This is a genomic window from Microbacterium sp. JZ31 (assembly GCF_016805985.1).
Lineage (GTDB): Bacteria > Actinomycetota > Actinomycetes > Actinomycetales > Microbacteriaceae > Microbacterium.
Genome location: NZ_CP017661.1, coordinates 1,411,959 through 1,523,256, shown reverse-complemented (window position 1 = coordinate 1,523,256; position 111,298 = coordinate 1,411,959). Strand labels below are relative to the sequence as shown.

Sequence of the window (111,298 nt, the reverse complement as noted above, 5' to 3'; positions counted from 1 at the left end):
CTTCCCTCGCTGGTGGTGAAGACGGTCACCAGACCGGTCAGGAATCGAGAAGCCCGACCCGAAGGAGCGTCGCTAGCGTGACGCACATGGACATCACGATCAGCACGAGTTTCCTGCCCCACACCGACCCGGAGGCCTCGCTGGCGTTCTACCGGGACGTGCTCGGCTTCGAGGTGCGCCTCGACGTCGGCTACGAGAACATGCGATGGATCACGGTCGGCCCCGTCGGGCAGCCCGACACGGCCATCGTGCTCACTCCGCCCGCCGTCGATCCCGGCATCACCGAGACCGAGCGTCAGACCATCGCCGAGATGATGGCGAAGGGCACCTACGCAGGCATCGTGCTCGCCGCACCCGACGTCGATGCCGTCTTCGAGCAGATCCAGGCGCACCCCGACGTCGACATCGTGCAGGAGCCGATCGACCAGGACTACGGCGTGCGCGACTTCGCCGTGCGCGACCCCGCGGGCAATGCGATCCGCATCCAGCAGCGCGCCTGATCCATCCGAATCCGTGCTTCCCCTCCTCCCGTCCCGTCTCGTCCCTTCCCAGGAGCCCCACATGCCGGACCACCCCGCCGACAGCCACGACCTGATCCGCGTGCAGGGCGCCCGCGAGAACAACCTCAAGGACGTCAGCGTCGAGATCCCAAAGCGCCGGCTGACGGTGTTCACGGGAGTGTCCGGCTCAGGGAAGAGCTCGCTCGTTTTCGACACGATCGCGGCCGAGTCGCGCCGCATGATCGACGAGACCTACAGCGCGTTCGTGCAGGGCTTCATGCCGTCCGTCCCGCGCCCCGACGTCGATGTGCTCGAGGGCCTGACCACCGCGATCATCGTCGACCAGGAGCGGCTGGGAGCGAACCCGCGGTCGACCGTCGGCACGGTCACGGACGCGAACGCGATGCTGCGCATCCTGTTCAGCCGGCTGGGCGAGCCGTACATCGGCGGCCCGACCGCGTTCTCGTTCAACATCCCGACGCAGAAGGCGAGCGGGGTGATGACGGGCCCCAAGGGCGAGAAGAAGATCGTGAAGGACGTGATCTACCTCGGCGGGATGTGCCCGCGCTGCGAGGGCCGCGGGCAGGTCTCCGACCTCGATCTGTCGCAGATCGTCGACGAGTCGAAGTCGCTGAACGAGGGTGCGATCCAGGTGCCCGGCTACACGCCGGACGGCTGGATGGTGAAGGGCTTCTCCGAGTCCGGCTTCTACCCGGCCGACAAGCCGATCTCGAGCTTCACCGACAAGCAGCGGCACACGTTCCTCTACGGCGAGATCACGAAGGTGAAGATCGCCGGGATCAACATGACCTACGAGGGTCTCATCCCCAAGATCAGCAAGGCGATGCTGTCGAAGGACGTCGAATCGCTGCAGCCGCACATCCGGGCGTTCGTCGAGCGGGTGGCGACGTTCGCGACCTGTCCCGAGTGCGACGGCACCCGCCTGACCGAGGGTGCGCGGTCGTCCAAGATCGACGGCGTCAGCATCGCGGACGCCTGCCGCATGCAGGTGACGGATCTCGCCGCGTGGGTGCGTGGATTGGACAAGCCGGGCGCCGGGCCGCTGCTGAAAGCGCTCAGCGCGAACCTCGACGCGTTCGTGACGCTCGGTCTCGGCTACCTCAGCCTCGAGCGCCCCTCCGGCACGCTGAGCGGGGGAGAGGCGCAGCGGATCAAGATGCTGCGTCACCTGGGCTCGTCGCTGACGGACGTCACCTATGTGTTCGACGAGCCGACGATCGGCCTGCACCCGCACGACATCCAGCGCATGAACGAGCTGCTGCTGCAGCTGCGCGACAAGGGGAACACCGTGCTGGTGGTCGAGCACAAGCCCGAGACGATCGCGATCGGCGACCACGTTGTCGATCTGGGCCCGCGTGCCGGCAGCGCGGGCGGCACAATCTGCTACGAGGGCACGGTCGACGGCCTCAAGGCCAGCGGCACCCTGACGGGACAGCACCTCGACTACCGCGCGCAGCTGAAGCCGTCGGTGCGCTCGGTCTCGGGGTCGATCGAGATCCGCGGCGCGAGCGGCAACAACCTGAGGGACGTCGACGTCGACATCCCGCTCGGCGTCCTGACCGTCGTGACGGGCGTCGCGGGATCGGGGAAGAGCTCGCTCATCCACGGCGAGGTCTCGCCCCGCGAGGGCGTCGTGGCGATCGATCAGGGGGCGATCAGGGGGTCGCGGCGCAGCAACCCCGCGACGTACACGGGCCTGCTCGAGCCGATCCGCAAGGCCTTCGCTAAGGCGAACGGCGTCAAGCCCGCGCTGTTCAGCGCGAATTCCGAGGGCGCGTGCCCCACGTGCAAGGGCGCGGGTGTGATCATCACGGAGCTCGGGTTCATGGACACGGTCGAGACGCCGTGCGAGGACTGCGGCGGAAAGCGCTTCCAGGCCGGCGTGCTCGAGTACAAGCTCGGTGGCAAGGACATCACCGAGGTGTACGACCTGCCTGTCGCGGAGGCGCGGCCCTTCTTCTCGGAGGGCGAGGCGAAGATCCCGGCTGCCGCGGCGATCCTGGGGCGCCTCGAGGACGTCGGACTCGGCTACCTGACCCTCGGTCAGCCGCTGTCGACCCTGTCGGGCGGTGAGCGGCAGCGGATCAAGCTCGCCGACCAGATGGGGGAGAAGGCCGACGTGTACGTGCTCGACGAGCCGACCACCGGTCTGCACCTCGCGGATGTGGCGAACCTCCTGGGGCTTCTCGACCGTCTCGTGGACTCCGGCAAGTCGGTCATCGTGATCGAGCACCACCAGGCGGTCATGGCGCACGCCGACTGGATCATCGACCTTGGTCCGGGTGCCGGCCACGACGGTGGCCGGATCGTATTCGAGGGCACGCCCGCGGACCTCGTCGCAGCGAAGTCGTCGCTGACGGGGGAGCACCTGGCGAAGTACGTCGGGGCGTGAGCGCGGCATCTCCAGCCGATCCGGTGCCGGGCCGCATCCTCCTCTACGGCGTCACGGGATCCGGCAAGACCACTGCGGCGCTGCGCATCGGGGCGGCACTCGGCGTTCCCGTGACGCTCGTCGATGAGATCGGCTGGATGCCGGCATGGGTGCCGCGCCCGCTCGAGGATCAGATCGTGCTGGTCCAGATGGCAATGGCGGGGGAGCAGTGGTTGCTCGACAGCGCATACGGTGATTGGAAGCAGCTCGTGCTGTCACGGGCCGAACTCGTCATCGGCCTGGACTATCCCCGTTGGTTTTCGTTGTTACGAGTCACGCGGCGTACGTTTCATCGCGTCGTGACCCGGCAGGAGCTCTTCGCCGGCAACCGTGAGACATGGCGCCAGCTGTTCTCGCGCGACTCCATTGTGTTGTGGCACTTCCGTTCCTGGCGCCGCAAACGGACGACGATGCGCGACTGGGAAGCCGACGCCGGCGCGCCTCCCGTGCTGCTGTTCCGCCGAGCACGTGACCTCGAACGGTGGATCCAGTCGATCGAGAGCAGCAAGACCCGCGGGGAGGCGGCCACCCGACGGTGATCGCCGGACGGCTGCGGACGCGATATATAGCGAGGGGGAGGGCTAAGCCGCGTGCGACGATGAGCGTATGGCTTCGTGGCGCCCCGGCTGGGATCTCTTTCCCGCATCCCTCCTGAGCTTCTGGACCGAGCGGCATCTGTGCACCCTGACGACGCTGCGCGCGGACGGGCGGCCGCACGTGACGCCTGTCGGCGTCGCACTCGACCTCGAGCAGCGCTGTGCCTGGGTCATCACCTCGCGGACCTCGCTGAAGGCCGTCCACATCGGGCGCGACCCGCGGATCGCAGCCTGCCAGGTTGATGGGCGGCACTGGTCGACGATCGAAGGCAGCGCGCAGGTCCTGACTGACGCCGAGTCGGTGCGTCGCGCCGAAGCCCGGTATGCCGAGCGTTATCGCACGCCTCGGCCCAACCCGGAGCGCGTCGCTCTACGCATCGACGTGGATCGCATCGTCGTCTCCCAGAGCTTCGCCGCGGAGATCTGACGGACGCGGGTTGCGCCACTCAAGGACGCCCTGAACGGCCGGCCGGTGGAAAGCTCGTTAGCCGATAATGCACATTATGTCAGCTCAACCAGTTCGACCCAGCGAACCCTACGCCCCCTCCTGCCGAGCTGATGCTGCGGGATACCTTTGCGGCATGGCTGATCCTCGTGTCGTCGTCTCGCCGCGCACGATCAGAGAACCGATGCGCTTCACCCCGTGGGAGTTCGCGCGAGGTGCGATTGCAGCGTGGGTATGCTTCCTCGTTCTCCACCAAGTTCTGCTGCTGTTCGCATTGGCTGGCTATGGCCTCCTGGCTCTGTACGTCACGATTCCCGGGTCAATCGGTGCACTCCTTCTCGGCTCACCGCTCGCATACGGTCTCGGCTGGGTGATGCGTCGACAACCAAAGGTCTCCCGACACTTGTGGGCGTTCGCGGCACTCGGGCTTGCGATCGGTGCCGCGACGACCGCTTGCGGAATCTGGGTGCTTGAAGGGGGAATCTCGGAGGATGGATACGCGGGCGTTGCACTCCCCGCGGTCGTCGCCGCGATCTCTGCAAGCCCGGCCCTCACCCTCGGTTGGTGGTTCACCGCACGCCGCTCCCTCGCCGCCGATGGCAGCGACGCCGTCAATCGTCCCGGCGGAGAGCCGCCCGTCCGCACTGAGCGTGCAACGCGGGTGCGGACTGTGATGGCTTTGGCTTGCGCAGCGTCGGTCTCGACGCTCTTCGCCGTGGCCTCGTTGTTCTTGTCGATCGGCGATGACGAGGCGGAATTCAGCCTTGCGATGAGCGTCTATTGGCAGGTGCTCGCCGCGGTCATCCTGATCGCAGGGATCGTGGTGGCGGCTCGGGCAGGCAGAAGAGCTCCGGCCTCGCTGACATCCATCGGCTTCGTTGCGCTGATTCTTGTCGCGGGCATGTGGTGGGCCCACTCCTCCTACGCGGCCGCGCTGATGTTCGCACCCTGAACGACCACATGCCGAATCAGCGCACTTCCCCGCGCGAATACGCGTTGAGCAGCGCGGATGCCGGTCCTTCAACGTGCCAGAAAACCCGACGTGAGACGATGGCGGCGTGACCGAACCCCTGCGATTCGTCGTCAATGGTGAGGAGTTCGATGTTGTGAGAGACGGCAGCACGATTCACCACACCTGGGTGAGCGGCCCGAATGCAAACTATGGATTCTCGGTCGGAGAATCGGACATCGCAGCGCGCACGGACGATGAGATTCGCTCCGAGATTCGCGCTTTCCTATCCGGGATCGACCCGCGCACCGGCTATCTGGCCGACTGACGGAGGTAGCGTGCGCCGCATGCCCATCGGGAACTCAACCACGTATTCGGCTCTCCGCTGGACTCTTGCGGCTGTGGGGCTGGTCCTTCTGCTCGCCCTCACTGTCACTCTGTTCACCGGCCTCCCCGGTTACCCGATTTTCGTCGTAGGCAACGTCATCCTGGCGACCGGCACCATGGTGCTGTTGGCGTTCCTCTTCGGTAGCGCTTGCTGGACCGCATGGCTCGTGCTCTCCGTGGTCCACTTGGTGGCAGGAACGCCGTCGCTCTCGTCCCGGCGCCACCCTGTCATCCGCGCTCTCGGTCTGTCCGCCGGTGCGATCCCTGCGGCGGCGGTATGGTGCGTGGCGGCGGTTACAGCGCTCGTCGCGAACCTCTTTCCCAGCACCTTCACGATCGCCCCGCAGGAGAGCGCTGCCGGCTGTCGCGTCGTGTTCGGCGCCGTGTCGGGCGCATGGAGCAGTCACGGACGGGTGTACCTGGCTCCGCCCGGCAGCTTCACGCTTGTCACAACCGATGTGAGATGGCGCGACGGCGACGGGAACTTCTTCGATCTGCCCTCGGAAGGCCGCTGGAACGTCGAGTGGCGCGACGATGATGCCTTGATTCAGCTCCGAGCAGCGACCGGTGATCAGGGGTTCAGGGCCACCCGCGCTTCCGCAATCTGCGCGACGCCGGAAGTCTAGGGACCGCAACGCGGCTGCATCGAGCCGACCCTGCTCGGTCGCTCATTTCACTGATCGCCATGTCGGCGGACCGCTTCTCACGCGCCTTTTCAGCAAACGGAGGGGTCCCGATGAGCCGACGACGGCGACAGCCTCCCCATCCGACGGTGAACGGCAAGGCCAGCGGAGCGCGCTCGTAACGTCAGTGCGGGACTCATCTAAGCTCCCGACACATGGCGACAAACACTTACGTCACGATCGCGCAGGCCTTAGATGATGATGACGCACGGCGGGTCGACATGCTCCTCAGGCAACTGTCGTCTAGCGCCATGTTCGATCGAGAACGGGTCGCCGCCATGATCACCTCTCCTGGCGTGGATCTCTTCGTCGCTCGGGAGTCGGGTCGCATCGTCGGAATGGCGACACTTGTGACGTTTCCACTCGTGACGGGCTGGCGCGGCCTGGTCGAGGATGTAGTCGTCGACCGGCACATGCGAGGGCGTGGGGTCGCACGCTCGCTGCTTGAGTCGATCACTGCGGAGGCTACGCGTCGCCGCCTCCGTACGCTCGACCTCACTTCTCGCCCATCACGTACGTCAGCGCTGCGCCTCTATGAGGCTGTCGGCTTCGAGCGGCGCGACACAAACGTTCTCCGATACACGCCCACGCGGGGCTGAGGCACCGGCGCCACTTACCCAGGCGCGTCCCTACCCGCCCGGGAAGTGGTCACCGGCGCCGGGTTGCTGGTGGGGAGAGCGCTTCCCGCTACTGTGACAGCGTGCGGAAGCGATCAGGGGCGCGGGCCATCGCCGTTGTCGGTCTGACCCTGTTCAGCCTGACGGGGTGCGTCGCGGAGCATGGCCCTCTGGACACCGCCAGCACACAGCTTGACGTGCTCCCCGCCGTCGTGGAGACCAGCGGGGACACCAGTATCGACGCAGATTCCGTCCGCTACCAGGGCGCCGACGCTGAGGGCGCGGACTACTACGCCGCAAAAGCGCAGGGCAAGGACAGCAGAGCGGTCGTGTGTCTCGTCGTTGTGGTGTCCTCCACGGGCGAGTGGCTCCAGGCGTGCGGAGACCAGCTACGGATCACTGTCACGTTCGCGAACCGCACCGCGGTCCTGCACCCCTCGGCACCTGTCGGCGAGCTCGACGGAGAGATGGTCGGCGAGTTCGTCAACGTCCAGTTTCCCGGAACGTAGGCATCGACACGTTCAGACCTCGCCGTCGTACGCGCGCTTCCCCAGCGAGACCAGCGTCCGATTGTGGAAGCGGTCGTCCTCCTCCAGGATCGTCACGCTACCGGATGGCAGCTTGAACGCGGCGTACCCGCAGGCGGCGACAGGGATCCGCATCCACGCCGTGATGACCCAGTTCGCGGTTCCGCCGTGCGTGACGACGACACGGTAGTCCGCTTCGATTCGCTCGAGCCGGGCGACCGCGGTGTGTGCTCGTTCCACCCACGTGCGCTTGGTCTCGCTTCCGTCGATCGCCGGGTCGTGATCCAGCCGCTCCCCCTGTGCAGGCGGGAACGCGAATCGCTCGTCAAGCCACGCTTGTGGACGACCCTCCGCGATGCCATACGACTTCTCGCGCAGGTCCGAGTCGAGCTCCGCTTCGATGCCGAGCGCGGCCCCGATGACGGCTGCGGTCTGCGCTGTTCGCGCGAGATCCGAGGACACCAGCTGGATCCTCGCGTCGGCCGGGATGCTGGATCGCAGGAAGGCGGCGATCCGCTCCGCCTGGGCCAGCCCTCGTACGGTGAGGTGCGAGTCGTACCATCCGCCCACGAGGCCATCGACGTGATGCGTCGCCTCCGGATGAGTGACGACATAGAGGCGCTGCACGTCGACGATCCTGCCACGGCTAGCGTGGACACCGTGTCGCATCACGAGATCGCGCGCGCGTACGGGCAGCGCGCCGGTGAGTACGTCGAGCTGTTCGGAACCGTCGATGCGGCACATCCCGAGGACCAGGAGTTGATCGGCCAGTGGGTCCGCACCGTGCGCGGCCCTGTGCTGGATGTCGGCTCGGGCCCAGGACATTGGACGGACTTCCTGTTCAGAGCGGGCGCCACCGCCGAGGGGTTCGAGATGGTGCCCGAATTCTTGACCCATGCGCAGTCCCGGTTTCCAGGCGTGCCGTTCCGGCCCGGGGCCCTTCCGGCGCTCGACGTCCCGGATGCGTATGCGTCGGGAGTTCTGGCGTGGTACTTCCCTGATCCACACGCCACCGGAGGAGATGCCGGCCGCCCTGACCGAGCTCGCACGCGTGACGCGACCTGGCGGAAGCCTGCTGGTCGGCTTCTTCGAGGGCTCGCGCGTGGAGAGCTTCCCGCATGCCGTCGTGACCGCCTACTACTGGCCCACGCCTGTTCTCGCCCGCCTCCTGACCGATGCCGGCTTCGAACCGTCACGATCGGTGTCACGACAGGACGAGGGCGTGCGACCGCATGCCGCGATCGTCGCCCAACGCCGAGACGCCTAGGCGCCGTTCTTGCGATGAGCCCACGCCGTCCTAGAAGCTCGTGGGCAACCGCAGGCGCGCCCGCAGGCGCTCGGCGTACGCCGCCCTCTCATCCGCGGCCACCCAGCGAGCTTCCCGGTGGCGCTCGTACAGAGCGTCGCCCTCGTACCGAGGGAAGACGTGCACGTGCAGATGCCACACATCCTGCTCCCCTGCGGGTTCGTTGTGCTGCCGCACCGAGGTGCCGTGGCAGTCGTACCCATCACGGATGGCGATCGCCACCCGCCGCGTGAGGTCCCACACGGCCCGGTTCTCCTCCGGCGTGATGGAGTACAGGTTCTCGGTGTGCCGGCGTGGGATCACGAGCACCGCACCCGGATTCCCCGGCCACCTTTTCGGAGCGATTCGCGCGAAGGCGTCCTCGGTCACGCCTACGACGTCAGTGGGCTGGTTGTGGTCGTCGAACTGCCCACGTTGGATCCCGCAGAAGGGGCACGCGTAGTGCGCAGGCTCGTGCAAGATCGTCGCCATCGCCCGATCGTGACATGCCCGCCGTCTGACGAGCGGGAATCGCGATCGCCTGTCCCCTCGCGTGCCACGATGGCCGGGATTCGCGTGAGTTCTACGGGGCGATCTGACTGAGCAGTTCGTGGTCGGACGACCCGGTGAACTCGGTGATCCGCCCGTTCGCCACGCGGTACATGGCGAATTCGGCGACGTTGACGTGGCGCCGCGTCGGCGCCACGTCGAGGAAAGCACCCAGGTGCGTGCCGCTCCCCCTCAGGTGCGCCGCGACGCGGTCGTCCTCGACGATGAGCTGGATGCGCCGCCACCGCCAGTCGGGAAACGCGTGGAACAGGGCGTCCAGATCCGCGATCCAGGCGTCGACGCCGCCGGTGAGGTGCGCCCTCCGCACCGACGGGGCGATGAACTCGCGGATGCGATTCGGGTCGTGCCGATTGCAGGCGTCGAGATAGTCCTCGAACCATTCACGCAGCTCCCACGGCTCCACTCCCCCATTATCGAGCCGGTGTGCGAACAGCTCGTGCACGAGGGCCAGGATCAGCGAAGCGCGCGCAGATACCGACGGCGCACGATCCGCTGGACGATCAGCAGCAGCGGGAACGCAACCCGCCACGGGCCCTGCGGAGCCGGCCGCGCGAGCGAGCGCACCGTGAGGTGAACGGCCTCACCGTCCCGGTGCAGGATGAACGCCTCCTCACCGGAGACGGGATGCCCGGGCAGGGTCCGATACGAGAACCCGACGCGCGACTCCTCGGCCACGACGCTCATCACCTGCACCGGCTCGACGATCCGGATCGGGCCCACGTGTGCGACGACGGTGACGCGCCGTCCCTCGGCGACCGGCGCGGTGTCGGCGACCGAGAAGCCGCTGCGGGTCTTGACGGCCCAGCGCAGCAGCTCCGAGGTGGCGCGACGCCACACCAGCTCGCCGGATCCGATGCGCGCGGTCGCCTCGGACGTCCTTCCGCGGCCGCGTGGCGGTGTCCACCGGGGCGCGGCGACGTCGGTCATGCTCGCGATTCTCGCATCGTGCGGCCCCTCCGCAGACGCGTGTGGGCGCGCGCCCCGGAGGGGACGCGCGCCCACACGATCGCGCGGTGATTACTCCGCGGGCAGGACGAGCTCCTGACCCACCTCGATGAGGTCGGGGTTGGAAATGGTGTCCTGGTTGACGGCGAAGATGCCGAGCCAACCGCTCTCGACGTCGGCCTCCTCGGCGATCGCGAACAGCGAGTCGCCGGACTCGACCGTGACGGTCTCGTCCGAGGCCTCCACGTCGGGCAGCGTGTACGTCGGCGCGGCGGGCGCAGCCGGAGCGGCAGGGACCTGCGCGGCGCCGCCGTCCGTCACCGGCGCGGCCGGCGCCTCCGCCGCGGGCGCCGGGGCGGGCGCTGCCGCGCTCGGCTCCGCCGACCCGCTCGCGCCGATCTGTGCCGAGCAGCTGGGCCAGGCGCCCCAGCCCTGCGTCGCGAGCACGTTCTCGGCGACGCGGATCTGCTCCTCGCGCGAGGCCGCGGCCGGGCTGCCCGAGCCGCCGTTCGCCTCCCACGTGGACTGCGAGAACTGCAGGCCCCCGTAGTAGCCGTTGCCTGTGTTGATGCCCCAGTTGCCGCCGGACTCGCACTGCGCGAGGGCGTCCCAGGTCCCCTCGTCCGCGGCGTTGGCCGCGGAGGGCACGAGCACGCCGGCCGTGGCGGCCAGCACGCCGGCGGCCAGGAGCCCGCCGCGCGCCATCCGCGACGAACGGGAGCGGGCGTCGATTCGGGTCTTCTTGTTCAGGATCACTCGGAACTCCACGGTCCTGTCTCGATCGCCGACATGGTCGCGATCGTCCGCCCGACCGGAAGGGTAGGTTCCGGGCACGAGGGACTCTGGGGGCGGATGCGACAGCGGTCCCTCGCGGTTCGACGTGCCACCTTACGCGCAGGTAACGGGGAGGTAACAAACGGATCCAGCGCATTGCCAGGAAGCGGACACCCCGCACTCACCGACCGAGCGGCAGCTCCATCTCCACCTCGTCACCGTGCGGCGGGAGCTCATATGGACGCCGATTGCCCGTCGGGACGAAGCCGCGGCGCGCGTAGAACGCCGCCGCACGCGGGTTGTCCGCATGCACCTCCAGGCGCAGGGTGTCGCCCTCGCCGCGGGCCCACTCGATCACCGCGTCGAGCAGCGCATCCGCGACGCCGGTCGCCCTGCTGCGCCACCCGGGGTCCACGAAGACGCTGATGAGCATCGGCCCGCGCGCCTGCGACACGTATCCCCGCATGATCCCGATCCAGGTGCCGTCTTCGGCCACCGCGACGAAGGACGCGTTGTGCGGCTCCTGCCCCCGCCCGGCACGCGAGCGCCACTCCGCCTCCGGGATGCGCAGGCTCGCCTCGTACGTCTCCCCGTAGGCAAGCGGGGTGTCCTGCAGCATGCGCAGCCGGATGTCCCGGAACGCCTCCCAGTCGTCGGCGGTGATCTCGGCCACGGTGAAGCTCATCCGGTCACCGTATCGCTCCGGCGCGCCCAGCCGTCCCACTCGGCGGAGTCGACGACGCAGAACCGGTTGCCCTCCGGATCTTCCAGGATGACGTAGTCGGCATCGTCCGGACGTCCGTCCCACTGCACCTCCGCCGCACCCAGTGCGCGCAGCCTCGCCACCTCGGCCGCCTGATCCTGCGCGTAGAGATCGAGGTGGATGCGCGGAGGAAGGATGCGCTCCGATCGCATGGTGTCCAGCGACACGTTCGGCCCCGCCCCCGTGCGCGACACGAGCACCACGAAGTCGTCGTCGTGCGGGTCGCGCACGACGTAGTCGAGGGCCTGCGTCCAGAAGGCCGTCTGCGCCGCGATGTCGTCGACGCGGAGGACGATGGAGCCGATGATGAGCATGGCGTCACGCTAGGCGAGCCGGGAGCGCCGGTCGAGGGTCATCGGCGCGGCGTCCAGCCGGGAGGCAAGGGTCCATCCACGGCCGCGCGCTCGCGATCGGCCGCCTCCGACCACCCTTGCGCGCCGCGCACCGTGTCGAAGCCGCCGCGCGCGACACGGAAGCCGAGGTCGTCGTGGTGCATGCGTGGGCCGCCGCCCCGCCGCACCGACGCGCGCACGTTCCACGCCTCGTCGGCGAAGCCCCCGCCGCGGAAGACGCGATAGTCCCCGTACCGCGCGGGGTCCAGCAGGTCCCAGCACCACTCCCACGCGTTGCCGAGCGTGTCGAACAGTCCGAAGAGGTTCGGCATCTTGCCGCCGACGTCGCGCGGCGCCCGCAGGCCGTCGGCGGCGGTCCACGCGATGTCCTTCAGGGGGCCGTAGTGCGGCCCCGAGGAACCGGCACGGCAGGCGTACTCCCACTCGGCTTCCGTGGGGAGACGGTACCCGTCTGCATCGACGTGCCACACCACGTCCTCGCCCTCGAACGAGTATGCGGAGTCGAGCCCTTCCCATTCCGAGGCCGCGTTGCAGAACCGGATCGCCCGCTGCCAGCTCACGTCCACGGCGGGCCTGCGCGGGTGCGGATGCTCCTCGCCCTCGCCGATGAGCTCCGAGAGCTGCTCCTGCGTCACGGCGTAGACGCCGATCTCGAACTCCTCCAGGAGCACCCTGCGCCGTTCCTTGCGGCGCGCGTCGTGGAGCGTGACGGCGCCGGCCGGGATACGCGCGAGCTCGAGATCCTGCATCCCTCCATCCTCCCCGCACGAGGCGGGGCATGGCACCGCGTTACAAGCGGCCGCGCACCGGCGTGCGTTCGACGCCGTCACCCTCGGAAGGCATCACCATCTCGGCGCGCACGCCCAGGAGCCGCACCTCACGCTCCTCGAGCGTCGCGCTCAGCGCCACCGCCGCCTCGACGACCTCCTCGCGCCGTGTCGTCGGCGCCGGGAGCTTGCGTCCCAGCGTCTTGGTCTCGAACGGCGCGTAACGAACCTTCAGGTGCACGCGCATGACGGCCCGGCCCTCGGCGGCGCAGTCGTCGAACGCTTGCCCAGCGAGCACGCGCACGGCGTCCGCGACCTCCGCCTGCGTCGTGAGGTTGCGCTGGTAGGTGGTCTCACGGCTGTGGCCGCGCGCGATCCACGGCGAGTCGTCCACGACGGCGGGGCCGAGCCCGCGACCGAGCTCGTGGTACCAGACGCCCATGCGGGGGCCGAACTCGGCGACGAGCTCGGACGGCGACGCCTCCGCCAGCTGAGTCACGGTCGTGATGCCGTGCGCCGCGAGACGCTTCTCGACCTTGGCGCCCACACCCCACAGCGCGCGGGTCGGCCGGTCGCCCATCACCTCGAACCAGTTCGCCTTCGTCAGGCGGAACACCCCTCGTGGCTTTCCGAACTCCGTGGCGATCTTCGCGCGCACCTTGTTGTCGCCGATGCCGACCGTGCAGTGCAGGCGCGTGCGCTCGAGCACGGCGGCCTGCGCCTGCCGTGCGATGTCCTCCGGGTCGTCCGTGCTTACGCCGAGGAAGCACTCGTCCCAGCCGAGCACCTCGACCACGACGCCCGGCAGCGCCCGCAGCGTCCCCATGACTCCCTCGGAGACCTCCGCGTAGGCGGCATGATCCACGGCGAGGAAGACGGCGTTCTCCGGCGCCTTGCGGGCCGCGATCTTCAGCGGCATGCCCGATCCGATCCCGAACGCGCGTGCTTCATAGGAGGCCGTGGACACGACCGCCCGCTCGGTCGGGTCTCCCCTGCCGCCGACGATCACCGGAAGCCCCGCCAGCTCGGGGCGTCTGAGCACCTCCACGGCGGCGATGAACTGGTCCATGTCGACGTGCAGGACCCACGGCTGCGCGCTCATGGCTCAGGGCAGCGGGATGTCGGCCGACAGCCAGTGCTCGGGGCGCATGTCGATCGCGACCTGAGGGCCGAAGGACGCAGACGCATCGAGATACGGTCCGACTGCATCGTCCGGCAGATAGCGCCGCACCATGGGCTCTTCGATCTCGCGCGTCACCTCCTGGACCCGCACGACCGGCCCCTCGACGCTCACGTATCGCGGCTGCGGTGCGTACCGCTGCGCGAGCAGGCTGAACCGGCCGGCCTCACCGATGAGCCGCGCCTTGCGCGAGTCGGCCGGGGTGATGATCCGCACGTCGCCGCCCGGCTCGTACTGGTACCAGATCGGCACCACGACCGGCGCGCGGTCGTGCGCCGCGACGGCGACGGCGCCGACGTGCGGCTCGGCGAGGAACATCTGCCGTTCGAGGGGAGGAAGCGCCATGCGGACATCGTGGCAATGGCCACCGACATCCGGAACCCCTCTGGCGCGTCCGCCTGTCAAGTCGTCGCTCACAGACGCGCGCATGACGCAAGATGGAGTCCATGCTGCCTGCGCGCCTCCTCGACGTCGACGGTCGGACTTTCCGGGTGTGGTCGTCGCAGCGAGGGGATGCGAAGGCCACGTTCGTGCTCGTGCACGGCATCGGGATCTCGCACCGGCTGTTCTCCCGCCTGCACGGCGTGCTGAGCGCTCGGCACACCGTCCACACGCTCGATCTGCCGGGCTTCGGCGGCCTCCCCAAGCCCGACGACTCGCCGGACGTCGCCGAGATGGCGGCGGGGATCGCGACCGTGCTCGGGCGGATCGGCGCGGGGCCCGTGGTCGCGGTCGGCAACTCGATGGGTTCCCAATGGGTCGTCGAGCTCGGCGCCCAGCGTCCCGATCTCGTGAGCCATGTGGTGACGATCGGTCCCGTCGCCGACGCGCGCCACCGCAGTCCACTGGCGCAGGCCACGGCCCTCGGCGCCGACATGCTGCGTGAACCGCCGACCGCGAACACCCGAGTGCTGATGGAGTACGCGCGCTCCGGAGTGCGCTGGTATCTGCAGCAGCTGCCTCACATGCTCTCCTACCGCATCGAGGACCGCGTGGCCGACCTCGCGCAGCCTCTGCTCGTGCTGCGCGGCGGGTGGGATCCGATCGCGGGGCGCGAATGGTGCCGGCGGCTGCGTGACGGGGCGCGCCGCGGACGGATGGTTGAGGTGCCGCGGCACCCTCACCTGGCACAGCACACATCGCCGCGCGCCACCGCCGCAGCGCTCGAGTGGTTCCTCGACGAGGAGGGCACGTGACGAAGATCCTGCAGCGGCTCGGATGGTGGGCCGCCGACTACGCATACGCCGCGGCCTGGCAGGCGCGCTCGTTCGCGAACCGGACGGATCCGCTCTGGTTCCGCACCGGCGACCGCGCGCCGATCGTGATCGTCCCGGGCGTGTACGAGTCGTGGAAGTTCCTGCAGCCGCTCGTGGTCGCGCTGCACGATCGCGGGCATCAGGTGCACCTGCTCGATCCGCTGCGCCACAACCGGCAGCCGGTCGCGGACGGCGCCCGGATCGTCGCCGACTACCTCGATAAGCACGATCTGCGCGACGTCGTGATCGTCGCCCACAGCAAGGGCGGCCTGATCGGCAAGCACGTCATGGCGCTGGGGCCCGCGACGCAGCGGATCTACGGCATGGTCGCGGTCGCGTCGCCGTTCGGCGGCTCCCGCTACGCCGACCTGATGATGTTGCCGACGCTGCGCAGCTTCTCCCCGCGCGATGCGACCATCCAGGCGCTGGCACGCGAGACGGCCGTGAACGCGCGCATCGTGTCGATCTACGGGCGCTTCGACCCCCACATCCCGGGCGGCAGCGAGCTCGCGGGCGCGCACAACGTGGTGCTCGAGACCGGCGGCCACTTCCGCATCCTGGCGCATCCCCGCGTGATCGCGGAGGTCGCGGCCATGGCCGAGCGCTCCTGATTGGCAGGATTCCGGCGCGTCGCGACCGCGGATCGCGAGACGTCGGCGCGGGCGCGGGTGTGGAATGAAGGCATGACCACCGCCCTCGTCGTGATCGACATGCAGCAGGGGTTCCTCGATCCGTCCTGGGGACCCACCACGAACCACCCGCAGTGCGAGGACAACGTCGCCCGCCTGATCGGCCACTGGAGGACGCAGGGCGATCCTCTCGTCGTCGTGCGGCACGACAGCGTGAACTCCTCCTCTCCCCTGCACCCGGGCGCGCCGGGGAACGCGCTGGTGGATGTCGTCGCCGCGACGACTCCGGATCTGCTCGTGACCAAGACCGTCAACTCGGCGTTCTACGGCGAGCCCGATCTGGCCGCGTGGCTGCGCGAGGCGCGCCTCTCGCGCATCGTGCTGTGCGGCATCCAGACCAACATGTGCGTCGAGACGACGGCGCGGATGGGCGGCAACCTCGGCTTCGACGTCGTCGTGGCGCTCGACGCGACCCGCACGTTCGACCTCGCCGGTCCCGACGGTGCCGTGACCCCCGCGGATGCGCTCATGGCGGCCACCGCGACGAACCTGCACGGCGGCGGCTTCGCGACGATCGCCTCGACCGCCGACCTGATCGGCGCGACGGCATGACGACGCACCAGCTGCGCGTCGTGGTCGAGGCGGAGGACTACGACGCCGCCCTGCGGTTCTACCGGGACGTGCTCGGCCTGCCCGAGCAGGAGTCGTATCACGGCGACGGCGACGCGCGCGTATCCATCCTGGACGCCGGACGCGCGACGCTCGAGCTGTCGAACCCGGCGCAGGTCCGGATGATCGACCGCGTCGAGACGGACGGCGACCGCAGCGAACGGATGCGGCTGGCGTTCGAGGTCGACGACACGGCGGCGACGACCGACGTGCTCGCGGCCGCCGGAGCCACCGTGACGGCGACGCCGCGCGAGACGCCGTGGCGCTCGCTCAACGCACGTCTGCGCACCCCCGGCGACCTGCAGGTGACGCTGTTCCAGGAGCTCGAGACGCTCCAGGAACGGGCAGCGCGCCCCGGATTCCGCACGGAGCCGGACGACGTCGCCACCGTCCTCGACCTCGAGCGCGAGCTGCAGACGTCCGACCTCCGGCACGATACCGCCCGCCTGGAGCGGCTGATCGCCCCCGATTTCGCCGGGATCGACGACTCCGGACGGGCGTGGGATCACGCCGGCATCGCGGATGCGCTCACGCGCGACGCGCCTGCGGCGACGGACATGCAGGATCTCGCAGGCCATGCGATCGCCGACGGCGTCGTCCTCGTGACGTGGGCGTCCGTGCGGCACGAGCGCCGTGCGCGCCGCAGCTCGCTGTGGCGGCGGGATCCGGACGGCTGGCGCCTCGTGCACCATCAGGGCACGCCCCTGGCCTGACCCGCGCCCGGCGATGTCGGTGGCCGGCCTTACGCTCGCGCGCATGTACGAGTCACCCGAGGAGATCCAGGCCCTGCAGCGGCTGCTCGACGCATCGCATCGCGGCGGCACCGCGCATCTGCGCACGATCATCAGCGGCGATCATGTGCTCGACGCCGCGCAGCTCGTCGACGCGCTCAGCGGGATGAAGGTGCTCGCGCTCTCGACGGTCACGGCGAAGGGCGAGCCGCGCACCAGCGCTGTCGACGGCCACTTCCTGCACGGCCGGTGGACGTTCGGCACCGACGGCCGCGCAGCGAAGGCGCGGCACATCGCCGCGCGCCCCGCCGTGAGCGCCGCGCACGTCGAGGGCGAGCGGCTCGGCGTGTTCTGCCACGGCACGGCGGTGCGCCTGACACCCGACGATCCGTCCTGGCCCGAGACGATCGACCACTGGTCTCGCCATTACGGCTCCGACCCGACGACGTGGGGCGACGACGTCCGGATGTACCGGATCGAGCCGTCGTTCATGGTCGGCTACCGCGGAGCGGGCGCGGGTGACTGACCTCTCGCCACGGCTCCGCGCCGTCGTGGACGCACTGCCGCTCCGGCCCGGGCTGCGTGTGCTGGAGATCGGCGGCGCGCCCGGAGCCGCGGCGCGTGCGGTCGCCTCCGCCGTCGGCGATGGCGGCCATGTGCTGGTGGTCGATCGGTCCGCGACGGGGATCGCCCGCACCGAGGCGACCTGCCGCGCCGAGATCGAGCGGGGCGCGATCAGCGTGCTCGTCGGCCGCGTGGAAGAGCTCGAGCTGCCGCCCGGGACGGCTCCCTTCGACCTGGTGTTCGCCTGCCGGGTCGGGGTTCTGGACGGCCGGCACCCGCGCGACCACCCCTCCGCGATCGCTCGCCTGCGGGCGGCCACCGTCCCCGGCGCGCGGCTGTACGTGGACACCGGCACCCCGCTGGTGGAGGTGGATCTGCACGCATCCGCGTTGCCGACGGCCGATCCCGACGGCAGCTGAGCGCTCAGCGCCAGCCGAGCGCGGGCGCGACCTCCGTCAGGATCGACTCGATCAGGTGCGTGTTGTAGTCGACGCCGAGCTGGCTGGGGATCGTGATCAGCAGCGTGTCGGCCTCGGCGACAGCCTGGTCGCGTCGCAGCTCCTCGATCAGGGCGTCGGGTTCTGCCGCGTACGAGCGCCCGAAGATCGCGCGCGTGCTCGCGTCGATGTACCCGATCTGATCCTCGTGGTCGCCCCCGCCGACGAAGTACCGGCGGTCGCGATGATCCGTGATCGCAACGATCGAGCGCGACACCGAGACGCGCGGCTCGTAGCCCCAGTCGTGCTTCGCCCACTCCTCACGGAACAGCCGGATCTGCTCCGCCTGCTGCACGTGGAAGGCCTCGCCGGTCTCGTCGTTCTTGAGCGTCGAGCTCATGAGGTTCATGCCGCGCTCGGCGGCCCACACCGCAGTGGCGTTCGAGCCGGCGCCCCACCAGATGCGCTGCCGCAGGCCCTCGCTGTGCGGCTCGAGCCGCAGCAGGCCCGGCGGATTGGGGAACATCGGGCGAGGGTTCGGCTGCGCGAAGCCCCGGCCCTCGAGCAGCTGCAGCAGCAGCTCGGTCTTGCCGCGCGCCATCTGCGACCCGTCCGGATCGTCGTCCGCGCTGCCGTACCCGAAGTGCTTCCAGCCGTCGATCACCTGCTCGGGTGAGCCACGCGAGATGCCGAGCTGCAGGCGGCCCTCCGAGATCAGGTCAGCCGAGCCGGCGTCCTCCACCATGTAGAGCGGGTTCTCATAGCGCATGTCGATCACGCCGGTGCCGATCTCGATGCGCGACGTCTTCGCGCCGACGGCGGCGAGCAACGGGAACGGCGAGCTCATCTGCCGCGCGAAGTGGTGCACGCGGAAGTAGGCGCCGTCCGCGCCGACGTCCTCCACGGCCTGGGCCAGGTCGATGGACTGCAGCAGCATGTCGCTCGCGCTGCGCGTGCCCGACTCGGGGTGCGGCGTCCAGTGGCCGAAGGACAGGAACCCGATCTTCTTCACGACGGGTCCAACCCCTCGGACGCATGAGTCATTCCGCCGGGCCGGAGCTCCTGCCACTGGGCGAACTTCGGCACACGGCCGTCTCCCGACGAGGTGCGCGTCAGCCTGCGCCGCAGCCACGGCCCCACGTGCGTGCGGTAGTACGCGGCGCCGCGCAGGCGCACGCCCGAATCGTCGAGCGGCAGCGACCACCACTCCGGGTCGGGCTGGAGCCCGAGTGCCGTGAGGACGCGAGCCGCCACGCGATGGTGACCGCGGGTGTTCATGTGCAGCCGGTCCTGCGACCAGTACGGCGCACGCGCGAGCTCGCGATCCGGCCAGTTCAGGGCACGGACGACGTCGTCGCGCCCCGCCATGCGGGCCTCGACGGCGGCAGACAGCTGATCGCCGCGGCGCCGGACCAGACCGCCGAGTGGCAGCCCTTCGGTCGGATCGGCACCCGAGAGCAGGATCAGCGTGACGCCCTCCTCGTCGCAGCGCCGCAGCACGTGCGAGAACGCGTCGGCGATGCGCGAGATCGGCGTGCGCGGGCGCAGCATGTCGTTGCCGCCGCCGTTGAACGACAGGTGGGTCGGCCCCAGCGCGAGCGCCGCCTCGAGCTGCTCCTCGACGATCGGCCACGCCAGGCGGCCGCGGATCGCGAAGTTGGCGTATCGGATGGGTTCACCGAGCGCGTCGGCCCACCCCTGCGCGGCGAGATCCGCCCAGCCGCGCGGCGTGCCGTCCGGCAGCTCGTCTCCCACGCCCTCCGTGAAGGAGTCCCCGATCGCCGCGTAACGCACGTCCGCCATGGCGGCAGTCTATGCCGCCGCCCGCATGCGGCCCGGGTCAGCCGACCGGCAGGCGCTCCTCGAGCGCGGCGCCCTTGCGCTCCGCCAGCGGAACCGCTCCGAGCGCGGCGATGGCGAAGAAGATCGAGAACACCGTGAACAGCAGCGGGGCGCCGCCCACGCCCATCGCCCACGGCACGAACAACGGCGCCACGATCGACGCGATGCGGCCCACCGCGGCCGACCAGCCCGCGCCCGTGGCTCGCAGCGCCGTCGGGTACAGCTCGGGCGTCACGGCGTACAGCGCGCCCCACGCGCCCAGGTTGAAGAAGGACAGGGCCATGCCGGAGGCGATGATCTGCCACACCTCGGTCGAGCTTCCGAACAGGATCGCGGCGACGGCCGAGCCGACGAGGAACGTCGCGAGCGTCGCGCGCCGCCCCCACACCTCGATCAGCCAGGCCGCGACCGCATATCCGGGCAGCTGCGCGAGCGTGATGATGAGCGTGAAACCGAACGATCGCACGAGATCGAAACCCTGCGCGAACAGGATCGACGGGATCCAGATGAAGGCGCCGTAATAGGAGAAGTTCACGCAGAACCAGACGAGCCAGAGGGCGGCCGTGCGGGTCCGGAGCGTCGGAGCCCACAGCGCGGCGACCGCGGCGAGACCTCGCGGAGCGGGCGGGGCGTGGACGATCTCGGCGGCGACGTCAGGCGACGCGACACGCGGGACGGAGCGGCCGGCGGAGGCCTCGAACTGCCGGACGATCGCGTCGGCCTCGACGATGCGTCCCCTGCTCTCGAGGTAGCGCGGCGACTCCGGAAGGGCCCAGCGCACGACGAGCGCGTAGGCGGCGGGAATCGCTCCCAGCGCGAACGCCCACCGCCAGCCGTCCTCGAGCGGGACGACGAAGTACCCGATGAGCGCCGATGCGGTCCAGCCGACGGCCCAGAACGCCTCCAGGATCACGACCAGGCGTCCGCGCATGCGCGTGGGCGCGAACTCGCTGACGTAGGTGGACGCGACGGGCAGCTCGGATCCCAGCCCCAGGCCGACGAGGAAGCGCAGCACGAGCAGCGCCGCCACTCCCCCGACGAGCGCGCTGGCTCCGGTCGCGAGGCCGTAGACGAGCAGGGTGAGCGCGAAGACCTGCCGCCGCCCGAGGCGGTCGGCGAGCAGCCCGCCCAGGCTCGCGCCCACCGCCATGCCGATGAAGCCGACCGACGTGATCCAGCCCTTCTCACCGTCGCTCAGGCCCCACTGCGCGCCGAGCGCGGCGATGATGAACGAGATCAGGCCGACGTCCATCGCGTCGAGGGCCCAGCCGATGCCGGATCCCGTCAGCAGGCGCAGGTGCTTGCGGGTGAAGGGCAGGGAATCCAGGCGTGCCGAGGGCGCGGTCATCCCGCCAGCCTAATGGTCAGGACGACCCTTACGCGTCACTCGGCGAGGAGCTCGCGCGCACGCGGCGCGACGACCGTGCCGTACAGCTCGATGCTCTTCATGAGCTTGTCGTGCTCAAGGCCGCCGTTGGCGAACTTGAGATCGAAGCGCGTCAGGCCCAGCGTGCGCACCGTGTCCGCGATCTTCCGCGCGACGCGCTCGGGCGAACCGGCGAAGACCGCGCCGTCCGGGCCCACCTCGTTCTGGAACTGGAGCCGGTTGTAGCCGCCCGCCCAGCCTCGCTCGCGACCGATCTTCTCGCGCAGCGCGGCCATGTCGGGGTACAGCTCATCCCACGCCTGCTCGTCGGTCTCGGCGATGTGACCGGGCGAATGCACCCCGACCGGGGCGGGCTGCTTCTCGAACGACGCGAGGGAGCGGTGGAACAGGTCGACGTACGGCCGGAACCGCGCGGGCGCCCCGCCGATGATGGCGAGCATGAGGCCGAGACCGTGCCGCGCCGTCCGCACGACGGAGTCGGGAGATCCGCCGACACCGACCCACGCGGTGAGTCCGTGCTCGGTCTTCGGGAAGACATCCGCGTCCTTCAGCGCCGGCCTCATCGTGCCCTGCCACGACACGGGACGCTCGGCCAGCAGCTGCACGAACAGGTCGAGCTTCTCCTCGAACAGCGCCTCGTAGTCACGCAGGTCGTAGCCGAACAGGGGGAAGGACTCGACGAAAGAGCCGCGACCGAGGATCACCTCGGCGCGCCCCTGGGAGACCGCGTCGAGCGTCGCGAACCGCTCGTACACGCGCACCGGGTCGTCGCTGGAGAGCACAGTGACCGCCGTGCCCAGCCGGATGTCCGTCGTCACGGACGCGATGGCACCGAGCACGACCTCGGGGCTGGAGACCGCGAACTCGTGGCGGTGATGCTCCCCGATGCCGAAGAACTGCAGTCCCACCTCGTCGGCGAGCTTCGCCTGCGCGACGATGTCGCGGATGGTCTCCGCGTCGGAGAGCCGGGCGCCGTCCGGTCCGCGCGCGACGTCCCCGAAGGTGTCCAGTCCGAGCTCGATGTCCATGTCGCATCCTCCATTCACGTGCATGGAACTGGGAAGCGACCTCGGCTATTCCTGATCAGCCGAGGAGGGCCGTTCTGAGCGTGTCGAGCCCGACGCCACCGAGGTCGAGCGCGCGCTTGTGGAACTCCTTCATGGAGAACTGGTCGCCGCGTGCGACGCGGTACGCGTCTCGCACCTGCTCCCACAGCCGCTGGCCGACCTTGTACGAAGGCGCCTGCCCGGGCCAGCCCAGGTAGCGGTTCACCTCGAAGCGCACGAACTCCTCGGGCATGTTCACGTTGGCGCGCAGGAACTCGAGCGCGTAGTCGGCGTCCCAGGTGCCCTGACCGTCGGGACGCGGCTTGCCCAGGTGCACGCCGATGTCGAGCACGACGCGCGCCGCGCGCATCCGCTGTCCGTCGAGCATTCCCAGCCGATCGGCCGGGTCGTCGAGATAGCCGAGCTGCTCCATCAGCCGCTCGGCGTACAGGGCCCAGCCCTCGGCGTGACCCGAGGTGCCGGCGAGCAGGCGGCGCCAGGAGTTCAGCTGGGCGCGGTTGTAGACCGCCTGGCCGATCTGCAGGTGATGGCCCGGAACACCCTCGTGGTACACGGTCGTCAGCTCGCGCCACGTGTCGAACTCGGTCACCCCCTCGGGAACCGACCACCACATGCGCCCGGGACGCGAGAAGTCGTCGGTCGGGCCCGTGTAGTAGATGCCGCCCTCCTGCGTGGGGGCGATCATGCACTCGAGCGTGCGGATCGGCTCGGGGATGTCGAAGTGGGTCCTGCCGAGCTCGGCCACCGCGCGGTCGCTCGTCTCCTGCATCCACTCGCGCAGCGCCGCCGTGCCGACGAGCTTGCGGGAGCGGTCGGTCTCGAGGTGCGCGACGGCCTCCGCGACCGTGGCGCCGGGCAGGATCTGTCGCGCGATGGACTCCTGCTCCTCGGTCATGCGTGCGAGCTCGTCGATGCCCCACTCGTAGGTCTCGTCGAGGTCGATCTGCGCGCCGAGGAAGCGGCGCGAGTGCAGCGCGTAGAGGTCGCGCCCCACCGCGTCCTTCTCGGTCGCCGCCCGTGCCAGGGCTCCCGTGAGGAAGTCGGCGAGCCGGTCATAGGCCGCCCGCGCCGCTGTGGCCGCGCGCTCCAGATCGGTGCGGAGCGACGCGGGAAGGGATGCGCTCTCCGCGGCCGCGCCGGACACGAGCGAGGCGAAGAATCCGTCGTCGGCGGTGTACCGCGGGATCTGTCCCGCGACCTCCCGCACCTGACGGGCGGCCGGGACGACGCCGCGCCGGATGCCCTCGGCCAGCGTCTCGACGTAGCCGTCGAGCGCGTCGGGCACCGCGTCGAGGCGCCGGGCGATGACGGCCCAGTCCTCGGCGGTCGCGGTCGGCATGAGGTCGTACACCTGCCGCACGTCCTGCGTCGCGGATGCGATCACGTTGAGGTCGCGCAGGTGCCAGCCGGCCTCGTGCAGCTCGGCGGACAGGCGCAGCTCGGCGCCGAGGTCGGTCTGCGTGACGCGGTCGACGTCGTCGACGGGCGTCGCGGCCTCGAGCGCCGAGAGGGTGCGCCGACCCGTCGCGATCGCGTCCTCGTGCCCGGCCGGGCTGAAGTCGTCGTAGCGGTCGTTCGCCTCCGTGCGGCCGATGTAGGTGGCGGCGATCGGCGACAGGCGGACGACCTCGGAGGTCCAGTCCTCCGCGATCCTGTCGATCTCCGTCTGGCGTCGCTCCTGCGGCTGATCCGTCATCCCCGTCCGATCCTTCTCGTCCGCCGCGCTCAGTGCGCGGCCTCGTTCCAGTCCGCGCCGCGCCCGACCTGCACGTCGAGCGGCACCGTGAGGTCGGCGGCCGTGCCCATGCGGTCTCGGACGATGCGCTCCACGTCGTCCCACTCCCCCGGCGCGACCTCGACCACGAGCTCGTCGTGGATCTGCAGCAGCACCCGCGAGCCCATGCCCCGCAGGTCGTCGTGGATGCGGAACAGCGCGATCTTCATGATGTCGGCCGCGCTGCCCTGGATGGGGGCGTTGAGTGCGGCACGCTCGGCGTTCTCGCGCAGCTGCCGGTTCGGGCTGGTGAGATCGGGGAAGGGCCTGCGGCGACCGAAGATCGTCTCGGTGTAGCCGTCGACGCGCGCCTGCGCGACGGATGCGCGCAGGTAGTCCCGCACCGCTCCGAAGCGCGCGAAGTACTCGAGCATGAGCGACTTCGCCTCGGACTGCTCGATGCGCAGCTGCTTGGAGAGGCCGAACGCCGACAGTCCGTAGACGAGGCCGTACGACATGGCCTTCACCTTCGTGCGCATCGCCGGCGTGACGTCTTCTGGCGCCACGCCGAAGACCCGCGCGCCGACGAAGCGGTGCAGGTCCTCGCCCGAGTTGAACGCCTCGATCAAGCCCGGATCGCCCGACAGGTGCGCCATGATCCGCATCTCGATCTGCGAGTAGTCGGCGGTGAGCAGCGCGTCGTAGCCGTCGCCCACCTCGAAGGCGGCGCGGATGCGTCGGGACTCCTCCGTGCGGATCGGGATGTTCTGCAGGTTCGGGTCGGTGCTCGACAGGCGGCCGGTCTGGCTGCCGGTCTGGACGTACGTGGTGTGCACGCGTCCGTCGGCGCCGATCGCGGCGTCCAGTCCGTCGATGATCTGCTTGAGCTTCGTCGCCTCGCGGTGCTGCAGCAGGACGTCGAGGAACGGGTGGTGGGCCTTCTCCTGCAGGTCGGCCAGGGCGGCGGCGTCGGTCGTGTAGCCCGTCTTGGTCTTCCGGGTCTTCGGCAGCTGGAGCTCTTCGAACAGCACCTCCTGCAGCTGCTTCGGCGACCCCAGGTTCACCTCGTGCCCGATCGCCGCGTACGCCTCCTGCGCGAGGGCCTCCGCGCGACCGCCGAGCTCCCCCGAGAAGCGGGAGAGCTTGTCGTGCGAGACAGCGACACCCGCGAGCTCCATGTCGGCGAGCGTCACGAGCGTCGGCAGCTCGATGTCCGTCAGAACCGACAGCACCGCCTCGGGCAGCTCGTCGCGCACTCCGGCGGTCACGCGCAGCGCGTACCAGGACAGCTGCCCCGGCGTCGCGCCCTCGTTCTCGGGGACGAGCTGCGACGGATCCGCCTCCGGCAGCTTCTCGCCGAGGTAGCGCTCGACGAGGTGCCCGAGGGTGCGGTCGGGGAAGCTCGGGCGCAGCAGCCACCCGGCGATGATCGGATCGAAGGCCAGGCCGCGGAGCGCGACCCCCGCGCGGCCAAGAGCCTTCACCTGCGGCTTGGCGTCGGCCATCACCTTCGGGATCGCGTCCGAGCCGAGCCACGGTCCCAGTGACGCCCCGAGCTCCTCGGACCATGAGGCCTCCACGGCTTCCGACGCCGTCGCGAGCCCGATGCGGTCGGGACGGCCGCCCTGGATCACGACCGTGACGCCCACCTCGCCCTCGGCGGCCTCAGCCCACGCGGTCAGATCGGCCGCGCTCAGCTCGCGCGGCGCCGGAGCCGGCTCGGCGGCCGCCTGCGGCTCTTCGTCGGCGACCGCGCCGGCCGCCTCGAACACGCGCGGCAGCAGCGTCCGGAACTCGAGCCGCGCGAAGATGTCGCGCACGGCCTGCGCGTCGAGCGGCTTCGCCGCGAGATCGTCGAGCTCCACCGGCAGCTCGACGTCGCGCAGCAGGCGGTTCAGCCGGCGATTGCGGCGGACGTCCTCGATGTGCTCGCGCAGGTTGCCGCCGACCACGCCCTTGATCGTGTCGGCGCCGTCGAGCAGCGCGTCGAGCGAGCCGAACTGGGTGAGCCACTTCACGGCGGTCTTCTCGCCCACCTTGGGGACGCCGGGGAGGTTGTCGCTGGTCTCGCCGACCAGCGCCGCGATGTCGGGGTACTGCTCGGGCGCGAGACCGTACTTCTCGACCACGGCGGCGGGGTCGTAGCGCTTCAGCTGCGACACGCCCTGGACCGACGGGTACAGCAGAGTGATCTCGTCCGTGACGAGCTGGATCGTGTCGCGGTCACCCGAGCAGAGCAGCACCCGGTAGCCGTCTGCCGCGCCGCGCGTCGCGAGCGTCGCCAGGATGTCGTCGGCCTCGAAGTCGGGCTTCGTGAGCACCGTCACGCCCATCGCGTCGAGGCACTCCTGCAGCAGCGGGATCTGCCCCTTGAACTCGCTCGGCGTCTCGGTGCGATTGGCCTTGTACTCGGTGTACTCGCGGGTGCGGAACGACTCGCGCGAGGTGTCGAACGCGACGGCGAGGTGCGTCGGCTTCTCGGCTTTGATCAGGTTGACGAACATCGACAGGAAGCCGTAGATGCCGTTCGTGTGCTGCCCGTCCTTCGTCGTGAAGTTCTCGACGGGGAGGGCGTAGAACGCCCGGTAGGCCAGGGAATGGCCGTCGACGACGAGAAGGGTAGGCTTTGCGGAGTCCGTCACCCTGCAAGCCTAACGAGGCCCAGGGACATACCGAGGAGCCTGCTTGTCCGCCATCTCGTCCACCCTCTCCCCCGGACTCGAGTGGCTGCAGCGCCGTGGGATCGGCGTGCTGGCCGAGCGCATGGGGGTGCGGTTCACGGAGTTCACGGCCGAGCGCTCGGTCGCGACGATGCCGGTCGAGGGGAACACCCAGCCGGTCGGCCTCATGCACGGCGGGGCATACGTCGTCCTGGGCGAGACCATGGGCTCGATGTCGGCGAACTATCACGCGGGCGAAGGACGCCTCGCGGTGGGCCTCGACATCAACGCGACGCACACGAGCTCGGCGCGCACGGGATCCGTCACCGCGACCTGCACGGCCATCCACCTCGGCCGTACGACGACGGTCCACGAGATCGTCGTGGTCGACGAGTCCGGGCGCCGCTGCTCGACCGTCCGCATCACGAACCTCATCAAAGACCTGCCGCCGCGGTCCTGACGACGACGAAGGCGGCACCGGATGATCCGGTGCCGCCTTCGATGTCTGCGGTGCTTACGCCTTCTTGGGCGAGAGCTGCTCGATGATCGCCTTCGCGACGTCCTGCATCGTGAGGCGGCGATCCATCGACGCCTTCTGGATCCAGCGGAACGCCTCGGGCTCGGACAGCCCCATCTTCTCGTTCAGCAGGCCCTTCGCACGGTCGACGAGCTTGCGCGTCTCGAAGCGCTCGACCATGTCGGCTACCTCGGCCTCGAGCGTGATGATCTGCTCGTAGCGTGCCAGGGCGATCTCGATCGCCGGCAGGAGGTCGTTCGGGGTGAACGGCTTCACGACGTATGCGAGCGCGCCGGCCTCGCTCGCGCGCTCGACGAGCTCCTTCTGGCTGAAGGCCGTCAGCAGGACGACGGGCGCGATGTGGTTCTTGCTGAGGCGCTCGGCCGCGCTGATGCCGTCGAGCTGCGGCATCTTGACATCCATGATCACGAGATCGGGACGGAGCTCGGTGGCGAGCTGCACGGCGGTCTCACCGTCACCGGCCTCGCCGACCACATCGAATCCGTTGTCCCGGAGGATCTCGACGATGTCGAGGCGGATGAGGGACTCGTCCTCGGCGACGACGACGCGGCGCGGTGCCGCGGGCGCCTGCCCGGTCTGCTCTTCGGTCACGTGTCCATCCTAGTTCGTCGTCGCGCCGCAACCTGGCAGCCACGGCGGCCCGGCGGATCTGCGTGATGCGGACGCCATGGCGGCGGCGGCGGAGATGCGTCGCCGGCGGCGCCGCATCAGCCGTCGTTCTGGTCCGAGAACTCCCCCGCCGCGATCGCATCCGCGTACTTGCGGATGTCCGGCCCCGGCTCGTAGTCGATGAAGCGGTCCTTGAGCAGCGCGTTGAGCTGGGCGAACGCGTCGTCCGAGGAGACCTCGCCCTTCGCCGCGACGGACTGCACGGCGCCGCGCAGGACCGCGTCTGCGTCCTCCAGGATCTTGGCGCGGGCTGCTTCGTTCCAGGTCACATCCGAGATGTTCATGGTGACGACCGTAGGCGGATCGGCCGCGGCGCGAAGGGGGCTTGCGCGCGCCGCCGCCGCACCCCAGGATGACCGCCGAAGCGGCTCGATGGTGCCGGTGGTGGGACTCGAACCCACACGCCCTCTCGGACAGCGCATTTTGAGTGCGCCGCGTCTGCCATTCCGCCACACCGGCCCTCATCGAGCCTACGGCAGGGACGGCGGTGAGCCGCACAGCCCGCCCGGGCGAGCACGGCCGGGCGAGCATGCCCGGCCTCAAGACGGGATCAGGAAACGCGCAAGAGGCGCGGGACCCGACCGGGCCCCGCGCCTCTGCGACGACGTGCGACTACTTGCCCTGGTACACCGGGGCCGCGCCGTGGACGGCGTCGCCGACCTTGTGCACGCGCAGGTCGTTGGTCGAGCCGATGATCCCGGGAGGGGATCCGGAGATGACCACGACCTTGTCGCCGATCTGCGCCAGGCCGTTCTCCAGCAGGTACTCGTCGACCTGGTGGAACATCGCATCGGTGTGCTCGACCATCTCGACGAGCTTCGAGCGGATCCCCCAGGTCAGCGCCATCCGGTTCTGGATGGCCGCGTCGGGCGTGAAGGCGATCATCGGCCGGTTGGAGCGCAGGCGCGACATGCGGCGCGCCGAGTCGCCCGACTGCGTGAAGATGCACAGGTACTTCGCCTCGACGAAGTCGGCAACCTCGACGGCGGCCAGGGTGATGGCCCCGCCCTGCGTGCGCGGCTTGGTCATGAGCGGCGGGATGCGCTCCAGGCCGTGCTCCTCGGTCGACTCGACGATGCGCGCCATCGTCGCGACCGTGACGATCGGGTACTCGCCCACGCTCGTCTCGCCCGACAGCATGACCGCATCGGCGCCGTCGAGGACGGCGTTCGCCACGTCGCTCGTCTCGGCGCGCGTCGGCACCGGGTTCGAGATCATGGACTCGAGCATCTGCGTGGCGACGATGACGGGCTTCGCCATGCGGCGCGCGAGCTCGACGGCCCTCTTCTGCACGATCGGCACGGCCTCGAGCGGCAGCTCGACGCCGAGGTCGCCGCGAGCGACCATGATGCCGTCGAACGCGTCGACGATGTCCTCGAGCGCCTCGACCGCCTGCGGCTTCTCGATCTTGGCGATGATCGGGACGCGGCGTCCCTCCTCGGCCATGATCACGTGAGCGCGCTGGACGTCCTTCGCGTTGCGCACGAACGACAACGCGATGATGTCGGCACCCTTGCGCAGCGCCCAGCGGAGATCCTGCTCGTCCTTCTCGCTCAGGGCGGGGACGTTGACCGCGGCGCTGGGGATGTTGATGCCCTTGTTGTTGGACACGTTGCCGGCGACGACCGTCTTGGTCGTGACCGTGCGCTCATCCGCCTCGACGACCTGCAGGCGCACCTTGCCGTCGTCGATCAGCAGGAAGTCGCCCGGCTTGACGTCCTGCGGCAGGCCCTTGTAGGTCGTGCCGCAGATCTCCTTGCTGCCCTCGATGTCGTCGATCGTGATCTTGAAGATGTCACCCTCGGCGAGGTAGTGCGGACCGTCCGCGAACTTGCCCAGCCGGATCTTCGGGCCCTGCAGGTCGACGAGCACGGCGACGGGCTTGCCGAGCTCCTCGGCCGCGCCGCGCACGTTCTCGTAGTTCGCGTCGTGGACCGAGTAGTCGCCGTGGCTGAGGTTCAGACGCGCGACGTCGACACCCGCCTCGATCAGCTCACGGACCTTCTCGCGTGTCGATGTCGCGGGCCCGAGGGTGGCGACGATCTTGGCACGTCTCAACTGCATACCTCCGCACAAGGATGGTCAGGTTAAGGGAGTGGGCAGGCCGCAGAACTTCCGATCCTCGCGGCGAGCCCCCGGGTTTCGCTCGTCAGCCTACGCGGGCTGCAGACCGATCGCGACATCGTTCGGACGCACCGGAGCGGGCAGCGAGGTCTCCCCCATCAGGAAGGAATCGACCTCGGCCGCGACCGAGCGGCCCTCGGCGATCGCCCACACGATGAGCGACTGTCCGCGGCCGGCATCGCCCGCCACGAACACGCCGGGAGCGGTCGCCTGGAAGGCGCCGTCGCGCTCCACGTTGCCGCGCGGAGTGAACTGCGCCTGCAGCTGCGCCTCGAGGGCATCGCGCTCGGGGCCGGTGAAGCCCATCGCGATCAGGACGAGGTCGGCAGGGATCTCGCGCTCGGTGCCGGCCTTCGGCACGCGGCGGCCGTCGACGAACTCCGTCTCGGCGACGACGAGGGCGCGCACTTCGCCCGCGCCGTTGCCGACGAACTCGACGGTGGAGGCGAGGTACTGACGCTCGCCGCCCTCCTCGTGCGCCGAGGAGACCTCGAACAGGGTCGGCATCATGGGCCACGGCTGGTGCTCGGGACGGTCGTCGCCCGGACGCTTGCCGATCGCGAGGTTCGTCACGCTGAGCGCGCCCTGACGGTGCGCGGTGCCGATGCAGTCGGCGCCCGTGTCACCGCCGCCGATCACGACGACGTGCTTGCCCTCCGCCGAGATCTGGTTGGGCACCGTGTCGCCCGCCGCCGCCTTGTTGGACTCGACGAGGTACTCCATCGCGAAGTGGACGCCCGCGAGCTCGCGCCCCGGGATGGTCAGGTCGCGCGGCACCGTGGAACCCGTCGCGACGACGACCGCGTCGTACCGCGCGCGCAGGTCGCTCCAGGAGATGTCCTTGCCGATCTCCACGCCCGCGCGGAAGCGGGTGCCCTCGTCCTGCATCTGGCGGAGCCGCGCCTCGAGGTGCTTCTTCTCCATCTTGAAGTCCGGGATGCCGTAGCGCAGCAGGCCGCCGATGCGGTCGTCGCGCTCGTACACGGCGACCGTGTGACCCGCACGGGTCAGCTGCTGCGCCGCCGCGAGACCCGCGGGCCCCGAGCCGACGACTGCGACCGTCTTGCCGGTGAGGCGGGCCGGCGGCTTGGGCTCGACCCAGCCGTTGCCGAACGCCTGGTCGATGATCGAGACCTCGATCTGCTTGATCGTCACCGCGGGCTGGTTGATGCCGAGCACACAGGCGCTCTCGCACGGCGCCGGGCACAGCCGCCCGGTGAACTCCGGGAAGTTGTTCGTCGCGTGCAGCCGCTCGATCGCGGTGCGGCCCTCTCCGCGCCACATCAGGTCGTTCCACTCGGGGATGAGGTTCCCGAGCGGGCAGCCCTGGTGGCAGAACGGGATGCCGCAGTCCATGCAGCGGCCCGCCTGTCGGCGGAGCACGGCCGAGTCTCCCGGCTCGTACACCTCCTTCCAGTCCAGGATGCGCACGGGCACGGGACGACGAGCGGGCAGCTCCCGCTCGGTCACCTTCAGAAAGCCCTTGGGATCAGCCACCGGTCACCTCCAGGATGCGGTTCCAGACGACGTCGCCGTCGGGGTCGAGCCCTTCGGCGACCGCCTCCTGGCGGGTCTGCAGAACGGCGGCGTAGTCGCGCGGCAGGACGCGCACGAAGTTCGCCACCTCGTTGTCGAAATCGTCGAGCATGCGGCGAGCGAGCTCGGAGCCGGTCTCCCCGACGTGCTGCTCGAGCAGGTCGCGCAGGATCTCGGCGTCGCCGGATCCGAGCTCGGTCAGCGTCAGTTCGCCCGTGGCCAGCGCCTCGCGGTTCACGAGGTCGGTGTTCAGGCGGTACACGTACGCCGTGCCGCCCGACATGCCGGCGCCGAGGTTGCGGCCCGTGCGGCCCAGGATGACGGCGAGGCCGCCGGTCATGTACTCGAGCGCGTGGTCGCCCACGCCCTCGACGACCGCCGTCGCACCCGAGTTGCGCACGAAGAACCGCTCGCCCACCACGCCGCGCAGGAACATCGTGCCCTGCGTCGCGCCGTAGCCGATCACGTTGCCCGCGATCACGTTCTCGGACGCGTCGAACGTCGCGCCGCGCGGCGGGCGGATCACGATCTGACCGCCTGAGAGCCCCTTGCCGACGTAGTCGTTCGAGTCGCCCTCGAGGCGCAGCGTGATGCCGTTCGGCAGGAACGCGCCGAAGGACTGCCCGGCAGATCCGGTCAGCGAGACGTCGATGGACCCCGCGGGCAGACCGTGCTCGCCGCGCGCCTTCGTGACGTGGTGGCCGAGCAGCGTTCCCGCCGCGCGCGCGGTGTTGCGCACGGGCATCTCGATCTTCACGGTGCCGCCGTTCGCGATCACGTCCTGCGCCTGCGCGATGAGCGGCACGTCGAAGTGCTCGTCGAGCTCGTGCGCCTGGTCCCGCTGGTGGCGACGCGGCTCGTCCTCGGCGAAGCGCGGGCCCTCCAGGATCGGCGCGAGGTCGAGACCTTCGGCCTTCCAGTGGGCGACCGCGGTGTCGATGTCGAGCAGCTCGGCGTGGCCGATCGCCTCGTCGAGCGTGCGGAAGCCGAGCGCCGCAAGGTACTCGCGCACTTCCTCGGCGATGAACTCCATGAAGTTCACGACGTGCTCCGCCTTGCCCGTGAAGCGCGAGCGCAGCACGGGGTTCTGCGTCGCGACGCCGACCGGGCACGTGTCCAGGTGGCACACGCGCATCATGATGCAGCCCTCCACCACGAGCGGTGCGGTCGCGAAGCCGAACTCCTCGGCGCCCAGCAGCGCGCCGATGATGACGTCGCGGCCGGTCTTGAGCTGGCCGTCGACCTGCACGACGACGCGGTCGCGCATGCCGTTGAGCATGAGCGTCTGCTGCGTCTCCGCCAGGCCCAGCTCCCACGGCGTGCCCGCGTGCTTGAGCGAGTTCAGCGGGCTCGCGCCCGTGCCGCCGTCGTGGCCCGAGACGAGGATGACGTCGCTCAGCGCCTTCGCGACGCCCGCCGCGACCGCCCCGATGCCCGACTGGCTCACGAGCTTGGTGTGGATGCGCGCCGCGGGGTTGGCGCGCTTCAGGTCGAAGATCAGCTGCTTGAGGTCCTCGATCGAGTAGATGTCGTGGTGCGGCGGCGGCGAGATGAGGCCGACGCCGGCGGTCGCGTGACGCGTGCGCGCGACCCACGGGTACACCTTGCCCGGGGGAGCTGGCCGCCCTCGCCGGGCTTGGCGCCCTGCGCGAGCTTGATCTGGATGTCGTCCGCCTCCGTCAGGTACAGACTCGTCACGCCGAAGCGCCCCGATGCGACCTGCTTGATCGCGCTGCGGCGCTCGGGGTCGAGCAGGCGGTCGACGTCCTCGCCGCCCTCTCCCGTGTTCGACTTGGCGCCGAGCCGGTTCATCGCGATCGCGAGCGTCTCGTGCGCCTCGCGCGAGATCGAGCCGTAGCTCATCGCGCCGGTCGAGAACCGCTTGACGATGGACGAGACGGGCTCGACCTCCTCGATCGGCACGGCCGGGCGCGCGTCGGTGCGCAGCTGGAACAGGCCGCGGAGCGTCTTGAGCTCGGCCGCCTGGTCGTCCACGAGCTTGGTGTACTCGCGGAAGATGTCGTAGCGGCGGGTGCGCGTCGAGTGCTGCAGCCGGAAGATCGTCTCCGGGTTGAACAGGTGCGGGGACCCGTCGCGGCGCCACTGGTACTCGCCGCCGGTCCAGAGGCGCTCGTGCGCGCGAGGCGCACGGTCCTCCGGGTAGGCGAACGCGTGACGCGCGGCGTTCTCCGCCGCGATCACGTCGAGGCCCACACCGCCGAGCTTGCTCTCGGTGCCCGTGAAGTACGCGTCGATGAGCTCCTGCGACAGGCCGACGGCCTCGAACACCTGTGCGCCGGCGTAGGACGACACGGTCGAGATGCCCATCTTCGACATGATCTTCAGCACGCCCTTGCCGAGCGCGTAGATCAGGTTCCGCACGGCCTTCTCGGGCGTCACGCCCTGGATGGAGCCCGAGCGGACGAGGTTCTCGACCGTCTCCATCGCGAGGTACGGGTTCACGGCGGACGCGCCGTAGCCGATGAGCGTCGCGACGTGGTGCACCTCGCGGACGTCGCCCGCCTCGACCACCAGGCCGACCTTCATGCGCGTCTCGTTGCGGATGAGGTGGTGGTGGATCGCCGACAGCATCAGCAGCGACGGGATCGGGGCGAGGTCCTGGTTCGAGTCGCGGTCGCTGAGCACGATGAACTCGACGCCGTCCTCGATCGCATTGTCGACCTCACGGCACATCTGCGCCAGGCGCTTCTCGAGCCCCTTGCGACCGGCGGCCACGCGGTACAGACCGCGCACCGTGATCGAGGAGCGGCCGGGCAGCGCCGCGTGGATGTGCTGGATCTTCGCGAGCTCGTCGTTGTCGATCACCGGGAAGTCGAGACCGACAGCGCGCGCGTGCTCCGGGCCCCAGTCGAGCAGATTCGCCTCGGGGCCGAGGCCGAGCTTGAGGCTGGTGACGACCTCCTCGCGGATCGAGTCGAGGGGCGGGTTCGTGACCTGCGCGAACTGCTGCGTGAAGTAGTCGAACAGCAGGCGCGGGCGCTCGCTCAGCACCGCGATCGGGGTGTCGGAGCCCATCGCGCCGAGCGGCTCGGCGCCCGTGCGCCCCATCGGGGCGAGCAGGACCCGCACCTCCTCCTCCGTGTAGCCGAAGGTGCGCAGACGGCGGTTGATGGAGGCGATCGGGTGCACGATGTGCTCGCGCTCGGGAAGGTCGGCGAGGCGCACGGTGCCCTTGTCGAGCCACTCCTGCCACGGGTGCATGGCGGCGAGCTCGCGCTTGACCTCGTCGTCGCTGATGATGCGGCCCTGCGCCGTGTCGACGACGAACATGCGGCCCGGCAGCAGGCGGCCCCGGCGCTCGATGCGCTCGGGCTCGAAGTCGAGCACGCCCGTCTCGCTGCCGATCACCACGAGGCCGTCGGTCGTGACCGTCCAGCGCCCGGGGCGGAGGCCGTTGCGGTCGAGCATGCCGCCCACGACGGTGCCGTCCGTGAAGATCAGCGATGCAGGACCGTCCCACGGCTCCATCTGCAGCGAGTGGTACTCGTAGAAGGCGCGCACGTCCGGATCCATGTCCGCCTGCTTCTCGTGCGCCTCGGGCACCATCATCAGCATGGCGTGCGGCAGGCTGCGGCCCGTCAGGGTCAGCAGCTCCAGCACCTCGTCGAACGACGCGGAGTCGCTCTGGCCGTCGGCGCAGATCGGCAGCAGCGGGCGGATGTCGCCCAGCAGGTCGGACGCCAGCTGCGACTGGCGCGCGCGCATCCAGTTCCGGTTGCCGCCGACCGTGTTGATCTCGCCGTTGTGCGCGAGCATGCGCAGGGGCTGGGCGAGCGGCCAGGACGGGAACGTGTTCGTCGAGTAGCGGCTGTGCACGACAGCGAGCTCCGTGACGAAGCGCTCGTCCTGCAGGTCGGGGTAGAACGGCTCGAGCTGCAGGGTCGTGACCATGCCCTTGTAGCCGAGCGTGCGGCTGGACAGGGACACGAAGTACGCGTCGAGCTCGTGCTGGCTGCGCTTGCGCAGGCGGTACACGCGGCGGTCGAGCGCGATGCCGGACAGCGCGTCCACGCCGTCCGTCGCGGGAACCGACACGAACAGCTGCTCGAACACCGGGCGCGCGTCGTACGCGAGCTTGCCGAGGTGCTCGTCCTCCGTCGGCACGTCGCGCCAGCCGAGCACCGTGATGCCCTCACTCTCGGCGATGCTCTCGATGGAGGCCTTCATGGCCGCGCGCGCCTCGTCCTCACGCGGCAGGAAGATCATGCCCGCGGCGTACTCCCCCACGGGCGGCAGGTCGAAGCCCGCGACCGCACGCAGGAACGCGTCGGGCATCTGCGTGAGGATGCCGGCGCCGTCACCCGTGCCGGCGTCGGACCCGATCGCGCCACGGTGCTCCAGATTGCGCAGCGCGGTGAGCGCCAGGTCCACGATGTCGTGGCCCGGCTCGCCGCGCAGCGTCGCGACCATGGCGAGGCCGCACGCGTCCTTCTCGAACGCGGGGTTGTACATCCCCTGCTTCTCGGGGAAGCCCTGAAGCGGGGAGGTCGTGCCGTAACGGGGGCGAGATGCCATGCCTACCGTCCTTGAGGTTGGTGCTCAGCCGGGACGACATCGGCCCTGTACTGCTGCAGAGGAGCGTCGCCGCAAGCGCCTGCGAAGCTGCGTCCCGCGTCGCGCGGGACGCAGGTGCTATTTCGCGGCGGCGGTGCTTGTGGCGGCGGCCTTGTGGTGATCGACCTCCGACGCAGGCGGTTCGCTGACGTCGACGAAGTCGGTGGGGTCATCCGAGTGTAGCGCGTCGTCGCCGCTTCTCTTGCGACCGGGCACGTACGGCGACGGCTCGACGCCGAGGTGACGGCGCTGCACGATCAGGATCGTGATGCCGACGACGATGCCCAGGATCGACGCCCACACGTTGGTGCGCAGGCCGAGGTAGATCTCGCTCGGGTCGATCCGGATGGACTCCCACACCACGCGGCCGGCGCTGTACCAGATGAGGTAGAGCGCGAACAGGCGCCCCCACTGCAGGCGCAGGCGGCGGCCGAGCCACAGCAGCAGGATCACGCCGAGCACGTTCCAGACGACCTCGTACAGGAACGTGGGGTGGAACAGCGTGCCCTCCGGCAGGCCTGCGGGGATCGCAGCGTTGTCGGAGTCGATCTCGAGGCCCCACGGCAGATCCGTGGGCCAGCCGAACAGCTCCTGGTTGAACCAGTTGCCGAAGCGCCCGATGGCCTGCGCGAGCAGGAGCCCGGGGGCCAGCGCGTCGGCGAACGTCCAGAAGCGGATGCCCGTCCAGCGACAGCCGAGCCACGCGCCGACCGCGCCGCCGATCAGCGCACCGAAGATCGCGATGCCGCCCTCCCAGATCCGGAACACCGCCCAGATGTCCGCGCCCTCGCCGAAGTAGAAGCCCGGGTGGGTCAGCACGTGGAAGATGCGGGCGCCGATGATCGCGAGCGGCACCGCGAGCAGCGCGATGTCGATCACGACCCACGGCTCCGCGCCGCGCTTCGTGAGGCGATGGTTCGTCATCAGCGTCGCGACGACGATGCCGGCGATGATGCACAGCGCGTAGAAGTGGATGCGCAGCGGCCCGAGGTCGACATAGCTGATCGGCGGGCTGGGAATGCTCGTCACGACGGACGCGAGCGCGGAAGACAGCATGACGCCGATTCTAGTTCGCCGCGCGGGCGTTGCCCGACGCGTTCAATGACGGGGATCGCGGATCGCCGCGAGGAACAGCGGCCACCCCGTCTCGTCGTGCGAGACCGTGAACAGGAACGGGCGGTCGAAGCGGATCTCCCGCGCGGGCGGGAGCGTTGCGGAGGTCTCCGCGACGCCGAGTTCGGTCACCGCGGCGGCGACGGTGCCTTCCTCGTCGATCCTGAGCACCGCCTGCTGGACCGCCTGAGCGAGGACGAGGTCGCCGGGTGATCCCGCGATCCCGGAGAGGTCGGCGCTGCCCGGATCGGCGAGCGTGCCGAGGCCGAGGGGTGCGAGCTTGTCGATCAGCGGTGTCTTCGTCGTCCCGGTGTCGACGGTCGGCAGGGCGAGCTCGACCTGCACGGGATCCGCGTCGTCCAGTGCGCTGCTGATGTCTTCCAGCAGCTCGGGCGTCGCATCCGCCGGATCCGCTCCCTGGGGCGGCAGGACGACGTCGGCGTGGAGCGCCTCGGTGTAGGGGAGCCGCACGGCAGCCCACTCCCCCGCCTCGGCGTACGCGAAGAAGCCGCCGGCAGTCATCGTCTCCGTGTCCGCCGGCGAGCCGTCGGGCAGGGTGAACGGCAGGTCCTGTGTGTCGGCGGGATCGAACGGCGCCTGCCAGCGCGCGGCGAGCAGCACGACATCCTGCAGGACGACGCGCAGGTCGGCGTTCGGCTCGATCGCCGTCTCTCGGATGAGCCCGCCCGTGTGACGTCGGATCCACTCGCTGAGCATCGCCGTCGCCGTACTGTCGGAGAGCTCGGCGCGCGTGATGCCGGCGTCGAACGTCTCTGCGAGGCGCTCGAGGAACTCCGGGCGCGGATCGAACCCCTCATCGAGCACGACCCGCGTCGCGAGATGCACGATCGGACGCTCAGGCAGCTCGTCTCCGGCAGCGGCTGCCGGGTCTCCGTCCAGCCCGGCGAGCGATCCGCGGATCGCCGCCCATGCATCGCCCCGATCCGCGCCGGTCGCGCCGAGCACCGCATCCAGCTCGGCGAGACTCTCGCCTGCAGCGCCCTCGGCGAGCATGGCGAAGGCACCGGCGAGGCTGGCGGGCGAGAGGACGACGTTGTCGCCGCGATCCGCCAGCGCGAGGGTCGCAAGACCCAACCTCCTCGTCGCCTCGACCACGTCGGGAAGACGTGCCGCGTCCGTGACGGCGACCGTGCGCGCCTCGACGCCGGCGGCGCGGAGGACGTCACCGGAGGGCGTGGCGGAGCCGCATGCGGCCAGCGACGCGGCGAGAGTCAGGGCGGCAAGGCCGCCGATCACGCGAAGGGGTGCCATACCCCTCAGTGTCGTGCGAGACGCGAGCGTCTCGCACGACACGACTCAGCGCGCGAGCGCGGTGCCCGACGCGAGCTCGCGCGTGACGGAAGCCAGACCCTCGACGCCGCCGTCGCGCAGCGCGCGGACGAGGGCGGTGCCGACGATCGCGCCGTCGGCGTACTGCAGGACATCCGCGATCTGCTGCGCGGTGCTGATCCCGATGCCGACGCACGCACGGCCGGCGCCGTGCGCCCGCAGCCGCTCGACGAGCGTGCGCGCAGCGGCGTCGAGCCGCGCGCGCTCGCCCGTGATGCCCATGGTCGAGACCGTGTACACGAAGCCGGTCGTGTTGCGGATGACGAGCTCGAGGCGCTCGTCGCTCGAGGTCGGGGCGGCGAGGAACACGCGGTCGAGCCCCGCCCGCTCGCTGGCGGCGATCCACTCGGGAGCCGACTCCGGGGTGATGTCGGGCGTGATGAGGCCCGCTCCCCCGGCCGCCTTGAGCTCATCGGCGTACCGCTCGACGCCGTACTGGACCACGGGGTTCCAGTAGGTCATCACCAGCACGGGCACGTCCGTGCGCGCCGTGATCTCGCGGAGCGCGGTGAACAGGTCGCGCGTGCGGTAGCCGGCGGCGAGAGCGGCTTGCGTCGCCTCCTGGATCAGCGGGCCGTCCATCACCGGGTCGCTGTACGGCGGGCCCAGCTCGATGATGTCGACGCCGTTCTCTGCCAGGGCGACCGCGGCGTCGATGCTCGTCTGCAGATCGGGGAAGCCGACCGGCAGGTAGCCGACGAACGCGCCGCGTCCCTCGGCGTGCGCCTTCGCGATCGCGTCCTCGACGGCGGATTTCGACTCGGTCACTTCGTTCCCTCGCTCAATCTGGTCGCACCGCGACGCATCATGCCTGCGCCCCCTGCGTCCCGTGCGACTCGGCCTGCTCCGCATCGTCGTACAGCTCGAAGTAGCGCGCCGCGGTGTCCATGTCCTTGTCGCCGCGACCCGACAGGCAGATCGCGATCACGGCGTCCGGACCGAGCTCGCGCCCGATCCGGAGAGCGCCCGCGAGCGCGTGCGCCGACTCGATCGCGGGGATGATGCCCTCCGTGCGGCTCAGCAGACGGAGCGCCTGCATCGCCTCGTCGTCCGTCGCGGGGATGTACTGCGCGCGTCCGATGTCCGCAAGCCACGCGTGCTCGGGTCCGACGCCCGGGTAGTCCAGTCCCGCCGATATCGAGTGCGACTCGACCGTCTGACCGTCCTCGTCCTGCAGCACGTACGTGCGCGATCCGTGCAGCACTCCGGGGCGCCCGCGCTCGATCGACGCGGCGTGCCGCGGCGTGTCGACGCCGTCGCCCGCCGCCTCGACGCCGTACAGCTCGACGTCCTCGTCATCGAGGAACGCGTCGAACATGCCGATCGCGTTGGAGCCGCCGCCCACGCACGCGAAGACCGCGTCGGGCAGTCGGCCCGCGCGCTCGATGAGCTGGGCGCGCGCCTCCTCGCCGATGATCTTCTGGAAGTCGCGCACCATGGCGGGGAACGGGTGCGGCCCCGCCGCCGTGCCGAAGATGTAGTTCGTCGTCTCGACGCTCGCGACCCAGTCGCGATACGCCTCGTTGATCGCGTCCTTGAGCGTGCGCGATCCGGTCGTCACGGGGACGACCTCGGCGCCGAGCAGGCGCATGCGGGCGACGTTGAGCGCCTGACGCTCGGTGTCGACCTCGCCCATGTAGATCGTGCACTCCATGCCGAACAGCGCCGCGGCCGTCGCGGTCGCGACGCCGTGCTGCCCCGCGCCCGTCTCGGCGATCACGCGGGTCTTGCCGAGGCGCTTGGTGAGCAGCGCCTGACCCAGCACGTTGTTGATCTTGTGCGATCCGGTGTGGTTCAGGTCCTCGCGCTTGAGGAAGACGCGGGCCCCGCCGGCGTGCTCGGCGAAGCGCGGCACCTCGGTGAGCGCGGACGGGCGGCCGGCGTAGTCCGCCAGCAGACCCGCGAGCTCGTCGCGGAACGCGGGATCTGCGATCGCGTCCGCGTGCGCGCGCGCCAGCTCGTCGATCGCGGCGACCAGCGACTCGGGCATATAGCGCCCGCCGAAGTCGCCGAAGAAGGGTCCGTGCTGGTCGCGCAGGCTGGTGGTGTCAGCGCTCATCGTTCCTCCTGCAGAGGTCGGCCCTGGCCCGCGTCCAGGAAGGCGGTCAGGGTGGCGACGGGGTCGCCCGTCACGAGCGCCTCGCCGATCAGCACCGCGTCGGCGCCGGCCGACCGGTAGTGCGCCACGTCGGCGGGCCGCAGCACCGCCGACTCGGCGACCTTGATCGCGTTCGCCGGGATGCGCTCGACCAGCCGTCCGAACAGGTCGCGATCCAGTTCGAAGGTCGACAGGTCACGCGCGTTCACGCCGATCAGCTCGGCGCCCAGATCGGCCGCGCGCGCCACCTCGTCGGCCGAGTGGGCCTCGACGAGCGGCGTCATCCCGAGCTCGCGGATGAGCGCGTACAGCTCGGCGAGGACGGGCTGCTCGAGCGCCGCGACGATCAGCAGCACGAGGTCGGCGCCTGCCGCGCGCGCCTCGAGCACCTGGTACGGCGTGGCGATGAAGTCCTTGCGCAGGACGGGCACCGACACCGACGCGCGCACCGCCGTGAGGTCGGCGAGGCTGCCCTTGAACCTGCGCTGCTCCGTGAGCACGCTGATCGCCGACGCGCCGCCCTGCTCGTAGAGCCCGGCCTGGTGCGCGGGGTCCGGGATGGCCGCGAGGTCGCCGCGCGACGGGCTCGCGCGCTTGACCTCGGCGATGATGCGCACCGCGTCCGCCGGCGAGAGCGCCGCGAGGGCATCCCGCGCGGCCGGCTGTGCGAGCGCCGCCTTCTCGACCTCCGCCAGGGGGCGCGCGAGGCTGCGGATCTCCGCGTCCTCCACCGCGCCGGCCGTGAGGTCGGCGAGCAGCATCAGTGCGCCTTCGAGGAGGACTTCGGTCCGTTCGCGCCGTAGCCGGCCTTGCCCATGATCCAGCCGACGAGGGCGCCGACGACGAGCAGGCCTGCGGCCACCCAGAAGAGCACCCACTGATCGATGAACAGTGCGACCGTGCCCAGCGCGACCGCGATCAGCATGATGATCACGGCCGTCCAGGCGGCGGGCGAGTGTCCGTGACCGGGGTCGCCGTTCGAGTGGCTCATGTCGGGTGTTCTCCTTCGTTGCGGGGGACCTCCGCAAGTCTATCGGGAGCGCGCGGCCGGAACCGTCGGATCGCGATACCGGATCACCGGGTCGGGTCGTCGCCGCGCGACAGTTCGTCCCACGAATCGATCGCGTCCAGGGGCGCGGCGTCGTCGCGCGCGGTGCCGTCGGCCGCGGCGTCGTAGCGTCGCCCGCCCCGCACCCACAGATGCCCGGTCGTCAGAGCCGCGAGACCCGCGAGGCCGATCAGGATCGCCGCGATGAGGGTCACGAGCGGCCACGCGGTGGCGGTGACGTCCTGCACCACGCCCGCGATCGCCTCGGCTCCCGCGAGGCCCGTGTGCTCGGTGACGACGGGGGCGACCGCCGACAGCGGCGGTGCGCCCAGCATGGGGGCCGACAGAACGACCAGGCCTGCCGCGACCACGACGGCCAGTGCGCCGAGCACGTAGCGCAGCGCACGTCCGACCAGCGTCAGCACGAGCCCCAGCGCGAGCACCGTGAGCGTGAGCGGCTGCAGCACGGGCACCGCCGTCGCGCCGGACACCGCCAGCTCCGCATCCGCGAGCCGTGCGACGGCCCACGTCTGCGTCGAGCCGATCAGAGCGACCGCGCCCGCCGCGAGGATCGTGACGACCGTGAGCGACTTCGCGCGCGTGCGCAGGCTCATGCCGGCCGGTCGTCCAGGTCCGCGGGCACGGCGCGCAGGTCGCGCGAGCCTTCCGGACCATCGTCGAAGCACGTGCGCGTGCCGGTGTGGCACGCGGGGCCGATCTGATCGACCTTGAGCAGCACGGCGTCGCCGTCGCAGTCGAGGCGCGCCTCGACCACGCGCTGGATGTGGCCGGACGTGTCGCCCTTGCGCCAGTACTCCCCGCGCGAGCGCGACCAGTACGTCACGCGACCCGCCGTGAGGGTGCGGCGCAGCGCCTCGGCGTCGAGCCAGGCGAGCATGAGCACCTCGCCGCTGTCCCACTGCTGCACGATCGCCGGGGCGAGGCCCTCCGCGTTGAACGCGACGCGGGCGATCCGCTGGTCGAGGTCCTGATCGCTCATCGCGTCTCGATCCCCTCCGCGCGCAGGGCGCTCTTGACGTCCTCGATCGTCAGCTGACCCGAGTGGAAGACGCTCGCCGCGAGCACGGCGTCGGCGCCGGCCGCGACGGCCGGCGGGAAGTGCTCGGGCGCCCCGGCACCGCCGGAGGCGATCACGGGCACGGGCGACGCGTCGCGCATCAGGCGGATGAGCTCGAGGTCGAAGCCCTGCTTGGTGCCGTCGGCGTCGATCGAGTTGACGAGCAGCTCGCCCGCGCCGCGCTCGATCGCCTCTCGCGCCCACGCGAGCGCGTCCAGGTCGGTCTCGGTGCGGCCTCCGTGCGTCGTCACGACGAAGCCGGACGGGGTGCGGGGCGAGCGCTTGACGTCGAGCGACAGCACGAGCGCCTGCGCGCCGAAGCGGTCGGCGATCTCGTCCAGCAGCACGGGCCGCGCGATCGCGGCCGAGTTCACGCCCACCTTGTCGGCGCCGACTTCCTGCAGGCGCGCGACGTCGTCGACCGTTCGCACGCCGCCGCCCACCGTGAGCGGGATGAAGACCTCCTCGGCTGTGCGGCGCACCACGTCGTACATGGTCGCGCGCTCGTCGACCGTGGCGGTGACGTCCAGGAAGGTCAGCTCGTCGGCGCCCTGGTCGAAGTACGTGCGCGCGAGCTCGACGGGATCGCCCATCTCGCGGAGGTTCTCGAAGTTCACGCCCTTCACGACGCGACCGGCGGCCACGTCGAGGCAGGGGATGACGCGTGTGGCGACGCCCACGGCTCAGAGCCTCGCGTTGTCGATCGCGGTGACCAGGATGGCGCGCGCGCCGAGCTCGTAGAGATCATCCATCACGCGGTTGACGCCCTTGCGGGGCACCATCACGCGAACCGCCACCCACTCGGGGTCGCGCAGCGGCGAGACGGTGGGCGACTCGATGCCCGACGCGATCTCCACCGCACGGTCGACGAGGTGCGCCGGCAGGTCGTAGTCGACCATCACGTACTGGCGCGCGACCATCACGCCCCGCAGGCGGCGCAGCAGCGTCTCCGTGCCCTCGGCGTCCTTGGGGCCGGCGATCAGCACGGCCTCCGACTCCAGCAGCACGGGGCCGAAGATCTCCAGGCCCGCCTGACGCAGCGTCGTGCCGGTCGAGACGACGTCCGCGACGGCGTCCGCGACCCCCAGCTGCACGGCGGACTCCACGGCGCCGTCGAGGGGGACGATGTCCACCGCGATGCCACGCTCGTCGAGGAACGCGTCGACCAGGCCCGGGTAGGCGGTCGCGACCCGGAGCCCCTCGAGGTCCTCCAGTCCGCTGAACCGTCCGGGAGGGCCCGCGAAGCGGAACGTCGAGTCGGCGAAGCCGAGCGTCTCGATCTCGCGCGCGGGCATCCGCACGTCGAGGAGCAGGTCGCGGCCGGTGATGCCGACATCCAGCGCGCCGAGGGCGACGTAGGTCGCGATGTCGCGCGGGCGCAGGAAGAAGAACTCGACGTCGTTGGCGGAGTCGATGAGGTGCAGCTGCTTGCTGTCGCGACGACCGGCGTAGCCGGCCTCCGCGAGCATGTCGGCGGCGGTCTCGGACAGGGATCCCTTATTCGGGACGGCGATGCGGAGCATGGTGGCTTTCGGGGAGAGGTCGACGAGGTCCGGAGGCGCGCCTCAGAGATGTCGGTAGACGTCCGCCGGCGTCAGGCCCTTCGCGATCATCATCACCTGCAGGTGGTAGAGCAGCTGCGAGATCTCCTCGGCCGCCTCGTCGTCCGACTGGTACTCGGCGGCCATCCAGACCTCGGCCGCCTCCTCGACGATCTTCTTGCCGATCGCATGCACGCCCGCGTCCAGCTGCGCGACGGTGCCGGATCCCTCCGGGCGCGTCTGAGCCTTCTCGCTCAGCTCGGCGAACAAGTCGTCGAAAGTCTTCACCCGTCAAGGCTACCGGGGATTCCGGAACCGATTCTCCGAGCGGAGGGGCGCCTCAGTGCCGGTGCTCGGCGGCCGTCGCGCGCAGGCCCGCGATCGCGGCGTCGATGTCGTCCGCGCCGAAGACGGCTGATCCCGCGACGAACGTGTCGGCGCCCGCCTCGGCCGCCTGCGCGATCGTCCCCGCCGCGATGCCGCCGTCGACCTGGAGCCAGACGTCGGCGCCGCGGCGCCGGGTCTCGTCCGCCAGGCGCCGCAGCTTGGGCATGGTCTCGGGTATGAAGCCCTGGCCCCCGAACCCCGGCTCGACCGTCATGACGAGGATTTGGTCGAACTCGTGCAGGTGCTCGAGCAGTCCGTCGACGTCGGTGGCGGGCTTGATCGCGACGCCCGCGCGGGCCCCGATCTCGCGCAGCCGCCGGGCCAGCGCGACCGGATCGGCGGCGGCCTCGAGGTGGAACGTGACCGAGGCGGCGCCGAGCTCCGCATAACCGGGAGCCCAGCGATCCGGGTCGTCGATCATGAGGTGCACGTCCAGGGGCACCGGGCTGGTCGCCTGGATGCGCTCCACCATCTGCGGACCGAACGTGAGGTTCGGCACGAAGTGGTTGTCCATGACGTCGACGTGCACGAAGTCGGCCGAGGCGATGCGCGCGAGCTCGGACTGCATGTTGACGAAGTCGGCCGCCAGGATGCTCGGGTTGATGCGCGGCGCGGGCGAACCGGACGGGTGCGAGGGCATGGATCGATCCTTCCGGGGTCGGTCAGCGCGTCTTGCGCAGCAGGGCGAGGAACATCGCGTCGGTGCCGTGCCGGTGTGGCCAGAGCTGGGCGTGACCCGCCCCCGACAGCGGCGCGGGCAGGTCGATCGCGCCGCGCGAGACACGGCGCAGCACGGCGCGCGCGTCGAGCTCCTCGACCTCGTCGCCGAGCTCCTCGCGCACCTGCGCGACGATCCCGGCGGTCTCGGCGAGGTGCGGCGAGCACGTGACGTACGCGACCGTGCCGCCCGGCTTCAGCGCCGTGACCGCCGCACGCAGCAGTCCCGCCTGCACCTGCGCGAGCTCGGCGACATCCGACGGCTGCTTGCGCCAGCGGGCCTCGGGACGACGACGCAGCGCGCCGAGACCCGTGCAGGGCGCGTCGACGAGGATGCGGTCGTAGGTTCCGGGGTGCTCGGACGCGAGCTCGCGGCCATCCTGCTCGAACACGGTCACCTCGAGCGGCACGGCGGCCAGGGCCTTGCGCACGAGTCCGGCGCGCGCCGGCACGAGCTCGTTGGCGTCGAGCGTGGCGCCGTGTGCGAGCGCCTCCGCCGCCAGCAGTGCGGTCTTGCCGCCGGGGCCCGCGCACAGGTCGAGCCAGCGCTCGCCCTCCCCCACCGTCGTGAGCCGGCTCAGCGCGAGCGCGACGAGTTGGGATCCCTCGTCCTGCACGCGCACCGTCCCTCCCGACGCGCGCACGAGCGGCTCGGGGTCGCCCGCGCGCAGGCGGAAGCCGACCGGCGAGTACGGCGTCCGGGTGCCGTCGGTCTCCCCCAGACCGGGCAGGGCGGCCATCGTGACGCGCGGCGAGACGTTGTCGGCGTCCAGCAGGTCGTCGAGCTCGTCGACGCGCCCCTCGGCGGCGAGGGCCCGCCGGAACGCGCGCACGATCCACACGGGATGCGACGACTCGAGCCCGATGCGCTCGTCGTCGGAGCGGGCGGTGTCGGCCACGCGCGTGAGCCAGTCGCCGGGATTGTCGCTCGAGACGCGGCGCAGCACGGCGTTCGCGAAGCCCGCGGCCCCCGATCCTGACGCCTCCCGCGCGAGTTCGACCGACTCGTTCACGGCGGCGTGCGATGCGACGCGCGTGGACATCAGCTGGTGCACGCCGAGACGCAGGGCGTCGAGGACGGGCGGGTCGATCGTCGCGGGATCCCGGTCGGCGGCGAGGCGGATGACCGCGTCATAGGTGCCGAGGCGGCGCAGCGTCCCGTACGTGAGCTCGGTCGCGAGCGCCGCATCGCCGCCCGACAGGCCCGCGCGCTCGAGCTCCCGCGGCAGCAGCAGGTTCGCGTACGCATCGGAGTCCTGCACGGCGCGCAGCACGCCGTAGGCGACCCGCCGCGCGGGCTGGACCTGCCGCCAGGACCTGTCGCTCATGCGCTGCGGCGTGCGGTGCCGGGAGGCGGGCGCCGACGCGCGGTTGTCCGAGCGGCGGCCGCCGCCCTCGCGACGCTCCACCATCAGTGCTCACCCCCGGGCGCGACGTCGAAGACGGGCGCGCCCCGCGTGCCCCGCGCCCAGTCGGCCGCGGCCATGGCCGCCTTGCCGGCGGGCTGCACGCGCTCGACGAGGATCGGCTGCGTGCCGGTGCCGACGAGGACGCCGTCGGTCACCGGCACGACGTGACCGGGCGCGAGCACGTCGGCGGACTCCGCTCGGCGCGCGGCGAGGATCTTGAAGCGCGCACCGTCGAGCGTCGTGTGCGCGCCGGGCTCGGGCGTCACGCCCCGGAAGCGGTCGAGCACGCGCTCCGCCGGAGCGGTCCAGTCGAGCAGGCCGTCGTCGATCGTGAGCTTCGCCGCGTGCGTCGCCTCGCCCTCCTGGGCGACGGCGACCGCCGTGCCGGCCGCGATGCCGGCGACCACGTCGGCCAGCAGGGACGCGCCGCTCTCCGCGAGCGTGTCCAGTACGTCGCCCGCCGTGGCGTCCTCCGGCACGTCGTAGCGCAGCTCGCCGAACACGTCGCCCGCATCCAGCTCGGGCACGAGGCGGAACACGGCGGCGCCCGTGACACGATCGCCCGCCATCAGGGCGCGCTGCACCGGAGCGGCACCGCGCCAGCGCGGCAGCAGCGAGAAGTGCAGGTTGATCCAGCCGTGCGGCGGCAGCGACAGCAGCGGCTCGCGCACGAGTCCGCCGTACGCGACGACGACCGCCAGGTCGGGTTCGAGCGAGGCGATCCGCTCGGTCGCCCCGGCGTCGAGGCGCGCGGCCCTGATCACCGGAAGATCCAGCTCGGCGGCCGCGGCCGCGACGGGCGACGGCGTGAGGACGCGCTTGCGTCCCAGGGGCGCATCCGGCCGCGTCACGACGGCGGCGATCTCGTGCCCCGCGGCGTGCAGCGCCCGCAGCGAAGGGACGGCGACGGACGGTGTCCCCGCGAACACGATCCTCATCCGGTCAGCGGCCACTGCTCCCCCGTCTCGCCGTCCTCCAGCCCGCCCCGCGGGCCGATCCGGCGCCTTTCACAACTCCGGCTCGACGATGTCGAGCCTGGTCGCGAGTATATTCCGCGGCGCCGCCTGTCTCGATCCGGGCCCCTTTGCGCCGCGCCGGGCGGAGCGGGCATTCACCGCCTCCGCGACGACGGATGCGCGCAGGCTCGCGGCCACCGCGGCGCCGCGTGCGTAGTCGAACCGCACGAGCGCGCGGGCGCCCGGCCAGCCCTGGCGATCCACGGGCACGGGCCCGAGCACGGCGTCGGCGGCGAGATCGGGCACGTCGGTGCGCAGGACGGCGAGGGCGCGATCGACCGCCGCCACGTCACCCTCCAGGCGCGCGACGCGCGACGTGGGCGGCATCCGCAGCGGCGCGCGGTCGCTCAGCTCGGCGCGCGCATAGGCAGCCTGCGTCCAGGTCGCCAGGGCCCGCGCGACACCGCCCGTCACGCCCACCAGGTGCACGGGCGCGCCCGGTGCCGCGAGTGCCGCGGCGTTCGACCACCAGCGCAGGCACGACTCGCCGATCCGCAGCTCGGGCGCCTGCAGCATGCGGTCGCCGTCGAGCAGCAGCACCGCGCGGTAGCCGCCCTCCGCGATCGGCTCTGCGCCGCGCGTGGCGACCACGAGCGCGGGTCGCCCATCCACCTCGCGCACCGGATGAGCGCCGTCGGCGACGATGACCCGGGCACCGGGGAACGCACGCCCGAGCTCGTCGGCCGTGCGCTCGCTTCCCGACGACGCCAGCCGCACGCGCGGCGAGGAGCAGTTGGCGCAGGTCCACGCGTTCGCCGAGCGGCCGCACCAGCCGCAGACCGGCACCGCCCCGCGTCCCGGCGCATGCAGCGGCCCGCCGCAGTGGCGGCAGCGCGCGGGCGTGCGGCAGTCGGCGCACACGAGGGTCGGCGCGTAGCCGGGGCGCGCCACCTGCACGAGCACCGGGCCCTGCTCGAGTCCCTCGCGCGCCGCGCGGAACGCCGCGGACGGGATGCGGGCGCCGGGTCGTTCGCTCTCGGTCACGGCGCTCAGGATGACGTTCGGCGCGTAGCGCCGGGACGGCGGCACGTCGTGCACCCACCCGAGCGCGACGAGGCGCTCGACATCGGCCGTGCGGGTGTGCCCCGCGAGCAGCAGCGCGGGCTTCTCGCCCGACTCGGGATCGGCGAGCTCCTGCCGCACAAGGGCGGCGTCGCGCGCGTGCACGTAGGGTGCGAGCTGCTCCTCGAACAGCGGATCGCCGTCATCCCACAGCGCGATGAGCCCGGGCCGCCGCACGGGCGAGTACACGGCGGAGCGGTTGCCGATCACGACGCAGGGGGCGTCCTCGAGCGTGCGGAGGAACCCGCGGTAGCGCTCGGGTCCGGTCTGCTGGGCATCGTGCCGCACGACGGCGGCGGACGGGAGCACCTCGAGCAGTGCGGCGTGCAGAAGATCGAGGTCGCGGTGATCCGGCACGGCGAGCACCGCGGAGCGCCCCCCGGCCAGGACGACCGTGGCCGCCGCCGCCAGCAGCGCGGTCCATGCCGGACGCGGGCCCTCGAGACGGGCGGGGGCGTCGACCGCGATGCGTCCGGCATCCGCGATCCGGTCGCCGAGCCCCGGGAACGCGTCCAGCACGGCGCGCGCCGCCGCGACGGTCTCGTCCGCGACGACCGGGGCGGCGTGCCTCTCCCCCGCGAGCCATTGCTTCTCGACCCGCACCTGGCGCTTCGGGATCGCCAGGCGGAGGATGTCGATCGCCGATCCGGCGGCCCTGTCCGCCACACGCCGCGCGAGCGTGTACAGGTGCGGCGGCAGCACCTGCGCGGCCGAGACGACGGCGTCCAGCTCGGACAGCGGCCGATCGCCGTCCGCCTCGTCGGCCACCTCGACGACGTAGCCCTCCACCACGCGTCCCGCGGTGCGCAGCGGCGCCTTGATCCGGACGCCCGGCACCGCCTCCTGCTCGAGCTCCGCCGGGATCGCGTAGTCGAACAGCCGGTCGAGCTGCGGCAGCGGCGAGTCGATCAGGACGCGCGCGATCCGGCGCGACACCGCGGCTTCCCCCGGATCCGGGCGGATCAGAGACCCGCGGCGCGCCGCAGGTCGTCGACGCGCGTGGTCTGCTCCCACGTGAAATCGGGCAGCTCGCGGCCGAAGTGACCGTACGCGGCGGTCTGCGCGTAGATGGGCCGCTTGAGGTCGAGCTGCTCGATGATCGCCGCGGGGCGCAGGTCGAACACCGAGCGGATGGCGTCGACGATCACGTCGTCGGAGACCTTGCCCGTGCCGAACGACTCCACGTACAGGCCGACGGGGTTCGCCTTGCCGATCGCGTACGCGACCTGCACCTCGAGGCGGTCGGCGAGGCCTGCCGCGACGGCGTTCTTGGCGACCCAGCGCATGGCGTAGGCGGCCGAGCGGTCGACCTTGGACGGGTCCTTGCCGCTGAAGGCGCCGCCACCGTGGCGGGCGGCGCCGCCGTACGTGTCGATGATGATCTTGCGGCCCGTGAGGCCCGCGTCGCCCTTGGGGCCGCCCGTCACGAAGGGGCCCGCGGGGTTGATGTAGAGCTTGACGTCGCCGGCGTCGAGCCCGGTCTGCTCGAGCACGGGACGGATCACGCGCGCCTCGACCTCGGCGCGGATCTCGTCCTGCGTCATCTTCGGGTGGTGCTGCGTGGAGACGACGACCGCGTCGACCGTCTTCGGCGTGAAGCCGTCGTAGCCCAGCGTGACCTGCGTCTTGCCGTCGGGGCGCAGGAACGGCATCTCGCCGTTGCGACGCACCTCGGTGAGCCGCTCGGCGAGCCGGTGGGCCGTCCACGCCGCCATGGGCATGAGCTGCGGGGTCTCGTTGGCCGCGAAGCCGAACATGATGCCCTGGTCACCCGCGCCCAGCTCGTCGTAGTGATCGGACGATCCCTCGCGCGTCTCGAGCGCCGTGTCGACGCCGGCCGCGATGTCGCCGGACTGCTCGCCCACCGACACGCTGACGCCGCACGAGTCGCCGTCGAAGCCCATGTCGCTCGACGTATAGCCGATGCGGTTGATCACGCCGCGCACGATCGCGGGGATCTCGACGTACGCCTCGGTGCGGATCTCACCCGCCACGTGCACGAGACCGGTCGTGACGAGCGTCTCGACCGCGACGCGGCTCTCGGGATCGCTCGCGAGGAGGCCGTCGAGGATGCTGTCCGAGATCTGGTCGCAGATCTTGTCGGGGTGTCCCTCGGTGACCGACTCTGACGTGAAAAGGCGAAGGCTCATGCTGCTCCTGGTCGACGATCGGGCTCAGACGAGAAGGTGGTCGCCACCCATGATGGGGGCGACCACCGACATCGTGCGAGGCGCTTACTCTGCGTGACGCAGGCGCAGCTTGTCCTGGTGGATCTCGTGCAGCGCGATCGTGAGCGGCTTGTCCTCGACCGAGGAGTCGACGAGCGGGCCGACGTTGTCGAACAGGTTCCCCTCGTGGAGATCCGTGTAGTAGTCGTTGATCTGACGCGCGCGCTTGGCGCCGTAGATGACCAGCTGGTACTTCGAGTCGACCTTGTCGAGCAGCTCGTCGATGGGCGGGTCGATGATGCCCTTGTTCTCCGTGGTCACGTGGATCCTCCTGTCGGGCGCGCGCTACGAGCGCGCGGAAGCATCTGACAATTCTACGACCTGCCGCGCCGCGGTGGCGACGTCCTCGTTCACGATGTGGAAGTCGAACTCGTTCTGCGCCGCGAGCTCGACGCGCGCGGTGCGCAGGCGACGCGCCCGCTCCTCGTCGTCCTCGGTGCCGCGGCCGACGAGCCGGTGCACGAGTTCGTCCCAGCTCGGCGGCAGCAGGAACACGAGCGAGGCGCGGGGATCCGCCGCACGCACCTGGCGGGCGCCCTGCAGGTCGATCTCGAGCAGCACCGTGCGGCCGTCGAGCAGCGCCGCCTCGATCGGGCCGCGAGGCGTTCCGTAGCGGTGCTTGTTGTGCACGACCGCGTGCTCGAGCAGCTCGTCCTCGGCGATCATCCGGTCGAACTCCGCGTCGTCCACGAAGTAGTAGTGCACGCCGTCGATCTCACCCGGTCGCGGCGGACGCGTCGTCGCCGAGACCGACACGAGGATCTCGGGGTGGTCCTCGCGGATGCGCGCCGAGACGGTGCCCTTGCCGACGGCCGTGGGGCCGGCGAGCACGAGCAGGCGGCTGCGGCCGGGCCGCGGACGGGGCTCCGGCATCCGGCGATCGAGCCACGCCTGCAGCGCTGTGCGCTGGCGCGTGCCGAGCCCGCCGAGACGCTTGACGGGTGAGATGCCGAGCTCCGACAGGATCCGGTCGCGCTTGCCCTCACCGATCGCGGGCAGCGCCGTCAGGAAGTCGGGCACGCGCAGCGTGCCGGCGGGCGACGACGGATCCGCGACCGCACGGCGCAGCACCTCCTGCGGCGTCACGACGCGCGTGCTGAGGTCGCGCTTGAGCGAGGCCCGGGCGCGGCGTGCGGCGACGGCACGTCGCGATGCGGCGGCGCGGTCGACCTCCGGGGGCCGCGTCGCGCTGCCGCGCGCGTGGTTCTCCGCGGTGTCAGACATGCGCACCCTCCTCGGTGACGGTCGGATAGGCAGCGGCCGCGGCGGCGACCGCGTCCGCGATGCCGTCGGGCCCGGCGGACAGGATGCTGCGGCTCTCGCTCGCGACGACCGTGGACGCCATCGCACCGTACACGGCACGCAGCTGGTCCGGGCGGGCGCCCTGGTGGCCGAAGCCCGGCGCGAGGACGGGAGCCGGGGGCGCGAACGGCCGGAGCCCCGCCTCCGCCCAGTCGACCGTCGCGCCGATCACGAAGCCGAGGCTGCCCCATTCCCCGTCGCCCACCGCGGTCGCGTTGCGGTCCGAGACCTCCGCGATCACGGCGGCCGAGACGGTGCCGCCCGCGGCGGTCGTCGCGCGCTGCAGCATCGTCGCCTCGGGGTTGCTCGTCGCCGCCAGCACGAACGCGCCCTTGCCGTGCGCGAGCGCGTGGGCGAACGTCCCCGACAGCGCGCCGACGCCGAGGTACGGGCTCACCGTCAGCGCGTCGGCCTCGAGCGGGGCGCCCGCCGTGAGCCAGGCCGCCGCGTACGCGTCCATCGTCGAGCCGATGTCGCCCCGCTTGGCATCGGCGATCGCCAGCACGTCGGCCGCACGCGCGGCCGCGAGCACCTCCTCGAGAGCCGCGAGCCCGGCGGATCCGTGGCGCTCGAAGAACGACACCTGCGGCTTGACGAAGCCCGCGCGCCCGGCCGCGGCGTCCACGACGCGCAGACCGAACTCGCGCACGCCGGCCGCGTCCGCCGTCAGACCCCAGGCCGCCAGGAGCGGCTCATGCGGGTCGATGCCGACGCACAGGTGCCCGCGCCGCGCGATGGCGGCGCGCGCACGCTCACCGAACGAGTCCCGCGTCGCGGTGCCGGATGAGGTCATCGAGCCTCCACGGCCACCGCGCTGCGCTGCTCGCGCTCAGTCGCGTACTCCTGCAGGCTCTTCACGGAGAAGCCCTCGGCCATCGTGTCCATCGCGCTCACGGCCGCGCCGAGCGTGGCGATCGTGGTGAACAGCGCCTTGTCACCGCCCACCGCCGCCGCACGGATCTCGTAGCCGTCGGCACGCGCCGACATGCCGCTCGGGGTGTTCACGATCATGTCGACGCGGCCCTCGTTGATGAGGTCGACGATGTTCTCCTCGCCGGATGCCTGCGTCGCGCTGTACTTGCCCACGACCTCGGCCCGGATGCCGTTGCGCAGCAGAATCTCGGCCGTGCCCTCGGTCGCGAGGATCGAGAAGCCGAGCTGCTGCAGGCGGTGCGCGGGGAGGAGCACGTCGCGCTTGTCGGCGTCGGCGACCGAGATGAACACCGTGCCGCCGCGCGGGATGCCGCCGTATGCCGCCGACTGGCTCTTCGCGAAGGCGGTCGGGAAGTCGCGGTCGATTCCCATCACCTCACCCGTCGAACGCATCTCCGGGCCGAGCACCGAGTCGACGATGTGTCCCTCGCGCGTGCGGAAGCGCTTGAACGGCAGCACCGCCTCCTTGACCGAGACCGGCGAGTCGATCGGCACCCGCGAGCCGTCGTTCTCCGGCAGCAGCCCCTCGGCGCGGAGCGCGTCGATCGTCTCGCCCGCCATGATGCGCGAGGCGGCCTTCGCGAGCGGGATCCCGAGCGCCTTCGACACGAACGGCACCGTGCGGCTCGCGCGCGGATTCGCCTCGATCACGTAGAGCACGCCCGCGCTGATCGCGAACTGCACGTTCAGCAGGCCGCGCACGCCCACGCCCTGGGCGATCGCCAGGGTCGCCTCGCGCACGCGGTCGATCTCGGTGCGGCCGAGGGACATGGGCGGCAGGGCGCAGCTCGAGTCGCCGGAGTGGATGCCGGCCTCCTCGAGGTGCTCCATGATGCCGCCGATGTACAGCTCGTGGCCGTCGTACAGCGCGTCGACATCGATCTCCACCGCGTCGTCCAGGAACCGGTCGACGAGCAGCGGCGCGTCCTCGCCGATGATCGCGTGCTCCGCGATGCGCGCGAAGTAGTCGCGCAGACTCGGGGTGTCGTACACGATCTCCATGCCGCGTCCGCCGAGCACGAAGCTCGGGCGCACGAGCACGGGGTAGCCGATCTCCTCGGCGATCCGGACGGCCTCGGCCTCGTCCGTCGCGGTGCCGTTGCGGGGCGCGACGAGGCCGCCGCGCTCGAGGATCTCGCCGAAGAGCTTGCGGTCCTCGGCGAGGTCGATCGCGGCGGGGCTGGTGCCGAGGATCCGGTAGCCGGCCTCCTCGATGCCCTTCGCGAGCCCGAGCGGCGTCTGACCGCCGAGCTGGCACACGACGCCGTGGATCTCGCCCGAGAGCGACTCGGCGTGCAGCACCTCGAGCACGTCCTCGAGCGTCAGCGGCTCGAAGTAGAGGCGGTCCGAGGTGTCGTAGTCGGTCGAGACGGTCTCGGGGTTGCAGTTGACCATGACGGTCTCGTAGCCCGCGGCCGACAGCGCGAACGACGCGTGCACGCACGAGTAGTCGAACTCGACGCCCTGGCCGATGCGGTTCGGGCCGGAGCCGATGATGATGACCTTCCGGCGGTCGGACGGCGTCACCTCGGTCTCGAAGTCGTAGCTCGAGTAGTGGTACGGCGTGAGCGCGGGGAACTCGCCCGCGCACGTGTCGACCGTCTTGTACACGGGACGCAGGCCGAGACCGTGGCGGACGCCCCGCGCCTCGGTCTCGGCGATGCCGCGCAGCTGCGCGATCTGCGCGTCCGAGAAGCCGTGCTCCTTCGCGAGCCGCAGGACGGACTCGTCGAGCTCGGGGGCGGTTGCGACCGCCTCGGCGACCTCGTTGATCAGGACGATCTGGTCGAGGAACCACGGATCGATCGCGGTCGCGTCGAACGCCTCGGCGACCGTCGCGCCCTTGCGCAGCGCCTGCTGCACGAGCACGAGGCGGCCGTCCGTGGGGGTGCGGGCCTCGAGCAGGAGCTCCTCGGTCGAACGCGGCTCGTCGCCCCAGTGGAAGCTGGAGCCGCGCTTCTCGATCGAGCGCAGCGCCTTCTGCAGCGCGGTCGTGTAGTTGCGGCCGATCGCCATGGCCTCGCCCACCGACTTCATGGTCGTGGTGAGGGTCGGGTCCGCGGCCGGGAACTTCTCGAAGGCGAAGCGCGGGACCTTGACGACCACGTAGTCGAGCGTGGGCTCGAACGACGCCGGCGTGACCTTCGTGATGTCGTTCGGGACCTCGTCGAGCCGGTAGCCCAGCGCGAGCTTCGCGGCGAGCTTGGCGATCGGGAAGCCCGTGGCCTTGGACGCGAGCGCCGACGAGCGCGACACGCGGGGGTTCATCTCGATCACGATGATCCGGCCGTCCGCGGGGTTGACCGCGAACTGGATGTTGCAGCCGCCGGTGTCGACACCCACGGCGCGGATGATGTCGATGCCGATGTCGCGGAGCTTCTGGTACTCGCGGTCGGTGAGGGTCAGGGCCGGTGCGACGGTGATCGAGTCGCCCGTGTGCACGCCCACCGGGTCGACGTTCTCGATCGAGCACACCACGACCGTGTTGTCGGCCGTGTCGCGCATCAGCTCGAGCTCGTACTCCTTCCACCCGAGGATCGACTCCTCGAGCAGGACCTCGGTCGTCGTCGACTCGCGCAGGCCCGCGCCGGCGATGCGGCGCAGATCCTGCTCGTCGAACGCGAAGCCCGAGCCCAGGCCGCCCATCGTGAAGGACGGACGCACGACGAGCGGGTAGCCGAGCTCGGCCGCTCCCGCGAGCACTTCCTCCATCGTGTGGGCGATCACGCTGCGCGCGACCTCGGCGCCCGCCTCGATCACGAGCTCCTTGAAGATCTGACGGTCCTCGCCCTTGCGGATCGCGTCGACCTTCGCGCCGATCAGCTCGACGTCGTACTTCTCGAGGATGCCGCGCTCGTGCAGCGCCATGGCCGCGTTCAGCGCGGTCTGGCCGCCGAGGGTCGGCAGGATCGCGTCGGGCTTCTCCTTGGCGATGATCGTCTCGATCACCTCGGGCGTGATCGGCTCGATGTACGTCGCGTCGGCGAACTCCGGATCCGTCATGATCGTGGCCGGGTTGGAGTTCACGAGGATGACGCGCACGCCCTCCTCGCGGAGCACGCGGCACGCCTGGGTGCCGGAGTAGTCGAACTCGACGGCCTGACCGATGACGATCGGGCCCGATCCGATGACGAGAACGGACTGGATGTCGTCGCGCTTAGGCATTCGCGTCCTTCTTGGCGTTCTTGCTGGCAAGGTGCTCCACGACCATGTCGCGGAAGCGGTCGAACAGGTAGTTGGCGTCGTTCGGGCCGCCGGCGGCCTCCGGGTGGTACTGCACCGAGAAGGCGGGGATGTCGAGCGCACGCAGGCCCTCCACGACGTCGTCGTTCAGGCCCACGTGGCTCACCTCCACGCGGCCGTAGCCGGCGGGGCTGTCGAACTCGCCCACGAGCGGCGCGTCGACCGCGAAGCCGTGGTTGTGCGCCGTGATCTCGACGCGGCCCGTGAGCTTGTCCTTCACGGGCTGGTTGATGCCGCGGTGGCCGAACGGCAGCTTGTACGTGCCCAGGCCGAGCGCGCGGCCCAGCAGCTGGTTGCCGAAGCAGATGCCGAAGAAGGGCAGCTGCTCGTCCAGGATGCCGCGCAGCAGCTGCACGTGCTCCTCCGACGCGGCGGGGTCGCCCGGACCGTTGGAGTAGAACGCCGCGACCGGGTCGATCGCGAGCAGCTGCTCCCTCGTGACGTTCTGCGGCAGCACGTGCACCTCGAAGCCGCGGCGCGCGAGGTTGTTGACGGTCGCCTGCTTGATGCCGAGGTCGATGACCGCGAGGTTGCCGATCTTCTCCCCCACGGCGGGCGTGACGGCGGCGACCTCGACGGAGACCTGACCCGACAGGTTCTGCCCGGCCATCTGCGGGGCCTCGGTCACGAGACGCAGCTGCTCGTCCTCGGCGATATGCGCGGCGTCGCCCGAGAAGATGCCGCCGCGCATGCTGCCGGCCGAGCGGATGTGACGCGTGATCGCGCGCGTGTCGATCCCGCTGATGCCCACGATGCCGTCGCGCTCGAGCGCGTCGTCGAGCGACTCCTCGGCGCGCCAGCTCGAGACGACGCGCGAGGGGTCGCGCACGATGTAGCCGGCGACCCAGACGCGACGCGACTCGGGGTCCTCCGTGTTGACGCCGGTGTTGCCGATGTGCGGCGCGGTCTGCAGCACGATCTGTCCGGCGTAGGACGGGTCGGTCAGGGTCTCCTGGTAGCCGGTCATGCCGGTCGTGAAGACGACCTCGCCGAGGGTCGTGCCGCGCGCGCCGTAGGCGTGCCCGGGGTAGCGCGTGCCGTCCTCGAGGACGAGCACGGCCGGCTGGCGGTCGAGGAGCGATGTCATCGCTGTGCTCCCATCTGGGTGGAGTCGGAGTCGGATTCTGTGCGGAGGCGCTCGATCTCGGACACCAGGGCGTCCGGATCCGCGTCCTGCAGCCGCACATAGCTGTCGCAGATCGTGCCGTCGTCGGCCGTCCAGGCCACGAGCACGAGGCCGTCGTACTCGACGACGCGGTCGATGGTCCACGTCGCGCGACCGGCGTCCCGCAGGCGCGGCGCGTCGAGGAAGACCGTGGGCTCGCCGGGCATGTCGAGCGCGACGCCGGCGTCGGTCACGGTCACCGTCACGCGCGAGCGGAAGGCGAGGTGCTTCACGTTCAGGCGATCCAGCGGCTTCTCATGCCGCGTGGTGGCGACGTAGAGGCCCGTGAACGTGGCGCGCACCGCGCCCCGGCGCTCGGCGACGGGAGCGATCACGCCGGCGTCGCGCCTCGCTCGTCGTCGCCATCCCCACACCATGAGGGCGAGGGCGATCACGGCGATCGCGACGAAGATCATCGAGGCGGCCTCGTGGCTCACGCGCGCACCGCCTCGAGGTCGACGACGTCGCCGTCGGCGAGCGTCGCGTAGCCGCGGTGGATCGTCCACATCACGCGGCCGGGCAGCTCCCGCCCCACGTAGGGCGAGTTGACGCTGCGGCCGCGCAGGTCGGACGTGCCGAACGCGCCGCCCGTGGCCGGGTCGTAGAGCGTGAGCTCGGCGGGCCGGCCCGCCTCGAGCGGCGTGCCGTGGCCCGCGAGACGCCCGATGCGGGCGGGCGTCTTCGACAGCACGCGGGCCACGCCCGCCCAGTCGAGCAGACCCGTGGAGACCATGGCCTGGTGCACGACGCGCAGCGCGCTCTCGAGCCCGACCATGCCGTTCGCGGCGGCCTGCCACTCGCACGCCTTCGCCTCGGCGGGATGCGGTGCGTGATCGGTGGCGACGATGTCGATCGTGCCGTCCGCGAGGCCCTCCCGCACGGCCTGCACGTCCTCGGCCGTCCGCAGCGGCGGGTTGACCTTGAAGCGCGCGTCGTAGTCGCGCACCAGCTCGTCGGTCAGCAGCAGGTGGTGCGGAGTCACCTCGGCGGTGACGTCGATGCCGCGCTTCTTCGCCCAGCGGATGATGTCGACGGACCCGGCCGTGGAGAGGTGGCAGACGTGCAGGCGCGAGCCCACGTGCTCCGCCAGCAGCACGTCGCGCGCGATGATCGACTCCTCGGCGACGGCGGGCCATCCCGCGAGGCCGAGCTCGGCGGACACGACGCCCTCGTTCATCTGCGCGCCCTCGGTCAGGCGGGGATCCTGCGCATGCTGCGCCACGACGCCGTCGAAGGCCTTCACGTACTCGAGCGCGCGGCGCATGATCAGCGGGTCCCACACACAGAAGCCGTCGTCGCTGAACACCCGGACGCGAGCGCGCGAGTCGGCCATCGCGCCGAGCTCGGCGAGGCGCTCGCCCCGCTGCCCGACCGTGACCGCGCCGATCGGCTGCACGGTCGCGTACCCGGCGGCCTCACCCAGCGCGAGCTCCTGCTCGACAACGCCCGCCGTGTCGGCGACCGGCGAGGTGTTGGGCATCGCGAACACCGCCGTGAACCCGCCCGCGGCGGCCGCGCGCGTGCCGGTCAGGATCGTCTCGCTCGCCTCGTAGCCCGGCTCGCGCAGGTGCGTGTGGAGGTCCACGAGACCGGGCAGCGCGACGAGTCCGTCCGCGTCGATGCGCGTGGCGCCCTCGCGCGAGAGTCCGGATCCGACCTCGGCGATCCGGCCGTCCTCGATCAGCAGGTCGGCGCGGTCGCCGCCCTCGATCGATGCTCCGGTGATGAGAAGGACACCGCTCATCGCTCCTCCTCACTCTGGGGCTTCGCATCCGTCCGCTCCCCCGCCAGCAGCAGGTAGAGCACAGCCATCCGCACGGAGACCCCCGCCTTGACCTGCTCGAGCACCGTCGATCGCGGCGAATCGGCGGCCTCGGCCGAGATCTCCAGGCCCCGGTTCATGGGTCCGGGGTGCATCACAATGCTACCGGCTGGCAGGCTGTCAAGTCGCCGCGGGTCGAGCCCCCACCTGCGGGAATACTCCCGCTCAGAGGGGAAATACGCGGCGTTCATGCGCTCAAGCTGGATGCGCAGCATCATGAGCGCGTCGGGGTCCGCCGAGATCGCCTCGTCGAGGTCGTAGCGCACGGTCACGGGCCAGTTCGAGATGTCCTGCGGCAGCAGCGTCGGCGGCGCGACCAGCGTGACGTCCGCACCCAGCGTGTGGAGCAGCCACACGTTCGAGCGCGCGACGCGCGAGTGCAGGATGTCCCCGACGATCGCGACGCGGAAGCCCGCGAGGTCCTTGCCGCGGCTGTCCGCGCCGTGGCGGCGCTTGCGCATCGTGAACGCGTCGAGCAGCGCCTGCGTGGGGTGCTCGTGCGTGCCGTCGCCGGCGTTCACGACGCCCGCGTCGATCCAGCCGCTCGTCGCGAGCGTGCGGGGCGCTCCGGACGCGCCATGGCGGATCACGACCGCGTCGGCCCCCATCGCCTGCAGCGTCTGGGCGGTGTCCTGCAGGCTCTCGCCCTTCGAGACGCTCGAGCCCTTCGCCGCGAAGTTGATCACGTCGGCCGACAGGCGCTTGGCCGCGGCCTCGAACGAGATGCGCGTGCGCGTGGAGTCCTCGAAGAACAGATTCACGACGGTCTTGCCGCGCAGGGTGGGGAGCTTCTTGACCTCGCGCGACTGCGTGTCGGCCATGTCCTCCGCGATGTCGAGGATGCGGATCGCGTCCTCGCGCGGGAGCGTGTGCGTGTCGAGCAGGTGCCTCATGCGTCGCCGCCCTCGATCGACACCTCGTCGGATCCGCCGTCGACCTCCGTGACGCGCACGTTGACGCGCTCGCTGCGCGAGGACGGCAGGTTCTTGCCGACGAAGTCGGGCCGGATCGGCAGCTCGCGGTGCCCGCGGTCGACGAGGATGGCCAGACGCACCGCGGCCGGGCGCCCGATGTCGTTCAGGGCGTCGAGCGCGGCGCGGATGCTGCGGCCCGAGAACAGCACGTCGTCGACGAGCACCACGACCTTGCCGTCGATGCCCCCGGCGGGGATCTGCGTGGGCCGCGGCGTGCGCGTCGGATGCTTGGCGAGGTCGTCGCGGTACATCGTGACGTCCAGGGACCCGGTCGGCACCGCCTGTCCGGCGAAGCGCTCGATCAGGGCGGAGAGCCGCTGCGCGAGGGTCACGCCACGCGTCGGGATCCCCAGCAGGATCAGTCCGTCCGGGCCCTTGTTCGACTCGAGGATCTCGTGTGCGATCCGCGTCAGGGCCCTGGCGATGTCGGCGTCGTTCAGCACGGCACGCGTGCTCATCCGCCTCTCCCTTCTCCGCCTCACGGGACGGTGTTAAAGGTGCAGGTGGTGATCAGTCTAGTTCAGCTGGAGCGTGCGATGCGGGCGAGGACTCCGTGGACGAACGCGCCCGAGTCGTCCGTCGAGAACTCCTTGGCGAGCTCCACGGCCTCGTCGATCGCGACCGCGGTCGGCACGTCGGGGTTGTGCAGGATCTCCCACGTCGCGATGCGCAGCAGGGCGCGGTCGACGGCCGGCATGCGGTCGATCTTCCAGTCGCGGCTGTGCGTCGTGATCTGCTCGTCGATCTCCGCGGCCGCGTCGATCACGCCGTCGACGATCTCGCGCGCGTAGAGCCACGAGGCCTGCCGCGCGGGCTCGGAGGCCGCGCGCTTGGCCTCGGCGGCCAGGGCCACCGCGAGCTCGTCGCCGCGCACGTCGGCGGAGAAGAGGATGTCGAGGGCGCGCTTGCGCGCCTTGGTGCGGGCGCTCACGCGCTCACTTCTCGCGGCCGAGGTAGTCGCCCGTGCGGGTGTCCACCTTGACGCGCGTGCCGGTCTCGAGGAACAGCGGCACCTGGATCTCGGCGCCGGTCTCGACCGTGGCGGGCTTGGTGCCGGCGGACGAGCGGTCGCCCTGCAGGCCCGGCTCGGTGTACGTGATCTCGAGGATCACGGAGGCGGGGAGTTCGACGTACAGCGGCGTGCCGTCGTGCAGCGCGATCGTGACCTCCTGGTTCTCGAGGAGGAACTTCGACGCGTCGCCGACCGTGGCGGCGGGGACGTTGATCTGGTCGTAATCCTTGGCGTCCATGAAGACGAAGTTGTCGCCGTCGTTGTAGAGGTACGTGTAGTCGCGGCGGTCGACGTTCTGGATGTCGACCTTGGCGCCCGCGTTGAACGTCTTGTCGACGACCTTGCCGGTCACGACGTTCTTGAGCTTGGTGCGGACGAACGCGCCGCCCTTGCCGGGCTTGACGTGCTGGAACTCCACGACGCTCCAGAGCTGTCCGTCGATGCTGAGCACGACGCCGTTCTTGATGTCTGCGGTGGATGCCATGAGTGGGGAGTTTCCGTTCGTCCTGAGGGATGCGGCCGGATGCGACCGAGAGCCGATTCTACCGGGTCGCTTCTGCGCGGCCCGTCAGCGGCCGGCGGAGTCCTGCGCCGCGAGCCGCACGGGGGCGTTCATCGCGCCGTACCCGTCGTAGCCGTCCCGCCGCTCGACGAACTCCCAGAACGCCCGGCCGGGCGCCGACGCGTAGAAGTGCAGGTACTCCCCCGTCGCATCGCGGTCGTAGAGCAGATCGAGCCCCCGCAGCTCATCGATCCGGTCGTCCGGCAGTCCGAAGCGGGCCGCGAGATCGTCGTAGTAGTTGCCGGGGATGGGCAGGATGTCGAGGCCCCGCGCGCGCCCCTCGCGCGCGAGCGCGACGACGTCTCTGCAGCGGAACGCGACGTGCTGCGACAGCCCGGCGCCCGGCCCGCGCTCGGCCACGATCGGCGGCGCGACGTTGAGCGGCATCCGGATCGCCCGGTCCGGCGTCTGCAGCACGCGCGACTGCACGAGGCCGCGCGGGCTCGCGACGTCCGTGCCCCCCGCGGGCTCGAGCGACAGAACCGCACGATAGAACAGCACGGTCTCGTCGATCACCTGCCACGGCTGCGTGAGACTGACGTGGTCGATCCCGGTGACCAGTCCCCCGCCGCGCGGATCGCCGTCGACGAACTCGGACACCCACACCGGCTCGTCCACGGACGCGGCGTACCAGTACACCTCCGAGCCGTCGGGCGCCGTGACGGCGACGAGGGCCTCCTCGGTGGCATGCGTGCGGCGATACGCGAAGGGCGTGCGCAGCTCGCGCGCCCGGGCCGTCTGGGCGGCGGGGTCGGCGACCGCGAAGCCCACCGCGGCGATGTACGGCTGCAGATCGCGCGCGTGCTGCTCGTTCAGGATCACGCGGGCGTCGCCCGAGCTCCAGAGCGTCACGGGCTTCGTGCGGTGGCGGCCTCGGCGCGCGAAACCGGCGGCCTGCAGGAGGGCCTCGACGTGCGAGGTGTCCTCCGCCTTGATCTCGACGAAGTCGAACCCGCGGGGCGCGGACGCCGGCGTGAGCCGGGAGAGGTCGGCGCGGTGGGGCGGGTCGCCGGCCAGCGCGTCCTCCAGCCAGCGCAGCGAACGGCGCGCGTGCACGGCGGTCTGACGCGCCTCCGTCTGGCGGAAGGTGTCGTTGAACACCTCGAGCGAGATCGGACCGGTGTAGCCCGCGCGCAGCACGTGGCCGACGAACGCGTGCAGGTCGAAGTCGCCCTCGCCCGGGAACAGGCGGTGGTGGCGGCTCCACGACAGCACGTCCATCTCGAGCGCCGGCGCGTCCGCGAGCTGCAGGAAGAAGATGCGCTCTCCCGGGATCTCCTCGATGTCCGCCGGATCGTGCCCGCGCGAGAGTACGTGGAAGGAGTCCAGGCACACGCCCACGGCGGGGTGGTCGGCGAGCTGGACGATGCGCCAGGCGCGCCGGTAGTCGTCGACGAAGCGCCCCCACGCGAGGGCCTCGTATGCGATGCGCACGCCGTAGCGCTGCGCCAGGTCGCCGAGCCGGCGCAGCTGGCCGGCGCTCACCTCGTCGTCGTCGATCGTGGCGGTCGCGACGTTGCTGCAGCACAGCACGAGATCCATGCCCAGGCGCCTCATCAGCGCGAACTTCGCCTCGGCGCGACGCAGCACGTCGGCGAAGAGCTCCTCCGTCACACCCTCCGCGTCGCGCAGGGGCTGGTACAGGTCGAGCGTGAGGCCGAGCCGCGCGGCGAGGGCGCGGATCTCCTCGGGGCTCTCCGGAGCGGCCACGAGGTCGGGCTCGAAGATCTCGACGCCCGCGAATCCCGCGGCGGCGCACGCGTGCAGCTTCTGGGCCAGCGTGCCACTCAGGCATACGGTCGCGATCGACGTCTTCATCCGCGTCAATGTACCACGCGGTTCATTGCTCGGAGCGGGTCGCGCGCCTCTCGTTGACATCGCTCCCTCCCCGTGGTTCACTCCGTACGTACCGGATAGTACAGACACGACGCTCACGGCTGAGCGTCCAGCGAAGGAGCTCGAGTGGTGGACAGCGCGCACGCGTATCTCGTCGGCCTCGTCGGCACGGGGGTCACCCCGTCGCTCACGCCGCCGATGCACATGGCGGAGGCCGCGGCGCTCGGCATCCCATACGTCTACCGCCCGATCGACCTCTCGACGCTCGGCCTCGGCGCCGACCGCATCGGCGACATCCTGACCTGGGCCGAGCGGCTCGGCTTCGACGCGCTGAACATCACGCACCCCTGCAAGCAGGCCGTGATACCCCATCTCGACGAGATCGACCCGGTCGCACAGGCGCTCGGCGCCGTGAACACGGTGCTGCTGGGCCGCGAAGGCCGACGCGGCTGGAACACCGACACGACCGGCTTCGAGCGCGCGTTCTCCGCGGGGATGCCGGACGCCCCGCGCGGCGACGTCGTGCAGCTGGGCGCCGGCGGCGCGGGCGTGGCCGTCGCCGACGCGCTCGCGCGGCTCGGCACCTCGCGCCTCACGATCGTCGACCTCGACGCCGAGCGGGCGGACGCCCTGGCGCGGGACCTGCGCGAGCGCCGCGGCACGGACGCCGTCGCGGCGGAACCGTCCCGGCTCGCGCGGCTGCTGGAGGGCGCCGACGGCGTCGTGCACTGCACCCCGACGGGCATGGCCGAGCACCCCGGCATGCCGTTCGACGCCGCACTGCTGCGTCCCGACCTGTGGGTCGCCGACATCGTCTACCGCCCGCTCGAGACCGAGCTGCTCACGGCCGCACGCGCCGCCGGCTGCCGCACGCTCGACGGCGGGCGGATGGCGGTCGGCCAGGCCGTCGACGCGTTCGAGCTCATCACGGGGACCCGACCCGACCCCGATCGCATGAACCGTCACTTCCACGATCTCGTGCGCCCGCGCGAGATCCTTGTCTGAATGGAGCACAACCCGATGACCGACACCGCAACGACGCGGAAGACGCCCGTGAAGGCCGCCGTGGCCAGCTTCATGGGCAGTGCCGTCGAGTACTACGACTTCTTCGTGTTCGGATCCGCCGCGGCGCTGATCTTCCCGCACGTGTTCTTCCCGTCCGCGGACAACGCGGCGCTCGTGATGTCGTTCGCGACCTTCGCGTTCGCCTACGTCGCCCGCCCCGTCGGCGCGATCTTCCTCGGGCACTTCGGCGACAGGATCGGACGGCAGAAGGTGCTGCTGTTCACCCTCCTGCTGATGGGCGTGTCCACGTTCATCATCGGCTGCCTGCCGAGCTTCGACCAGGTCGGGTGGCTCGCGCCCGCTCTGCTCGTCCTGTGCCGCCTGATGCAGGGGCTGTCGGCGGCCGGAGAGCAGGCAGGCGCCTCCTCGCTCACGCTCGAGCATGCACCGGACGACCGGCGCGCGTTCTTCACGTCGTGGACGCTGACCGGCACGCAGGGCGGGCAGATCCTCGCCGCGCTGATCTTCATCCCGGTCGTGGCGCTGCCCGACGACATCAAGTACTCGTGGGGCTGGCGCGTTCCGTTCTGGCTCAGCGCGATCGTCGTGATCGTCGCGTACATCATCCGCCGCTCGCTGCATGAGACGCCGGCATTCGAGGACGCCAAGGCGCGGGGCCAGATCGCGCGTCTCCCCCTCGTGCCGCTGCTGCGCGACCACTGGTGCGACGTGGTGCGCGTCGTCCTGTGCGCCACGATCGCGGCGGTCTCGACCGTGTTCGGCAACCTCGCGCTCGCGTACGGCAAGGAGGTCGGTCTCGCCGAGAGCCTGACGCTGTGGCTCGTGGTGGTGGCGAACATCGTCGCCCTCGGCACGCAGCCGCTGTTCGGCCGCCTCGCCGACCGCATCGGCCGCAAGCCCGTCTACGTCTACGGCGCGCTGGCGTCCGCCGCGCTCATGCCGTTCTACATGCTCTCGATGAGCAGCGGGAACACGCTGCTGATCTTCGGCCTCGCCATCCTGACGTTCTCGTTCGGCTACGCGGCGGCCAACGCCGTGTGGCCGTCGTTCTACGGCGAGATGTTCTCGACGCGGGTGCGGTTCTCGGGCATGGCGATCGGCACCCAGCTCGGCTTCCTGATGGCCGGCTTCGCCCCGACGATCGTGACGGCACTGGGCGGCGTGGCCGAGGGCGGCTGGGTCGTCATCAGCGTGTTCACCGCCGTGGTGGCCGTCGTGGCCGCGGTCAGCGCGCTCACGGCCCGCGAGACGCGGGACGTGCCCACCGAGCGGCTCGGCCACCGCGCCGACGCGAAGGTGCTGGCGCGCGCCTGAGCGCACACGCGAAGACGCCCGGCGAGATCCTCGCCGGGCGTCTTCTCGTGTTCACCGTCCGGTGCGGATGATGCGTCCCTCGTCCTCGGCGCCGACCTCCTGGTACGCCGCGAACAGCAGCGATTCGTCGGGGGCCTGCAGCACGGTGGGCTTGGCGACGTCGTCCAGCACGATGAAGCGCAGCATGTCGCCGCGGGTCTTCTTGTCGCGCTTCATCGTCGCCAGCAGCGTCGCCCACGCGCCCGCGCGGTAGGTCGTCGGCAGGCCCAGCATCTGCAGCACGCGGCGGTGGCGGTCGACGGCCTCGTCCGAGAGCCGGCCCGCGAGACGCGAGACCTCGGCCGCGAACATCATCCCGACCGAGATCGCCGCGCCGTGGCGCCAGCGGTAGCGCTCGGCGTGCTCGATCGCGTGTCCGAGCGTGTGCCCGTAGTTCAGGATCTCCCGCTCCCCCGCCTCGCGGAAGTCGGCGCTGACGACGTCCGCCTTCATCCGGATCGCCAGCTCGACGCAGCGACGGAACTCGGGCGAGGTGACGTCGACGACGCGCGCCGGGTCGGCCTCGATCAGGTCGAGGATCTCCGGGTAGCGGATGAAGCCGGCCTTGACGACCTCCGCGAAGCCCGCGAGCACCTCGTTCTCCGACAGCGTCGCCAGCAGGTCGAGGTCGCAGATCACGGCGCGCGGCGCCCAGAAGGCGCCGACGAGGTTCTTGCCCTCGGCGGTGTTGACGCCGGTCTTGCCGCCCACGGCCGCATCGACCATGCCGAGAACCGTGGTCGGCACCTGCACGATCTCGACGCCGCGCAGCCAGCTCGCCGCGACGAAGCCCGCGAGGTCCGTCACGGCACCGCCGCCGAAGCCGACGACGGCGTCCGTGCGCGTGAAGTCGGCCTGCCCCATGATCTGCCAGCAGAACGCGGCGACCTCGATGCGCTTGCCGGCCTCCGCGTCGGGGATCTCGGCGAGCAGCACCTCGCGGCCGCCGTCGGCGAGCAGCCGTTCCCGCAGCTCGGCGGCCTGCGCGGACAGCGTCGGCGGGTGCACGACGAGCACCTTGCGCGCCGCCGGCGGCAGTGCGGCCGAGACGTCGGCGAGCAGGCCGTGCCCGATCGTGATCTCGTACTCGGCGCCGACAGGGATCACCGTCGTGTCACTCATCTGGAGCCCTCCTCGGCGCTCTGTCTCACCCAGTCCGCGATGCGGGCGACGACGCCCGAGATGGGCCCCGTCGACGTGTCGATCTCGAGGCCCGCGACCTCCTCGTACAGCGGCCGCCGCTCGTCGAAGATCCGGCGCCACTCGGCGACCGGATCCGCGCCTTCGAGCAGCGGCCGATTGGCGCCGGCGATGCGCCCGCGCACGGCGGGAAGCGCCACGGTGAGGAACACCACCCGGTGCGCCCGCAGGTCCTCGCGGGTGCGCGGGTCGAGCACCGCTCCGCCGCCGAGCGAGACGACGCCGCCCGCGGCGAGGGCCTCGGCGACCGCGTGGCGCTCGAGCTCGCGGAACGTCTGCTCGCCGCGCGTGCGGAACAGCTCGGGGATGGGACCGTGCTCGCGCACGACGATCGCGTCCGTGTCGCGGAACGTGGCGGCGAGGGCCTTGGCGAGCTTGCGTCCGATGCTCGTCTTGCCCGCGCCCATCGGCCCGACCAGCACGACCGCCTTCTCGTCCCCGCGCGCCGGGGCCGCGGCGGCGGGCTGGACGTCAGAGGGCGAGGTCATGCGTGAGCGCGGCAGGATCCGACGACGTCCGCAGCGCCTCGGCGATGCCTGCGAGGTACGCCTCGAGGTTGCGGCGCGTCTCGCGGACGGAGTCGCCGCCGAACTTTTCGAGCACGACGTCCGCGAGCGTGATGGCGACCATCGCCTCGGCGACCACGCCGGCGGCCGGCACGGCGCACACGTCGGAGCGCTGGTGGTGGGCTGCGGCGGTCTCTCCCGTGGCGACGTCCACCGTGCGCAGCGCGTGCGGCACGGTCGCGATGGGCTTCATGCCCGCCCGTACGCGCAGCACGGTGCCGGTGGACATGCCGCCCTCCGTTCCGCCCGCGCGGTCGGTGCCGCGCGCGATCCCGTCGGGCGTGACGAACAGCTCGTCGTGGGCCGCGGACCCGCGGCGACGCGTCGTCTCGAAGCCGTCGCCGACCTCCACGCCCTTGATGGCCTGGATGCTCATGAGCGCCTGCGCGAGCTTGCCGTCCAGGCGACGGTCCCAGTGCACGTGCGAGCCGAGCCCCGGCGGCAGGCCGTAGGCGAGCACCTCGACGATGCCGCCCACCGTGTCGCCGGCCTTGCGCGTGTCGTCGACCTCGGCGACCATCCGCTCCGACGTCTCGCCGTGGAAGCAGCGCAGCGGGTCCGCGTCGAGGGCGGCGACGTCGTCGGGGGTCGGCAGCGGCGCGTCGTCCGGCACGCGGACCGGACCGATCGACAGCGTGTGGCTCACCAGGCGGATGCCGAGCTCGCCGAGGAAGGAGCGGGCGACGGCGCCCAGCGCGACCCGGGCGGCCGTCTCGCGGGCGCTCGCGCGCTCGAGGATCGGGCGCGCCTCGTCGAAGTCGTACTTCTGCATTCCGACCAGATCGGCGTGACCGGGGCGCGGGCGCGTGAGGGGCGCGCCGCGGCCGCGCGACTTCTCGGTCAGCTCGACCGGCGCGGCGCTCATCACCTCTGTCCACTTGGGCCACTCGGTGTTGCCGATGCGCAGGGCGATGGGGCTGCCGAGGGTCAGGCCGTGGCGCACGCCGCCGGAGATCGTGAGCTCGTCCTGCTCGAACTTCATGCGCGATCCGCGTCCGTAGCCGAGCTTGCGGCGCTGCAGGTCCGCCTGGATGTCCTCGGCGAGAAGGGGCACGCCGGAGGGCAGGCCCTCCATCACGGCGATGAGTTCGGGGCCGTGCGATTCGCCGGCCGTGAGCACGCGGAGCATGCGCCTAGTCTCCCACGAGCGCGGAGCGCATCGCGGCGCGCACGTCATCCTCCGACGCGAGCGGGGTCTCGACCGAGCCGGTCGTGAAGACCCGCACCTGCAGCACGGCCTGGTGCAGCAGCATGCCGAGCCCGGGGATCGCGCGCCCGGTCCAGCGGCTCGCCAGATGCGACGGCCACGGGTGGTACGCGACGTCGAACAGCGGCCCGCCGTCGGTCGCGAGCGCGTCGGCGTGCGCGTCGGGCAGGACCGTGCCGCCCGGCAGCGCGCACACCGTCAGATCCGCGGGCGCATGCGCGGCGCCGAACGGCTCGACCGACGCCTCCATTCCCAGCCGGTCCGCCAGCGCGAGCAGCGGCCGGGCGCGCTCCGGGCTGCGTGCGACGATGCTCGCCCGACGCGCGCCGATCTCCCCGGCCGCGACGAGTGCCGAGGCCGAGGTCGCGCCCGCGCCGACGATGCGCACCCGGTCGAGCGCGGTGATCCCCTCGTCCGCGAGCGCCGCGACGACGCCCCCGACGTCGGTGTTGAAGCCGATGGGCGCGTCGGAGGGTGCGTCGCCGGGGCGCCGCACGTCGGCGCCGGGCAGCAGCAGCGTGTTCACGGCGCCGGTCAGCTCGGCGCGGCGGTCGCGCCACGCGCTCGCGCGCCATGCCCGCTCCTTGAGCGGCATCGTGACGGCGAGCCCGCGCCACTCGGCATCGAGCGTCGCCAGCATGCCGTCGAACACGGGCTCCGCCACGCGCACGCGCCCGAACGTCCAGTCGAGCCCGAGCATCGCGTACGCGGCGCCGTGCAGCTGCGGCGACCGGCTGTGTGCGATCGGGTCGCCCCAGACCGCCAGTCGGTGTGCGGCCGGCACGTCAGCAGCCGGAGTCCGGGTTCGCCTCGCACCACTCGTGCCACTGCCCGATGGCGCGCTCGTGCTCGCCGAGCGTCTCGCTGAACACCGTCTCGCCGGTGTCGAGGTTGACGGTCACGAAGTACTGCCACGGCCCCTCGGCCGGCTTGAGCGCGGCATCGATCGCGACGTCGCCCGGGTTCGAGATCGGGCCCACCGGCAGGCCGGTGTGCACGTAGGTGTTCCACGGGTTGTCGTCCTGCAGCGCCTCCTCCGAGCTGCTGACGGTGCCGTCGTGCATCTCGCCGTAGCCGTACTGCGCGGTGGAGTCCATCTGCAGCAGGCCGCCCGTGTCGGAGATGGCGGGGTCGAGACGGTTCTGGATCACGCGGGAGACCTTGTAGAAGTCGTCCTGGAAGCGCGCCTCGCGCTGGATGATCGATGCGATCGTCAGGATCTCGTGCTCGCGGCCCTCCGGGACGCCGGCGGAGGCGAGCGACTCCCGCGTGCGGTCGACCATCGCGCGGATCGCGTCCTCTGCCGTGACGCCCGGATCGAACGTGTAGTTGGCGGGGAACAGCCAGCCCTCCAGGCTGTCGCCCTCGACGCCGAACACGGAGGGGTCGGCGGCCGCGGCCTCGAGCTCCTCGAGCGGCATGTCGAGTCCGGCGGACGCCGCCTCGAGCGTCGCCTCCACCGTCAGGCCCTCCTGCAGGGCGACGGCGTTCTCCAGCCGGTTGGCGGGATCCTCGATCGCCGCCAGCGCCGCCGCGGACGTCATCTTCTGCTGCAGCTGGTACACGCCCGGGTAGAACAGCGGGATCGACTCGGCGTCGATGAGGTGGTCGTAGAACGAGTCCGGCTTGAGGGTGACGCCGGCCTCGTAGAGCTTCTGCGAGATCGCCTCGCCGCCGTCGCCCTCCTCGATCGTGATGGTCGCCTCACCCGTCGCCGCGCCCTCCTCGTAGTCGCTCGGGCCGTCCCAGCCGAAGCGCTCCTGGATCTGCGGGCCGTACGTGTTCCAGAGCGCGAAGCCGCCGGCGACGATGCCGCCGAGGATGGCCAGCAGGATCACGAGCGTCACGAGGCAGCCTCGGCCGCCCCGGCGCTGCTTGGCGTCGGCGGTGTTCTCCGGCACGAACAGGTCTTCGAGCGAGGCGGGCTCGGGCTCCACCGGCTCTCGCTCGTCGGACGCGCGCGTGGCGGTCTCGGCGAGCGTGGACGGCGCCGTGCGCCGGGTGCCGGCGGGCGACGACGGGAGCGGGGCGTCGGAGCCGTTGGACGGGGCGCGGAACATCTCCTCGTCCCAGGGCAGCGAGCGGGAGGCGGGCACGGGAGCGGTCGGGTCCGCGGGGTCCTCGTCCGCGGAGGCGGGCGGGTTCGGGTCCTGCTGCGCGCGGGCTGCCTGCCGTGCTTGACGTCGGGTCAGGGGCCGGCCATCGCGAGTCGGGTCGGACATGAGTCGGGTCTACTCCTCGGGTATGCCGGCAGGGGTACCGGCGGCCGCCCCGGTGCGCTTCTCGCTGTCGATGGCGTGCTGCAGCAGAACCACCGCGGCGACCTGATCCACAATGCTACGAGAACCCTTCTGGGAACGCCCGGACTGGCGCAGGGCGGAATGCGCGGACACCGTGCTGAGGCGCTCGTCGACGAGCCGCACGGGCGCCGTCTGGGCGGCCGCGAGTTGGGCCGCGAACTCGCGGGCGTCCGCCGTCGACGGGGTGTCCTCGCCGCGCATGTTGAGCGGCAGCCCCACGACGAACTCGAGCGGCTCGTGCTCCGCCGCGAGCTCGACGAGACGAGCGATCGAACGCTCGTCGCGCGGGACCGTCTCCACGGGCACGGCCAGCATCCCGTCCGGGTCGCAGCGGGCGACGCCGACGCGGGCCTTGCCCACGTCGACGCCGAGACGCACGCCGCGTCGGAAGTCGCTCATCACCCCTGCAGCTGGGCGCGCACGGCGTCCAGGGCGGCGACGATGCCGGACGCCTCCGCACCCGCGCCCTGCGCCATGTCGTCGCGTCCGCCGCCGCGCCCGCCGAGCGGACCCAGCGCGGCCTTGACCAGCGCGCCCGCCTTCGCGCCCGCCGCACGCGCGGCGTCGTTCGTCGCGACGATCGCGAGCACCTTGTCGCCGGCGAGCCCCGTCAGGGCCACGACCGCGGCATCCGACCCGAGACGCTCGCGCACCGAGGTCGCGAGGCTGCGCAGATCGTCGGCGGAGCCGACCGTGCCGACGTTCTCGGCGACGAGGTTGACGGATCCGGTCCGCCGCGCGGTCTGGGCGAGCGCGGGCACGCGGTCGGCGAGCGCACGGGCCTCGAACGCGGCGATCTTCTTCTCGGCGGCCCTGAGGTTCGCGGTGAGCTCCGCGATCCGCGCCGAGAGCTGGTCCTTCGGCGCCTTCAGGGACGCGGACAGCTCGGCGACGATCGCACGCTCGGCGGTCAGCTCGCGGAACGCGTCCACGCCGACGAGGGCCTCGACGCGGCGGTTGGACGCGCCGACCGACGACTCGCCGATCAGGCTCACGAGCCCGATCTCGGCGCTCGAGGACACGTGCGTACCGCCGCACAGCTCGCGCGACCACGGGCCGCCGATGTCGACCATCCGCACGGTCTCGCCGTACTTCTCGCCGAACAGCGCCATGGCGCCGGCGGCCTTCGCGTCCTCGAGCGAGAGCACGCGGGTCGTGACCTCGAGGTTGTCGCGCACGGCATTGTTCGCGATCTCCTCGATTTCCGAGCGGGTCGCGGCGCTGAGCGCCTGGCCCCACGTGAAGTCGAAGCGGAGGTAGCCCGCGCGGTTCAGCGAGCCGGCCTGCGTGGCGCCCTTGCCGAGCGTGTCGCGCAGGGCAGCGTGCACGAGGTGCGTGGCCGAGTGCGCCTGCTGGGCGGCGCGGCGGTTCGCGGCGTCGACGATCGTGGTGGCGGGCTGGTCCTGGCCGACCTCGCCGCGCGTGACCTGCACCGTGTGACTCACGAGCCCGGGCACCGGACGCTGCACGTCGAGCACCTCGAGCTCGTAGCCCGGCCCGACGATCGTCCCCTTGTCCGCGACCTGGCCGCCCGACTCGGCGTACAGCGCGGTCTCGGCGAGGATGACCTCGGCGATCTGTCCCTCCGACGCGCTGCCGGTCGAGATCCCGTCGACGAGCACGCCGAGCACGCGGCTCTCGGTCTCGAGGTCGGTGAAGCCCGTGAACACGGTCTCGCCGAGCGCGCGGAAGTCGCGGTACACGCTCACGTCGGCGATCGCCCGCTTGCGCGAGCGCGCATCCGCCTTCGCACGCTGCTTCTGCTCCTGCATCAGGGCGTCGAAGCCGGCGCGGTCGACGCCGATGCCCGCCTCCTCCGCGATCTCGAGCGTGAGATCGATCGGGAAGCCGTACGTGTCGTGCAGCAGGAAGGCCTGGTCGCCGCCGAGCGTCGCGCCGCCCTGCGCCTTGGTCTTCTGCACCGCGGTGTCGAGGATCGTCGATCCGGACGTCAGCGTACGCAGGAAGGTCTCCTCCTCCGCGAACGCGTACGACGAGATCCGCTGCCAGTCGCTCTCGACGACCGGGTAGGCCTCCTTCATCGCATCGCGCGAGGCCTCGAACAGCGCGGGGAACGTCGCCTCCTCGACCCCGAGCAGACGCATGGCGCGCACGCTGCGACGCATCAGGCGGCGCAGGATGTAGCCGCGCCCCTCGTTCGACGGCGTCACGCCGTCGGACAGCAGCATGAGCGACGAGCGGACGTGGTCGGCGATGATGCGGAAGCGCACGTCGTCCTCGTGCACGGCGCCGTACCGGCGGCCCGAGAGCTCGGATGCGCGGTCGAGCACGGGGCGCACCTGGTCGATCTCGTACATGTTCTCGACGCCCTGCTTGAGGAACGCGACGCGCTCGAGACCCATGCCGGTGTCGATGTTCTTCGCGGGCAGCTCGCCGACGACGCGGAAGTCCACCTTCGAGCGCACGTCCTCGATCCGGTCCTGCATGAAGACGAGATTCCAGATCTCGAGGAAGCGCGTGTCGTCGACGGCCGGACCGCCGTCGCGGCCGTACGCCGGGCCGCGGTCGAAGAAGATCTCCGAGTCGGGACCGCCGGGACCGGGCTGGCCGGTGTGCCAGTAGTTGTCCTCCGCGCCGAGCCGCTGGATGCGCTCGGGCTTCAGGCCGATGACGTCGCGCCAGATCGCCTCGGCCTCGTCGTCGGTCTCGTAGACCGTGACCCACAGGTCCTTCTCGTCGAAGCCGAGACCCCCGTCGGACTCACTCGACGTGAGCAGCTCCCACGCGTACGTGATCGCTCCCTGCTTGAAGTAGTCGCCGAACGACCAGTTGCCGAGCATCTGGAAGAACGTGCCGTGGCGGGCGGTCTTGCCGACCTCCTCGATGTCGTTCGTGCGGATGCACTTCTGCACATCCGCGATGCGCGGGTGCGGCGCGGGCACGACACCCGTCAGGTACGGGATGAACGGCACCATGCCCGCGATCGTGAACAGGATCGACGGGTCGTCGCTCACGAGGGAGGCGGACGGCACGATCGTGTGGTCGTTCTTCTCGAAGTAGTCGAGGTAGCGCTTCGCGATCTCCGCGGTCTTCATGTGGGGTGGTTCGTCCTTGGTCGATCTGCGGTCGCGTCCCGCAGGGAGCGCGCCAGCATGCGGGGGCGGCCGTCTCGGGTGACGGCCGGGAAGCGGATGGGGTCAGACGGCGGGGGCGTCGTCCGCCGACGAGCGGCGGGCCTCCTCGAGGCGGTACGCCTCGCCGATGCGGCCCGTGAACTCCTCGATGCGCGCGTCGATGTCGGCGAGCAGCTCGGCGCCCCGGGGATCCTTGTTGAGGAAGTGGGCGGCGACGAAGCCCGCGATGATGCCGAGCAGGAACGCCAGCAGGTTCTTCATGTCACCCATCCTCCGATCGGACGGCACGTGGCCGCGTCGTTCCATCGTAGACCGACGCCGGGCGCGGCTGCCGAAGGCGCCGGGCGCGGTACGACGAAGGGCGCCGAGGCCGAAGCCTCGACGCCCTCCGTGACGCGGGATCGCTCAGCGCGCCGCGTAGTACTCGACGACGAGCTGCACGTCACACGTGACGGGCACCTCGGCGCGCTTCGGGCGACGCACGAGCTTCGCCTGGAGCTTGTCGAGCTCGACCTCGAGGTAGGCCGGCACGGCGGGCAGCACCTCGGCGTGACCGCCGAGAGCCGCGACCTGGAAGGGCTCGAGGCCCTCGCTCTTGGCCTTGACTTCGATCGTCTGACCCGGCTTCACGCGGAACGACGGGCGGTCGACGATCTTGCCGTCGACCGTGATGTGACGGTGCACGACGAACTGACGGGCCTGCGCGGTGGTGCGGGCGAAGCCCGAACGCAGCACGAGGGCGTCGAGACGCATCTCGAGGAGCTCGACGAGGTTCTCACCCGTCAGGCCCTCGGTGCGACGAGCCTCGTTGAAGGCGATGCGCAGCTGCTTCTCGCGGATGCCGTACTGCTCGCGCAGACGCTGCTTCTCACGCAGGCGGACGGCGTAGTCGCTGTCGGCCTTGCGCTTCGTGCGGCCGTGCTGACCGGGGCCGTAGGGACGCTTCTCGAGGTAGCGCGCGGCCTTCGGGGTCAGCGCGACGCCGAGGGCGCGCGACAGACGGACCTTGCGGCGGTCCTGGGACTTGGTGACCATGGTTTCCTTTCACGAGGCCGCGGCTGTCGCGACGCTCGGACGTACAGTCCCCTCCCATCCGGTTCGGGCGTACGTCTACCCACCCGAGGGATCGTGCGAAAGGGGATGTGCCCGGATTTCGAGCCGCTCAAGCCTATCAGACCGCCCCCGCGGACACCGTCAGTAGCGGATGGCGTCGATCGGGCGCACCCGGACGGCGACCAGCGCGGGCAGGAGCCCCGCGAGGGCGCCGACACCCGCCGAGACCAGCAGACCCGTCACGGCGGCGGACATGGGGAACGCGGGCGGCTCCTGCAGGTCGGCGAACAGGTTGTCCGTCAGCAGGGGCATGCGCAGCACGAGGATCGCGATCACGATGCCCATGCCGCCGGCGATGACGGTCGCCACGACGCTCTCGAGCATCACGGAGAAGAACACCCGGGTGCCGGTCGCACCGAAGCCCCGGCGCACGCCGATCTCGCGGATCCGGTGCCGCACCGTGACGAGCGTGATGTTGAGCAGGCTGAGGCCCCCGAGCGTGAGGATCAGCGCCGCGATCGCACCGAGGATCAGGAACATCGGCCCGAACGGGTCGAAGCCGCCCTGCTCCTGCTGGAACAGGAAGTCGGTGCGCTGCGCGTCGGTCTGCATGCCGCGCGGCAGGCTCGCCGTCATCGAGGCCTTCATCGCCTCCATCAGCGCGTCGGCCCCCTCGACCGGGATCCACGCTTCGCGCATCGCATTCGCGCTGAGCGCCGGTCCGACGATCGCCGTCGCGTCGTCGTAGACGATGTAGCCGTTGTACGCATCGGGCCCGGCCGTCGAGGTGGTCACGCCGACCACCACCGCCTCCGCGGACACGGGTGCGGTGGGCGTGCCGTCGAAGCTCCAGGTGCTCAGCGAGACGGTGACCGTCGGATGCGACGGCATCGGCGGCTCGCCGAGCGCCTGCCACCAGTTCTCGCTGATCACGACGGCGGGCACGAGCCGGTCGCCGTCGGCGTGCGCGAACCAGCGCCCCTCGAGCACGGGCACGCGCCGCATGACCCCGTAGTCGGGATCGACCGCCTGCATGCTCACCCAGGTCCCGCTCGGCACGACCGCGTCGACCTGCGCGACGCGCGCCGCCCAGTTCACGCCGAAGCGCTCGGTCGTGGCGAAGAACGCGGCGTCCACGACGTCCGCGTCGGGCGGCGCGGGAACGGCCTCCGGATCGCTCGTCGCCTCGTACGCCGAGAACCCGACGAGCGCGGGCCTGCCGCCGTTGCGCTCCATCTGCTCCTGGAAGCCCTGCGCCACCATCTGCCCGAGCGCGACCACGCCCGTGAACGCGGCGACGGAGACCGCCACGACGATCAGGCTGAGCAGCACCCGCAGCCGGTGCACGCGCAGCTCCTGCCATGCCTCCGACAACGCGCCCGCGATCGCGGTCACGGGCCTCATACCGCGTCTCCCGCCCGCACGGCGGCAGCCGGCTCGAGCACGGGCACGGTCTCGTGCAGCACGCCGTGCGCGAGCCGGAACGCTCGCTGCGCCCGCACCGCGACGTGCGGATCGTGCGTGATGGTGATGAGCGCGGCGCCGGCCTGGGTCGCGATGTCGTCGAGGAGATCCATGATCACGGCCCCCGTCTCGACGTCGAGGGCGCCGGTCGGCTCGTCCGCGAGGATCAGCCGCGGTGAGCGCACGAGTGCGCGGGCGATCGCGACGCGCTGCTGCTCGCCTCCCGACAGCCGCTCGGGCATCTGCTCGAGCCGGCTGCCGAGCCCGACGCGCTCGAGCATCTCCGTGGCGATCGCGCGGCGTCGCCAGAAGCCGCGGCCGCCGTCGTACAGCAGCGGCATCTCGACGTTCTCGAGCGCCGTGCGGCCCGGCAGCAGATTGAACTGCTGGAATACGAAGCCCACGTTGCGGCCACGCGTGCGGTCCCGTCGCCCGGCGCTCATCCGCTGCAGCGGCACGCCGTCGAACTCGAGCTCGCCGTCCGTGGGCGCGTCGAGCAGTCCCAGGATGTTCAGCAGGGTGGACTTCCCCGAACCCGATCGGCCCATGATGCTCAGGTGATCGCCGACCGCCACGTCGAGATCCACCCCGCGCAGGATGTGCAGGGGCGCCGCGTCGGGCAGCTCGACCGTGCGGGTGATGCCGCGAGCCCGCAGGATCGGGGCGCTCACCCCTCCGCCCCGGCGCTCGTCTGCTCGGCGTCGTCGTCGGGCTGCTCGGAGACGGGCACGAACTCGAAGATCGCCTCGCCCTCCTCCAGGCCCTCGCGCACCTCGATGACCGTGCCGTCGTGGAGACCGAGCACGACGTCGCGCTCCTCAGGGAGCCCGTCGGCGCCCGGCACGAACACGAGGCCCGCCTCCGCGGTGCCGAGCACCGCGGTCATCGGCACGACGAGCACGTCCTCGGCCACGCCGCCCGGGATGGTGATCGTGGCGCTCAGGCCCGGGAACACCCGCACGTCGTCGGGAACCGGACAGCGCACCGTGGTCGTGGCGGGCGTGGCCCCTTCCCCCGCCCCGCTCTCGAGGCCCGCGAGCGGCGTCTCCAGCACGAGGCCCGTGCAGGTGAACGGCGCGGGCCCGCCCGGGATCTCGACCCGCGCCTCCTTCGGCTCCGTCATCAGGCGGTAGCGATCCGCCGGCGCGATCGAGCCCTGGATCCGGAAGGTCGCGGGCGCGATCGCCCCGACCGTGTCGCCGGGAGCCACGGCCTGACCGCTCGCGAGCGTGAGGTCGGACAGCGTGCCGGTCCCGGGTGCGACGATCTCGCTCCACAGGTCGATGGTCGATCCGTCCTCCTGCGGCACCTGCTCCCGCACGCTGGCGACGATCGCGCCGGCCTTCACCTGCTGGCCCTTCGCGAAGAACACGTCGACGACCGTGCCCGCCTTGTACACCTGCACCGCGACCGCCGGGTCGTTCGCGATCGTCGCGGGAAGCTCCAGGTCGTTCACGATCGTGCCTCGCTCGACCGGCAGCTGCGGCTCGGCCAGCGCGCCGGTCGGCTCCGCGCCGGCGCCCACGGCGGGAGCCTCGGTGCGGTCGGGGAAGAAGGCGAGCTTGGCGAGCGCCACGGCGACGATCGCGCCGATGACGAGCCAGAAGACAGGCAGGATCACACGTCGGAAGACGGCCATGCGGGGAGACCTCGTTCGGGGAAGGGACGGGAGTGCGGGAGGGGATGTCTGCTCACCCTCGCGGTCCGCGTCGCGCCGCGTCAAGGATTCGCGGCGGAAACCGGGGTTCCCCCTGACCGGCTCGGGGTCGCCCCCATCGCCCCGCGCCGACGCCGCCCGCGCGCCTCGACGTCAGTCGCCGAGGATGCGGCGCAGGCGCTCGAGCCGCGCGCCGACCTCGCGCTCGGCGCCGTGCGGCTTCGGCTCGTAGTAGCGGCGCCTGCGCAGTTCGTCCGGCAGGTACTGCTGACGCACGACGCCGAGGTCGTGATCGTGCGGGTACACGTAGCCCTTGCCGTGCCCGAGCCGCTTCGCGCCCGCATAGTGCGCATCGCGCAGATGCTTGGGGACGGGCCCCATCCGGCCGGCCTTGATGTCGGCGATGGCGGCGTTGATCGCGTTGTAGGCGGCATTCGACTTCGCCGCGGTGGCGAGGTACGCGGTCGCCTGCGCCAGCGGGATCCTGCCCTCCGGCATGCCGATGAACGCCACCGCGTCCGCCGCCGCGATCGCGATCTGGAGAGCCTGCGGGTCGGCGAGCCCGATGTCCTCGGACGCGGAGATCACGAGACGCCGGGCGATGAACCGCGGGTCCTCCCCCGCCTCGATCATGCGCGCGAGGTAATGCATCGCCGCGTCGACGTCGGAGCCCCTGATCGACTTGATGAACGCGCTGATCACGTCGTAGTGCTCGTCGCCCTGACGGTCGTAGCGCAGCAGGGCGCGGTCGACGGCCTGCGCCACGTGCTCGGCCGTGACGACGGGCTCGTCCGCGTCTTCCGGCGCCTCGGACGCCGCGACGCCGGCGCTCGCCTCGAGCGCCGTGAGCGCCCGGCGCGCGTCGCCGGACGCGAGGCGGATCAGCGCGGCGCGCGCCTCGGGCTCGAGGCGCACCTCCCCCGCGAGGCCGCGCGCATCGGTCACGGCCCTGTCGACGAGGCGCCCGAGGTCGTCGTCCGTCAGCGGCTGCAGCGTGAGCAGCAGCGAGCGCGAGAGCAGCGGCGAGATGACAGAGAAGCTGGGGTTCTCCGTGGTCGCGGCGATCAGGATGACCCAGCCGTTCTCGACGCCGGGCAGCAGTGCGTCCTGCTGGGCCTTCGTGAAACGGTGGATCTCGTCGAGGAACAGGATCGTCGACTGCCCGTACAGGTCGCGCTGGTTCAGCGCCTCCTGCATCACCTCGCGGACGTCCTTCACGCCCGCGGTGATGGCCGACAGCTCGACGAAGCGGCGGCCCGATGAGCGGGCGATCGCCTGCGCGAGCGTCGTCTTGCCCGTGCCGGGCGGGCCCCACAGGATGACCGACACGGTGCCGGGCGCCTGCGCGTCGGGATCGGCGAGCGCCACGATCGGCGAACCGGGCCGCAGCAGGTGCGCCTGCCCCGCGACCTCGTCGAGGGACGTCGGGCGCATCCGCACGGCGAGCGGCGTCGAGCCGCGGCCGCCGCCCATCAGGGAGCCCGAGTTCATCCCTCCAGCGTAGGCGGGACGGCGGACATGACCGTGTCGATTTCGACGACGAGCGCGAGCCTGCGTAGGCTCTATCGCGCTTCGCCGGACACGCCCCCAGGCGCCGTCCAGCGGAGCGAGCGACGTCGACCACGGTGAGAGGATCCGCAGCAGATGGCCGCAGGGGGCAGGTCGCCAGGCCGGGATCGCGCAGCGCGCGAGGCCCGCGAGCGTGCGCGACTGTACGAGGCGCGCGTGCAGCACCATCAGGCGCAGGCCCGCCGGAGGCGCCGCGACAACATCCTCGCCTCGAGCGTCGCGGGCCTCGTGGTCGCTGCGGCGGTCGGCGGTCAGGCGCTGTTCTATTCGGTCGGCCCCGGCGCGGCGGAGGCGCCGGCACCGAGCCAGACGCCGGCGATCTCGCAGTCGCCCGCACCAGCACCGGACGTCACGGGCACTCCGGCGCCGACGACCTCGCCCGCGCCGACGGAGACACCCGCCGGCTGACGCCGGATCGCTCGTGCGGGGGCGTACTAGGCTGGGGCGCGTCCTGTCCCCTCCCGCGGTCACCGCGCAAGGAGCCTCCCGTGACGAGCCCCGATCACACCCCCGCTGAAGACCTCACCCCGGCCGGCGCCGACGCCGCCCAGGGTGCCGAGACCGCGCCGGAGCGCACCGAGTCGGTGAGCGAGACGGCGCCGGAGAACGAGAGCCAGGCCACCGAGCCCGCGCAGCAGGATGCGGCCGCGGCCGACGAGGGCGACGCCACCGCATCGCCGTCCGCCGAGGAACCCGTCGTCGAGAACCCGGTCGCCGAGAAGCCCGCCGCCGATGAGCCGGTCGCCGACGACCCCGCTGCCGAGGAGGCCCCGTCGGCCGTCGAGGCGGCCGCCGACGCCGAGCCCGGCGAGGCCGCCGAGCCGACCGCGGACGCCGCCGCGACGACGTGGGGACGCGTCGACGATGCCGGCGTCGTCTCGGTCCGCGAGGGCGACGAGTGGCGCGTTGTCGGCGAGTACCCCGACGGCACGCCGCAGGAGGCGCTCGCCTACTACGAGCGCAAGTTCGACGACCTCGCCCTGCGCGTGCGCACGCTGGCGCAGCGCCGGCTGCGCGGCGGTGCCTCCGCCGCGGACCTGCGCAGCCAGGCGAAGAAGCTGCGCGAGGAGGTCGTGGGCGCCGCCGTCGTGGGCGACCTCGCCGGTCTGACCGACCTGCTCGACGCGCTGACCGCGTCGCTCGCGGAGGCGAGCGCCGAGGAGGCCGCCGCGCATCGCGCCGCTGTCGACGAGGCCGTCGCCCAGCGCACCGCGATCGTCGAGCGCGTCGAGGCCCTCGCCGCCCGCGATCCGAAGTCGATCCAGTGGAAGCAGGCGACGACCGAGCTCAACGCGGCGTTCGAGGAGTGGCAGCAGCACCAGCAGTCGGCGCCGCGCCTGCCCAAGGCGACCGGCCAGGCGCTGTGGAAGCGGTTCCGCGACGCGCGCTCGACGGTCGAGCGCCACCGCCGGGCGTTCTTCGCCGAGCTCGACGAGACCCACAAGGCCGCGCGCGACCGCAAGACGAAGATCCTCGAGCGCGCCGAGGCCCTCGCGCCGAAGGGCGAGGACGGCATCCCCGCCTATCGCAACCTGCTCGACGAGTGGAAGGCCGCGGGCCGCGCCGGACGCAAGGTGGACGACGCCCTGTGGGCGCGCTTCAAGGCCGCGGGCGACGCCCTGTACTCGGCCCGCGCCGAGCGCGACGCCGCCGAGCAGGCCGAGTCGGCACCGCGCATCGAGGCGCGCAAGGCGCTGCTCGAGGAGGCGAAGGTCGTTCCCGACACCGCCGACGTGAAGCGCGCGCGCCAGCTGCTGACCGGCATCCAGCGTCGCTGGGACGAGGTCGGCCGGATCTTCCCGCGCGACGCCGAGCGCGCGCTGGATGACCAGCTGCGCAAGATCGAGCAGGATCTGCGTGCGCGCGAAGAGGTCGACTGGAAGCGCAACAACCCCGAGACCAAGGCGCGCGCGAACGACGCGACGCGCCAGCTCGAGGACGCGATCGAGAAGCTCGAGAAGGAGCTCGCGGCCGCCGAGGCCAAGGGCGACGCGAAGGCCGTGGCGAACGCGCGCGAGGCGCTGGATGCCCGTCGCGCCTGGCTCAAGGCCATCGGGGGCTGACCCGCCGCGCATCGGCACGACGCGAACACCGCTCGAGGGCGCGCGGCTCCGGTTATCCACACCGGGCCGCGCGCTCTTCGCCGTTCCGGGCACACTGCGTGCATGGCCCGCGTGCACCTGCCCCACGAGATCCTGTCCCCCGCCGAGCTGTCGGCGGCCCGGGTCGACGGCGACCTCGCTCGCGTCGGCCGCGGCGCCTACGCGCCGGCCGATGCGCTGGAGACGCCGGCGGTGCGGGCGGCTTCCCTGCGCGGACTGCTCGGCGAACGCCTCGTCGCGATCGGTGTGAGCGCCGCGTGGGTGCACGGCGCGTCGGGCGCGCCGCCCGCGGTGCACCACGTGCAGCGCGGCGCGCACGGCGTGGGGCGCCCGGTCAGCCGCGGCATCCGCTTCCGCGACACCCCCATCGATGAGGACGACACGATCCTGCTCGGCGGCGTCCGCGTCGCGACCCCCGCGCGCACGCTCGTCGAGCTGGCCAGGGAATCGTCCGATCCGCTGTCCGCCGACTGCGCGCGGCGCCTCGCGACGCCCGCGCTGATCGGCGAGGCGCTCGCCTGGCTCGTCGCGCACCGGCGGTTCCCCGGAAGGCAGCCCGCGATGGCGTTCCTGGCGGGCCTGACGGACGCCCGGTCAGCGTCTCCGGCGGATCAGGACGACGTCACGCGGTAGACGTCGTACACGCCGTCGATGCGGCGCACGGCGTTCAGCACGCGGTCGAGGTGCACGGCGTCGCCCATCTCGAACACGAAGCGGCTGAGGGCCAGGCGCTCCTTGGTCGTCGACACGGTCGCCGACAGGATGTTGACGTGATGCTCGGTGAGCACCCGCGTGACGTCCGACAGCAGTCCAGAACGATCGAGCGCCTCGACCTGGATGTGCACGAGGAACACGCTCTTGGTCGTGGGCGCCCACGTCACCTCGATCATGCGCTCGGGGTCGGTCTTGAGCGACTTCACGTTGGTGCAGTCCTCGCGGTGCACCGAGACGCCGCTGCCGCGCGTGATGAAGCCGACGATCTCATCGCCCGGCACCGGCGTGCAGCACTTGGCGAGCTTGACGAGGATGTCGTCTGCGCCGCGCACGAGCACGCCCGAGTCGCCGCCGCGCGGTGCGCGCTGGCTGATCGTCGGCGGAAGCTCCACCTGCTCGGTCGTCGGCTCGTCGCTCGCCTGCACGAGGGCGGAGACCTTCTCGAGCACCGACTGCGTCGAGACGTGTCCCTCGCCGACCGCCGCGTACAGCGCCGAGACGTCCTCGTAGTGCATGAGGTCGGCGACCTCCTGCAGCGAGTCCTTCAGCCGCTGCAGCGGCAGGGCGTGGCGCCGCATCGCGCGCGCGATCGCGTCCTTGCCCTGCTCGATCGCCTCGTCGCGGCGCTCCTTGGTGAACCAGCCGCGGATCTTGTTGCGGGCGCGCGTGCTCTTGACGAACGTGAGCCAGTCCTGGCTCGGGCTCGCGTCCGGATTCTTCGACGTGAACACCTCGACCACGTCGCCCGAGCTCAGGGTCGACTCGAGCGGCACCAGCCGGCCGTTGACCTTTGCCCCCATCGTGCGGTGACCGATCTCGGTGTGCACGGCGTAGGCGAAGTCGACGGGCGTCGCCCCGGCCGGCAGACCGATGACCTTGCCCTTCGGCGTGAAGACGTAGACGTCCTTCGCGCCGATCTCGAAGCGCAGCGAGTCGAGGAACTCCCCCGGATCCTTCGTCTCCGACTCCCAGTCGGAGATCCGGGCGAGCCACGCCATGTCGGTGTCGATGGACTTCGGGTCGGTGGCCTTGCCGCCGGCCATCCGCTCCTTGTACTTCCAGTGCGCCGCGACACCGAACTCGGCCTGCTGGTGCATCTCGTTCGTGCGGATCTGGATCTCGACCGTGCGCCCGCCGGGTCCGATCACCGTCGTGTGCAGCGAGCGGTACAGGTTGAACTTCGGCGTGGCGATGTAGTCCTTGAAGCGACCGGGAAGCGGACGCCAGCGCGCGTGGATCGATCCCAGCACGGCGTAGCAGTCGCGCACCGTCGCGACGATCACGCGGATGCCGATCAGGTCGTAGATGTCGTCGAACTCGCGACCGCGCACCACCATCTTCTGATAGACGGAGTACAGCTGCTTGGGACGCCCCGCGACCGTGCCGCGGATGCGCAGCTCATGCAGGTCACGGCTGACGTCGTCGATCACGTTCTGCACGTACTGCTCGCGCTGCGGCGTCCGCTGCTTCACGAGGCTGTCGATCTCGTTGTAGATCTTCGGGTGCAGCACCGCGAACGACAGGTCCTCGAGCTCGGACTTGATGGTCTGGATGCCGAGGCGATGCGCGAGCGGCGCATAGATCTCGAGCGTCTCGGTGGCCTTCTTCTTCGCCTTCTCGGGCGGGACGAAGCCCCACGTGCGCGCGTTGTGCAGGCGGTCTGCGAGCTTGATCACGAGCACGCGGATGTCCTTCGACATCGCGACGATCATCTTGCGGACGGTCTCGGCCTGCGCGCTCTCGCCGTACTTGACCTTGTCGAGCTTCGTGACGCCGTCGACCAGCAGGGCGACCTCGTCGCCGAATTCGGCCTGCAGCTCGGGCAGCGGATAGCCGGTGTCCTCGACCGTGTCGTGCAGCAGCGCGGCCGCGATCGCACGCGGTCCGAGGCCGAGCTCGGCGAGGATCTGGGCGACCGCGAGCGGATGCGTGATGTACGGCTCGCCGCTCTGGCGCTTCTGCCCCCGGTGCTTCTCCTCCGCGACGGCGTACGCGCGCTGGATGATCGCCAGGTCGCCGCGCGGGTGGTTCGCTCGCACGGTCGTGATCAGCCGCGTGAGGTCGACGTGCCGGCCCGCGCGCGAGAAGATGCGCGGGACGAGCCGGCGCAGGCTCGGGGCCTGGGACGTCACGGATTCGGCCATGCCGCGCCCCTTCCCTCGTTCACCTGTCCGCCGTGCGGATTCTGCAATCCTACGCCGGGGCGAAGACCACTCAGGCTGCGCCACGTGCGGCGAGCACCCTCTCGTCGGCCTGGCGGATCGCGGGCTCGTTCTCGCGGAACAGCGAGTAGATCGGCGCGGCCACGAACAGCGTCGAGTACGTCGCGACGATGATGCCCACGAAGATCGACAGCGAGATGTCCGAGAGCGTCTCGGCGCCCAGCCACAGGGACCCGATGAACAGGATCGCGGCGACGGGCAGCGCGGCCACGACCGAGGTGTTGATCGAGCGCACGAGCGTCTGGTTCACCGCGAGGTTCACCGACTCGCCGAACGTGCGGCCCGAGACGTCCGCGTCCTCCATCGTGTTCTCGCGGATCTTGTCGAACACGACGGTCGTGTCGTAGAGCGAGTACGCGAGGATCGTCAGGAAGCCGATCACGGCCGCGGGCGAGATCTCGAAGCCGCACAGCGCGTAGATGCCGACCGTCACGATCAGCACGTCGAGCAGGCCCACGATCGCGGCGGCCGACATCTTCCAGGTGCGGAAGTAGATCGCCAGGATCAGGAAGGTCAGGCCCAGGAAGATCGCCAGGCCCCACAGCGACTGGCGCGTCACATCCTGTCCCCAGGTGGGGCCGATGAACGACGCCGTGATCTCGTCGGGCGAGACGCCGTAGGCCTCGGCAAGCGCATCCGTGACCGTCTGCGTCTGCTCCGCACCCAGCTGCGACGTCTGAACCCGGATGTCGCGGTCGTTGACCGTCGTGACCTTCGTCGTCGTGCCGGGGACGGACTCCTCGACCGCGTCGGTCGCGAGCGCCTGGTCGGTGGACGAGGGCGCGGAGACGAGGAACTGCGATCCGCCCGTGAACTCGACGGAGAACTCGAACCCGCCGCGCAGGAACGGCGCGATGGCGGACAGCACGACCAGCACGATCGCGACGATGAACCACGTGCGTCGGCGACCGACGAACGGGAAGGAGGCCTTGCCCGTGTAGAGGTCGTTGCCGAAGTCGGTCATGGAGCGCATTAGGCGTTCTCCTCCTCGGCGCGGCCCGCGCCCTTGTCCGAGGCGTTCTGCGCGGCCGCGAGCTCGGCGGCCTTGCGCTCGGCGATGGTCTGGCGGCGCTCGGCCTCGCCGCGGGAGCGCTTGGCGCGCCCGCCCGTGGCGACCGGCGTGCGGAACGATGCGCGGCCACGGTAGACGGCGCCGAGGGCCGAGGGGTCGAGGCCCGACAGCGGATGTCCGTCTCCGAAGAAGCGCGTGCGCACGAGCAGCTGCATGACCGGGTGCGTGAACATCACGAAGATCAGCACGTCGAGCACGGTCGTGAGGCCCAGCGTGAACGCGAAGCCCTTCACGGTCGCGTCGGCGAGGATGTACAGCACGACGGCCGCGAGCACGTTGATCGACTTCGAGATGTAGATCGTGCGCTTGGCGCGGGCCCAGCCGTCCTCGACCGCGACGGTCATCGCCTTGCCGTCGCGCAGCTCGTCGCGGATGCGCTCGAAGTAGACGATGAACGAATCCGCCGTGAAGCCGATCGTCACGATCAGGCCCGCGACGCCGGCGAGCGAGAGCCGGTAGCCGAGGCGCCACGACAGCAGGCACAGCAGGATGTAGGTCAGCACCGCCATCACGACGAGCGACGCGATGATCACGAAGCCGAGCGCGCGGTAGCTGACGAGGACGACGAACAGGCCGACGAGCACCAGGCCGATCAGACCCGCGATCAGACCGCTCTGCAGCTGCTGCGAGCCGAGCGTCGCGGAGATGGTGTCGGAGCTCACGACCTCGAAGCTCAGCGGCAGCGCGCCGAACTTCAGCTGATCGGCCAGCACCTTGGAGGTCTCCTGGTCGATGTTGCCGCCCGAGATGCTGGGCCGGCCGTCCGTGATCACGGCGTTCATCGTGGGCGCCGAGATGATGTTGCCGTCCAGCACGAACGCGAACTGGCTGCGCGGGTCGTTGGGCGACTCCGTGCGGATCGCGTTCAGGCGCTCGCTGATCTCACCGAAGGTCTGCGCACCCTCGCCGTCGAACTGCAGGTTGACGCTCCACGTGCCGGTCTGCGGGTCCATGCCGTTCGTGGCGTCGTCGATCGACGAGCCGTCCATCTCGACCGGGCCGAGGATGTACTTCGCCGCGCCCGCGGTGTCGCACGTGATGAGCGGCTGGTCGGCCGGCGCCGCGGACGGGTCGTTCGCGGGGTCGTCACAGCGGTACGACTGGAACTGCGCCCACAGCAGGTCGCTGACCCACGTGGGGTCGGATCCGTTCGACGGCTCGGCGGTCGGCGTCGCGCCCAGCGACGCGTCCGGCGTCGGGTACGGGGTCTCCTCGCCGTCCTCGCCCACGAACGTGTTCGACGGGCCCGACGCGTAGATCACGGCACGCAGCTCGAGCTGGGCGCTGGCCTGGATGCGCTCTCGCGTCTGCTCGTCCGCGTTGCCGGGGATCTGCACGACGATGTTCTGCGAGCCCTGCGTGGAGATCTCCGACTCGCCGACGCCCGAGGCGTCGACGCGCTGGCGGATGATCGCGACGGCCTGCGCGAGCTGCTCGGCAGACGGCTCCGCCTCCTCCGTCTGGGCCTCGAGCACGATCTGCGTGCCGCCCTGGAGGTCGAGCGCGAGCTCGGGCACCCAAGTGCCGCCCTTGACGACGTGCACGCCGAGCGCGTTTGCGCCGAAGAGGATGGCGGTGATGACCAGCAGGCCGGTCAGGACGCGCCAGGCACGGCGCGCAGGAGTGGAGATCGCCACGGAGGTGTCAGCTTTCTGCAGCGGAGGTCAGGCGCCGGCGCGCGGCTCAGGCGTTCTTGTCGTCGCGCTTGTCCGGCGTCGTGCCCGTTCCGGGCAGGTCGTCGGTCTCGACGCCGTTCACGGTGTACGTCCCCGGCTTCGTGTCGTCGACGAGGGGCTCCGGCTCCGCGATCAGCGTCGCGTCCGTGTCGCGGGTGTCCGCGGCGTCCACGTCCGCGGCATCCGCGTCGGCGGCGGCGACGGCCGTCTCCTCGGGGGCGAGATCGATCGCCTGCGTGTGCAGCTCGACGACCACGCCCGGGGCGATCTCGACCTTGGCGGGCTCCGACAGGTCGTCCTTGTCGAACTCCACCAGCGTGCCGAACAGTCCGGAGCGCGTCATGACGCGCGCACCCGGGACCATGAGCTCGCCCTTGCGGGCCTGCTCCTCACGCATCTTCTGCTGGCGGCGCCGGGAGCTGAAGAACATCCAGACGAGCAGCAGTGCGAGGACGACGAGGAGGAGGATATCCATGGGGCGGGAGAGCCTTTCGGGGTGGGCGCACGCACCGTCGCCGGCGCGAGAGAAGGGGCGTTCGGCGGGAAGCCGCCAGACCTTCAGTGATTATAGGTCATCGAATTTCAGCACCCCGTCCGGATGGGGCACATCCAGGTGCGCGTACGCCTCCGGCGTGGCGACACGCCCCCGGGGCGTGCGTCCCATGAAGCCGATGCGCACCAGGTAGGGCTCGACGACGCTCTCCACCGTGTCCGGCTCCTCGCCCACCGCGACCGCGAGGGTCGACAGCCCCACCGGGCCGCCGCGGAACCGACGCACGAGCGCGTCGAGCACGGCGCGGTCGAGGCGATCGAGACCGATCTCGTCGACGTCGTACAGGTCGAGCGCGGCGCGCACGTCCGCGATGCCCGCCGCAGCTCCCCCGGCGTGCACGAGCGCGTAGTCGCGCACGCGTCGCAGCAGGCGGTTCGCGATGCGCGGCGTGCCGCGAGAGCGACGCGCGATCTCCGTGCGCTGCGGCGCGCCGAGCACGACGCCGAGCACCGCGGCCGAACGCCCGACGACGCGCTCGAGCTCTTCCGGCTCGTAGTACTCGAGGTGCGCGGTGAAGCCGAAGCGGTCGCGGAGCGGATTCGGGAGCATGCCCGACCGGGTGGTGGCGCCCACGAGCGTGAACGGTGCCAGATCGAGCGGGATGCTGGTCGCGCCCGCGCCCTTGCCGACCATGATGTCGATGCGGAAGTCCTCCATCGCGAGGTAGAGCATCTCCTCGGCGGATCGCGCCATCCGGTGGATCTCGTCGATGAACAGCACCTCGCCGGGCGTCAGGCTCGACAGCAGGGCCGCCAGATCGCCCGCGTGCTGGATCGCGGGGCCGCTCGACAGCCGCAGCGGCCGCTCGCTCTCCTGGGCGACGATCATGGCGAGCGTCGTCTTGCCGAGGCCGGGAGGGCCGGCGAGGAGGATGTGATCGGCCGGGCGCTGCTGGATGCGCGCGGCGTCGAGCAGAAGCTGCAGCTGGCCGCGCACCTTCTGCTGACCCACGAACTCGGCGAGGCTGGCCGGGCGCAGCGCGCCCTCGATCGCGAGCTCCGCCTCGTCGAGCGGCCGGGGCGTCGTGACGTCGTCGGCCGGCAGATCCTCGTCAGCCACGCGCCGCCCCCTGCTTCGCGGGGCCGAGGAGGGCGAGGGTCAGACGCAGCAGCGCCTGCACGGAGGCGCGGTCCGACTCGGACGCGCTCTCCGCGGCCTGCGCGACGGCGTCGCCCGCGACGCGCTCGGGCCACCCGAGCCCGGCGACCGCCTGCACGACGCGGTCGGTCACGTCGCTCGGCGCGGCGGCGGGTGACGCAGCCGGCGCGGGGGGCGCGAGCTTGCCCTGCAGCTGCACCACGATGAGCTTGGCGGTCTTCGGGCCGATGCCCGACACACGCCGGAACGGCTTGTCGTCGTCCTCCGCGACCGCGGCCGCGATCTGATCGACCGTCAACGCCGACAGCACCCCGAGCGCGGACTTCGGGCCGACCCCCGACACGCTCAGCATGGTCCCGAACACCTCGAGTTCGGAGCGCTCGGCGAATCCGAACAGCGACAGGGCGTCCTCGCGCACGATGAGGCTGGTGTGCAGCGCCAGCGTCTCGCCGATGCGCGCGGTGCGCGCGAGATCCGGCGGCACGGCGACCGAGAAGCCGACTCCCCCGACCTCGACGATGACGCTGTCGGTGCCGGCGTGCAGCACGGTGCCGCGCAGGGAGGAGATCATCCCCTCAGCCTAGGCGCCGGTTCGGACCTATGTTCGAGCGACACGCGTCCGCCGCGTGCGCTTCTCCGCGTCGGCCCAGGCGCGCTGCGCGGGGGTCAGGGACGTGTCCGCGCCGTGCGCCTGCACGGACACGCCGCCGCCCCAGGCGTGGCACAGTGCGAGCGCGAGGGCGTCCGCCGCGTCCGCGGGCTGCGGCAGCGCGTCGAGCCGCAGCACGCGCTGGATCATCGTCTGCACCTGTCGCTTGTCCGCCGATCCGTAGCCCGTGACCGCCGCCTTCACCTCGCTCGGGGTGTGCGTCGCGGCGGGGATCCCGCGCTCGGCGGCGAGCATGAGCGCGACGCCGCTCGCCTGGGCCGTACCCGTGACGGAGTGCAGGTTGTGCTGCGCGAACACGCGCTCGACGGCGACGACATCCGGGGCGTGCGCGTCGAGCACCGCGCGGATGCCCCGCGCGATCGTCGCCAGCCGCTCCGCGATGGGCAGCTCCGGTGCCGATCGGACGACCCCGACGTGCACGAGCGTCGCCGTCCGGTTGCGCGCCACATCGACCACCCCGACGCCGCACCGGGTCAGACCGGGGTCGATGCCCAGCACGCGCAGACTGCTCACCCGCTCAGCGTAGGCGCGCCGGATCCGGGTTCCGCGCCGCACCGCCGAGGGGCGCCGCCTTGGACCCGGCAGCGTCTCGTCCGGCGGCGACTCAGGCGCGCAGGCGCACCGCGTCGCGGCGGTACATGCGCGCGTGAGCGGCGAGCTCCCCGCGCCCGGTGGCCGCCGAGCGCTTCTCGGTGAACGTCGCGAGCTCGTCGAGCCGCTCGGCGGCCGTCGCGCGCACCTGCGCGACCGACCACGTCGCGCCGTACGCCGCGACGAGATCCGCGATCCGCTGATCCGGCGACCCGTAGCGCCCCACGTCGAACGCGTCGGCGTCCTCGGCGAGCGGCGCGATCCGGTAGGCCAGGTACGCCGCATCCCAGATGCGCGGCCCCGGCGAGGCGAAGTCGAAGTCGATCGCCCCGGCCAGTGCGTCGCCCGACACGAGCAGGTTGTACGGCGCGAAGTCGTTGTGGCAGATCACCTCGACCGGCTCGTGGACCGCGGCCCGCCACGGCTGCGGATCTTCCGCCGTCGCCTCGCGCGCCAGCGGCACGCTCGCGTCGTGGATCCGACGCAGCAGCCGCGCCGCGGCGTCGAGCACGCCGGGCGACCAGAGGACGTCCGGGTGCGCTTCGGCGAGCACGCCTCCCGGGAGGTAGCTGAGGATCTCGCGCCCACGGTCGTCGATCCCGAGCGGCCGGGGCGTCCCGGCGACGCCCGCCCGCGCGCACAACTCCAGCAGACGATGGACGGCCGGCGTCCACGGCCCCGTCTCGCGGCGCACGGTGTCGCCGATCCGCACGACGGGCGTGACGTTGCCGCCGCTGAGGGTTTCCTCCTGCACGCCTTCACCGTAGCGACCGCGCCGGAAGAACGACGCCGCCCCACCCGGCGGAGCGGATGGGGCGGCGTGACTCGCGGGTTTACTCGTCGTCGGACTCGAGCTCGGCCTGCACCTCGGGCGACAGGTCGATGTTCGTGAAGACGTTCTGCACGTCGTCGCTGTCCTCGAGCGCGTCGATCAGCTTGAAGACCTTGCGGGCGGTCTCGGCGTCGACCGGGACCTTGACGTTCGCGACGAACTCGGCGTCGGCGGACTCGTAGTCGATGCCGGCGTCCTGCAGTGCCGTACGGACGGCGACCATGTCGCTCGCCTCGGTCACGATCTCGAAGCCCTGCGGGTGCGGCTCGACCTCGAGCGCGCCGGCCTCGAGCGCGGCGAGCATCACGTCGTCCTCGGTGGTGCCCTCGTTCGAGGCGACGATGACGCCCTTGCGCTCGAAGTTGAACGACACGCTCCCGGGGTCGGCCATGTTGCCGCCGTTGCGGGTGACGGCCGTGCGCACCTCGGCGGCGGCACGGTTCTTGTTGTCGGTCAGACACTCGATGAGCATCGCCACGCCGCCGGGCGCGTAGCACTCGTACATGATCGTCGTGTAGTCGACGGACTCGCCGCCGATGCCGGCGCCGCGCTTGATCGCGCGGTCGATGTTGTCCTTCGGGACCGAGGTCTTCTTCGCCTTGAGCACGGCGTCGAACAGCGTCGGGTTGCCGGCCTGGTCAGGGCCGCCGAGCTTGGCCGCCACCTCGATGTTCTTGATCAGCTTCGCCCACGACTTCGCGCGGCGGGCGTCGATGACCGCCTTCTTGTGCTTGGTCGTCGCCCACTTGGAATGACCTGACATGTCTCTCCCGATCTCGTCTCGCGGCCACGCGCTCTCGGCGTCCGGGCCTCGTGACAGTCTACGAGAACGCCCGGCGCGCCGACCGCGCAGCCCTGAGCCCCTCGCCGCGCCCCGAGGTGCGAGGATCGAGGGATGAAGATCCTGTCGATCCAATCGGCGGTCGCCTACGGTCACGTCGGCAATTCCGCGGCGGTGTTCCCCCTGCAGCGCATCGGCGTCGAAGTGCTGCCGGTCTACACGGTCAACTTCTCGAACCACACCGGGTACGGCGCATGGCGCGGCCCGCTGATCGCGCCGGACGACGTGCGCGAGGTGATCACGGGCATCGAGGAGCGCGGCGCTTTCGCGCACATCGACGCCGTGCTGTCGGGGTATCAGGGCGGCGAGGGCATCGCCGACGTCATCATCGACGCCGTCGCGCGCGTCAAGGCGGCGAACCCCGAGGCGATCTACGCGTGTGACCCGGTGATGGGCAACGCCAAGTCGGGCTGCTTCGTCGCCCCGGCGATCCCGATCCTGCTGCGCGACAAGGTGGTGCCGGTCGCGGATCTGATCACCCCGAATCAGTTCGAGCTCGGCTACCTCACGGGCACCGAGCCGAGCGACCTCGCCTCGACGCTCGCGTCGGTGGATCGCGCACGCGACATGGGCCCGCGCACGGTGCTGGTCACGAGCGTCGAGCGACCGGATCGCGAGCAGGGCACGATCGAGATGCTGGCGGTCGACGATGCCGGGGCCTGGCTGCTCTCCACGCCGCACCTGCCCTTCAAGGCGAACGGCTCGGGCGACGTCACGGCGGCGCTGTTCACGGCGCACTACCGCGAGACCGGCTCGGCGGCCGAGGCGCTCGCCCGCACCGCGTCGAGCGTCTTCGCCCTGCTCGAGCAGACCCTCGCCTCCGGTGAGCGGGAGCTTCAGCTCGTCGAAGCGCAGGAGCACTACGCCCACCCTCGCATGGAGTTCGCAGCGCGCCAGGTGCGCTGATCCGTCACGAGACGAGGAGGGGCCGGGATCTGCGAGATCCCGGCCCCTCCTTCATCCGAGCCGCGGCGCACGGGCGGCTGCCGGGTCACGCCGCGCGGGCGACCACCCGGTCCAGGAAGCGCCGGTGGAAGCGCTGCTCGCCCGCAGACTCCGGATGGAAGGCCGTGCCCAACAGGTTCTCCTGCTCGACCGCGACGATCCGCCCGTCCGCCAGCGCCGCGAGCGGCGTGGCCGCGCCCACCCTCTCGACGATCGGTGCACGGATGAAGGCCGCGCGCACGGGCTCGGAGCCCAGCGCCGGGACGTCGAGATCGGTCTCGAACGATTCGGTCTGCCCGCCGAACGCGTTGCGCCGCACCGTGACGTCCAGGCCGCCGAAGGTCTGCTGACCCTCGATCGCGCCGCTGATCCGATCCGCAAGCAGGATGAGCCCCGCGCACGTGCCGAAGACCGGCAGTCCGTCGGCGATCGCCGCACGGATCGGCTCGCGCAGCTCGAACGCGCGGGCCAGCTTGTCGATCGCGCTCGACTCGCCGCCGGGAAGCACGAGTCCGTCGACCGCGGCGAGCTCGGCCGGCCGGCGCACGAGCGACACGCGCGCCCCCAGCTCGCCGAGCAGGGCCGCGTGCTCCCGCACGTCGCCCTGCAGGGACAGCACGCCGACGCGCGGCGCGTGCGTCGTCACCAGCCGCGCTCGGCGAGGCGGTGCGGTGCGGGGACGTCGGCGACGTTGATGCCGACCATCGCCTCGCCGAGGCCGCGCGAGACCTCTGCGACGACCTTCGGGTCGTCGTGGAAGGTGGTGGCCTTGACGATCGCCGCGGCGCGTGCGGCCGGGTCGCCCGACTTGAAGATGCCGGATCCGACGAACACGCCGTCGGCGCCGAGCTGCATCATCATCGCCGCATCGGCGGGCGTCGCGACGCCGCCCGCGGTGAACAGCACGACCGGCAGCGCCCCGGTCTCCGCGATCTCGGCGACCAGGTCGTACGGCGCCTGCAGCTCCTTCGCCGCGACGTACAGCTCGTCGCGCGTCATCGACCGCAGCGCGTTGACCTCGGCCGTGATCCGGCGGATATGCTTGGTCGCCTCCGACACGTCGCCCGTGCCCGCCTCGCCCTTCGAGCGGATCATCGCGGCGCCCTCGTTGATGCGCCGCAGAGCCTCGCCGAGGTTCGTCGCGCCGCACACGAACGGCACCGTGAAGGCGTGCTTGTCGATGTGGTTCACGTAGTCGGCCGGCGAGAGCACCTCCGACTCGTCGATGTAGTCCACCCCGAGCTCCTGCAGCACCTGCGCCTCGACGAAGTGTCCGATGCGCGCCTTCGCCATCACGGGGATCTCGACCGACGCGATGATCTGATCGATCAGGTCGGGGTCGCTCATGCGGGCCACGCCGCCCTGAGCGCGGATGTCGGCGGGCACGCGCTCGAGCGCCATCACGGCGACGGCGCCTGCGTCCTCGGCGATGCGCGCCTGCTCGGCGGTGACGACGTCCATGATGACGCCGCCCTTCAGCATCTCGGCGAGGCCGCGCTTGACGCGACCGGTTCCGGTGGTGACGGTGCTCACTGCCGTGCTCCTCCTGTCTGGCCCGATGGGCTTTGGCATAGGCCTATCTTCGGCCTAGGCCAAAAGGTAGCACGGCACCGTACACTCGTCGGGATGGATGACGTCGCGATCGGGATCGAGGGACGCACGGCCGCCGAGATCGCGGCGAGCGTGCGTGCCCTGCTGGAGCGCGGCGCGCTGTCTCCGGGCGACGCGCTCCCCCCGGTGCGCGCGCTCGCGGACCGGCTCGGCGTCAACCGCAACACGGCCGTGGCGGCGTACCGGCTGCTGAGCCGCTCGGGGATCGTCGTCGCGGGCGGGCGCGCGGGCACGCGCATCGCGCACCCCGAGCCCGTCGCGCTGGAGGGCTTCGCGAGCGCGGGCGACGGCGGGGGCGAGGCGGCGCGCGACGTGGGCGCAGGCAACCCGGATCCGGCGTGGATTCCGCAGCCCGCCCGCTACCTCTCCGCGCTCGCCGGCCGCCCGGTCCTGTACGGCGAGCCGGTGATCGACCCCGAGCTGGAGGCGACGGCCCTCGCGTGGATGTCCGCCGACACGGCACCCGCCGAGCTGCGCCTCACGCTCACGAGCGGCGCGGTGGACGCCGTCGAGCGGCTGCTGGCGCAGGCGCTGACCCGCGGCGATGCGATCGCGCTCGAGGACCCGTGCTGGCTCGCGAACATCCACACCGTCCGGCTGGCCGGGTATCGCGCGGTGCCCGTGCCCGTCGACGCCGAGGGCATGACGGTCGAGGGCCTGCGTGCGGCGCTCGCTCACGGCGTGCGCGCCGTGATCTGCACGCCGCGCGCGCAGAACCCGACCGGGGCCGGGCTGTCCGAGCGCCGGGCCCGCGAGCTGCGCGCCGTGCTGGCGGATCATCCGTTCGTCCTGGTGATCGAGGACGACCACTTCTCGCTGCTGTCCCGGCAGCCGTTCCGCTCGATCGTCGGACCTGAGCATCGCCGCTGGGCGCTCGTCCGCTCGGTGTCGAAGTTCCTCGGTCCCGACATGTGCCTCGCCGTGACGGCGTCCGATCCGCACACCGCCGATCGCCTCGGTCTGCGCCTCAGCTCCGGCACGACGTGGGTCAGCCACCTGCTGCAGCGGCTCGCGCACGCGATCCTCACGGATGCCGACGCACGAGATCTCATCCGGCGGGCCGGGAAGCACTACGCGGCGCGCAACGACGCGTTCGCCGCGCGGCTCGCGTCGGTCGGCATCCCGGTCGTCCCCGGCGACGGCCTCAGCATGTGGGTGCCGGTCGGCGCGCCCGCCGGCCGCGTAACCGACGAGCTGCGCCGTCGCGGATGGATCGCCCGCCCCGGCGACGAGTTCTTCCTGGGCGACGCGCAGGCCGATCCGCACGTGCGCCTCACGGTTCACGACCTGAGCGAGGCCGAGGCGGATGCGCTCGTGGCCGACCTCGCGGCCGCCATCTCCGCTGCCGGATGACCGACCCGTCCGCCGGAGTCGGGAAGGCGAGCGTCAGGCGGGCCAGGCGTCGGCGATGCTCCGCCGGACGTCGCCCAGCAGCTGCGGCAGCGCCTTGGTCTTGGCGATGATCGGGAAGAAGTTCGCGTCGCTCCCCCACCGCGGCACCACGTGCTGGTGCAGGTGCTCCTCGACGCCGGCTCCCGCCACGTGGCCCTGGTTCATGCCGATGTTGAACCCGTCGCAGCGCGACACCTGACGCAGCACGCGCATCGCCGTCTGCGTGAGCGCGGCGATCTCGGTCGTCTCCTCGGGCGTCGCCTCGTCATACAGTCCGACGTGCCGGTACGGGCACACGAGCAGGTGACCGGAGTTGTACGGGAACAGGTTCAGCAGCACGAAGGCGTGCGTCCCGCGGTGCACGATGAGCGCCGACTCGTCGTCCCGCTCGGGAGCCGCGCAGAACGGGCATCCGGAGCCGCGGTTCACGTCCGCGCCCGCCGAGATGTACGCCATGCGGTGCGGCGTCCAGAGTCGCTGGAACGCGTCGGGGACCGCGGCGAACTCCGCGGCGCTCTCCATCTCGGTCATCGGGCGGACTCGGCGCTCACGCGAGGTCGTCCGCCGTCAGGACCAGCGCCTTCGCATCGATCGCCTTCGTCACGAGCGCGACCGCTTCGTCGATCGGCACGCCGTTGCGCTGCGTGCCGTCGCGGAAGCGGAAGGAGACGGTGCCGGCGGCGCGATCCTGCTCGCCCGCGATCAGCAGCAGCGGCACCTTCGACGTGGTGTGGGTGCGGATCTTCTTCTGCATCCGGTCGTCCGAGTGGTCGACCTCGGCGCGCACGCCCGCTCCGCGCAGCCGGGCGACGGCGCCGTCGAGGTACTCGCTGTACTCGTCGGCGACCGGCACGCCCATCACCTGCACGGGCGCGAGCCACAGCGGGAAATCGCCCGCATAGTGCTCGAGCAGAATCGCGAAGAAGCGCTCGATCGAGCCGAACAGGGCCCGGTGGATCATGATCGGGCGCTGCTTGGAGCCGTCGCGGTCGGTGAACTCGAGCTCGAACCGCTCGGGCAGGTTGAAGTCCAGCTGCACGGTCGACAGCTGCCACGAGCGGCCGATCGCGTCCGTGACCTTCAAGTCGATCTTCGGACCGTAGAACGCCGCCTCGCCCGGCTCCTCGATGAGCTCGAGGCCCGTGGCGACGGCGACGCGCCGCAGCGCGTCGGTCGCGGTCTCCCACACCGCCTCGTCGCCGATCCACTTGTCCTTCTCGTCGTCGCGCATCGACAGCTCGAGGCGGAAGTCGGTCAGGCCGAAGTCCTTCAGCAGCGACAGCACGAACTCGAGCACCTTGGTGGTCTCGGCCTCGAGCTGATCGGGGGTCACGAACAGGTGCGCGTCGTCCTGCGTGAAGCCGCGCACGCGGGTCAGGCCGTGCAGCGCGCCCGAGAGCTCGTTGCGGTAGACGGTGCCGTTCTCCGCGAAGCGCAGCGGCAGATCGCGGTAGCTGCGTGCACGCTCCTTGTAGATCAGGATGTGCATCGGGCAGTTCATGGGCTTCAGGTAGTAGTCCACGCCCTGCTTGGTGACGTTGCCCTCGTCGTCGCGCTCCTCGTCCATCCGGATCGGCGGCCAGATGCCGTCGGCGTAGGTCACGAGGTGGTTCGAGGTGACGAACAGATCCCGCTTGGTGATGTGCGGCGTGTAGACGTAGCTGTAGCCCTCGGCGATGTGGCGGCGACGCGCGTGCTGCTCCATCTCGCCGCGCACCAGGCCGCCCTTCGGGTGCCACACCGACAGGCCGGAACCGATCTCATCCGGGAACGAGAACAGGTCGAGCTCGCGACCGAGCTTGCGGTGGTCGCGGCGCGCGGCCTCCTCGAGGCGCTCCTGGTATGCGCGCAGCTCGTCCTTCGTGGGCCACGCGGTGCCGTAGATGCGCTGCAGCTGCGGGTTCTTCTCGCTGCCGCGCCAGTAGGCGCCCGCGACGCGCAGGAGGTCCCAGCCGTTGCCGACCATGCGGGTCGTCGGCACGTGGGGGCCGCGGCAGAGGTCCTTCCAGGCGGTCTCGCCCGTGCGGCCGTCGATGTTGTCGTAGATCGTCAGCTCGCCCTCGCCGACCTCGACGCCGGCGCCCTCGGCCGCCTCCTTCTTGCCGCCCTTGAGTCCGATGAGCTCGAGCTTGAACGGCTCGTCCGCCAGCTCGGCGCGCGCCTCGTCGTCGGTCACAACGCGGCGGCGGAAGCGCTGGGCGTCGCGCACGATGCGCTGCATCTCCTTCTTGATCGCCTTCAGGTCGTCGGGCGTGAAGGGCTCGTCGACGCCGAAGTCGTAGTAGAAGCCGTCGGTGATGAACGGTCCGATGCCGAGCTTGGCCTCGGGACGCAGCTTCTGCACGGCCTGGGCGAGCACATGCGCGGTCGAGTGTCGCAGGATGTTCAGGCCGTCCTGGCTGTCGATGGTGACCGGCTCCGTCGTCTGCCCCTCCGTGACCTCGGCGGAGAGGTCCTTCAGCTCACCGTCGACGCGCATGGCGACGACGTTCTTCTCGGGGTGCAGATCGAATCCGGTGGTCACCCGACCAATCCTATTGCGCGCGGCGAAGCGGACCGCTCGCGCGCGATCCGGCACTGCGGCCGGAAGCCGACGTGCTCCGCCCGCCGCCCCGGGCCCTCGGCGCGGACGACGCCCGTCAACCGACGTTGAAGCCGCCGTTGCTGTGCAGGAGCTGGCCGTTGATCCACGAGCCTTCCGGTGAGAAGAGGAATCGCACGAGGTTCGCCGCGTCCTGGGGCGTGCCGAGCCTGCCGGCGGGTGTGGCATCGGTCCCCCAGGCGCGCACCTCATCGCTCATCCAGCCGTTGTCGACGGGCCCCGGATTCACGACGTTCGCACGCACCCCGCGATCGCCGAGTTCCACGGCGGCCGCCTTGACGATGCGGTCGAGCGCGCCCTTGCTGGCGCCGTAGGGCAGGTTGTGCACCGTGTGGTCGCTCGTGAGCGCAACGATGCGACCGCTCGGCTCATCTGTCCGAGCGGCGGGGAGCTGCTCCGCGAAGGCCCTGATCAGCAGCCAGGCAGCGCGCGCGTTCACGGCGAAGTGACGATCCCAGCTCTCCAGGCTCGTGGTCAGGATCGAGCTGTCGACCGACTCGGCGTGCGACATCACGAGCCCCGTCACGGGTCCGATCGACTGCGCGGCGCGGATGAGTTCGGCCGGGGTGTCCGCTCGGCTCAGGTCCCCGGGGATGAGCTCGACGTCGACGCCGAAGGCGCGACACTCGGCGGCGATGGACCGCGGGTCATCGGGGCTCCGCTCGAGCCCGACGCGATCGTCGTACGGCTGCCAGTGGCTGAGCGCGAGATCCCAGCCGTCCCGCGCCAGGCCGAGGGCGAGAGCCGCTCCGATCGAGCGACGACGACCGACCCCCGTGATGACCGCGACGCCTCGCCTGTCCTGCCTGCTCATGGGAACGACCTTAGGACCCGTCAGCGCACGCCCTCGTCGGACAGCTCGGCGCCGTCCGTCGCGGCGAAGCGCTGCGGGCCGAGCACCGACAGCAGCCGCAGCTTCTCCGCTCCCTCGGTGCGCGGCGGCGCCGTCAGCACGAGCAGGGCCTGGGACTGATCCTCGGTGAACAGCACCTGGCAGTCGACCTCGATGGGACCGAGCTCCGGGTGGATCAGCGTCTTGTGGTCCTCGAACCGCCGCGCGACCTCGTGGCGCTCCCACAGCTGCGCGAACTCGGGGCTGCGCGCGGCCAGCTCGCGCACGAGCTCGCCGGCGCGGGACCGCTCGCCCTGTGCGCCGTAAGCCGCGCGCGGGTTCGCCACGAGCGCCCGCGCGTTCCGCGCCCGGTCCTCGGCGGGATACACCTCCTGCGCCGCGGGATCCGTGAACCAGCGGTACACGTCGCTGCGGGCGAGCCCGGTGCGCGCCGTGGGGTCGCCGAACAGCGCGACCGCCATCCGGTTCGCGACGAGCGTCTCCCCCAGGCTCGACAGGATGAGCGCGGGCGTGTCCCCCAGCCGGTCCAGCACGCGCAGCAGCGCCGGCGCGACGTGCGTGCCGGCGCCGATGCGATCCGGCGCGGCGTGGCCCGCGACCCGGAACAGGTAGTCGCGCTCGTCGGCGCTCAGCCGCAGGGCGCGCGCCAGGGCCGCGAGCATCTGCTCGCTCGGCTGCGGCCCGCGCGCCTGCTCGAGGCGGGTGTAATAGTCGACGGACATGCCCGTGAGCTGCGCGACCTCCTCGCGCCGCAGGCCCGCGGCACGGCGACGGGCGCCCACCGGCATCCCGACGTCCTCCGGCTGCAGGGCGGCGCGGCGCGCGCGCAGGAACTCGGCCAGGGCGGCACGGTCGGCGTTCATCGCTCCATCTTGCGCCGCTGCGCCGCGGCGGAGCCAGGGATCGCCGATCCCTCGATCGGGAGGTCTCTCCCGCCGGAGGCGGGGCGCCCGCAGGCTGGGGCCATGGACATCACACAAGACACCGTCTTCATCCCGGGCGCGACGAGCGGCATCGGCCTCGCTCTCGCCCTCCGTCTGCGGGCCCGCGGCGCGACCGTGATCGTCGGCGGGCGCCGCCAGGAGCTGCTCGACGAGCTCGCCGAGACGCACGGCTTCGGCACCGTGCGGATCGACACCACGGATGCCGCGAGCATCGGCGAGGCGTCGGCGGAGGTCATCCGCCGCTGGCCCGACGTGAACGCCGTCGTGCTCATGGCGGGCATCATGGTCGCCGAGGACTGGCGCTCCCCCGCCTTCCTGCCGACCGCCGAGTCGATCGTGACCACGAACGTCCTGGGTCCGATCCGTCTCATCGCGGCTTTCGTCGAGCACCTCCTCGCGAAGCCGGATGCCACGATCGTCACGGTGTCGAGCGGCCTGGCGTCGGTGCCGCTGCGGCCGACGCCGACGTACAACGCGAGCAAGGCGTTCATCCACCTGCTCAGCGAGTCGATCCGGCTGCAGTTCGCCGGCACGAGCCTGCGGGTCACCGAGCTCGTGCCGCCGTCCGTGCGCACGGCGCTCATGCCCGGCCACGAGGACAACGACCAGGCGATGCCGCTCGACGTGTTCGCGGACGAGGTGATGAGCCTGCTCGAGAGCGACCCCGAGGCGCACGAGATCCTCGTGGAGCGGGTGAAGCTCCTGCGCTACGCCGAGGTGCGCGGCGACTACGACCAGGTGGTCGGCATGCTGAACGCGACAGACCCACACGCCGCGCGCCCCTGAGGAGCGCTCCGGGGCGGGTGCGTCAGTCCTCGGGCAGCGCGCGGCCGAACATCTCGGCCGTCTGCCGCGCGGACGGCGCGCCCGCGTCGGGGTCGGCCCCGGCCGCGAGCAGCACGCGGATCACGTCGTCGTGCTGCTTGAACACCGCGCCCGCGAGCGGCGTCTGGCCGCGCCCGCTGATCCGGTCGACGTCGGCACCGCGCTGCGCCAGACCCGCGACCAGGTCGGCGTGGCCGTGGTACGCCGCGAGCGTGAGCAGCGTGCTCCCCTGCGCGTCGGCAAGGTCCACGGGCGCGCCCGCGTCGATCTGATCGAGCAGGGCGGCCGTGTCGCCCGTGCGGGCGAGGTCGAACAGGCGGGCGGCGAAGGCCTGGGCGTCATCCGTCATGCGACAAGTCAACCACCCGCACAACGACGAAGCCCCGGCGATGGCCGGGGCTTTGTGCATCTGGAGCGGATGACGAGACTCGAACTCGCGACCCTCACCTTGGCAAGGTGATGCGCTACCAACTGCGCTACATCCGCAGAGCCGGATCTCGTCCGGCTCGTGCGCGATACTGGGATCGAACCAGTGACCTCTTCCGTGTCAGGGAAGCGCGCTACCGCTGCGCCAATCGCGCTCATGAGAGCTGTATTCAATTATGTCGAGGTGGCGACGGGATTCGAACCCGTGTAAACGGCTTTGCAGGCCGGTGCCTAGCCACTCGGCCACGCCACCACGGGGATTGAGACCCGCATGCCGAGAACCTGATGGATCTCTGCACTCGAGCGGATGACGAGACTCGAACTCGCGACCCTCACCTTGGCAAGGTGATGCGCTACCAACTGCGCTACATCCGCATCGCGCCCCGATCGCTCCGGGCACTTGTTACACATTAGCCGACGACCGCCCCGGATCCAAACCGCGACCCGCTGTCGGGCGTGTCCACGCGACGCGGGCCGAACCGCTCCCCGACCGTGTCAAGCCGCCGCCGGACAGCCGCGTCAGCGCCTATCGTGGCGACATGGGCACCGAGAACGAGATGACCGACGAAGAGAAGCGCCGCGACCAGCTAACGACGGCGCCGGACGCCACCGAGGAGGACGCCCGGCCCCGGATCGTGGTGTCGGAGCACGACGGCGTGAAGCGCATCGACATCGCGGAGGACGCTCCCGTGCGCCCGGGCGATCCGACCGCCGAGCCGCGCGAGAGCTGATCCCCACGCATCCCGCGCCGCGCGAACGACGAAGGCCCCCGGCGAACCGGGGGCCTTCTTGCGTGGGCGATACCAGACTCGAACTGATGACCTCTTCCGTGTGAAGGAAGCGCGCTACCAACTGCGCCAATCGCCCATGTTGTGGAGTTGTCGCCCTTGCGGGCCGAGAACCGATACTACCCGATCGCGCGCCGCTTCCCGAACCACGACCGCATCGGGCGTGGCGCTCAGGCCTCCGCGGTCCAGCCGTAGCGGCGCTGCAGCGCCGCGGCGACGCGAGCGAATCGGCCCCTGTCGAGCGCGGCCGCCTCGCGGCGCATGCCGTCCACGTGCACGCTGTAGAGCTGATCGAGGTCGACCCAGGACTCGCGTCCCGCGCCGTCCCATGCCCCGGCGCCGATCGAGAGGTACTCCCGGTCGCCGTCCCGCGACCTGCTCGTGAGCTTCACCGCGTACACACGCTGCGCGCTGTGCCGACCGAGAACCAGCACCGGGCGGTCCTTGCCCCGCCCGTCGTTCTCGGCGTACGGCACCCAGGTCCACACGATCTCGCCGGCATCCGGCTCTCCGTCGCGCTGCGGGGCGTAAGACAGCCGCAGATCCGCCACGTCCTCCGGTCGGACCTCGAGGGTCTCGACGCTCGCCCGCGAGCCCGCACCGGGAATGACCTCGACGCGCGGGACGCTGTCGACGCGCGAGGTGCGACGCTCGTCACGGCGCCGTGCGGGGCGCCGCGTCGCCGCCTCCAGCGCTCCGACGGCCAGCTGCGCGATCGTCCCCAGGACCCCTCGTGCCATGCCGAGAGCCTACCGACGACGATCCCCGGGGCCGGAGCCCGGGCGTCGCCGGGGCCGGATCCCGGGCGTCGCCGGGGCCGGAGACGAAAGCGGGGCGCCGCGGCGATGCCGCGACGCCCCATGGTGGGGTGCCCCGTGTCGGGGCGTGGTGGGGTCAGTCGGCGAGCGTGTAGCCCGCCTCGCCGTGCACGACGGTGTCGATGCCGGCCAGCTCGTCCTCGTTCTTGACGCGGAAGCCGATGGTCTTCTCGACCGCGAAGCCGATCGCCAGGGCGAGCACGAAGGAGTACGCCAGCACCGCGATGGCCGCGATCGCCTGCACCAGCAGCTGGTTGATGCCGCCGCCCATGAACAGGCCCGTGCCGTTGGCGAAGAAGCCGAGGTACAGCGTGCCGATCAGGCCGCCGACGAGGTGGATGCCCACGACGTCGAGGGAGTCGTCGAAGCCGAGCTTCCACTTGAGCTCGATCGCGAAGGCGCAGACGACACCGGCGATGAAGCCGAGCAGCAGGGCCCAGATCGGGTGCAGCGAGGCGCAGGCCGGGGTGATGGCGACCAGACCCGCGACGGCACCCGAGGCGGCGCCCACCGAGGTGGCCTTGCCGTCCTTAACCTTCTCGATGATCAGCCAGCCGAGCAGGGCCGCGGCGGGCGCGCCGATCGTGTTGACGAACGCGAGGGCGGCAGTGCCGTCGGCGGCGAGCTCCGAGCCGGCGTTGAAGCCGAACCAGCCGAACCACAGCAGGCCGGCGCCGAGCAGGACGAACGGCGGGTTGTGCGGGACGTGCACGCCCTTCTGGAAGCCGACGCGCTTGCCGAGCACCAGGGCGAGCGCGAGGGCCGCCGCACCGGCGTTGATGTGCACGGCGGTGCCGCCGGCGAAGTCGATGGCGCCGACGCCGAAGGTCTCCTGCAGGCCGTAGGTGATCCATCCGCCGTACGCGAAGCTGCCGTCCTCGGCGAGGCCGAAGTTGAACACCCAGCTCGCGACCGGGAAGTAGACGATCGTCGCCCAGAGGCCGGCGAAGACCATCCAGCCGCCGAACTTGGCGCGGTCGGCGATGGCACCCGACACCAGCGCGACCGTGAGGATGGCGAACGTCGCCTGGAACGCCACGAACGCGAGCGGCGGGTACGCGGCATCCTCGGGGGTCTCGAGCAGGCTGTTCAGGCCGAGGGCCGTCGTGTCGATCGACCACGGGGCGAGCAGGCCCTCAGCGCCCGGGAACGCGATGGCGTAGCCGTACAGGACCCAGAGCACGCCGATGAGGCCGAGTGCGCCGAAGCTGAGCATCATCATGCTGATGACGCTCTTGGCCTTGACCAGGCCGCCGTAGAAGAACGCCAGTCCGGGCGTCATGAGCAGCACCAGTGCTGCTGCGATGAGCATGAATGCTGTGTTGCCTTGATCCATGATCGAGCGGGAACCTCTCTGCTGGGACGCAGGGTGTGAAGCGTCGGGTTCCCTCAGTGTCGACCTGCCCCGTTTCACAGACAGTTCGAAGCGTGTTTCGGGGGCGTTACGCAGTGCTCACTTCTGTAAACATCCCATTTCGCGCGAGCCGGATCGCGCCGCGGCCGCGGACGTGCTCAGGCGTGCGTCGAGGCGACGAGGCGCGAGATCGCGCGCAGGTACTTCTTCCGGTAGCCGCCGGCGAGCATATCGGCGCCGAAGACCTCGTCCAGCGGCGCGCCCGTGGCGCGGATCGGCAGCTCCGCGTCGTACACGCGGTCGACGAACGCGACGAAGCGCAGCGCCTCCGACTGATCCGTGAGCTGCCGCACGTCGCGCAGGCCGACCGCCTGCACGCCGTCGATCAGGCGGATGTACTTGGAGGGGTGCACGCGCGCGAGGTGCCCGATCAGCTCGTCGAACCCGTCGTCGCTCGCGGTGCGGAAGGCCGCGAGCTCCTTCTCATAGGCCTTCGCGTCCAGCACGGGAGCGTGACCGTCGAACGAGCGCTGACGGAAGTCGACGCCGTCGATCCGGACGGTCTGGAAGCTGTCGGCCATGGCGTGGATCTCGCGCAGGAAGTCCTGCGCCGCGAACCGGCCCTCGCCGAGCGCGTTGGGCGGCGTGTTGCTCGTCGCCGCGAGCCGGGTCCCGCTCGCCACGAGCTCGCCCAGCATCCGGGTCATGACCATCGTGTCGCCGGGATCGTCCAGCTCGAACTCGTCGATGCACAGCAGCGCGGATCCGCGCAGCAGGTCGACGGTCTGCTTGTAGCCGATCGCGCCGACGAGCGCGGTGTACTCGATGAACGAGCCGAAGTACTTCCGGCGGGCCGGGACCGCGTGGTAGATCGCCGCGAGCAGGTGGGTCTTGCCCACGCCGAACCCGCCGTCGAGGTACACGCCCGGCTTCATCTCGGGTGCCTTGGGCTTGCGCGAGAACAGCCCGCCGCGCTTGGGCTCCGGCGCGCCGACCGCGAAGGTCGTGAGCAGCTGCTTCGCATCGTCCTGCGAGGGATACTCCGGATCGGCCCGGTAGGAGTCGAACGTCGCGTCGTCGAACTGCGGCGGAGGCACGAGGCTCGCGAGCATCTCCTCGCCGCTCAGCTGCGGCTGCCGCTCGGTCAGGTGGACGATGCCGGTCGCGGTGGAGGTCATGGACGTGAGGTTTCCGATCGTTACGCGTGGAGCGGATCGCCGGTGCCGGCGTGCGCGGGGGCGCATACGCTCGAACCGGAGCCCTTTCAGCCTAGTTGCGTCGCCTGTGCACCCGAGCACGGCCGCCCACAGATCCCCAGGAGGAACCGTGACCGTGGAGTTCGACCCGTCGCCCCAGTTCGCCGAGTACGCCGAGCCCGGCCGGCTCGTCTCGACCGCGTGGGTCGAGGAGCACCTCGGCGCCCCGGGTCTGGTGATCGTCGAGTCGGATGAGGACGTGCTGCTGTACGAGACGGGGCACATCCCGGGCGCGGTCAAGATCGACTGGCACACCGAGCTCAACGACCCCGTCGTGCGCGACTACGTCGACGGCGCGGGCTTCGCCAGGCTGCTGAGCGCCAAGGGCATCTCGCGCGACGACACGGTCGTGATCTACGGCGACAAGAACAACTGGTGGGCCGCCTACGCCCTGTGGGTGTTCTCGCTCTTCGGCCACGAGGACGTGCGCCTGATCGACGGCGGTCGCGACCGCTGGATCTCGGAGGGCCGCCCGGTGACGACCGAGCCCGCCGCGCGCCCGGCGACCGAGTACCCCGTCGTCGAGCGCGACGACGCCACGCTGCGCGCCTTCAAGGAGGACGTGCTCGCGCACCTGGGCGATCCGCTCATCGACGTCCGCTCTCCTGAGGAGTTCTCGGGCGAGCGCACGTCGGCCCCGGCGTACCCGGAGGAGGGCGCGCTGCGCGCCGGCCACATCCCCAGCGCGCAGAACGTGCCCTGGGCGAAGGCCGTCGGCGAGGACGGCGGCTTCAAGCCCCGTGCCGAGCTCGAGGCGATCTACCGCGACCAGGCCGGCCTCGGCGACGCGGACCGCATCGTCGCCTATTGCCGCATCGGCGAGCGGTCCAGCCACACGTGGTTCGTGCTCAAGCATCTGCTCGGCTACCCGGATGTGCGCAACTACGACGGCTCCTGGACCGAGTGGGGCTCGTCCGTGCGCGTGCCGATCGTGACGGGCGCCGAGCCCGGCGAGGTCCCGGCGCGCTGATCCCGCAGGCGTCCGCAGTGGGAGAATGGAGGACATGACGTCCGACACGCTTCCGGCCGCGCTCGCGGAGATCCGCGACGAGTTCCTCGAGCTCGAGGAGCCTGAGCGCCTGCAGCTGCTGCTGGAGTTCTCGCGCGAGCTGCCCGATGTGCCGTCGTCGTATGCGGACCATCCGGAGCTCACCGAGCGCGTCGCGGAGTGCCAGTCGCCCGTGTTCATCGTGCTCGAGGTGGCGGACGACGACACCGTGACGATGCACGCCGTCGCGCCGGCCGAGGCGCCCACCACGCGCGGCTTCGCGAGCATCCTCGCGCAGGGCATCTCGGGACTGCCCGCGAGCGAGGTGCTCGCGATCCCGGCCGACTACCCGCAGTCGCTCGGCCTCACGCGGGCCGTCTCGCCGCTGCGCATCGCGGGCATGACCGGTATGCTGATGCGCGCCAAGCGGCAGGTGCAGGCGCGCCTCGACGCGCGCTGACGCTCAGCGGGAGAAGCCGCGCTCGCGCAGCCAGTCGCTGATCGCGGTCGTCCAGCGGCGCTCGTCGTAGTTCCACAGCTTCGTGTGGCGTGCGACCGAGAACACCTCCATCGTGACGAGGTCGGGGCGTGCCGCCGCCAGCGCGTGCGACGCATCCGAGGGCACGAACCCGTCGTCGTCGCTGTGCAGCAGCAGGATCGGCACGGTCAGCTCACCCGCGCGCGCCACCATGTCCAGCTCGTCGAACGGGACCCCCCGACCGGCGCGCGCGGCGCGCGCCGTCCACGGCGACTCGAGCGTCTCCATGGCGGCGCGGGCGGCGAAGGCGGGCACGCCGAGCTCGCGCGCGTGGTAATCGAGCACGATCCGCCAGTCGACGACGGGCGACTCGAGGATCAGCCCGTCGATCAGATCGCGGTGCGCGGAGCGGACCGCGGTCTGCAGCACGATCGCGCCGCCCATCGACCAGCCCATCAGCAGGATCCGCGCGGCGCCCCGACCGCGCGCCCACTCGATCGCGGCGTCGACGTCGCGCCACTCGGTGGCGCCGAGTCCGTAGAGGCCGCTGCGGCTGCGGGGCGCCTCGCCGTCGTTGCGGTACGAGACGACGATCGTCGAGATGCCGGCGGCGTGCAGCGTGGGCACCGCGCGCAGCGTCTCGGCGCGGGTCGTGCCGCGGCCGTGCACGAGGACGGCCCACACGTCGCCGCGTCCCGCCGAGAACACCCACGCGGGCGCGAGCCCGACAGGCGTCTCGATGAGCTCCTCGTGGTGAGGCAGGTGCAGCTGCGCCGGCTCGTCGTAGTACCAGCCGCTGAACGAGCCGTGCGGGCCGACGCGCGTGGCGGCGTCGATGTGACTGAGCAGCTTGCGCGTCACGCCGGCGTCGTCCTGCGCGAGCACGGCGCCGAGCTTCACGTAGCCGGCCCCGTTGGTGAAGATGCCGTAGCGCCCCGGCAGCACGGTGTCGGGCGTGCGCGTGAGCGTGATCGTCTGGGCCGCGCGGTCGATCCCGAGGATCTCCACGTCCGCGACCCGGGGAGCCGGAGTCACGACGCGCCGTGCGACGCCCGCGATCCGGACGCTCAGCGCGGTGGCGACGCCCGTCAGCAGCACGCCGAGACCGACCATCGACAGGATCGCGGAGCCCGCGGACGCGGGTGCGGCGGCAGGGGAAGCGGCGCGCCTGAGGTGCTTCATGACCCCTCCACTCTAATCTGACAGCGTGAGTGCACGACGAGGCCCGGACGACGCGTTCGCCGCCGCGGAGGAGCAGCTGCGGGCCGCGTCGTTCCGCAGCGACTTCGTCGTGCACGAGATCCCGTCGCCGCAGGGCGTGGCGCCGTTCAGCCTCGCGCTCGCGGGTGACGTGCGTCCCACGTCCGAGGGCGAGTCGCCCTACGGCACCGGGCGATTCATCCTGCTGCACGACCCGGCCGAGCCCGACGCGTGGGGCGGAGCGTGGCGCATCGTCGCGTTCGCGCAGGCACCGCTCGAGCCGGAGATCGGCACGGACCCGCTGCTGGCGGACGTGACGTGGTCCTGGCTCGTCGACGCGCTCGACTCGCGGCGTGCCGAGTACCACTCGGCCTCCGGCACGGCCACCAAGATCCTGTCCAAGGGGTTCGGGTCGCTCGCCGAGGAGGGCGACGGCGCGCAGATCGAGCTGCGTGCGTCGTGGTCGCCGGACGGCTCGTTCGGCGCGCACCTCGAGGCGTGGGCCGAGCTCGTGTGCATGCTGGCGGGACTCCCGCCGGGGTCCGAGGGCATCGCGGTCCTCGGAGAGCGGAGGTTCCTGAATGGCTGAGGCCGCCCAGTACGACGTGATCGACACGGCCGAGGAGCTCGCGGCGGCGTGCGCCGCCCTGGCGGGCGGCACGGGCCCCGTCGCGGTCGATGTCGAGCGCGCGTCCGGCTTCCGCTACTCGCAGCGCGCCTACCTGGTGCAGGTGTTCCGGCGCGGCGCCGGCGTGTTCCTGTTCGACCCGCCCGCCCTCGACGACCTCGCTCCCCTCCAGGCGGCGATCGGCGACGAGGAATGGGTCCTGCACGCCGCGAGCCAGGATCTGCCGTCGCTGCGCGAGCTCGACCTCATGCCGCCGCGCATCTTCGACACCGAGCTCGCCGCGCGCCTGCTCGGCTGGGAGCGCGTCGGCCTCGCCGCCGTGGTCGAGGCGACGCTCGGCGTCGTGCTGAAGAAGGAGCACTCCGCCGCGGACTGGTCGACCCGTCCCCTGCCGCAGGCGTGGCTCGAGTATGCCGCGCTGGACGTCGAGCACCTCGTCGACGTGCGCGACGCGCTGGTCGACGCGCTCGCGGAGGCCGGCAAGACCGACTACGCCGCGCAGGAGTTCGAGGCGACCCGCGTGCGCGAGGCGAAGCCGCCGCGCGCCGAGCCGTGGCGTCGCCTGAGCGGCCTGCACACGGTGCGCGGCCGCCGCAACCTCGCCGTCGCCCGTCAGCTCTGGCTGGCGCGCGAGGAGTACGCGATGCAGCAGGACATCTCCCCCGGCCGTCTCGTGCCGGATCGCGCGCTGGTCGCCGCGGTCATCGCGGCTCCCGCGTCCAAGAGCGAGCTCGCCGCGCTCAAGGCGTTCAACGGCCGGGCGAGCCGCTCGCAGCTCGACCGCTGGTGGAACGCGATCGTGGCGGGCCGTGAGAGCGGCGACCTGCCCGTCGAACGCGTGCCGAGCGACACCCTGCCGCCGCCGCGCGCCTGGTCCGACCGCAATCCCGAGGCCGACGCCCGGCTGAAGCAGGCGCGCCCCGCCGTCGAGGAGCGTGCCGCCGCGCTGTCGATGCCGACCGAGAACCTGCTCACGCCCGAGACGCTGCGTCGCGTGGCGTGGGAGCCGCCCGTGCCCGCCGACGCGTCCGCGATCGGCGCCGCACTCCGGCGCCTGGGTGCGCGCGAGTGGCAGATTGCACAGACTGCACAGATCATCGCCGACGCGTTTGTGCAGGCAGTGCAAACGTCCGACGAGGCCGACGAACCGGCTTAGTGGATCCGGACCAACCGGTTCTTGCCCTTATGCGGGCCTCCCTAGGCTGAAGCCGAACCTACTCAGGGGCCGCCCGGCCGTGCGCC

113 protein-coding genes, 6 tRNA genes and 1 pseudogene (1 of these 120 running past the window's edge) are annotated in these 111,298 nt (G+C 71.3%); 31 read left to right on the top strand and 89 right to left on the bottom strand.

Annotated features, from left to right (window positions below; translation table 11 throughout):
* From BJP60_RS07260 to BJP60_RS07215, 10 genes are all read left to right on the top strand, one after another.
* A protein-coding gene (locus BJP60_RS07260) for a helix-turn-helix transcriptional regulator (RefSeq protein WP_238439615.1) crosses the window boundary here: on the top strand, positions 1-81 show its 3' end. The gene continues 366 nt to the left of window position 1, outside the view; 81 of the gene's 447 nt are visible here — the last part of the coding sequence; its start codon lies beyond the left edge, outside the window; it ends in the stop codon at positions 79-81.
* A gap of 5 nt (positions 82-86) precedes the next feature.
* Positions 87-500, top strand: a complete 414-nt coding sequence (locus BJP60_RS07255) for a VOC family protein (RefSeq protein ID WP_203138638.1) — start codon at positions 87-89, stop codon at positions 498-500.
* A gap of 61 nt (positions 501-561) precedes the next feature.
* Positions 562-2,913 carry an ATP-binding cassette domain-containing protein gene (locus BJP60_RS07250; RefSeq protein ID WP_203138637.1) on the top strand — a complete coding sequence of 784 codons (2,352 nt, stop codon included), beginning with the start codon at positions 562-564 and terminating at the stop codon, positions 2,911-2,913.
* On the top strand, positions 2,910-3,491 hold the full coding sequence (locus BJP60_RS07245) for an adenylate kinase (RefSeq protein ID WP_203138628.1): 582 nt from the start codon (positions 2,910-2,912) through the stop codon (positions 3,489-3,491). Before BJP60_RS07250 ends, BJP60_RS07245 begins: the two co-directional genes overlap by 4 nt.
* Before the next feature lie 67 nt (positions 3,492-3,558).
* Positions 3,559-3,975, top strand: a complete 417-nt coding sequence (locus tag BJP60_RS07240) for a pyridoxamine 5'-phosphate oxidase family protein (RefSeq protein WP_203138625.1) — start codon at positions 3,559-3,561, stop codon at positions 3,973-3,975.
* A gap of 154 nt (positions 3,976-4,129) precedes the next feature.
* Entirely contained in the window at positions 4,130-4,945 is an 816-nt protein-coding gene (locus tag BJP60_RS07235) for a hypothetical protein (protein WP_203138623.1), read from the top strand.
* A gap of 106 nt (positions 4,946-5,051) precedes the next feature.
* Positions 5,052-5,270 carry a hypothetical protein gene (locus tag BJP60_RS07230; RefSeq protein ID WP_203138622.1) on the top strand — a complete coding sequence of 73 codons (219 nt, stop codon included), beginning with the start codon at positions 5,052-5,054 and terminating at the stop codon, positions 5,268-5,270.
* A 19-nt stretch (positions 5,271-5,289) separates the two neighbouring features.
* Positions 5,290-5,955, top strand: a complete 666-nt coding sequence (locus BJP60_RS07225; RefSeq protein WP_203138621.1) for a hypothetical protein — start codon at positions 5,290-5,292, stop codon at positions 5,953-5,955.
* Between the two features lie 212 nt (positions 5,956-6,167).
* Positions 6,168-6,611, top strand: a complete 444-nt coding sequence (locus tag BJP60_RS07220) for a GNAT family N-acetyltransferase (protein WP_203138620.1) — start codon at positions 6,168-6,170, stop codon at positions 6,609-6,611.
* 101 nt (positions 6,612-6,712) lie between these two features.
* A complete protein-coding gene (locus BJP60_RS07215; protein WP_203138619.1) occupies positions 6,713-7,138 on the top strand; it encodes a hypothetical protein in 426 nt (141 codons plus the stop codon).
* Between the two features lie 12 nt (positions 7,139-7,150).
* Here the strand turns inward: BJP60_RS07215 and BJP60_RS07210 are convergent, their stop codons facing one another.
* Positions 7,151-8,053, bottom strand: a complete 903-nt coding sequence (locus BJP60_RS07210) for a histidine phosphatase family protein (protein ID WP_238439614.1) — start codon at positions 8,051-8,053, stop codon at positions 7,151-7,153.
* Positions 8,054-8,177: 124 nt separating this feature from the next.
* Here BJP60_RS07210 and BJP60_RS15250 point away from each other — a divergent pair, with 124 nt between their 5' ends.
* Complete coding sequence (locus BJP60_RS15250) at positions 8,178-8,423, top strand: hypothetical protein (RefSeq protein WP_238439613.1); 246 nt, start codon at positions 8,178-8,180, stop codon at positions 8,421-8,423.
* A gap of 30 nt (positions 8,424-8,453) precedes the next feature.
* Here BJP60_RS15250 and BJP60_RS07200 read toward each other — a convergent pair whose 3' ends face one another.
* The 9 genes from BJP60_RS07200 to BJP60_RS07160 form a co-directional block, all read right to left on the bottom strand.
* Entirely contained in the window at positions 8,454-8,933 is a 480-nt protein-coding gene (locus BJP60_RS07200; protein ID WP_203138615.1) for an HIT family protein, read from the bottom strand.
* Between the two features lie 91 nt (positions 8,934-9,024).
* Positions 9,025-9,453, bottom strand: coding sequence for an ester cyclase (locus BJP60_RS07195; protein ID WP_238439612.1), 429 nt, complete (start codon positions 9,451-9,453; stop codon positions 9,025-9,027).
* Positions 9,454-9,464: 11 nt separating this feature from the next.
* Positions 9,465-9,938 carry a DUF1990 family protein gene (locus BJP60_RS07190; RefSeq protein ID WP_203138614.1) on the bottom strand — a complete coding sequence of 158 codons (474 nt, stop codon included), beginning with the start codon at positions 9,936-9,938 and terminating at the stop codon, positions 9,465-9,467.
* Positions 9,939-10,028: 90 nt separating this feature from the next.
* Positions 10,029-10,724 carry a transglycosylase family protein gene (locus BJP60_RS15445; RefSeq protein WP_269467746.1) on the bottom strand — a complete coding sequence of 232 codons (696 nt, stop codon included), beginning with the start codon at positions 10,722-10,724 and terminating at the stop codon, positions 10,029-10,031.
* A 187-nt stretch (positions 10,725-10,911) separates the two neighbouring features.
* Positions 10,912-11,415, bottom strand: a complete 504-nt coding sequence (locus BJP60_RS07180) for a GNAT family N-acetyltransferase (protein ID WP_203138613.1) — start codon at positions 11,413-11,415, stop codon at positions 10,912-10,914.
* The gene (locus BJP60_RS07175; protein WP_203138612.1) at positions 11,412-11,807 is read right to left on the bottom strand and encodes a VOC family protein; all 396 of its coding nucleotides are present in this window, start codon (positions 11,805-11,807) and stop codon (positions 11,412-11,414) included. Before BJP60_RS07175 ends, BJP60_RS07180 begins: the two co-directional genes overlap by 4 nt.
* A 38-nt stretch (positions 11,808-11,845) precedes the next feature.
* Entirely contained in the window at positions 11,846-12,595 is a 750-nt protein-coding gene (locus tag BJP60_RS07170) for a formylglycine-generating enzyme family protein (protein WP_203138611.1), read from the bottom strand.
* Between the two features lie 40 nt (positions 12,596-12,635).
* Entirely contained in the window at positions 12,636-13,715 is a 1,080-nt protein-coding gene (locus BJP60_RS07165) for a DNA polymerase IV (protein ID WP_203138607.1), read from the bottom strand.
* A gap of 3 nt (positions 13,716-13,718) precedes the next feature.
* Positions 13,719-14,138, bottom strand: a complete 420-nt coding sequence (locus BJP60_RS07160; RefSeq protein ID WP_203138602.1) for a pyridoxamine 5'-phosphate oxidase family protein — start codon at positions 14,136-14,138, stop codon at positions 13,719-13,721.
* Positions 14,139-14,239: 101 nt separating this feature from the next.
* On the opposite strand from BJP60_RS07160, the gene BJP60_RS07155 reads away from it, so the two are divergent.
* The 6 genes from BJP60_RS07155 (at position 14,240) to BJP60_RS07130 (ending at position 18,061) form a co-directional block, all read left to right on the top strand.
* Positions 14,240-14,989, top strand: coding sequence for an alpha/beta fold hydrolase (locus BJP60_RS07155; protein WP_203138600.1), 750 nt, complete (start codon positions 14,240-14,242; stop codon positions 14,987-14,989).
* The gene (locus BJP60_RS07150; RefSeq protein WP_203138599.1) at positions 14,986-15,660 is read left to right on the top strand and encodes an esterase/lipase family protein; all 675 of its coding nucleotides are present in this window, start codon (positions 14,986-14,988) and stop codon (positions 15,658-15,660) included. The genes BJP60_RS07155 and BJP60_RS07150 overlap by 4 nt, the downstream gene beginning before the upstream one ends.
* A gap of 72 nt (positions 15,661-15,732) precedes the next feature.
* Positions 15,733-16,290, top strand: a complete 558-nt coding sequence (locus BJP60_RS07145; RefSeq protein WP_203138598.1) for a cysteine hydrolase family protein — start codon at positions 15,733-15,735, stop codon at positions 16,288-16,290.
* Positions 16,287-17,060 carry a VOC family protein gene (locus BJP60_RS07140; RefSeq protein ID WP_203138597.1) on the top strand — a complete coding sequence of 258 codons (774 nt, stop codon included), beginning with the start codon at positions 16,287-16,289 and terminating at the stop codon, positions 17,058-17,060. Before BJP60_RS07145 ends, BJP60_RS07140 begins: the two co-directional genes overlap by 4 nt.
* A gap of 43 nt (positions 17,061-17,103) precedes the next feature.
* A complete protein-coding gene (locus tag BJP60_RS07135) occupies positions 17,104-17,604 on the top strand; it encodes a pyridoxamine 5'-phosphate oxidase family protein (RefSeq protein WP_203138596.1) in 501 nt (166 codons plus the stop codon).
* 25 nt (positions 17,605-17,629) lie between these two features.
* Positions 17,630-18,061 carry a methyltransferase domain-containing protein gene (locus BJP60_RS07130; RefSeq protein ID WP_238439611.1) on the top strand — a complete coding sequence of 144 codons (432 nt, stop codon included), beginning with the start codon at positions 17,630-17,632 and terminating at the stop codon, positions 18,059-18,061.
* A 4-nt stretch (positions 18,062-18,065) separates the two neighbouring features.
* Here BJP60_RS07130 and BJP60_RS07125 read toward each other — a convergent pair whose 3' ends face one another.
* Genes BJP60_RS07125 through polA form a run of 6 tightly spaced genes read right to left on the bottom strand, consistent with a single transcriptional unit; the run spans position 18,066 to position 26,731 of the window.
* Positions 18,066-19,091, bottom strand: coding sequence for an LLM class flavin-dependent oxidoreductase (locus BJP60_RS07125; RefSeq protein WP_203138594.1), 1,026 nt, complete (start codon positions 19,089-19,091; stop codon positions 18,066-18,068).
* Positions 19,088-19,882: an SGNH/GDSL hydrolase family protein gene (locus BJP60_RS07120; protein ID WP_203138593.1), complete on the bottom strand. Its 795-nt coding sequence runs from the start codon at positions 19,880-19,882 to the stop codon at positions 19,088-19,090. Before BJP60_RS07120 ends, BJP60_RS07125 begins: the two co-directional genes overlap by 4 nt.
* 37 nt (positions 19,883-19,919) lie before the next feature.
* Positions 19,920-21,269 carry an MFS transporter gene (locus BJP60_RS07115; protein WP_203138591.1) on the bottom strand — a complete coding sequence of 450 codons (1,350 nt, stop codon included), beginning with the start codon at positions 21,267-21,269 and terminating at the stop codon, positions 19,920-19,922.
* Between the two features lie 35 nt (positions 21,270-21,304).
* A complete protein-coding gene (locus tag BJP60_RS07110; protein WP_203138589.1) occupies positions 21,305-22,336 on the bottom strand; it encodes an LLM class flavin-dependent oxidoreductase in 1,032 nt (343 codons plus the stop codon).
* Positions 22,337-22,391: 55 nt separating this feature from the next.
* Positions 22,392-24,071 (bottom strand): DUF885 domain-containing protein, encoded by a 1,680-nt coding sequence (locus BJP60_RS07105; RefSeq protein ID WP_203138588.1) that lies wholly within the window; start codon positions 24,069-24,071, stop codon positions 22,392-22,394.
* Between the two features lie 29 nt (positions 24,072-24,100).
* On the bottom strand, positions 24,101-26,731 hold the full coding sequence (gene polA, locus BJP60_RS07100) for a DNA polymerase I (RefSeq protein WP_203138587.1): 2,631 nt from the start codon (positions 26,729-26,731) through the stop codon (positions 24,101-24,103).
* Between the two features lie 121 nt (positions 26,732-26,852).
* Between polA and BJP60_RS07095 the strand changes: the two genes are divergently transcribed.
* Positions 26,853-27,209, top strand: a complete 357-nt coding sequence (locus BJP60_RS07095; protein ID WP_203139066.1) for a hotdog fold thioesterase — start codon at positions 26,853-26,855, stop codon at positions 27,207-27,209.
* A gap of 54 nt (positions 27,210-27,263) precedes the next feature.
* Here the strand turns inward: BJP60_RS07095 and BJP60_RS07090 are convergent, their stop codons facing one another.
* The 35 genes and pseudogenes from BJP60_RS07090 to BJP60_RS06925 all read right to left on the bottom strand — a co-directional run bounded on the left by BJP60_RS07090 (position 27,264) and on the right by BJP60_RS06925 (position 64,069).
* On the bottom strand, positions 27,264-27,878 hold the full coding sequence (locus BJP60_RS07090) for an ANTAR domain-containing response regulator (protein WP_203138586.1): 615 nt from the start codon (positions 27,876-27,878) through the stop codon (positions 27,264-27,266).
* 116 nt (positions 27,879-27,994) lie between these two features.
* Positions 27,995-28,240 (bottom strand): hypothetical protein, encoded by a 246-nt coding sequence (locus BJP60_RS07085; protein ID WP_203138585.1) that lies wholly within the window; start codon positions 28,238-28,240, stop codon positions 27,995-27,997.
* 89 nt (positions 28,241-28,329) lie between these two features.
* Positions 28,330-28,415 (bottom strand) — tRNA-Leu (locus tag BJP60_RS07080).
* A gap of 153 nt (positions 28,416-28,568) precedes the next feature.
* The gene (gene pyk, locus BJP60_RS07075; RefSeq protein ID WP_203139060.1) at positions 28,569-30,014 is read right to left on the bottom strand and encodes a pyruvate kinase; all 1,446 of its coding nucleotides are present in this window, start codon (positions 30,012-30,014) and stop codon (positions 28,569-28,571) included.
* Positions 30,015-30,110: 96 nt separating this feature from the next.
* Positions 30,111-31,577, bottom strand: coding sequence for a glutamate synthase subunit beta (locus BJP60_RS07070; protein WP_203138584.1), 1,467 nt, complete (start codon positions 31,575-31,577; stop codon positions 30,111-30,113).
* The gene (locus BJP60_RS15235) at positions 31,570-32,361 is read right to left on the bottom strand and encodes a hypothetical protein (RefSeq protein WP_238439635.1); all 792 of its coding nucleotides are present in this window, start codon (positions 32,359-32,361) and stop codon (positions 31,570-31,572) included. The genes BJP60_RS07070 and BJP60_RS15235 overlap by 8 nt, the downstream gene beginning before the upstream one ends.
* A 297-nt stretch (positions 32,362-32,658) precedes the next feature.
* A pseudogene (gltB, locus tag BJP60_RS07065) lies at positions 32,659-36,047 on the bottom strand (glutamate synthase large subunit); the annotation flags it as partial.
* A 222-nt stretch (positions 36,048-36,269) separates the two neighbouring features.
* The gene (lgt, locus tag BJP60_RS07060; protein WP_203138583.1) at positions 36,270-37,247 is read right to left on the bottom strand and encodes a prolipoprotein diacylglyceryl transferase; all 978 of its coding nucleotides are present in this window, start codon (positions 37,245-37,247) and stop codon (positions 36,270-36,272) included.
* A 42-nt stretch (positions 37,248-37,289) separates the two neighbouring features.
* The gene (locus tag BJP60_RS07055) at positions 37,290-38,576 is read right to left on the bottom strand and encodes a serpin family protein (protein WP_203138582.1); all 1,287 of its coding nucleotides are present in this window, start codon (positions 38,574-38,576) and stop codon (positions 37,290-37,292) included.
* Positions 38,577-38,621: 45 nt separating this feature from the next.
* Positions 38,622-39,422: a tryptophan synthase subunit alpha gene (gene trpA / locus BJP60_RS07050; RefSeq protein WP_238439609.1), complete on the bottom strand. Its 801-nt coding sequence runs from the start codon at positions 39,420-39,422 to the stop codon at positions 38,622-38,624.
* 37 nt (positions 39,423-39,459) lie between these two features.
* Positions 39,460-40,713, bottom strand: a complete 1,254-nt coding sequence (trpB, locus tag BJP60_RS07045; RefSeq protein ID WP_203138580.1) for a tryptophan synthase subunit beta — start codon at positions 40,711-40,713, stop codon at positions 39,460-39,462.
* Positions 40,710-41,510 (bottom strand): indole-3-glycerol phosphate synthase TrpC, encoded by an 801-nt coding sequence (gene trpC / locus BJP60_RS07040; RefSeq protein WP_203139059.1) that lies wholly within the window; start codon positions 41,508-41,510, stop codon positions 40,710-40,712. The genes trpB and trpC overlap by 4 nt, the downstream gene beginning before the upstream one ends.
* A 2-nt stretch (positions 41,511-41,512) precedes the next feature.
* On the bottom strand, positions 41,513-41,743 hold the full coding sequence (locus tag BJP60_RS07035; RefSeq protein WP_203138578.1) for an HGxxPAAW family protein: 231 nt from the start codon (positions 41,741-41,743) through the stop codon (positions 41,513-41,515).
* An 83-nt stretch (positions 41,744-41,826) separates the two neighbouring features.
* Entirely contained in the window at positions 41,827-42,414 is a 588-nt protein-coding gene (locus tag BJP60_RS07030; protein WP_203138577.1) for a Trp biosynthesis-associated membrane protein, read from the bottom strand.
* Positions 42,411-42,800, bottom strand: coding sequence for a phosphoribosyl-AMP cyclohydrolase (gene hisI, locus BJP60_RS07025; RefSeq protein ID WP_203138576.1), 390 nt, complete (start codon positions 42,798-42,800; stop codon positions 42,411-42,413). The genes BJP60_RS07030 and hisI overlap by 4 nt, the downstream gene beginning before the upstream one ends.
* Positions 42,797-43,558, bottom strand: a complete 762-nt coding sequence (hisF, locus tag BJP60_RS07020; protein ID WP_203138575.1) for an imidazole glycerol phosphate synthase subunit HisF — start codon at positions 43,556-43,558, stop codon at positions 42,797-42,799. The genes hisI and hisF overlap by 4 nt, the downstream gene beginning before the upstream one ends.
* A gap of 3 nt (positions 43,559-43,561) precedes the next feature.
* On the bottom strand, positions 43,562-44,401 hold the full coding sequence (gene hisG, locus BJP60_RS07015) for an ATP phosphoribosyltransferase (RefSeq protein ID WP_203138574.1): 840 nt from the start codon (positions 44,399-44,401) through the stop codon (positions 43,562-43,564).
* Between the two features lie 42 nt (positions 44,402-44,443).
* Entirely contained in the window at positions 44,444-44,707 is a 264-nt protein-coding gene (locus BJP60_RS07010; RefSeq protein ID WP_203138573.1) for a phosphoribosyl-ATP diphosphatase, read from the bottom strand.
* Between the two features lie 52 nt (positions 44,708-44,759).
* Positions 44,760-45,446, bottom strand: coding sequence for a ribulose-phosphate 3-epimerase (gene rpe, locus BJP60_RS07005; RefSeq protein ID WP_203138572.1), 687 nt, complete (start codon positions 45,444-45,446; stop codon positions 44,760-44,762).
* A gap of 22 nt (positions 45,447-45,468) precedes the next feature.
* Positions 45,469-46,851 (bottom strand): RsmB/NOP family class I SAM-dependent RNA methyltransferase, encoded by a 1,383-nt coding sequence (locus BJP60_RS07000; RefSeq protein ID WP_203139058.1) that lies wholly within the window; start codon positions 46,849-46,851, stop codon positions 45,469-45,471.
* Positions 46,852-46,934: 83 nt separating this feature from the next.
* A complete protein-coding gene (gene fmt, locus BJP60_RS06995) occupies positions 46,935-47,870 on the bottom strand; it encodes a methionyl-tRNA formyltransferase (protein ID WP_203138571.1) in 936 nt (311 codons plus the stop codon).
* Positions 47,871-47,939: 69 nt separating this feature from the next.
* The gene (locus tag BJP60_RS06990; protein WP_203138570.1) at positions 47,940-49,946 is read right to left on the bottom strand and encodes a primosomal protein N'; all 2,007 of its coding nucleotides are present in this window, start codon (positions 49,944-49,946) and stop codon (positions 47,940-47,942) included.
* Between the two features lie 26 nt (positions 49,947-49,972).
* Positions 49,973-51,160, bottom strand: a complete 1,188-nt coding sequence (metK, locus tag BJP60_RS06985) for a methionine adenosyltransferase (protein ID WP_203138569.1) — start codon at positions 51,158-51,160, stop codon at positions 49,973-49,975.
* An 84-nt stretch (positions 51,161-51,244) separates the two neighbouring features.
* A complete protein-coding gene (rpoZ, locus tag BJP60_RS06980) occupies positions 51,245-51,499 on the bottom strand; it encodes a DNA-directed RNA polymerase subunit omega (RefSeq protein ID WP_055988299.1) in 255 nt (84 codons plus the stop codon).
* 24 nt (positions 51,500-51,523) lie between these two features.
* Positions 51,524-52,462, bottom strand: coding sequence for a guanylate kinase (gene gmk / locus BJP60_RS06975; protein WP_203138567.1), 939 nt, complete (start codon positions 52,460-52,462; stop codon positions 51,524-51,526).
* The gene (gene pyrF / locus BJP60_RS06970; protein WP_203138566.1) at positions 52,455-53,333 is read right to left on the bottom strand and encodes an orotidine-5'-phosphate decarboxylase; all 879 of its coding nucleotides are present in this window, start codon (positions 53,331-53,333) and stop codon (positions 52,455-52,457) included. The genes gmk and pyrF overlap by 8 nt, the downstream gene beginning before the upstream one ends.
* Positions 53,330-56,638 (bottom strand): carbamoyl-phosphate synthase large subunit, encoded by a 3,309-nt coding sequence (gene carB, locus BJP60_RS06965; protein WP_203138565.1) that lies wholly within the window; start codon positions 56,636-56,638, stop codon positions 53,330-53,332. The genes pyrF and carB overlap by 4 nt, the downstream gene beginning before the upstream one ends.
* Positions 56,631-57,803 carry a glutamine-hydrolyzing carbamoyl-phosphate synthase small subunit gene (gene carA, locus BJP60_RS06960; RefSeq protein WP_203138564.1) on the bottom strand — a complete coding sequence of 391 codons (1,173 nt, stop codon included), beginning with the start codon at positions 57,801-57,803 and terminating at the stop codon, positions 56,631-56,633. The genes carB and carA overlap by 8 nt, the downstream gene beginning before the upstream one ends.
* Positions 57,800-58,318, bottom strand: a complete 519-nt coding sequence (locus tag BJP60_RS06955) for a PH-like domain-containing protein (RefSeq protein WP_238439608.1) — start codon at positions 58,316-58,318, stop codon at positions 57,800-57,802. Before BJP60_RS06955 ends, carA begins: the two co-directional genes overlap by 4 nt.
* Positions 58,315-59,625, bottom strand: coding sequence for a dihydroorotase (locus BJP60_RS06950; protein ID WP_203138558.1), 1,311 nt, complete (start codon positions 59,623-59,625; stop codon positions 58,315-58,317). The genes BJP60_RS06955 and BJP60_RS06950 overlap by 4 nt, the downstream gene beginning before the upstream one ends.
* On the bottom strand, positions 59,622-60,596 hold the full coding sequence (locus BJP60_RS06945) for an aspartate carbamoyltransferase catalytic subunit (RefSeq protein WP_203138557.1): 975 nt from the start codon (positions 60,594-60,596) through the stop codon (positions 59,622-59,624). Before BJP60_RS06945 ends, BJP60_RS06950 begins: the two co-directional genes overlap by 4 nt.
* Positions 60,593-61,135 carry a bifunctional pyr operon transcriptional regulator/uracil phosphoribosyltransferase PyrR gene (pyrR, locus tag BJP60_RS06940; protein ID WP_203138554.1) on the bottom strand — a complete coding sequence of 181 codons (543 nt, stop codon included), beginning with the start codon at positions 61,133-61,135 and terminating at the stop codon, positions 60,593-60,595. The genes BJP60_RS06945 and pyrR overlap by 4 nt, the downstream gene beginning before the upstream one ends.
* A 62-nt stretch (positions 61,136-61,197) precedes the next feature.
* Positions 61,198-61,608 carry a transcription antitermination factor NusB gene (nusB, locus tag BJP60_RS06935; RefSeq protein WP_203138552.1) on the bottom strand — a complete coding sequence of 137 codons (411 nt, stop codon included), beginning with the start codon at positions 61,606-61,608 and terminating at the stop codon, positions 61,198-61,200.
* A 4-nt stretch (positions 61,609-61,612) separates the two neighbouring features.
* On the bottom strand, positions 61,613-62,173 hold the full coding sequence (gene efp, locus BJP60_RS06930; protein WP_203138550.1) for an elongation factor P: 561 nt from the start codon (positions 62,171-62,173) through the stop codon (positions 61,613-61,615).
* Between the two features lie 84 nt (positions 62,174-62,257).
* Positions 62,258-64,069 carry a bifunctional sugar phosphate isomerase/epimerase/4-hydroxyphenylpyruvate dioxygenase family protein gene (locus tag BJP60_RS06925; RefSeq protein WP_203138545.1) on the bottom strand — a complete coding sequence of 604 codons (1,812 nt, stop codon included), beginning with the start codon at positions 64,067-64,069 and terminating at the stop codon, positions 62,258-62,260.
* 144 nt (positions 64,070-64,213) lie between these two features.
* Between BJP60_RS06925 and BJP60_RS06920 the strand changes: the two genes are divergently transcribed.
* Positions 64,214-65,092 carry a shikimate dehydrogenase gene (locus BJP60_RS06920; RefSeq protein WP_203138540.1) on the top strand — a complete coding sequence of 293 codons (879 nt, stop codon included), beginning with the start codon at positions 64,214-64,216 and terminating at the stop codon, positions 65,090-65,092.
* 15 nt (positions 65,093-65,107) lie between these two features.
* Entirely contained in the window at positions 65,108-66,427 is a 1,320-nt protein-coding gene (locus tag BJP60_RS06915; protein ID WP_203138539.1) for an MFS transporter, read from the top strand.
* Positions 66,428-66,478: 51 nt separating this feature from the next.
* On the opposite strand, the gene aroB is transcribed toward BJP60_RS06915, so the two are convergent.
* The 13 genes from aroB to BJP60_RS06850 all read right to left on the bottom strand — a co-directional run bounded on the left by aroB (position 66,479) and on the right by BJP60_RS06850 (position 80,499).
* Positions 66,479-67,588, bottom strand: a complete 1,110-nt coding sequence (aroB, locus tag BJP60_RS06910) for a 3-dehydroquinate synthase (RefSeq protein ID WP_203138538.1) — start codon at positions 67,586-67,588, stop codon at positions 66,479-66,481.
* The gene (locus BJP60_RS06905; protein WP_203138537.1) at positions 67,585-68,154 is read right to left on the bottom strand and encodes a shikimate kinase; all 570 of its coding nucleotides are present in this window, start codon (positions 68,152-68,154) and stop codon (positions 67,585-67,587) included. Before BJP60_RS06905 ends, aroB begins: the two co-directional genes overlap by 4 nt.
* Entirely contained in the window at positions 68,138-69,361 is a 1,224-nt protein-coding gene (aroC, locus tag BJP60_RS06900; protein ID WP_203138535.1) for a chorismate synthase, read from the bottom strand. Before aroC ends, BJP60_RS06905 begins: the two co-directional genes overlap by 17 nt.
* Positions 69,362-69,365: 4 nt before the next feature.
* Positions 69,366-70,223, bottom strand: coding sequence for a shikimate dehydrogenase (locus BJP60_RS06895; RefSeq protein WP_203138533.1), 858 nt, complete (start codon positions 70,221-70,223; stop codon positions 69,366-69,368).
* 1 nt (position 70,224) lies between these two features.
* On the bottom strand, positions 70,225-71,661 hold the full coding sequence (gene mltG, locus BJP60_RS06890) for an endolytic transglycosylase MltG (RefSeq protein ID WP_238439607.1): 1,437 nt from the start codon (positions 71,659-71,661) through the stop codon (positions 70,225-70,227).
* 9 nt (positions 71,662-71,670) lie between these two features.
* Positions 71,671-72,138: a Holliday junction resolvase RuvX gene (ruvX, locus tag BJP60_RS06885; RefSeq protein WP_203138531.1), complete on the bottom strand. Its 468-nt coding sequence runs from the start codon at positions 72,136-72,138 to the stop codon at positions 71,671-71,673.
* Entirely contained in the window at positions 72,138-74,795 is a 2,658-nt protein-coding gene (gene alaS, locus BJP60_RS06880) for an alanine--tRNA ligase (protein ID WP_203138529.1), read from the bottom strand. Before alaS ends, ruvX begins: the two co-directional genes overlap by 1 nt.
* Positions 74,796-74,897: 102 nt before the next feature.
* On the bottom strand, positions 74,898-75,095 hold the full coding sequence (locus BJP60_RS06875; RefSeq protein WP_203138527.1) for a hypothetical protein: 198 nt from the start codon (positions 75,093-75,095) through the stop codon (positions 74,898-74,900).
* 144 nt (positions 75,096-75,239) lie between these two features.
* Entirely contained in the window at positions 75,240-75,869 is a 630-nt protein-coding gene (rpsD, locus tag BJP60_RS06870) for a 30S ribosomal protein S4 (RefSeq protein WP_203138525.1), read from the bottom strand.
* A 159-nt stretch (positions 75,870-76,028) separates the two neighbouring features.
* Positions 76,029-77,282, bottom strand: a complete 1,254-nt coding sequence (locus BJP60_RS06865; RefSeq protein WP_203138517.1) for an ABC transporter permease — start codon at positions 77,280-77,282, stop codon at positions 76,029-76,031.
* 5 nt (positions 77,283-77,287) lie between these two features.
* Positions 77,288-78,022: an ABC transporter ATP-binding protein gene (locus tag BJP60_RS06860; RefSeq protein WP_238439606.1), complete on the bottom strand. Its 735-nt coding sequence runs from the start codon at positions 78,020-78,022 to the stop codon at positions 77,288-77,290.
* On the bottom strand, positions 78,019-78,990 hold the full coding sequence (locus BJP60_RS06855; protein WP_203138515.1) for an efflux RND transporter periplasmic adaptor subunit: 972 nt from the start codon (positions 78,988-78,990) through the stop codon (positions 78,019-78,021). Before BJP60_RS06855 ends, BJP60_RS06860 begins: the two co-directional genes overlap by 4 nt.
* Positions 78,991-79,161: 171 nt before the next feature.
* A complete protein-coding gene (locus tag BJP60_RS06850; RefSeq protein ID WP_203138513.1) occupies positions 79,162-80,499 on the bottom strand; it encodes a replication-associated recombination protein A in 1,338 nt (445 codons plus the stop codon).
* A gap of 234 nt (positions 80,500-80,733) precedes the next feature.
* Between BJP60_RS06850 and BJP60_RS06845 the strand changes: the two genes are divergently transcribed.
* The 3 genes from BJP60_RS06845 to BJP60_RS06835 all read left to right on the top strand — a co-directional run bounded on the left by BJP60_RS06845 (position 80,734) and on the right by BJP60_RS06835 (position 83,312).
* Entirely contained in the window at positions 80,734-80,985 is a 252-nt protein-coding gene (locus tag BJP60_RS06845) for a dioxygenase (RefSeq protein ID WP_238439605.1), read from the top strand.
* An 80-nt stretch (positions 80,986-81,065) separates the two neighbouring features.
* Complete coding sequence (locus tag BJP60_RS06840) at positions 81,066-82,640, top strand: DUF349 domain-containing protein (protein WP_336244370.1); 1,575 nt, start codon at positions 81,066-81,068, stop codon at positions 82,638-82,640.
* A gap of 102 nt (positions 82,641-82,742) precedes the next feature.
* Entirely contained in the window at positions 82,743-83,312 is a 570-nt protein-coding gene (locus BJP60_RS06835; protein ID WP_203138509.1) for a type IV toxin-antitoxin system AbiEi family antitoxin, read from the top strand.
* Here BJP60_RS06835 and BJP60_RS06830 read toward each other — a convergent pair.
* The 9 genes from BJP60_RS06830 to BJP60_RS06790 all read right to left on the bottom strand — a co-directional run bounded on the left by BJP60_RS06830 (position 83,291) and on the right by BJP60_RS06790 (position 92,870).
* Positions 83,291-85,537: a RelA/SpoT family protein gene (locus tag BJP60_RS06830; RefSeq protein WP_203138508.1), complete on the bottom strand. Its 2,247-nt coding sequence runs from the start codon at positions 85,535-85,537 to the stop codon at positions 83,291-83,293. The two genes, BJP60_RS06835 and BJP60_RS06830, sit on opposite strands and share 22 nt — an antisense overlap.
* A gap of 70 nt (positions 85,538-85,607) precedes the next feature.
* Entirely contained in the window at positions 85,608-86,588 is a 981-nt protein-coding gene (gene secF / locus BJP60_RS06825; protein ID WP_203138505.1) for a protein translocase subunit SecF, read from the bottom strand.
* Complete coding sequence (gene secD, locus BJP60_RS06820; RefSeq protein WP_203138503.1) at positions 86,588-88,324, bottom strand: protein translocase subunit SecD; 1,737 nt, start codon at positions 88,322-88,324, stop codon at positions 86,588-86,590. Before secD ends, secF begins: the two co-directional genes overlap by 1 nt.
* Before the next feature lie 46 nt (positions 88,325-88,370).
* Complete coding sequence (locus BJP60_RS06815) at positions 88,371-88,838, bottom strand: preprotein translocase subunit YajC (RefSeq protein ID WP_203138502.1); 468 nt, start codon at positions 88,836-88,838, stop codon at positions 88,371-88,373.
* Between the two features lie 90 nt (positions 88,839-88,928).
* Positions 88,929-89,975, bottom strand: coding sequence for a Holliday junction branch migration DNA helicase RuvB (gene ruvB, locus BJP60_RS06810; RefSeq protein WP_238439604.1), 1,047 nt, complete (start codon positions 89,973-89,975; stop codon positions 88,929-88,931).
* Positions 89,968-90,585, bottom strand: a complete 618-nt coding sequence (ruvA, locus tag BJP60_RS06805; RefSeq protein WP_203138501.1) for a Holliday junction branch migration protein RuvA — start codon at positions 90,583-90,585, stop codon at positions 89,968-89,970. The genes ruvB and ruvA overlap by 8 nt, the downstream gene beginning before the upstream one ends.
* A gap of 27 nt (positions 90,586-90,612) precedes the next feature.
* Positions 90,613-91,197, bottom strand: a complete 585-nt coding sequence (gene ruvC / locus BJP60_RS06800) for a crossover junction endodeoxyribonuclease RuvC (protein WP_238439603.1) — start codon at positions 91,195-91,197, stop codon at positions 90,613-90,615.
* 91 nt (positions 91,198-91,288) lie between these two features.
* Positions 91,289-92,029, bottom strand: coding sequence for a phosphotransferase (locus BJP60_RS06795; RefSeq protein ID WP_203138500.1), 741 nt, complete (start codon positions 92,027-92,029; stop codon positions 91,289-91,291).
* Positions 92,030-92,108: 79 nt separating this feature from the next.
* Positions 92,109-92,870: a YebC/PmpR family DNA-binding transcriptional regulator gene (locus BJP60_RS06790; protein ID WP_203138494.1), complete on the bottom strand. Its 762-nt coding sequence runs from the start codon at positions 92,868-92,870 to the stop codon at positions 92,109-92,111.
* Between the two features lie 132 nt (positions 92,871-93,002).
* Here BJP60_RS06790 and pdxY point away from each other — a divergent pair, with 132 nt between their 5' ends.
* Positions 93,003-93,854 carry a pyridoxal kinase PdxY gene (gene pdxY, locus BJP60_RS06785; protein WP_203138492.1) on the top strand — a complete coding sequence of 284 codons (852 nt, stop codon included), beginning with the start codon at positions 93,003-93,005 and terminating at the stop codon, positions 93,852-93,854.
* 85 nt (positions 93,855-93,939) lie between these two features.
* Here pdxY and pdxT read toward each other — a convergent pair whose 3' ends face one another.
* Complete coding sequence (gene pdxT / locus BJP60_RS06780) at positions 93,940-94,539, bottom strand: pyridoxal 5'-phosphate synthase glutaminase subunit PdxT (protein ID WP_203138490.1); 600 nt, start codon at positions 94,537-94,539, stop codon at positions 93,940-93,942.
* Positions 94,536-95,426, bottom strand: coding sequence for a pyridoxal 5'-phosphate synthase lyase subunit PdxS (pdxS, locus tag BJP60_RS06775; protein ID WP_269467745.1), 891 nt, complete (start codon positions 95,424-95,426; stop codon positions 94,536-94,538). The genes pdxT and pdxS overlap by 4 nt, the downstream gene beginning before the upstream one ends.
* A gap of 93 nt (positions 95,427-95,519) precedes the next feature.
* On the opposite strand from pdxS, the gene BJP60_RS06770 reads away from it, so the two are divergent.
* Complete coding sequence (locus BJP60_RS06770; protein WP_203138486.1) at positions 95,520-96,857, top strand: aminotransferase class I/II-fold pyridoxal phosphate-dependent enzyme; 1,338 nt, start codon at positions 95,520-95,522, stop codon at positions 96,855-96,857.
* Between the two features lie 33 nt (positions 96,858-96,890).
* Here the strand turns inward: BJP60_RS06770 and BJP60_RS06765 are convergent, their stop codons facing one another.
* The 4 genes from BJP60_RS06765 to BJP60_RS06750 all read right to left on the bottom strand — a co-directional run bounded on the left by BJP60_RS06765 (position 96,891) and on the right by BJP60_RS06750 (position 101,214).
* Complete coding sequence (locus BJP60_RS06765) at positions 96,891-97,427, bottom strand: HIT family protein (protein ID WP_203138482.1); 537 nt, start codon at positions 97,425-97,427, stop codon at positions 96,891-96,893.
* A gap of 16 nt (positions 97,428-97,443) precedes the next feature.
* Positions 97,444-99,375: a threonine--tRNA ligase gene (gene thrS / locus BJP60_RS06760; RefSeq protein ID WP_238439634.1), complete on the bottom strand. Its 1,932-nt coding sequence runs from the start codon at positions 99,373-99,375 to the stop codon at positions 97,444-97,446.
* Positions 99,376-99,535: 160 nt separating this feature from the next.
* Complete coding sequence (locus BJP60_RS06755) at positions 99,536-100,312, bottom strand: SDR family oxidoreductase (protein ID WP_203138478.1); 777 nt, start codon at positions 100,310-100,312, stop codon at positions 99,536-99,538.
* Positions 100,313-100,332: 20 nt separating this feature from the next.
* Positions 100,333-101,214, bottom strand: coding sequence for an MmyB family transcriptional regulator (locus BJP60_RS06750; protein WP_203138476.1), 882 nt, complete (start codon positions 101,212-101,214; stop codon positions 100,333-100,335).
* A gap of 102 nt (positions 101,215-101,316) precedes the next feature.
* Between BJP60_RS06750 and BJP60_RS06745 the strand changes: the two genes are divergently transcribed.
* The gene (locus tag BJP60_RS06745; RefSeq protein WP_203138474.1) at positions 101,317-102,081 is read left to right on the top strand and encodes an SDR family oxidoreductase; all 765 of its coding nucleotides are present in this window, start codon (positions 101,317-101,319) and stop codon (positions 102,079-102,081) included.
* A 22-nt stretch (positions 102,082-102,103) separates the two neighbouring features.
* On the opposite strand, the gene BJP60_RS06740 is transcribed toward BJP60_RS06745, so the two are convergent.
* The 5 genes from BJP60_RS06740 to BJP60_RS06720 all read right to left on the bottom strand — a co-directional run bounded on the left by BJP60_RS06740 (position 102,104) and on the right by BJP60_RS06720 (position 102,921).
* A complete protein-coding gene (locus BJP60_RS06740; protein ID WP_203138472.1) occupies positions 102,104-102,469 on the bottom strand; it encodes an ankyrin repeat domain-containing protein in 366 nt (121 codons plus the stop codon).
* Between the two features lie 61 nt (positions 102,470-102,530).
* A tRNA-Gly gene (locus tag BJP60_RS06735) sits at positions 102,531-102,606 on the bottom strand.
* A gap of 23 nt (positions 102,607-102,629) precedes the next feature.
* A tRNA-Val gene (locus BJP60_RS06730) sits at positions 102,630-102,701 on the bottom strand.
* 27 nt (positions 102,702-102,728) lie between these two features.
* Positions 102,729-102,799, bottom strand: a tRNA-Cys gene (locus BJP60_RS06725).
* A 49-nt stretch (positions 102,800-102,848) separates the two neighbouring features.
* A tRNA-Gly gene (locus BJP60_RS06720) sits at positions 102,849-102,921 on the bottom strand.
* Positions 102,922-103,085: 164 nt separating this feature from the next.
* Here BJP60_RS06720 and BJP60_RS06715 point away from each other — a divergent pair.
* The gene (locus BJP60_RS06715) at positions 103,086-103,277 is read left to right on the top strand and encodes a multidrug transporter (RefSeq protein WP_203138471.1); all 192 of its coding nucleotides are present in this window, start codon (positions 103,086-103,088) and stop codon (positions 103,275-103,277) included.
* 63 nt (positions 103,278-103,340) lie between these two features.
* Here BJP60_RS06715 and BJP60_RS06710 read toward each other — a convergent pair.
* From BJP60_RS06710 to zapE, 4 genes are all read right to left on the bottom strand, one after another.
* Positions 103,341-103,413, bottom strand: a tRNA-Val gene (locus tag BJP60_RS06710).
* Between the two features lie 91 nt (positions 103,414-103,504).
* Positions 103,505-104,074, bottom strand: a complete 570-nt coding sequence (locus BJP60_RS06705) for a type II toxin-antitoxin system PemK/MazF family toxin (protein WP_203138470.1) — start codon at positions 104,072-104,074, stop codon at positions 103,505-103,507.
* 154 nt (positions 104,075-104,228) lie between these two features.
* The gene (locus BJP60_RS06700; protein WP_203138469.1) at positions 104,229-105,488 is read right to left on the bottom strand and encodes an ammonium transporter; all 1,260 of its coding nucleotides are present in this window, start codon (positions 105,486-105,488) and stop codon (positions 104,229-104,231) included.
* Between the two features lie 176 nt (positions 105,489-105,664).
* Positions 105,665-106,684 carry a cell division protein ZapE gene (zapE, locus tag BJP60_RS06695; RefSeq protein WP_203138467.1) on the bottom strand — a complete coding sequence of 340 codons (1,020 nt, stop codon included), beginning with the start codon at positions 106,682-106,684 and terminating at the stop codon, positions 105,665-105,667.
* A gap of 148 nt (positions 106,685-106,832) precedes the next feature.
* Here zapE and BJP60_RS06690 point away from each other — a divergent pair, with 148 nt between their 5' ends.
* A complete protein-coding gene (locus BJP60_RS06690; RefSeq protein WP_203138463.1) occupies positions 106,833-107,732 on the top strand; it encodes a sulfurtransferase in 900 nt (299 codons plus the stop codon).
* Positions 107,733-107,766: 34 nt separating this feature from the next.
* Positions 107,767-108,210 (top strand): SufE family protein, encoded by a 444-nt coding sequence (locus BJP60_RS06685; RefSeq protein ID WP_203138461.1) that lies wholly within the window; start codon positions 107,767-107,769, stop codon positions 108,208-108,210.
* Positions 108,211-108,213: 3 nt separating this feature from the next.
* Here BJP60_RS06685 and BJP60_RS06680 read toward each other — a convergent pair whose 3' ends face one another.
* Positions 108,214-109,410, bottom strand: coding sequence for an alpha/beta hydrolase family protein (locus BJP60_RS06680; RefSeq protein ID WP_203138460.1), 1,197 nt, complete (start codon positions 109,408-109,410; stop codon positions 108,214-108,216).
* Between the two features lie 25 nt (positions 109,411-109,435).
* On the opposite strand from BJP60_RS06680, the gene BJP60_RS06675 reads away from it, so the two are divergent.
* Positions 109,436-110,017: a DUF3000 domain-containing protein gene (locus BJP60_RS06675; RefSeq protein ID WP_203138459.1), complete on the top strand. Its 582-nt coding sequence runs from the start codon at positions 109,436-109,438 to the stop codon at positions 110,015-110,017.
* Complete coding sequence (locus BJP60_RS06670; protein ID WP_203138458.1) at positions 110,010-111,212, top strand: HRDC domain-containing protein; 1,203 nt, start codon at positions 110,010-110,012, stop codon at positions 111,210-111,212. The genes BJP60_RS06675 and BJP60_RS06670 overlap by 8 nt, the downstream gene beginning before the upstream one ends.
* The last annotated feature ends 86 nt before the right edge of the window (positions 111,213-111,298 follow it).

What these genes read in the sequence shown, in the direction of transcription:
- BJP60_RS06740 (WP_203138472.1), bottom strand. Translation starts at nt 102,469, where the DNA reads ATGACGGATGACGCCCAGGCCTTCGCCGCCCGCCTGTTCGACCTCGCC.
- alaS (WP_203138529.1), bottom strand. Translation starts at nt 74,795, where the DNA reads ATGAAGACCGCGGAGATCGCGAAGCGCTACCTCGACTACTTCGAGAAG.
- BJP60_RS07055 (WP_203138582.1), bottom strand. Translation starts at nt 38,576, where the DNA reads ATGGCACCCCTTCGCGTGATCGGCGGCCTTGCCGCCCTGACTCTCGCC.
- BJP60_RS06765 (WP_203138482.1), bottom strand. Translation starts at nt 97,427, where the DNA reads ATGACCGAGATGGAGAGCGCCGCGGAGTTCGCCGCGGTCCCCGACGCG.
- hisI (WP_203138576.1), bottom strand. Translation starts at nt 42,800, where the DNA reads ATGAGCGATCAGGACCTCGACCAGCGGATCGCCCGCGTCGCGTTCAAC.
- BJP60_RS07225 (WP_203138621.1), top strand. Translation starts at nt 5,290, where the DNA reads ATGCCCATCGGGAACTCAACCACGTATTCGGCTCTCCGCTGGACTCTT.
- BJP60_RS07140 (WP_203138597.1), top strand. Translation starts at nt 16,287, where the DNA reads ATGACGACGCACCAGCTGCGCGTCGTGGTCGAGGCGGAGGACTACGAC.
- BJP60_RS06945 (WP_203138557.1), bottom strand. Translation starts at nt 60,596, where the DNA reads ATGAGGCACCTGCTCGACACGCACACGCTCCCGCGCGAGGACGCGATC.
- BJP60_RS07190 (WP_203138614.1), bottom strand. Translation starts at nt 9,938, where the DNA reads ATGACCGACGTCGCCGCGCCCCGGTGGACACCGCCACGCGGCCGCGGA.
- BJP60_RS06745 (WP_203138474.1), top strand. Translation starts at nt 101,317, where the DNA reads ATGGACATCACACAAGACACCGTCTTCATCCCGGGCGCGACGAGCGGC.
- BJP60_RS07115 (WP_203138591.1), bottom strand. Translation starts at nt 21,269, where the DNA reads ATGACCGCGCCCTCGGCACGCCTGGATTCCCTGCCCTTCACCCGCAAG.
- BJP60_RS06715 (WP_203138471.1), top strand. Translation starts at nt 103,086, where the DNA reads ATGGGCACCGAGAACGAGATGACCGACGAAGAGAAGCGCCGCGACCAG.
- hisG (WP_203138574.1), bottom strand. Translation starts at nt 44,401, where the DNA reads ATGCTCCGCATCGCCGTCCCGAATAAGGGATCCCTGTCCGAGACCGCC.
- BJP60_RS07120 (WP_203138593.1), bottom strand. Translation starts at nt 19,882, where the DNA reads ATGGCGGACGTGCGTTACGCGGCGATCGGGGACTCCTTCACGGAGGGC.
- carB (WP_203138565.1), bottom strand. Translation starts at nt 56,638, where the DNA reads ATGCCTAAGCGCGACGACATCCAGTCCGTTCTCGTCATCGGATCGGGC.
- BJP60_RS07180 (WP_203138613.1), bottom strand. Translation starts at nt 11,415, where the DNA reads ATGAGCTTCACCGTGGCCGAGATCACCGCCGACGACTGGGAGGCGTTC.
- thrS (WP_238439634.1), bottom strand. Translation starts at nt 99,375, where the DNA reads ATGCGCGTCGACGGTGAGCTGAAGGACCTCTCCGCCGAGGTCACGGAG.
- BJP60_RS07210 (WP_238439614.1), bottom strand. Translation starts at nt 8,053, where the DNA reads ATGGGTCAAGAATTCGGGCACCATCTCGAACCCCTCGGCGGTGGCGCC.
- BJP60_RS06670 (WP_203138458.1), top strand. Translation starts at nt 110,010, where the DNA reads ATGGCTGAGGCCGCCCAGTACGACGTGATCGACACGGCCGAGGAGCTC.
- BJP60_RS07085 (WP_203138585.1), bottom strand. Translation starts at nt 28,240, where the DNA reads ATGAACATCTCGGATGTGACCTGGAACGAAGCAGCCCGCGCCAAGATC.
- efp (WP_203138550.1), bottom strand. Translation starts at nt 62,173, where the DNA reads ATGGCATCCACCGCAGACATCAAGAACGGCGTCGTGCTCAGCATCGAC.
- BJP60_RS07110 (WP_203138589.1), bottom strand. Translation starts at nt 22,336, where the DNA reads ATGGACATCGAGCTCGGACTGGACACCTTCGGGGACGTCGCGCGCGGA.
- BJP60_RS07200 (WP_203138615.1), bottom strand. Translation starts at nt 8,933, where the DNA reads ATGGCGACGATCTTGCACGAGCCTGCGCACTACGCGTGCCCCTTCTGC.
- aroB (WP_203138538.1), bottom strand. Translation starts at nt 67,588, where the DNA reads ATGAGTGACACGACGGTGATCCCTGTCGGCGCCGAGTACGAGATCACG.
- pyrR (WP_203138554.1), bottom strand. Translation starts at nt 61,135, where the DNA reads ATGAGCACGCGTGCCGTGCTGAACGACGCCGACATCGCCAGGGCCCTG.
- carA (WP_203138564.1), bottom strand. Translation starts at nt 57,803, where the DNA reads ATGACATCGCTCCTCGACCGCCAGCCGGCCGTGCTCGTCCTCGAGGAC.
- BJP60_RS07165 (WP_203138607.1), bottom strand. Translation starts at nt 13,715, where the DNA reads ATGAGCGCGCAGCCGTGGGTCCTGCACGTCGACATGGACCAGTTCATC.
- ruvX (WP_203138531.1), bottom strand. Translation starts at nt 72,138, where the DNA reads ATGAGCGACTTCCGACGCGGCGTGCGTCTCGGCGTCGACGTGGGCAAG.
- rpsD (WP_203138525.1), bottom strand. Translation starts at nt 75,869, where the DNA reads ATGGTCACCAAGTCCCAGGACCGCCGCAAGGTCCGTCTGTCGCGCGCC.
- BJP60_RS06790 (WP_203138494.1), bottom strand. Translation starts at nt 92,870, where the DNA reads ATGTCAGGTCATTCCAAGTGGGCGACGACCAAGCACAAGAAGGCGGTC.
- BJP60_RS06700 (WP_203138469.1), bottom strand. Translation starts at nt 105,488, where the DNA reads ATGGATCAAGGCAACACAGCATTCATGCTCATCGCAGCAGCACTGGTG.
- BJP60_RS06915 (WP_203138539.1), top strand. Translation starts at nt 65,108, where the DNA reads ATGACCGACACCGCAACGACGCGGAAGACGCCCGTGAAGGCCGCCGTG.
- lgt (WP_203138583.1), bottom strand. Translation starts at nt 37,247, where the DNA reads ATGCTGTCTTCCGCGCTCGCGTCCGTCGTGACGAGCATTCCCAGCCCG.
- BJP60_RS06905 (WP_203138537.1), bottom strand. Translation starts at nt 68,154, where the DNA reads ATGACCTCGCCCTCTGACGTCCAGCCCGCCGCCGCGGCCCCGGCGCGC.
- BJP60_RS07000 (WP_203139058.1), bottom strand. Translation starts at nt 46,851, where the DNA reads ATGAGCGACAGGTCCTGGCGGCAGGTCCAGCCCGCGCGGCGGGTCGCC.
- BJP60_RS07160 (WP_203138602.1), bottom strand. Translation starts at nt 14,138, where the DNA reads ATGGCGCTTCCTCCCCTCGAACGGCAGATGTTCCTCGCCGAGCCGCAC.
- fmt (WP_203138571.1), bottom strand. Translation starts at nt 47,870, where the DNA reads ATGAGGATCGTGTTCGCGGGGACACCGTCCGTCGCCGTCCCTTCGCTG.
- BJP60_RS07240 (WP_203138625.1), top strand. Translation starts at nt 3,559, where the DNA reads ATGGCTTCGTGGCGCCCCGGCTGGGATCTCTTTCCCGCATCCCTCCTG.
- BJP60_RS06925 (WP_203138545.1), bottom strand. Translation starts at nt 64,069, where the DNA reads ATGAAGACGTCGATCGCGACCGTATGCCTGAGTGGCACGCTGGCCCAG.
- BJP60_RS15250 (WP_238439613.1), top strand. Translation starts at nt 8,178, where the DNA reads ATGCCGGCCGCCCTGACCGAGCTCGCACGCGTGACGCGACCTGGCGGA.
- BJP60_RS07255 (WP_203138638.1), top strand. Translation starts at nt 87, where the DNA reads ATGGACATCACGATCAGCACGAGTTTCCTGCCCCACACCGACCCGGAG.
- BJP60_RS07250 (WP_203138637.1), top strand. Translation starts at nt 562, where the DNA reads ATGCCGGACCACCCCGCCGACAGCCACGACCTGATCCGCGTGCAGGGC.
- BJP60_RS06875 (WP_203138527.1), bottom strand. Translation starts at nt 75,095, where the DNA reads ATGAAGAACCTGCTGGCGTTCCTGCTCGGCATCATCGCGGGCTTCGTC.
- BJP60_RS06755 (WP_203138478.1), bottom strand. Translation starts at nt 100,312, where the DNA reads ATGAGCAGGCAGGACAGGCGAGGCGTCGCGGTCATCACGGGGGTCGGT.
- pyrF (WP_203138566.1), bottom strand. Translation starts at nt 53,333, where the DNA reads ATGACCTCATCCGGCACCGCGACGCGGGACTCGTTCGGTGAGCGTGCG.
- metK (WP_203138569.1), bottom strand. Translation starts at nt 51,160, where the DNA reads ATGAGCCTTCGCCTTTTCACGTCAGAGTCGGTCACCGAGGGACACCCC.
- BJP60_RS06815 (WP_203138502.1), bottom strand. Translation starts at nt 88,838, where the DNA reads ATGGATATCCTCCTCCTCGTCGTCCTCGCACTGCTGCTCGTCTGGATG.
- BJP60_RS06685 (WP_203138461.1), top strand. Translation starts at nt 107,767, where the DNA reads ATGACGTCCGACACGCTTCCGGCCGCGCTCGCGGAGATCCGCGACGAG.
- pdxY (WP_203138492.1), top strand. Translation starts at nt 93,003, where the DNA reads ATGAAGATCCTGTCGATCCAATCGGCGGTCGCCTACGGTCACGTCGGC.
- BJP60_RS06750 (WP_203138476.1), bottom strand. Translation starts at nt 101,214, where the DNA reads ATGAACGCCGACCGTGCCGCCCTGGCCGAGTTCCTGCGCGCGCGCCGC.
- secF (WP_203138505.1), bottom strand. Translation starts at nt 86,588, where the DNA reads ATGCGCTCCATGACCGACTTCGGCAACGACCTCTACACGGGCAAGGCC.
- BJP60_RS07095 (WP_203139066.1), top strand. Translation starts at nt 26,853, where the DNA reads ATGGGGGTGCGGTTCACGGAGTTCACGGCCGAGCGCTCGGTCGCGACG.
- zapE (WP_203138467.1), bottom strand. Translation starts at nt 106,684, where the DNA reads ATGACCTCCACCGCGACCGGCATCGTCCACCTGACCGAGCGGCAGCCG.
- BJP60_RS06830 (WP_203138508.1), bottom strand. Translation starts at nt 85,537, where the DNA reads ATGGCCGAATCCGTGACGTCCCAGGCCCCGAGCCTGCGCCGGCTCGTC.
- BJP60_RS07135 (WP_203138596.1), top strand. Translation starts at nt 17,104, where the DNA reads ATGTACGAGTCACCCGAGGAGATCCAGGCCCTGCAGCGGCTGCTCGAC.
- BJP60_RS06770 (WP_203138486.1), top strand. Translation starts at nt 95,520, where the DNA reads ATGGATGACGTCGCGATCGGGATCGAGGGACGCACGGCCGCCGAGATC.
- BJP60_RS07220 (WP_203138620.1), top strand. Translation starts at nt 6,168, where the DNA reads ATGGCGACAAACACTTACGTCACGATCGCGCAGGCCTTAGATGATGAT.
- gmk (WP_203138567.1), bottom strand. Translation starts at nt 52,462, where the DNA reads ATGTCTGACACCGCGGAGAACCACGCGCGCGGCAGCGCGACGCGGCCC.
- BJP60_RS15235 (WP_238439635.1), bottom strand. Translation starts at nt 32,361, where the DNA reads ATGCCCGTGCGCAACACCGCGCGCGCGGCGGGAACGCTGCTCGGCCAC.
- rpe (WP_203138572.1), bottom strand. Translation starts at nt 45,446, where the DNA reads ATGCCCTCGCACCCGTCCGGTTCGCCCGCGCCGCGCATCAACCCGAGC.
- BJP60_RS07030 (WP_203138577.1), bottom strand. Translation starts at nt 42,414, where the DNA reads ATGAGCCTGCGCACGCGCGCGAAGTCGCTCACGGTCGTCACGATCCTC.
- BJP60_RS07235 (WP_203138623.1), top strand. Translation starts at nt 4,130, where the DNA reads ATGGCTGATCCTCGTGTCGTCGTCTCGCCGCGCACGATCAGAGAACCG.
- BJP60_RS07145 (WP_203138598.1), top strand. Translation starts at nt 15,733, where the DNA reads ATGACCACCGCCCTCGTCGTGATCGACATGCAGCAGGGGTTCCTCGAT.
- BJP60_RS07155 (WP_203138600.1), top strand. Translation starts at nt 14,240, where the DNA reads ATGCTGCCTGCGCGCCTCCTCGACGTCGACGGTCGGACTTTCCGGGTG.
- ruvA (WP_203138501.1), bottom strand. Translation starts at nt 90,585, where the DNA reads ATGATCTCCTCCCTGCGCGGCACCGTGCTGCACGCCGGCACCGACAGC.
- BJP60_RS07170 (WP_203138611.1), bottom strand. Translation starts at nt 12,595, where the DNA reads ATGCAGGATCTCGAGCTCGCGCGTATCCCGGCCGGCGCCGTCACGCTC.
- BJP60_RS07175 (WP_203138612.1), bottom strand. Translation starts at nt 11,807, where the DNA reads ATGCTCATCATCGGCTCCATCGTCCTCCGCGTCGACGACATCGCGGCG.
- BJP60_RS06680 (WP_203138460.1), bottom strand. Translation starts at nt 109,410, where the DNA reads ATGAAGCACCTCAGGCGCGCCGCTTCCCCTGCCGCCGCACCCGCGTCC.
- BJP60_RS06950 (WP_203138558.1), bottom strand. Translation starts at nt 59,625, where the DNA reads ATGAGCGGTGTCCTTCTCATCACCGGAGCATCGATCGAGGGCGGCGAC.
- mltG (WP_238439607.1), bottom strand. Translation starts at nt 71,661, where the DNA reads ATGTCCGACCCGACTCGCGATGGCCGGCCCCTGACCCGACGTCAAGCA.
- BJP60_RS07035 (WP_203138578.1), bottom strand. Translation starts at nt 41,743, where the DNA reads ATGAGCCACTCGAACGGCGACCCCGGTCACGGACACTCGCCCGCCGCC.
- aroC (WP_203138535.1), bottom strand. Translation starts at nt 69,361, where the DNA reads ATGCTCCGCGTGCTCACGGCCGGCGAATCGCACGGCCCCGAACTCATC.
- BJP60_RS06705 (WP_203138470.1), bottom strand. Translation starts at nt 104,074, where the DNA reads ATGGCACGAGGGGTCCTGGGGACGATCGCGCAGCTGGCCGTCGGAGCG.
- BJP60_RS06835 (WP_203138509.1), top strand. Translation starts at nt 82,743, where the DNA reads ATGGCCCGCGTGCACCTGCCCCACGAGATCCTGTCCCCCGCCGAGCTG.
- BJP60_RS07105 (WP_203138588.1), bottom strand. Translation starts at nt 24,071, where the DNA reads ATGACGGATCAGCCGCAGGAGCGACGCCAGACGGAGATCGACAGGATC.
- BJP60_RS06850 (WP_203138513.1), bottom strand. Translation starts at nt 80,499, where the DNA reads ATGAACTCGGGCTCCCTGATGGGCGGCGGCCGCGGCTCGACGCCGCTC.
- trpB (WP_203138580.1), bottom strand. Translation starts at nt 40,713, where the DNA reads ATGAGCGCTGACACCACCAGCCTGCGCGACCAGCACGGACCCTTCTTC.
- BJP60_RS06855 (WP_203138515.1), bottom strand. Translation starts at nt 78,990, where the DNA reads ATGGCCGTCTTCCGACGTGTGATCCTGCCTGTCTTCTGGCTCGTCATC.